We start from the raw sequence: 115,343 nt of genomic DNA on the forward strand, positions 1-115,343 counted from the left end.
GCGAGCTCATCAACATAAATCCGAGCGTGAGGTTTGTACCGAACACTTTGTTGCCTCCTCCTAGCGGGCTCATCACGCCTATGGAAGGGACATAGCCTAGTTTGGCTTTATGCCGGTTTCTATAAACTTTAGGGGTTGGAAATTGTTGTTCATCACTTTGTGTATTGGCTTGTTTGTCTGCGATTTCTTCAGGTGCTTGTGTATCCGCAAAGAGATGAAGGATTTTTATTTCCTGACTGCTTAACGTGTAATTATCAGATGCAAGTAGTGCCTTCGCCCTTAATTTGATAAGGTTATCTAATGGATGACGCAATGGATAGAAATGGAATTTTGCTTTATTTTGCTCATACTGCGTTGTAAAATCTTCTTGATCTGCAGCATCTAGTCTTTGGAGCAGGCTCTTATCAAATTGATTGTTCCAGTATAGGTCGACCGCTGTCGTGCTATTTTTCTTTTCAATAATGAGTATTAGGATGCGCAGTCTTTGTATATATTCGTTGATGCCGCAGCTTGCTTGTATAGTATTCAGTAGGGGGTCAATTTTTTCGAACTCATTGTTGTTTAAGGCTTTGGTCAACAAAGGAAGGGTCTCAACCGTATATCGTTCACAATTTTCCTGTGCATGCAAGCGTGTAGTGGGAAGGATGCTACTAATGATCAATATGAAAAAAGCAAGCTGGCGGATATTCATGGTTTATCTAGATTTATTGCAAACTAAATTAGTAAATAAATCGCAGGATATATTCGTTTGTTTGTGCCAACGGCGTTAAAAGTTTTATCTTTGGTCTATGGCGTCGATATTTCGGTTTAAAGAATTTGAGGTTGATCAGTCTGATTGTGCAATGAAGATTAACACAGACGGCGTATTATTGGCTTCACTGTTGGAAGTGGGGACTGTAGGACGAATTCTCGATATCGGTACAGGAACCGGAGTCATTGCATTGATGTTGGCTCAACGGTTTGTGGGCAGTTGGGTAGAGGCTGTCGAGATGGACCCTTTAGCTGCTGCGATGGCAGATAAGAACTTTCGTCATTCCGTTTTCTGTGATCGGCTTATGCTTCATGCCTGTGCCTTTCAGTGTATGGAAATGGCAGAGCCTTATGATTTGATTGTTTCAAATCCACCATTTTATACGGATTCACTCCATAATCCTGACAATCGAAAGAAGCTCGCGCGGCATACTGACCTGAATTTTTTTGCTGAATTATTGGATTTCGCTTCTTTGCGCTTATCGAATCAGGGAAAATTAATTCTGATCGTTCCTACAGCTTTGGCAGCTATACTGATGGAGATTTCAACAGAGAGAGCTCTTTATTGTTGTGCTGAAGTTCAGATAAGTTCCTTTGAAGGTGGATCGGTCATCCGTAAGATCATTACATTTGAACGGAAGCCTGTCGAATCGGTTACTGTACGTGAGTTTGTTATATACGCAAAGAAAGGTATTTATTCAGCAGCTTATCGAAGCGTATTGGCACCTTATTTTTTAGCTTTTTAGGTTATGACAAAAATCGGATTACTTTCGGATACACATTCTTTTCTAGACGAAGCGGTATTTACTCATTTTGCAGCCTGCGACGAGATCTGGCATGTCGGAGATTTTGGTGATGGTGTTATTGCAGACCGATTGGCGTCGTTTAAACCATTACGCGGCGTTTATGGAAATATTGATGGTCAGGATATTCGTTTGCAATTTCCCGAAGATTTGAGATTTAGATGTGAGGAAGTAGACGTTTTTATGACGCATATTGGTGGCTATCCAGGGAAATATGCTGCGCGTGTTAAGGGGGAATTAATGAAAAATCCTCCGAAATTATTTATCACTGGACACTCACACATTTTAAAGGTGATGTTTGATCCCAAAATACAATGCCTTCACCTCAATCCAGGGGCAGCAGGAAAGCACGGCTGGCATAAAGTGCGGACATTGATGCGATTTGACATCAATGCGGATAAAATTGAAAATCTTGAGGTTATTGAGCTGAATGGGCGTTAGATCAGAGCAGCTTTTTATGCTTCTTTTTTTAGAATGGATAGCCTAACAATACTTTGAGCGATAGCAAAGAGATCATGGGGTGTATTGGGTTCTAATGCAACTAACATGCCTTTCGTCAGACTGATTTTACTTCCGTTAACACCAAAGTCTATATTACCTTCGACAATTTCAACAACTATTGATGCCGCAGTTTTATGCTCTTTCATGTATTGTCCTTTGGCAAAAGCTAGACGATATTCTTTGCTACCATTTGTTTCCAGCAGAAGATCCATTTTGGGCTGTTTATCTTGGTATGTAACGTTTTGAAAAATAGATGCTGTTTGCATAGTCTTTGTTCTATTAGATGGTGTTGCTCAATATGCTTTTGGGACCTCTGTTCAACGAAAGGATTTCTGCAGTAAATAGGGTGTTATAAGGAATCACGAACTTCAACAAGAAAGCTCTTTAGACGCTCTAGTGAATCGATAACGCGTTGATTTTCTTTTGCTTCTGATTTGTTGTCTCGCAGATAATCGCGTGCTCCCTGAAGCGTGTAGCCTTTGTTTTTAACCAGATTGAAAATGATTTTTAAATTGGCAATATCTTCCTGCGTAAAAAGGCGATTACCTTTTTTATTCTTTTTAGGTTGTAAAATATCAAACTCACGCTCATAAAAACGTATTTGGGAGGCGTTTACTTCGAACATCTCTGTAACTTCTCCCATTGTATAATACAATTTATTTATTTCACGCTCTTTGTACGGCATATCTTCACAATTAATCTATAGCAAACTTAATAAAAATTCCTATTCAAAAAGAAATTTTTGCGATCATCTTATGTAGTGAGCGACTGAAAGAGAACAGCGTAATCTAATCTATATGTAATCGCTAATTATTGTGGGTAAGCGTAAATTTTTATAAGTTTGATTCGTGTGAAAAGGGTTAAAGTATTATGTATGGTTATAGTTAGCAAATTTTGGACAAATTTATTTTCTTTTGGAAGAGCGAATGCAATTACTATTTATCCCTTTATTTTTCTAAAAAGTACCTCTTTCAAATGCAACGAGAACCTGATCCGTCATGAACGTATACATTTGCGCCAAGCGCTTGAATTGGGTATTCTCTTCTTCTATGTATGGTATCTTATTGAGTTTGTCTTTCGCTTTATTCAATTGAAAGATTTTGATCGCGCGTATCTACGTATATCTTTTGAGCGGGAAGCGTATGATAAGGAAGGTGAACCGGACTATTTGAACAGGAGAACGCTATGGTCATTTTGGCGATATCTTTGAATAAGACTCTGATGGTGTTTAAAAAGAGAAAAGCGGTACCAAAACTAGTTTTGGTACCGCTTTCTGTTTTATCTTTTGGAAGATTAATTATCCGACTAATTTTAGATAAGTAGCTACCTTGTTTTTCAACTGTCTGCGGTCGACAATGAAATCTAAAAATCCATGTTCAAGAACAAATTCTGAAGTCTGGAACCCTTTTGGTAGATCCTTTTTTATTGTTTCTTTAATGACACGTGGGCCAGCAAACCCGATTAACGCACCTGGCTCTGCAATATTTACATCACCCAACATGGCATAAGATGCTGTAACTCCCCCCGTAGTTGGATCTGTCAGCAAACAGATATACGGAAGGCCTGCTTTGGCCAATAGGGCTAATTTGGCCGAAGTTTTAGCCATTTGCATCAATGAAAATGCAGCTTCCATCATGCGCGCACCACCTGATTTTGAGATTAGCATAAATGGAATTTTATGCGCAATACAGTAATCTATCGAGCGTGCTATTTTCTCACCGACCACTGACCCCATTGATCCGCCGATAAAACTAAAGTCCATACAGGCGATAACAATATCTTGGCCATTCATTTTTCCATGTCCAGAACGTAAAGCATCTTTAAGGCCTGTTTTGGCCTGGCTTTCTTTTAAACGATCGGGGTATGGCTTTGAATCGAAAAATTCTAATGGGTCACCCGAACTGAGATTGGGAAATAGTTCGGTAAATTCGTTATTGTCAAATAAAATTGAAAAATATTCTTTGGAGCCAATTCTTAAATGGTGGCCACAATATTGACAAACATAGTCATTTTCTACTTGTTCAAGATGCAATAATGGCTTTTTGCAAGTGGGACATTTGTTCCACATGCCATCAGGTGCTTCTTTTTTATTAGCGGTAGCTGTGCTAATACCAGCTTTTTCTCTTTTAAACCAACTCATACGATAGTTCTTATTCGATTACAAACTTATATAAATTTGAGTTTATATACAATTATAATTATGTTGAATGTATAGGCCACGCGATGAAAACGCCTTGTCTAACAGGCCTTCTATTCATAATGGGACTATGGGCCACCGTTGGGATATATAAGACATTGAGCTGATTATTAGATTGAAATTAATTTTGAAGTGGCAGGTCAGCCAAAAATTAGGGCACAAAAAAAGGGTAAGCTACTTCTATCGCACCGCTCAACCAAATACCCTTGCTTTGTTCCCAACCTGGGGGAGTCAATGGGAGCTGGTCGTAGAAGACTTACCCGTCACAAAAGTAGAAAAAAAAACAGTTTTAGGAAAGAAAAAATGCTATTTTATCTTATGCGATTGATTATCATGATGATAATTTGTTTGAAGTGATGAAAAAGGCTTACATTTTGTTTTGATCATATTCTCCCAATAGCGAATAATACCCAAATAAGCCAAGTCCAATGGAGATAATCGGTGTCAAGATACATAGGATAATGATTCCAAATACTACATCTTCCTGGTGACCGGTGGAGATTTTTGGCAATGCTAGTTCAAAAACGGAAAAATAAGCGGTAAATAGCGCTAAAGTTATCCAGAGTATGCCAAGTAATTTTTTGATACTATTCATGATTAGTGGGAGTTGATTTGTTATTGATATAAATACTGCCGATGATAAAACATACAATTGCGATAATAATCGGATACCATAGTCCCGCAAGATAAAATTGTGGTGTCTGCGCTACTTCGGCATTGGTAGTTAGGTAGGTGGATACGGCGGGCAGGAGTCCACCGAATATTCCGTTTCCAACATGGTAAGGCAAGGACATGGACGTGTAGCGGATTTTTACCGGGAACAGTTCGACGAGAAAGGCAGCAATGGGACCATATACCATGGTAATATAAATCACCTGGATAAAGATAAGGAGAATGAGGCATATATAGTTCCAGTTGGCAATATGAACAGTTGTTGTGACTGTTTGCTGTCCTTTTAGTTTGCCCGATTGGTGTATTGTTTTAGCACGAGTGATTTCGGTTCCGTCGTCATATTGCGTTTTGACAACTGATTTTATTTCTGTTTTTTCTGTAACCGTCGGACTTTCGACTGTTTCATTCAGTTTGACTTTGTGCTCTGCATTGGAAAGTTGGTACATCGATTCATAAATTGGGCGATAGGTCAACACAGCGAGTAACATACCGCCGAGCATAATCCACTTTCTTCCAATTTTGTCACTGAGCCATCCAAACACGACAAAAAATGGTGTCCCTAAAAGTAGGGCTATCCCAAGAATGGTATCTGCCTGATCCGATTGGAGGTGCATCACTGTTTTCATGAAACTCATGGAATAGAACTGTCCGGTGTACCAAACAACACCTTGTCCCATGGCGGCACCAAATAGTGCGAGCAGCACAAATTTGAGGTTGTATCGGTTACCGAAACTTTCTTTTAATGGATTTGTACTTGTTTTACCTTCTGCTTTAGCTTTGCTAAACTCGGGTGACTCCTTCATTTTTTTACGAATAAGGTAGGAGACATACACCATAACTAAAGAGAGTAAGAAAGGAACCCGCCATCCCCAGATGTCAAATTGTGATTCGGTGAGCAAGCTTTTGGTCAGTAAGATGACGACTAGTGATATAAAGAGGCCAAATGTCGCCGTTGTCTGTATCCAGGAGGTCCAGTATCCTCGCTGCCCAATAGGCGCATGCTCGGCCACGTAGGTTGCTGCGCCGCCATATTCTCCACCGAGGGCAAGACCTTGTAACAGGCGAAAGATCAAAACGAGCAGGGGAGCCCAAAATCCGATGCTTTCGTAGCTTGGAATGCAGCCTATGAGAAATGTTGCTCCGCCCATAAGCATTAAGGTAACCATAAAGGTATATTTTCGACCGATGATATCACCTAGTCTGCCAAAAAATAGTGCACCAAATGGGCGAACGACAAATCCAGCCGCAAATGTGGCTAATGTGGAAAGGAAAGCAGCTGTTGGATTTTCTGCGGGGAAGAATTTGGTGGAAATTACGATCGATAGGCTCCCAAAGATAAAAAAGTCATACCATTCGATGAGGGTTCCCATAGAGGATGCTCCGATGACTTTCCAGATACTTTTTGTGTTGTTTTCGTTCATTAATTGTTTGTTTTGTTGGTTTAGTTTATAATATTGAAAGTAACATGTCCTGCTTTTTACTTCACATGTGCGTTGAATTGCAACGGTCTTTGGCTTTTTGGAGGAAAGTGTATCAATTTTTTTTAGCTCCTACCATTCCAACCGTTTTATACCTTTTGCCAGGCAGGGCGTGAATGAATGATTGCATTTCGAGTTCCAGTAGGATTAATGCCAATTTGCTTTGCGGCCATTTTGTGAGTTCAATCAAGTGATCTAATTCGAGTTGTCCCTTTTGTTGAATGAGTGTAAAGAGGAGTTGCTGATCTTTTGTCAGTGTTAATGGGAGGCTAAGCTGTGGGGCAGCAGTTTTTTTTGTGATTTCCCAATTCATCAGGTATTCAAGATCCTGAAGTCCTCGAATCATATGCGCGCGGTTGGTTTTGATGAGGTAGTTTGTACCTTCAGCGCTTTTTTCATAAATGGAACCTGGGAAAGCACATACATCTCGGTTGTAGCTGTTGGCCAGTTCTGCGGTGATCAAAGCACCGCCTTTAATGGCTGCCTCCACGACAATGGTGACATCGGCGATTCCTGCTATAATTCGATTGCGCATAGGGAAGTTACCGCGTTCGGGTAAGGTATTGGATGTAAATTCTGTCAGTAAGCCGCCATGGTCTAACATTTTTGCAGCAAGCTCGCGATGGGATGCTGGATAAATTCGATCGAGACCATGTCCTAATACGGCAATGGTAGGTAGATGGTTTTTTAATGCATTGCGATGTGCCAATGCATCTATACCATAGGCGAGACCGCTAACGATCAAGGTGTCTTTGGATCCATTCATGGCGTCCAGCAGATCTTCGCATATTTTCTGGCCATAGTGGGTTGCATGTCTAGTACCAACAATACTAATGATCTTCGAACTGTTTAGCGGCTGGTTCCCCTTATAGTAGACAACAAGCGGAGCATCTTCACATTGGCGAAGCCTGTCTGGATAATTTTCGTCTTCCAACCATAAGGCTTGTATCTGGTGTTTTTCGATAAAAGCGAGTTCTTTTTCGCAGGCGGGCATATAACTTTTGTTGTAAATTGCTTCAGCGATTGACTCCCGTATACCGAGAAGCTGCATCAATTCTCGTTTTGAATAGGTGAACACATCTGCTAGGCTATGACCTTGGTCAATGATATTGCGTGCCGTTCTAGGGCCAATGCCCTTGATTTGCGTCAAAGCTATGGGGTAAATTAGTTTCATAATTGGGTTTGTTTAAAGATAAGAAAAATATAAGTAGCTGCTGTACTTTTTGTTAGAATTGCTTGGAGCTACTGTATTTTTTGTTCCAATTAAGCAATATCGATAAGAGACGTAGGGGCGAGGTATAATATGATATGAAATATCGGTCTATTTTGGAAAGAAAGAAGAGGAATTGGTAACTTTGTTCGACTAATGATATTTTAACGATGGAAATGAAAGAACCTTTTGATATTGAATTGGGAGATATAGTTTATTCTGTCTTCCCTGAGGAGGAGGATACCTATGTTATTTTTAAAGATGGCGCTGAATACGTCAAGATTATTAAAGATAATGATACAAACTGGTTAAAATTGAATCCGGAGACAGAACTACCTATGTTTGGGATGGATGAGGAAATCAATCTCATTGGCCTAGAAATCAAAAAAGAGTTAGGACATTAACTTTTTTAGTTAAAGATAGTTAAAAGGCGGTTAAAGATTTTTTAACCTTATTTTTAATTGATTATTTTTAGTTAATCAATTGTAAATATGGTACGGATCGCATTGCTATCTTTATTGTTTTTTTGTGTCTATTTTTCATTTTATCGGGAGAGGCTTTTTGCCTATCCGATGGTTTCTTATGATCAGGATACTATTGAGAAAAGAGGAAGTAAACGAGATACACTTCTATTGGATACTGTTTTGATCAAACGTAAATCTGCTGGGGATAAATCCATCTTTTTTTGGGGCGATACGAAAAACATGGTTACACTTTCCCATCAAGGTGGGATTGCTGTCAATCTAAACAAGCTTTACAATAAATTCAGCCGGAAGGGACGAAATTCAAGGAAGCTCCAGCGTCAGTTTGAAAAGGAATACCATCAGGATCTGATCCGGGAAGAATGGTATCCGCTGACGCAGGAGTATAGTAAGTTGTCGGGAGATTCGTTGCGCAAATTTAGGATATACTATGAGCCCTCCTTAAAATGGCTTCGAGATAATGATCGTTATGAGAAGATCGCTTATATCCATCAGTGTTTAACGAACTACATCGATTCTGTAGACATTATCCATAGGCGGCTACAGTTTCCAATGGGTAATGCCAAGCTTTAACTACATCGGTACATATACCAGATATTTTGTGTCGAAGAAGTCTTCTTTAAAGTAATCTGATAGTGGATGTAATTCTGCTTTGAGTTTGGATTCTTTGATTTCTTCACTGAGATCGCCCCCTTTTAGATAAAGAATACCATTGGGAATTCCGTTTTTATCTTTTTTTGAAAACTTGTTTCTTATCCAAGGTGTAAATTCTGCGAGTCTTGTTACCGCTCTTGATAGCACAAAATCATATTTGTCGTCGAGTTGTTCGGCACGGATGTGGTCTGCTTCGACATTGTTAAGCCCTAATCCGGAGGCAACTTCACGTACGACTTTTATTTTTTTTCCAATCGAGTCGACTAAGTGGAATTTGACTTCAGGAAACATAATGGCCATTGGAATGCCCGGAAAGCCTCCTCCGGTCCCGACGTCCAAAATTTGAGTTCCAGGTGTAAACTCTTGGACAAATTTGGCGATACCTAACGAGTGTAATACATGATGCAGGTAGAGGCTATCAATATCTTTACGTGAAATGACATTGATTTGGCTATTCCAAAACGTATATAGATCGGCTAGTTTTGCAAACTGCTCTTTTTGACTATCGGTCAGTTTTGGAAAATAATTATAGATGATATCGACTGTTGGATTCAAAGTGTGATATTTTAAATGTGAACTATTTCCAGCTTATTTTTTTCTTTTTTCGGCTGAACATACCATTGATGCAAATATAGAAATAGTAGATGAAGTCTACCAAAGGCAACCACCAAATCAGTTCCTTTACAGCTAGTTTTTTATAGATGTTGTTAAATATTATCCATTGTGCAATAAGCCGAAGGAGGTAGGCACTCAAAGGCACATACCAGTACATTGGGAAAGCAACTGTGGTCGCAATGATCGTTATGTAAAAAAGGAATGCGGATACCAGCTGGGTACCCAGCATGCGTTGATGACGTTTTTTATAAATAGTAGATGCACCTGAATGCCTTGCTTTTTGTTTGTAGTAGCTTTTCCAAGTCGTTTTGGGTTCCGAATAGACAATGGATTCTGCCGACAGTACGATGTTGACATTGATCGGATTTGCATTTTGGTTGACAAAGAGATCATCATCGCCAGATTTAATATGCATGTGGGCCGCAAACCCTTTGTTTCGAAAGAAGAGATCTTTTTTGTAGGCCATATTCCGACCGACCCCCATATAAGCATCCCCCTTCAGGGCATAGGAGAAATAACTCATGGCCGTATGACTGGTTTCAAATCGAATCAATAGATTTAATAAGCTTTTTTTCTTAAAATACGGGGAATAGCCGAGCACAATTTCTGTTTCAGGTCTGAAAGCGGCTGCGACTTCTTTAAGCCACTGATTGGATTGTGGTGCACAGTCGGCATCAGTAAACACCAGTGTCTGGTGTTTTGAAGCCTTGATACCCATACTTACGGCGAACTTTTTGCCATGTTTTAAGCGGATATGTTCTTTGATATCGACAATTTTTAAATGCGGATATTTTGCTTCGAATTCATGTAATATCCAAGGCGTATTGTCTGTCGAAAAATCATTGACAACGATTACTTCAAAATTAGGATAGTCTTGATGCATTATGTCCGGGAGGAATTGGGCGATATTATCCTGTTCATTGTGTGCACAAATAATTACGGATAACGGCGGGAATTCCGTTCCTTCTTGTACTGGGGGAATTTGATAACGGCTCAATTTACTATATACAAATAAGATGTAGTATAATTGTATACATAGAAAAAGGCCCAATACTCCGAAAGCAATATAGGGGAGATTGGCCAAAAATACGTGAAGGTCAAGCATAGCTCACAAAGATAAGTGCTTTCCACAACTTTTTTACAGCTGAAAAATGATAATTTATTTTTGAAACATCCTGTTTGCAAATCTTTTTATAGTATTTTTGCAACATATTCTAGGGATGAATCCCAATTTAGGTGGGTATTAGGTAGGTTATCGTAGTTTTTTAAGCTATAAATAATTGATAATGAGCTTGTAGTTAGTTGTAGGCAAATACTTATGGCGCCATCTTTCTGGCAAATCATCCTTTAAAATAGAAATAGTCTCAGAGGAAAAATATTAATGAAATTTACGCTACAAGCACAAGATAAGCTGTCTAAAGCACGTGCAGGTGTTGTCGAAACTGCACACGGTCCCATTCAAACACCTATTTTTATGCCTGTTGGTACGGCAGGTACAGTGAAAGCAATTCATCAACATGAATTGAAGAATGATATTGAAGCGCAGATTATTTTGGGTAATACCTATCATTTGTATTTACGACCAGGATTGAATGTATTGAATAAAGCGGGAGGATTGCACAAGTTTAACGGTTGGGATGGTCCTATTTTGACCGATTCGGGTGGTTATCAGGTGTATTCATTGACTGAAGTACGTAAGATTAAAGAAGAGGGGGTTACCTTTCGCTCTCATATTGATGGATCAAAGCATCTATTTACACCAGAAAATGTAATGGATACGCAACGTATTATCGGTGCCGATATCATTATGGCATTTGATGAGTGTACACCGTATCCATGTGATTATAATTATGCACGTCGTTCTTTGGATATGACGCATCGCTGGCTGAAACGTTGTGTGGATCGTTTTGATAGTACGGATCCGCTTTATGGCTATGATCAAACTTTATTTCCAATTGTTCAAGGTTCTGTTTATAAAGATTTAAGAATAAAATCTGCGGAGACTATTGCCTCATTTAATCGTGATGGGAATGCGATTGGCGGATTGTCGGTAGGGGAGCCTGCGGAAGAAATGTACGCGATGACCGAGGTTGTCTGCGATATCTTGCCGCATGACAAGCCACGTTATCTTATGGGGGTGGGTACACCGGTGAATATTCTTGAAAACATTGCGTTAGGGGTGGATATGTTCGATTGTGTCATGCCAACCCGCAATGCCAGAAATGGTATGCTGTTCACACAAAATGGGATTATCAATATCAAAAATGAAAAGTGGAAAGATGATTTTTCGCCAATAGAAGTGGAAAGCGATTTGCATGCAGATCAATTTTATTCAAAAGCTTATCTTCGACATTTGATTAAATCGCAAGAAATTCTTGGAGCACAAATTGCTTCTTTACATAATTTACATTTTTACCTTTGGTTGGTTAATCAGGCTAGGGAGCGAATCATTGATGGGACTTTCTACGATTGGAAAAGCAAAATGGTGAAAATATTGGATCAACGTTTATAAGACTAACTCGTTCAAGGAAATGCTGTCGTTAATCGATCGTTACATTATTAAAAAGTATCTATCTACTTTTTTATTCACCATGGCCATATTTACTGTTGTCATGGTGGTTTTCGACGTGTCCGAACGATTGGATGATTTTTTAAAGTATCATGCTCCTCTAGATAAGATTATTTTTGAGTACTATGCTGGGTTCATTCCTTTTTATCTGAACTTTCTTTGTCCACTGATCAATTTTATTGCGGTTATCTTCTTTACGTCAAAAATGGCGGATCAAACTGAAATTGTACCGATTCTAAGTGCTGGGTATAGTTTTAATCGGCTTCTTCGTCCTTATATGATTGCAGCTACTTTGATTTTTGCCGTTTCGCTGGTATTCAATATTTTTATTATTCCGAATACCAATAAGATGAAGGTTGATTTTGAAAACATCTATGTTAAGCCACCTAAGGATAATTCAAGGGTTTCTACCCATATGCAATTGGACAAAGACAGCTATGTGTATATAGACAATTTTGATAATACGACCAAAACAGGTTACGGATTTGTTCTTGAAATTTTTAAGGGGGATACGCTTAAAGAAAAAATGATGGCTGACCGTATTACTTGGGACTCAGTGGCCACGAAGTGGAAGATTGAAGGGTATACCAATCGTATTATCAATGGATTGCATGAACGCATGGAAAAAGGTACTGTTAAAGACACTACCTTAGATATGAAACCTTCGGATTTTGAGGTGCGTGATAATATGTTTACTGCAATGGATACACACGAATTAAATATTCGTATCCGTAAAGAGGAGATCCGTGGTACCGGCGTCATGAACGATTTATTGCTTGAGAAATACAAGCGTTATGTGTATCCATTTTCAGCTTTTGTACTGACCTTGATGGGTGTGGCACTGTCCTCCAAGAAAGTGCGTGGGGGGATAGGATTGAGTCTGGGTATCGGTATCGCGTTAAGTTTTACGTATATCGTCTTTATACAGTTTGCAACTATGTTTTCTTTGAAAGGGGGACTACCACCGTTGATAGCCGTATTAATTCCAAATGTTACTTTCTTTTTGGTAGCAATATATCTGGCGATTAAAGCGCCAAAATAAATTTTTGTTCAGTTTTCAATAACTTCAGTGAGCCTGCCTTATTAAGGGAAATAGTAGGTATTGCTCATCATTTCCATACACATGTATTCTAGAGAATATGACTAAAATTAAATTAAATCGGAATATTCTAATTCTGCATTTAACAATACTTATTTGGGGATTTACCGGAATTTTGGGGAGTCTGATCTCCGTATCTGCCCTTCATTTGGTATGGTATCGCGTTGCAATAGCATCTATTGCTCTGCTGATCTATTTCTTAGTGACCAAACAATCTATATTAGTTTCGAGGAAGCAGTTTCTCCAATTTTTTATGGTAGGAGCGGTGGTGGGCCTGCATTGGGTACTATTCTTCTATTCGATCAAAGTTTCTACAGTTTCAGTGACGTTGGTAACACTTTCGTCGGTGACATTATTCACGGCAATATTGGAACCTATTGTGAATAAAAAGCGCATCGCGCGTTTGGACATTGTAGTGGGGCTAGTCATTATTATCGGTATTTATACGATCTTTTCTTTTGAAACGCATTATCTAGTCGGTCTGCTGGCTGGACTTGGCTGTGCTTTTTGTGCGAGTATATTTTCAATTGCCAATGCGCGGATGGTTAAGAAATCGAGCCCTACACTGATTACGTTTTATGAGATGATGGGGGCGTGCTTTTGGATAAGCATATTGATGCTGTTTACAGGAGATTTTAATGCCGGGATGCGATTGGGACAGCAAGATTTAATCTATCTTTTATTGTTAGGTGTGGTTTGTACTGCTGTGGCTTATGTAATGGGTGTTGCTGTCATGAAGGAATTATCTGCATTTACTGTTGCGCTGACGACGAATTTAGAGCCAGTTTACGGTATTCTACTTGCGATGCTGATTTTTGGGCAAAAGGAAACAATGAGTGGTGGATTTTATCTCGGCGCCTGTATTGTTTTAGGAGCGGTGTTCACTTACCCTTATGTAAAAACCAAATTGGAAAATAGACAAAAGGATTTGGTTATCCGTAAATTGCATTAATTGAATGAGGTGCTATCCAATCTTTTTGGACAGCACCCGATTCATGTGACTTTAGACGTCTCCCATTACAGCATCGTTTCATAGATTCAATTTTCAACGGATTCATTTGACTTTTTGATCACCTTTTGTCTCTGCTCATCTACTGGAATGAAAATTCGCCAATCCCAATATTGCGCTCTTTATCTCGGTCAAGATAGATCGTGACGATTTTTCGTTCCTGCTTTCCACTGCTGTAATAGGTGTAGATTTCGGCCATAACTGCGGCAGGACCAGCTAAAGTGAGTGAATTGTCATTATAGAAATCTACTTCAATTTTGTATGTTCCATTAAGTGCTTTTTTCAATAAAAATTGTTCTGGTCCATATCCTCCGGTGAAGTCATTGCTGAGTCGGCCCCCGATTGCTGTAGCAGGATTACTATAGAAACATTTTTCTCCATTTGGATCCGTTACCCAGAGATCGATATCTGTGTTTTGTGAATTCCAGTTAATAACAACGCGGATATCCACAGGCAGGTCTGCAATCAAATTTTTGTTCACCGCAACTTTGGAGCTTGCAGCTTTGTTTGCTTTAATGAGATTATTGATTTCCATGACCAATGTTTCTTCAATACCATCATCGCGATCGGCAGCTTCTGGGGAGTAGCTCTGGGTCAAAATCCCATATAATTGTTCTAGTGCCTCCTTGAACATACCTTTGTCTTGTAAAACGAGGGCATAATCGCGGTGACTTTGAGGATCCATTGGCCGCCATTTCAACACTTTGGCTGTAATGAATAGTGCTTTGTCGTAATCTCCCCATTCGCGTAGTTTGTATGAAATGGTTTTATAGAGATCGGCATTTTCGATCTGCAGGTCAGCCAGTGCGCTTAGGATTAGTACGGCTTTTTGTGTATTCCCTCTTTTGAAGAAAAAGTTTGCAACATCAAAATAGAAAGTTGGTGTTCCCATGTACTGATTCCGAAGCTGGAGATAGGTTTTGTAGGGATCTTTGGATTGATCGAGTTCTTTGAGATAGGCCTGATCTTCTTTAATGTCGGGTATGCTGATTTTTCCACGGATGTTGTCGATGCTGTTGCCCGTTGGTACGCCCGCTACAGGTTCTTCCAAGGATTGAACAACAACGGATTCGTGAAGAACGTCGTCAGATGTGGTTGCCATTGCTAATTCGCTTGTTGCTGCCTTGGCGGTATTTGAATTGCCAACGACTGATATTCTTTTTTCGCTGGCAGCATCTGATGACCTCAATTCTTCGGCGCGTGTTGTCGCGACAGGACTGGCTGAAGCACGTGACGGAACAGGTGTAACAGGAACAACTCCGGTGGCGATCTCTTCGACAGCCATATAGTCTGTGGGCTCAATCTGCGTGTCCCGTTGTGGATATTTCTTTTTTGCCCGAAAGTCTGTATTCCACCAGGAGCGAAGTTCTTCTGCGCTATTTTCGGCTTTATCTAAGAGATTCGCTACACGCTCTTCCCTTTCGATAGCATGTTCTTTTTTGAGTGCATTAAATTGCGGAAGTAATTCTGCTGGAGGTGTTATTGCATAACGTATGTAATCTTCTACAGTTTCCAGTACAATTAGGCTAGTATTTCGCGTCACGATTCCGAACTGTTTACCCAGGGTTTCTATTTCCTCACGATTATTGTCGTATTGAAGGTCCAATGCTTCGATTTTCTTTTGTGCCCAGATCTGCTGCAGGTCAATTTCACCATGATCTTGATGCAGCGCTATGCTTACTTCTTTTGGGGTATGTTGTCCATCTCCTACAAGTAATGTGAGTTGCTTCAATCCTAGGTATTTTCCTATTCCAGCAATAGAAAAATTGGCTTGTATAGGGGTTCCTTTCTTAGGGTAAACTTCATCGAAATCATTGTGCTCTTTTATTCCCAAGTAAAGAAGATCGATTGTATTTAGATTGTGGTAGGCTTGATTTACGGAAACATTGGTCAAATTGATCATCTTTCCGCTATGTTTCTGAGCAATCTCTTTTAGGATACCGTAGTCAGATCCACTGGACGAAGTAATGCAATAAACGGGATTTTCAAGGGTAATTTCACTTTGGCCAAATGTGGAAAGTCCGTCGGTAAACAGCAGGTAATTGCTGGCTTTTATTACTCCAGGTTTTATTTGACTATAATCTGTGCCGCCATCGTAGTCCATTTGTTTGAGATAACTTTTAAGTTCATCCCAATTACCTTGTCTAACTTGAAACGTCGGTCCTTTTACAAATTGGATGTCCAATAAACCCATTTCAACCTGCATGTTAGGATTATCTTTAAAAAAGAGATCTAATAGGGCAAGTTCCTTTTCTATAGCTCTATTTTTAGTACTCAGTGAACGGTCCCAGATAATTCCGATGGTGTCGCCCCATTTTTTCTGAGTAGGTTTCACGGAATTGATGCTTGCATTGGCAAGAAAATAAAAAGTCTTATCATGATTTGTTTGAAATAAGCCCGATGACTCTTTGCTGTCTGTTGGCAGTAGAATGACCAGATTCCGCTGGGATTGAAAATGTTGTTTACGTAAAGAAGCTGTGTAATTGTTGTTGTGTTGGGAGAATGCTAGAGAACCATCTGGTTTTTCTGTGAAATCTGGTTTATGGCTGTCTTGAAGGACATGAATATCCAAGGCAAAGTTATGAATGGCAGCGGTGTAAGTTAACGGCAAATAGTAATAACGTGCCTGATCGGATTCCGTAGTTAGATTTTCGGAATAACTGATCTGAATAGTCCGTTTACCATTCGCTGGCAAAGGATAAATGCGGGTACGGAAGTTGTTACCCTCAACTTTCTCCAATAGTCCGGGGTCGACACGATGTGTTTCTATACTTTCAAAAACTTCGGTGCCTTTATTTTTATCGACTGCAACTGCTTGCCGTAATTTGCCATTGATATCTAAGGCATAGCCGCTCACCGATACGCCTTCCGGCATAGGGAATGTCAGTTCGCCCTCGAGATCGCGATTGGTTTTATTTTCAAACACCATTGTCATCGTCGTTTTGGCGATATTTCCGAAGATGGCAACCTCTACTTTTAGGTCTGCCAACACTACGTTGTCTTGCCGACCATCGTCGTTTTTAATTTTTAAACTGGGTATCTCTCGCGTAGTTCTGATCTGAGATTTTGTATCTACATTGGAAAATACCAAAACTATGAAAAGGGCAATTATGATCTTTTTCATCTTTCTATTTTTAGTAGGTGAGGGCAGAGAATGTACCGTTGATTCGCTGCACAATTAGCTATTTATTTTTGTAGTGATGCATGAAAAAGTAAAATTCCATAACTGGGTGTATTTAATTGATGCGATATGATGGAGCGTACCGATTTGCAGGCTGTAAGACGAATCGCTGCCGTGAGCAATTCAACATTTATTGTCTTGGAACGCGACGGGGAATATGTGACAGAAGCATCTCGTTCTACTGTATTTAAGAAAAATTTATAAAACAGATCTTTCTGGCGCAACGGATATCTCGGATACGAATAATACTGCAACTGGGAAATTATTTGATGGTAAAACTGCCGAGGAACTCAAAGATGCGGCTACATTGGCAAAATATACTATTAAACCAGTCCAAAAGACCATGGTTGCCGATTTTAATGACTGACATCCAGGAATTGTATCCGCATGATCAAACAGCGGGCTTGGCTGTCATTAATCCATACTTGATCGCGGTATGTAATGATGATGATTTTGGGGTAACCGGAAAAGGTTTCTATGAATCGAAAATATTGCCTTACATAAAGACCGTTGACAAAAACAGTATTTATTTTATTAAACTTAAGGACTCTTTGAAATAGGTGCTAATTATTGATGATAAAAAGGTCCGTTGAGCATTCAATGGACCTTTTTATCATTTTATACTGCGCAAGCTTTTGTTCTTATTACTAAAGATTAAACAGTGGCTTGGCATATCACTGGTATGGGGGCTCTATTGCGCGTGCCCAACTTTTATGCATTTATTGTTGCCAAGAAATCTTTGCTTTCAAGTTCGGAATATCCCATCAGGTATTCGTCTACTTTTCTGGCACACTCGCGTCCTTCAGAGATCGCCCAAACAACCAAGGATTGTCCCTTACGACAGTCTCCGGCAGTGAAAATATTGTCAATGGTGGTTTGGTAGTCTTTGTCATTCGCCAAGATATTTCCTTTTTGATCGACACGGACGCCTAGTTGTTCTAGCAGTGTATGCTCGGTATGTTGATATCCAATGGCCAATAATACGAGATCGGCTGGTATTTCACGGATTTCAGATTCGCCTAAACGGGTTCTTCGTCCGAATTCATCTACTTCGTATTGAACCTCTTTGATTTTTACAGCTTTGATATGGCCATTTTCATCTTGAACGAATTCTTGGGTTTCTGTAGCCCAAAGTCTTTCACAGCCTTCTTCTTGAGATGAGGATGTGCCAAATGTAAGCTTATCCATGGGCCAGGGGTTGCTTTTTAGCCGTTCTTTGGATGGCGTTGGTTTACGGGCAATCTGTGTGATACTTTTTGCACGGTGACGGTTGGATGTACCGATACAGTCTGATCCAGTATCACCGTCGCCAATGACCACAACATGTTTGTCTGTTGCCAGGATACGGTCCTGGTCGATCGTAATTCCGCTTACTTCTTTATTCTGTTGGGTCAAAAAGTCCATGGCAAAATGGATACCTTTGGCATCATGTCCCGGTAATTGCATATGCCAGGGTACAGTTGATCCTGTTGCCAATACAATAGCGTCATAAGCTTTTAATTCGTAAACACTTATATCTTTGCCCACTTCAGTATTCACCTTGAATTCGATTCCAGATTCTTTCATGAGGTTGATACGACGATCAATCACTGATTTTTCTAATTTAAAATCGGGAATACCATAGCGTAGTAATCCTCCAACTTGGTCATCGCGTTCGAATACAACAACATCATGACCTGCTTTATTGAGCTGTGCAGCTGCAGCCAGTCCTGCTGGGCCGGAACCGACGACAGCGATGCGCTTGCCTGTTTTTAAATAGCTTTTGTAGGCTTTGACATAGCCCTTTTTGAAAGCAATTTCGATGATGTGTTTTTCGATCTCTTCAATAGTGATCGGAGTACTATGAATACCCAGTACACAAGCCGACTCACAGGGTGCCGGACATATTCTGCCTGTAAATTCTGGGAAGTTATTGGTGGAGGATAAAATCTGATAGGCCTCTTCCCATTTTCCATCGTATACAGCATCATTAAATTCAGGGATAACATTGCCCAATGGACAGCCCGAATGGCAGAATGGAATACCGCAGTCCATACAGCGCGCGGCCTGCTTATTAAGTTCATTCTCAGAATAACCTTTGTTAAATTCCTTGAAGTGCTGTACGCGTGCTTCGACAGCTTCTTTTGTTGGAAGCACGCGCTCAAATTCTTTAAAACCTGTAATTTTTCCCATGATTTGTGCTTCCTATATTATGCTTCAACTAATTTTTGACGAATGACATTTTTGTATTCTCTTGGGAATACCTTAATGAATTTATTTTTTTCTCTTGACCAGTTTTGTAAAATAAAATCTGCTCTGCGACTATTGGTAAGCAAGATATGACGTTTTAACAAAGCAATAATTGCGGTTTCGTCTTCACTTTCCAATGGATCTAAGTCAACCATTTCTTGATTACAATTATCGCGGAAATCTTCGTTAATGTCGTAGATCCATGCGATACCGCCACTCATTCCGGCAGCGAAATTACGGCCTGTTGCACCCAAAATCAGCGCTCGGCCTCCGGTCATGTATTCACAACCGTGGTCTCCAACTCCTTCAACCACGGCGGTAGCTCCTGAGTTACGTACGGCGAAACGTTCACCTGCCTGCCCATTGACGAATAGATGACCCGAGGTTGCACCAAATAGTGCTACGTTGCCAATAATGATATTATCTTCTGGTACAAGCGCACTTTCTGCTACTGGATAGATTGCTAACTGAGCTCCTGATAATCCTTTTCCAACATAATCGTTGGCTTCACCTTGTAACTCAAAGGAAAGGCCTTTGGTAGAAAATGCGCCGAAGCTCTGTCCCGCAGAACCTTCAAATTTGAAGTTGATGGTGTTGTCAGGTAGGCCTTCGGAACCGTAGAGTTTGGAGATTTCGTTGGACAGCATTGTTCCTATGGTACGGTCTGTATTTTTTACTTTAAAGGTGCCAAATACAGGCGTTTTGGTATCTAGCGCTAATTTAGACTGTTTCAATAAGCCCCAATCTAAAATCATGGCCATACCGTGATCTTGCTCTTCGGTATTGTATAGTGATTGTCCAGGTTCGTTGCGCTCTACGTGCAATATATCGGTAAAGTCAATTTTCTTGGCTTTCCAATGATCTATATTCTCGCGTTTTTTTAAGAACTGAGCTCGTCCAACCATTTCGTTGATGGTGCGGAATCCAAGATAAGCCATTGTTTCGCGCACTTCTTCTGCCAAGAAAGTGAATAAGTTGACAATATCTTCTGGTTTTCCAGAGAACAGTTTCCGTAATTCGGGGTCTTGGGTTGCTACCCCCACGGGACAGGTGTTCAAGTGGCATTTGCGCATCATGATACAACCGCCGGCCACTAGGGCAGCAGTGGACACACCCCACTCTTCGGCTCCTAATAGTGTTGCAATGATGATGTCACGACCTGTTTTTACCTGACCATCAGCTTGAAGTACTACGCGGCTGCGCAATTTGTTTTTCACCAGTGTCTGATGGGCTTCTGCAAGACCCAATTCCCAAGGTAATCCCGCGTGTTTGATTGAGCTGATTGGGGATGCACCTGTTCCGCCGTCAAAACCTGCAATGAGGATGACGTCGGCGTGAGCTTTCGCAACTCCGGCAGCAATCGTGCCGACGCCTGCTTTAGATACTAATTTTACGTTGATTCTTGCTTGGCGGTTGGCATTCTTTAAGTCAAAGATGAGCTGTGCTAAATCTTCGATAGAGTAAATGTCATGATGCGGTGGAGGGGAGATTAGTCCTACACCGGGTGTTGAATGCCGGGTTTTTGCGATCCAGGCATCAACTTTAGGTCCTGGTAATTGTCCCCCTTCACCTGGTTTGGCTCCTTGCGCCATCTTAATCTGTAACTCATCTGCTTGCGTCAGGTAATTGGATGTAACACCAAAACGTGCCGAAGCGACTTGTTTGATTGCTGAACGCATGGAGTCTCCATTTGGGAGGGGTTTATAACGCAATTCATCCTCTCCACCTTCACCGGTATTGGATTTTGCTCCGATACGGTTCATGGCTATGGCGAGTGTACTGTGTGCTTCGTGCGAGATTGAACCAAAAGACATGGCACCTGTAGCGAAACGTTTAAGGATCTCACTGGCAGGTTCTACTTGTTCTAGTGGAATGGAATTGCGATGTTTTGCAAAGTCCAGTAATCCACGAAGGGTAAACATATGTTCTTTTTGCTCGTTGATTTTCTGCGCGTATTTTTTATAGGTCGCGTAGTCTCCAGTGCGACAGGCCTGTTGTAAGAGGTGGATTGTGTCTGGATTCCAAAGGTGTCCTTCACCTCGGCGTTTCCATTGGTAAATACCACCTTCTGGCAATAGATTTTGTGGGGTACGGCTTTTTTCGAATCCGCGCCAGTGTTTTGAGAGTGCTTCTTTAGCAAGATCATCTAAGGTCATGCCACCAATGCGTGAAACAGCTCCACAAAAGAATTTATCGACGACAGATTTGTCGATACCGAGCACTTCGAAGATCTGCGCTCCGTGATAGGATTGTAATGTTGAGATTCCCATTTTAGAGAAAATTTTCAACAATCCATTGTTGACGGCTTTCACGTAGTTTTTGGATAATTCTGGCCATGTCAGTTCGGTATCCAATGTATTTTGTTCTTTCATGGTACGGATACTGGCTAATGCCATATAGGGATTGATAGCTGTAGCACCGAATGCCAATAAGCAAGCGAAGTGATGCACTTCCCAAGCATCGCCCGCTTCAACCACTAACCCTACTGCACCGCGATTTCCGGTTTTGATCAAATGGTGGTGCACCGCCGATACAGCGAGTAAGGAAGGGATCGCAGCGTGTTTGGAGTCGATTGCGCGATCCGAAAGGATTAAGACTTCAAAACCATCACGCACAGCATCATCAGCATAGCGACACAGGCGCTCTAGACCTGCTTCTAACGCCCCAGGCTTGCCATCTGAGCGGAAGTAGGATTGAATGGTTTTTGCTTGGAATAACCCTGTATCGATGGAACGCAATTTTTCCAGTTCTTTGGAGGTTAAGATCGGATGTGGTAAAGTTACACAGTGACAGAATTTTTTGTCTTCGATCAGAATATTGCCGGCGTTACCGATGAATGTTGCTAAACTCATGACCAAGCGTTCGCGAATCGGATCGATTGGTGGGTTGGTTACTTGGGCAAAAAATTGCTTAAAATAACTTGAAATATGCTGTGGTTGGTCCGAGAGTATCGCTAAGGGGACATCTGAACCCATTGATCCGGTGGGTTCGTACCCTGTTAAAGCCATTGGGGTCAGGATCGTTTCTAGATCTTCCCGGGAGAAACCAAATGTCTTCTGATATTTGAATACGGAATCTTTGGAAAGGTAGGTGTAGGTAACTCGAGGTTCTTCGAGTTCTTCTAATTTGATTTTATAATTGTCTAACCATTCGCTGTAGGGTTGTTGATTGATCAATTGATCTTTTACTTCTTTATCGGTAAGGATACGGCCCTGTTCCATGTCGACAAGAAAAATCTTACCTGCTTGTTGCCTTCCTTTTTTGATGATGGTAGATTCGTCGATTGGAAGTGCCCCAGCTTCAGAAGCAACCACAACGCGGTCGTCAGAAGTGACGGCATAGCGCAACGGACGGAGGCCGTTACGGTCTAACGTAGCGCCAATGTGTTTACCATCGGTAAAACAAAGCGCTGCAGGACCATCCCAAGGTTCCATTAATGTGGCGTGATATTCGTAGAAAGCGCGTTTTAACGGATCCATTTGTGTGTTGCCATCCCAAGCTTCAGGAACTAACATTAACATGACATGGGTTAAACTACGGCCGCTATGTAAAAGCAATTCGGCAACATTATCGAGACATGCAGAGTCTGACTGACCACGGTCTACAACAGGGAGCAGGATTTCCATTTCCTCTTCTGTAAAGTAAGGCGATGATAATGCACGCATGCCTGCATAAAACCAATTGAGGTTACCTGTCAAGGTGTTGATCTCGCCATTGTGTGCCAACATCCGGAAAGGCTGTGCGAGTGACCATGAAGGGAATGTATTGGTTGAAAAACGAGAGTGAACTAATCCGAAAGCAGATACTACACGAGGATCGCGTAAATCGAGATAATAGGTTCCGACTTGGTATGTTGTTAATTGACCTTTGTAAATAATTGTTTTGCAAGAAAGGGATGCAAAGTAAAGTGGGAGAGGGTATTCTTGTTGTTGTTTAACTTTTTGGATGATCAGGCGACGTAGTACAAAAAGCTTGCGTTCAAATTCTTCAGTGTTTGAAACGCCGTCCGGTCTGCTGACAAAAAATTGGACAATCTCGGGTTCCGCACTGAGCGCTGTTGGTCCAATACCTTCACGATTGACAGGTACTGGACGGTAACCAAGGAATTTCATACCCCTTTCTACTGCCGCTTCTTCAATTAAATCCCGACATATTTTGTTCATGTCTTCTTCTTTAGGAAGAAACACCATACCTGTGCCATAATAACCTGGTTCCTCCAATTGTATACCCAAGCTGATACATTCTTCCCATAAAAATTCATGGGGAAGTTGGATCATGATACCTGCTCCGTCACCACTTTCTGGATCACAACCGCAAGCACCCCGGTGCTCCATATTTTCCAGCATGGTCAATGCATCTTTTACTTGTGCGTGTGATTTATTCCCTTTGATATGGGCAACAAAGCCTACCCCACAGGCGTCATGCTCAAAATTAGGGTCGTAAAGGCCCTCCGTTTTCGGTCTTTGTTCGATCATCTTTCCTTTTCAAATAATTATAATTGCTAATATAGGAATAAAAAACTTAAATATTATAAAAATTATAATGAAAATGTGTTTAATTTAATTTTATTACTTCTTTTAGTGTGTTTTATTGCTGATATTGTATTTAACGATTACGACTGTTGATAGCTGTTTACGCGTACCTGAAATATGCATCATTTGGCAATATTTTTATATTGTATATGGGAAATGCATCTCAAGATTGCGATAATATATATAAATTAGGCAAAGTATTGCATATCCTTTATACGGTATCGCTATGGCTTAACTAAAGAGAATAAGATGAAAATAACTGAAATTGAAATTTATCGATTAAGTATACCAATGGAACCTTTTGTGATTGCGACTGGTACGATGGATTATGCTCAGAATACGTTTATACGTATTCATACTGACGCCAACTTCTATGGTGTGGGTGAATGTTCAGCGTTTCCGATGATCGTAGGAGAAACACAAGATACCTGTTTAGTGCTGGCAAGAGATTTTGCAAAGATCTGGAAGGGGCGCGATCCTTTGGCTATAGAAGAACGATTGGCTGAATTGGACTTATATATTGCGGGCAACAAAACAATTAAATCAGCTTTTGATATGGCCTTGCATGATTTAGCGGCCAAACATGCTGGTCTGCCGCTTTATCAGTTTCTAAAGGGAACGAAGCGGGAAATTACGACAGATATCACCTTAGGGATTGCTTCTCCGGAAGAGATGGCACTGAAAGCAAAGCGTTTACAGGACGAAGGTGCGGTCATGTTGAAAGTTAAACTGGGGAAGGATCCGAAAATAGACATTGCACGTATTCGAGAAATACGTAAGGCTGTTGGATTCGAGATGCCTATTCGCGTTGATGCAAATCAAGGTTGGTCTTATGCGGGTGCAATAGAAGCATTGCGGGGATTAGAGCCTTTTAAGATACAATTTTGTGAACAGCCTATGCGTACATGGAACGATGAGTATTTGCCTCAGTTGCGCGCAGAAACAATTGTTCCTGTGATGGCGGATGAATCGGTTTATTCTCACCATGACGCGGAGCGCCTCTGTAAAGCCGGTGCTTGCGATTATATCAATATTAAATTTTCAAAATCAGGTGGTATTCAAGAAGCTTTAAAAATTCATGATATTGCCGCTGAATATGGGATTATCTGTATGATCGGTGGCATGTTGGAATCGCGACTTGCGTTGGCGGCAAAAGTACATTTTGCGTATGCTGCTCCACATGTCAAGTTTTTTGATTTGGATACCTGTATGGTTGGCCATCTTAAAGATCCCGTGATCGGAGGTATTCAATATGAAGGATATAAAATACATATTTCAGACGAAATTGGTATCGGGGCTGATATAGACCAAGTGTTCTTGGATAGTTGTGAGAAATGGATCATTTAAATTGTGGTAAATTATGAATAGTATGAATTGGGGAATAGGGATACAAGAGATTATTGTTCTGATTATTATCGTTATCTTTTTGGTAGCGGCCTATTTGTTTTTCTCTAAGTTGTTGAAAAAGTAGGTTTAGTTGGCGTTTAAAAAAAAATGTGCTGTATACTCGTTTTGAATCTCGATTGGAACGAAAATAGATTATATTCAGTACCTTTGCGGTACTTATTATTTTATAAAAGTTAGAAAATATCATGAGTACTCAAAAAGGACCTATTTCTCAATTTATTGAGCATAATTACCGTCACTTTAACGCTGCAGCATTAGTAGATGCTGCGAAAGGTTACGAGGAACATCTGTTGGATGGTGGAAAAATGTTGATCTCTTTAGGAGGTGCAATGTCTACCGCTGAATTGGGTGTTTCTTTAGCAGAAATGATCCGTCAAGATAAAGTACACTTTATTTCTTGTACTGGTGCTAATTTGGAAGAGGATGTGATGAACCTTGTGGCGCATTCGCATTACAAAAGAATCCCTAATTATAGAGATTTGACAGCTGAACAAGAAAGAGAGCTATTGGATAATCACTATAATCGTGTGACAGACACTTGTATTCCTGAAGAGGAAGCTTTCCGTCGTTTGCAGAAGCATCTTGAAGATGTTTGGCATGATGCTGAAGCAAAAGGCGAGCGTTACTTGCCACATGAATTTCTTTATCAAGTCGTGAACTCAGGTGTATTGGAACAGTATTATGAGATTGATCCAAAGGATTCTTGGATTGTTGCTGCCGCTGAGAAAAATTTGCCGATTGTATGTCCGGGATGGGAAGATTCAACGACAGGTAATATCTTTGCATCCAATGTGATCAAAGGTAAATTGAAAGCCAGTACAGTGAAGTCAGGTATCGAGTATATGATTTATTTAACAGAATGGTACCGCAATAACTCTGCGGGTAAAGGTGTTGGATTTTTCCAAATTGCTGGTGGTATTTCTGGTGACTTCCCAATCTGTGTAGTTCCGATGATGTATCAAGATCTGGAATGGGAAGAAGTTCCTTTTTGGGCTTATTTCTGTCAGATTTCTGACTCAACAACGTCTTACGGTTCTTACTCAGGCGCTGTTCCGAACGAGAAAATTACTTGGGGTAAATTGGATATCGACACGCCTAAATTTATCGTTGAATCTGATGCGACGATCGTAGCGCCATTAATCTTTTCCTATATCTTAGGTCATTAATCTTTTCGATATACAGAAAGGAGCGATTTATCGCTCCTTTTTCTTTTCCCTTTTCTTGTTTATCTTTACTTTCTTATATATCTTTTCTTGATGAGCAATCTTACAACAGATAATCCGGTAGCGCTTCAGGTGTTAATGGATGAAACAATCTTTGCAAATGGTTTTGATTTTCAAAAGGATGTGTCTATTCATCCTATTCCTGAGGGGAATAGTACTCCTATATTATCTGCTGAGCTCAACTCTTCAGCGGCGAGGGACACCTCGTATCTGGCAGTAGGATTAGATGCCGAGGAAGCAGTTAAGGGTATGGGGTCTGATAATGGGCGGCAGGATGTGGTTAACGATCTTGAAGTGTTGGGGGGTGAGTTTATCTATCAGGGAAGTAAAGAACAAGGTATACTCTTTATTTTACGTTATGAGCATTATCCTTACTTCTCGCCAGCAGCCCTCGATGCCTTTGAGAAGACAATTGGTGCCTTGAAACTGACCAAAGAGACCGTTGCGGTACTCAATTTGGCCAATTCACATAATCCGAATGATTTTAAGCGCATTATGCAGTTTTTTCAGCCCACTAAGATTATATTGTTGGGTGTGGAGCCGGCATCCTTAAAATTGCCTTTTATTGCCCATAATTCTTATATGAAGGGTCGTATTGCTACAGTTTTCAATACCTTCAGCTTTGAGGAGATGTTTGCCGATGTGAATAAAAAGAAACTATTCTGGAACGAATTTAAGACCTTTATTGGCTCTTAACTTTTCTTAAATACCTCATGCTGATACTGGGGTATACTAGATTTAGTGGGATTGGTAAAAATCTTTTTTGGATTTTAATATTGGATAGAATACCATCTTTTTTAGGATAGACCTGATGTAGACTAATCCATTTACACCATTTTTTCATTGTATCAATCGGATATGTGTATTTTATGGCTAAAAAGCGTATAAACTGCCTATTCCTTATCAATAGATTGGGTGGAGTGGTCTTTTCTTAAATATAGGTGTGGGAATGTTAATGTGGATAAGATTGCATATTTTTGATGGGATATCAAAATAAATAGAAAATGCTAGAACTTGTGTTTGCCACCAATAATACCCATAAATTGGAAGAAGTCCAAGCAATTGTGGGAAATGCTTTTGTCATTAAGAGTTTAAACGATATTGACTGTCAGGATGATATTCCAGAAACAGGCGTAACATTTCAGGAAAATGCACAACAGAAAACAGATTATTTAGTGAATAAATATGGTCTTTACTGCTTTGGTGATGATTCTGGATTGGAGATAGATGCATTAAACGGTGAACCGGGAGTTTATTCAGCCCGCTATTCTGGGTCAAGGGATATGGAAAAGAACATCGATCTTGTCTTGGAGAAATTGGGTAATAACCCTAACCGCTCGGCGAGATTCAAAACGGTTATTTCCTTATATTTGAATGAGCAGCAGCACTTTTTTGAGGGAAGTATTGAAGGTAAAATTAGTGCGGACCGTAGAGGTGTTGATGGTTTTGGTTATGATCCTATCTTTATCCCTAATGGCTATGACAAAACTTTTGCGGAGATGACTGCCGAGGAGAAAAACAGCATAAGCCATCGTGCGATTGCTGTGGGTAAACTTGCTGCTTATTTAAAAACGAAGTAAGTTATAATAACGATCTCGTTTGAATTAATTATAAATAGAAATTTTTATTGATTTAATTTAATGAATGAGCGCATCTAAGAGGAGCAGCAGATAGTCTTGAATCAAAAAAGCAGCGCAAAACAATTTGTTTTGCGCTGCTTTTTTGTGCGACCTGGTAGTGGCGGTTATTTAGCTTTTACCTTTGTCTGTGTACTATCTTGCGCCGGTGTCATCGCCGGTTTATTAGTTGTTGAGCCGGACTTTGCAGTTGCTTTGTCGGCTGCAGTTTTTACATTTGGTTGCGCTCCGTTCGTTTTGTCTGTCGTTTCAACCGGTTTGACTGTTGACTTTGCAGTGTTCGTTTTATTATTTTCGGATGTAGGATTTAAATCTTTCCCTTTCTCGCCACTCTCGTTCGAATCTGCTTTTTTTGCAGTATCCTTTTGATTGGTAGTAGTTTTATCCCCTTTTTTTATAGACTTCATTGTCCCTGATTCCTCACCTTCCGGTGCAGTAGGAACCGTAAATGAAGCTTTTGAAAGATCTCTTTTTCGATTTAATAAATCGTCTTTTGACTTAGGCCGGTCTTCAGGTCGCCAAGTGAAATTCGGAAGGAATTCCTTATCGGCAGTGACTTCAGCAATAGGATAGACCTTGCCGTCTACTTTACGGATGGACACATATTCCTTCAACTTATTGTCTTCCATCAAGATCTTGAAACGACTGCTGCGGTCATGGACAAGCTCTGTGGTTACATTGGTCTTCTCATCAATATTGTAGAATATGTTTTCCGCATTACCATCAACGAAAAGGCGTTCCATGCGGTTATTGGTGAAAAAACTTGTGATTTTTCGGCCTTTTATCTGATTAAATTTGAGAGAGTCACTCGTTGCATTAACCATAAAAGCATTCCCTACGAGTAGTGAATTGTCTAATTTCTGATTCTTTACTTGTAGGAAGATGGTATCTCCTGAGATTTGTGAGTTTTCGGCCCACATCATTGGTTTCCCCATAAGTCTGAACATAGAATCTTGCATACCATAATACATGGAATCGGCTACAGCCTGCAAATCAGATTTAAACAGTCGCGCATTATAGTAGGCTTTGATAATCCTCGTTTTTGCTGTGTCCTGCGCAAGGGAATCGCTTTTTCCTTCTTGTGCATTTTTTAGTGCAGCTCCCATGAGTTTATCGGATTCTCCACCCTTTGGGATAATCGCTTTTTTGCGTAATACACTATCAGCCTTTAGGTTTTTTTCAATTTCTATTTTGTTCTGATCACCAACGATAATTGGTGCTTTTTTCGGAACAACCGGCTTTTTATTCGTCAGCTTATCGCGTACTTTGTTTGTGTTTTTTTCTACTACGGGTTTCCTGTTGTCTTTTTTATGCAGACTATCGAGGTCTTTTTGAAGACTATCTGCAACGGTTTGTAAAGCATCGATAGAGTCAATCTGTGCTGATGTTGAATCTGTTTCGCCATAATCGACCTCATTATCGTCTTCAATAGCTCCACCTTCACGATCCAATTTGAAATCTTTAGCTACATAGTCTTTGCGGAATATCATTTGCGAGAACAGTGTATCGGCCGTCATAAAAACTGAATCTACTTGTGCGTTAGACTGTAACTGTTCTTTTTTGCCGCTGTTTGTGTTTTTACCCGAACGATCCTTTTCTTCGACAATTCCTTCTGATGCGGTCTTATTTGATTTGAGGTTATCTTTCTGTCGATCTTTCTCAATTTCCTTTAACTCTTTAGTTTCTTTTTTGAGCTCTTGCCCTGGTTTTTGTGGAGCAGGAGACAAAGAAGATACAGAATCTTTTTGTGTTGAATCTTTTTTGACAATCGAAATGATCAACGGCTTATCTGTCATGGTGATGGATTCGTTCCTCCCATTGTATAAGCCAAATCCGCCGTAGGCGTAAAATTTGTCTAATGTGTCAACAAAGACCACGTTTTTTACGGCTTTACCTATTCCCACCTGCCTATCGTAGAATAGACTATCTCCCTTGAGAAACTTTGTTCCTTCGGTGTAGAGATTATTTTTAGAAAAATAGGCTTGGCCTGTTGCCATGTGATATCGGCCTTTTTCAGTATATAAGTTTTCCCCCTTATTCCCTTTGATATTAGTAGGGCCATAGAATTCGGTAATACGTGTATTGCCATTGTATTTCATGGAGTCCGTGTAGACTTTTACATTGGTTGATCGAACCACAACTTTTTGGTTGAAATAGGACTCGCCTGTATTTTCGAAGTAAGTAGCCCGCTGGCTGGTAATCGTATCACTTCCTGAAAGAATACGCCCACCACTGTAATAATTACCGATTTTACTCCGCATATTATAGACAAGGTGGTCGGTCGTCAGTATGGAGCCATTGGTACTGACCATGCGCACTGCTCCCGTAAGTGTAGCAAGTTGCATGGCAGCTTCATAGTGTAATTTATTGGAAAATATTTGGGTACCGTCGGGTTGAGTGATGATAACATTCCCAAAGGCTTCAAAAAATTGTCGGCCAATGTTGTCTTTATGCAAATAGCCACTATCTGAGGATAGCGTTGAGCCTACATGTTCATAGACTGGACGGTAAAACAGGATATTGCCATCTTTTCCAGTAATAATATGGGATGATGAAAGAAGCTTTAGCTCATCCTGTTTCTGTGCTTGTACCGACAAGCCAGTTAAAATAAATACAATAAGTGTATAAATGTATTGTTTCACATGGGCAAAAATATGGATTTTAATTGCTACTTTACTGGATTTCACAAATTTTAAGACTTGAATTTATCTTTGACATAAAATATACCTTAACTTTGTTCTATGAATGTGCTGGAAAGACTAAAGGGCTATATTGAAAAGGAGCATTTATTAATGCCCCATCATAAGGTATTGCTTACAGTGAGTGGAGGAAAGGATTCAATGCTCATGGCACATCTATTTGTAAAAGCGGGTTATACCCTTGCTATTGCACATTGTAATTTTAAATTGAGGGGGACGGATTCTGATGAAGACGAAGCATTGGTTAGAAAGTTCGCAATGGAAAATAATGTTCCGATATTTGTGCGGCATTTTGATACAAAAGCCTATGCGAAGGAGCGACAGATTTCGATTCAAATGGCTGCCCGTGAACTTCGTTACGCCTGGTTTGAGAAATTGCGACATGAAATGGGGTTCGATCGAATTGCAGTGGCTCATCATCTGAATGATCATATCGAAACGGTACTATTAAACCTCTGTCGCGGAACTGGTCTTCAGGGACTTCAAGGTATTCTCCCTCTCCGGGAGCGCATCATTCGACCCTTACTTTTTCTAAAGGCCAGCGACATTGAACATTTTGTTAATATGTACGGTATTGCCTATCGGGATGATCAATCCAATTTTTCAACAAAATATGCCCGAAATAAAATACGGATTGATATCATTCCGCATTTTCAAAAGCTTCAGCCAGATTTCGAAATGGTCTTCGAGCAGAATATTAATCATTTTAAAGAGTCTTATCAGCTGCTGCAGCAATTTGTAGAGCCTATTCGGAGAAAGCTCTTTTATCCTACTGGCGAAGGGTGGGAGGTTCGGAAAGAAGATTTAGAACCTTATCTTGATAATCTTCCACTGCTCTATGAGCTATTTTCGCCCTTTAATTTCTCAAAGGCGATATTAAGTGATCTCCAACAGGCGTGGGTAAGAGAGTCGGGGCGTATTTTTCAATCTGATTGCTACGATATGCTCTTGGACAGAAATGAACTTTTTATTCGAGAGAAGGAATTTATTTCTGCTGATGAGGTTTTGATTACCTCTGAAACTTCGACCGTGGAGTGGAAGCAGTATTGTTTTCATGCTGAGGTTTCTACAGATGTAACTATTATCAACGCGACAGAGGTTGCGAAACTGGATTATGACCTATTGGTCTTTCCTCTCACGATTCGATCGTGGAAAGTTGGCGATAGCTTTTATCCTTTAGGTATGGAAGGGCGTAAGAAGCTGAGCGATTTTTTTATCAATAAAAAGATCAGTTTATTTGAAAAAGAAAATATTCCGATAGTGGTGAATGGAAACGGAGATATTCTTTGGGTAGCAAATTATCGGATAGACAATCGTTATAAAATTACCTCCAATACAAAAAAAGTCCTTACTTTAGTTTGCAGAACGGATTAGCGAAAAATGCTGACGCTGATTATGACAAAAAACTCTGTTTTTGGAGAGAGTACAATGTGTTTCTATGATCTAATACAGTATCGTGTGGATGGTGAATCCATAGAAGCAAAGCGATGCTATTGATAAGTTTAAATATACGAAAACAATGGTATTGAGTCTCCCAATTGACAGCTAAATCTTAAATAAATGAAAGAAGGTGTACTCTATTCGGAAAATCAATATTTAGGTCGTGACCGTGTTTGGATAAGCGTGCGTTTGGTGCTTGTACTTTTTTGCTTTACTGCATTTTATCTAAATTTGGATCATTTGATTTCCAGTCAATTGTTTTTTATTGTCGGGGTAGGTATTATCATCACATCTATCGTAATGATGTATATGGTGTTATTCCGTACGGAGGTCTTTCAAGATCATATTCTTATTAGCGGGCTTTGGTCTACCCGAGTGGTCAAAATAGATCTTGCTTCTATCACAAAGATAGAAAAGGCACCATATAGCACTTTCTTTTTCAATAATCCAGTTTACAATCTTCATACAAAAGGTCGAATTAAATTTTTTGCTGGTGGCAAAAATGCTGTTTTTCTGACAGATAAAAATGGCCTTACTTATGTTTTGGGCACGCAGCGTCAAGAAGAACTTTACCGGATTATTATGGAAACGAAAGAGAAATTAGGAAAGTCTTAAAATGTGTTAATAAATTCTTATCTGACATTTTAAAGACATCAATTTTCCGAGTTATTGGTTAAATTTGATAAAATAACAACGAATTAACTATGGCATTTTTAAAATTTATACTTATTGCATTCGCTGTTTACTTTGTAGTAAGATTCTTATTTAAATTATTTTTACCTTTTGCGATGCGCAAAGCAGCTGAAAAGTTAATGAAAAAAGCGCAGCAACAGGGGGGAGCATATAATAGCCAAGGGCAAGGCGGAACCTTTTATTATGAATTTAACGGCCAACGACAAGAGCAAGCTAAAAGATCGCAGCCAGAAGGTAAGGTGCATGTAGATTACATCCCGCCAAAAGAAGGTGTCGAACGTAAGGGGACGGAAACAGCTGGTGAGTTTGTCGATTTTGAGGAAATTAAATAATTTTTAGCAATCCAAATAGCGTATCTTTGTGCCATGTGGCTCAAGCAACTTTCTGTTCTAAATTTCAAAAATTATTCGGAATCATCTTTGGAATTTCTTCCTGAGGTAAATGCATTTACAGGTGATAATGGGGTTGGAAAAACTAATCTTTTAGATGCGATTCATTATTTATCCCTTTGTAAAAGTTATTTTAATCCGATCGATTCACAGCACATCAAATCGGGCAACGACTGGTTTATGGTACAGGGAGAATTTGATAAGGAATCATCCAGTGATTTTATATCTTGTAGCTTAAAAAAAAATCAAAAAAAGCAGTTTAAAAAAAACAAGAAAGATTATCCTAGATTGGCTGATCATATCGGTTTGTTTCCTTTGGTCATGATTTCGCCAAACGATAGCATCATCGTCACAGACGGAAGCGAGGAACGAAGGAAGTTTGTGGATAATGTTATCTCACAAACTGATAATAAATATTTGGATACGTTAATTGTCTATAATAAGCTCCTGGCGCAGCGAAATAGCCTTCTCAAACAAGCGCGTCAAACGAGTGTACTTGATCTTGGACTAATTGAAATTCTCAATTTTCAACTTGAGGAAGTAGGAAATATTATTTTCCAAAAGAGAAGTTGTTTCATGGAAGAATTTCAGCCCGAATTTGACCGACATTATCAGTTTCTCACTGACGACGCGGAGTCGGTACAATTACACTATGAATCACCTTTAATGACTGATTCTTTTTTACATATCTTAGAAAAGAACTTGGAGCGTGACCGTGTGTTAGAGCGTACCACCCAGGGCATACATAAGGATGATCTGATATTTACAATTCACGGTGGAATGCCTTTGAAAAAATTTGGTTCTCAAGGGCAACAGAAATCTTTTCTAATTGCGCTAAAACTTGCTCAATATTCTTATTTGCAACATAAAAAGGGTTTTAAACCTCTGCTTCTTTTGGATGATATTTTCGATAAACTAGATGATCGTAGAACACACAAATTGATGCAAATGGTTTCTGAAGATGATTTTGGACAGATTTTCCTAACCGATACAGATTCAAAAAGAATTGAGCGAATATTTGAGGAAATCAACCGTCCTGTTCGTATATTTGATATTGTAGGAGGACAAGTCAATGTATAAGAAGCAAGCTAAGAAAAGCCTGGAATTTATTCGGTCAAGCGATGATATAACGATAAAGGAGGGAGTTGAACGTCTTCTTGAGGCTTATAAACTGCGCAGGAAATTTGACGAAACATCGATAGCTTCCGTTTGGCCTCAATTGATCGGTAAAGCTATCGCTAATCGCACACAGCAGCTATATGTTCGTGATAAAAAACTGTTCGTACGTGTAGAGTCCGCTGTTATTAAGAATGAATTGGCGCTTATGCGAAGACAAATTCTAGGAAGGGTAAATGAATATGTAGGTCACGTGATTATTGAAGAAGTCGTGATTTTATAAAACCTCCCTTCATGTTAGATCAACTCTTTCAAGATTTTTTTCCTATTTCTGAGGCTAGTGCCTTAAAACTTTTCTCAAACTTCGAGCGTATTGAATTAAAACGAGGCGAATATCTTATCAAGGCAGGGGATTATTCTTCCAATCTGTTTGTGATAGAATCCGGATTGATCCGTCAGTATGCTTGGTCAAAAAAAGGAGAGTTTACACAATGGATAGGTACAAGAAATCATTTTGTGACAGATCTTGCTTCTTTCATCTTTGACAGGGCTTCCATATGGAATTTCCAATGTATTAGCGATTGTACGGTATACCGTTTGTCAAAGTCCGATTACCAGCGAATGGAATCCGAAATTGTGGAATGGAATAAATTTGAGAAGGCTTTTTTAGCAAAATGCTTTTGTACCATGGAGCAGCGAATCTCGGATTTTATTTGTCTAACAGCGGAAGAAAGATATGTCCAATACTTTGAACAGCATAAATCATTATTCAATCAAGTTCCTCTTCAATATATCGCCTCCGTGTTGGGTATGAGCCCAGAAACCTTGAGTCGTATTCGAACGAAAATAAGTTCTTGATAAAAGTCAAGAGCGAACTGCCTGTCTTTTTCTAGTTTTGTCCTGTAGCTGTTTACGAACAGCTTGCTTAATGAAACACGTAAGCAAAATTTTGTGTATTTATACGGCTCATAATAAGCTTGGAATAGTTTGTTTGCAGCTGTAATAATTGATATTAAGACGAAACTCGAATAGCATCACATACGCTTTATCGTTATTTGAAGACAGGTGAAGAAGCTTGAGCTATTTTGTCGTTTCAGCGATAAAAAGAACAAAATGAAAAAGATTGAAACGAGTATTCTCATTGAAGCAACAATAGAAGAGGTTTGGCAGGTATTAAGTGAATTTAAGGCTTATTCCCAGTGGAGCCCAACAATCAAACAGTTTGAAAAGCAACCGGTAGTCGGAAAACGCTGCAAAGTGCTTTTACAACAACCAAACGGATTCAAGATCAAAATGAATCCAAAATTCCTGTCTATTGAACAGCATAGCGAACTGCGCTGGAAAGGAGATTTATTCTTTCCAGGTATTTTTGATGGCGAGCATTATTTTAGGTTAGAACAAGTGGGAGCTTCACAAGTTAGATTTGTCCAAGGCGAATTATTTTCTGGATTGTTGGTTCCTTTTCTGGGAAAACTACTGACAGAAACGAAGCGCGGATTTGAACTTTTCAACATAGCGATAAAAAGGCGGGTGGAGTATCGATCTTAACTTTCCACAGAGATCTGTTAATATAGTTTATTTATAAACACGATATTTAACGAATTTGTCGATGAATGTTATCTTATACACATTTTTATGTGTATAACCCCATAGTTTTACACATTTTGTTACTTTTTTGAATTCTTTCGGGTTGTGTTATTAACAATTGTGTGTTGATAAATGACTAGTTATGCACATTTTATGTTAATGCCTCTATGTTGATAAGCTGCTTATTAACATTTCTTATGTTAATAAGTAGCTTGTTTTGTTGATAAGTATGTTGATGGGAGCATTTTTTGCACAAATTACCAACAATGCTGCTGTCGGGGATTTTGCAAATAGGTTAGTAAGGGGAGTTTTTATTGCAGGTTGTTTTTTATAGGAATTGCTCTAAATCACCTTTTCCTTCACGAATCACATCAAAAGTCCCTTCGGTAACATCGATCACGGTAGATGCGACATTATCGCCATAGCCGCCATCTATAACAGCATCAACTAGATCTTCATATTTCTCGTGAATTAATTCAGGATCAGTAGAATATTCAATAATTTCATCTTCATCGTGAATGGAGGCTGTCACAATAGGGTTGCCTAATTGTTTGACAATTTCACGAACAATATTATTGTCTGGAACACGGATACCCACAGTCTTCTTTTTGGAACTTAGGAGCTTAGGTACTTTAGTTGTTGCATTAAAAATAAAAGTAAAAGGTCCGGGTAAGGCTTTTTTTAATACACGGAAAACGGAGGTATCGAAGGATTTTGTGTATTGCGAAATATCTGTTAAATCATAGCATATAAATGATAGATTTGCTTTTTCAGGCTTTAGTCCTCTTATTTCACATACTCGTTCTATGGCTTTTTGTTGCGTGATATCACAGCCAATACCATATACGGTATCGGTAGGGTAGATGATTACACCACCACGTCGAAGAATATCAACCGCCTGTTCTATTGCCTTGGGGTTGGGATTGTCGTTATATATCTTAATTAGCATTTTCTATTTTTGTTAAGTACCCGAATTAGGTTAAATCTTAGTCCCTGTTGTAGGATGTCGATAGAGCGATGGTTATTAGCTGCATTCAGATACGCTATATCTAAAAGAACAACAGCCAAAATATTTTGTTTTGGCTGTTGTTCTTTATATTAAAATTCTGCGTTTTTCGGCGTACGTGGGAATGGAATGACGTCGCGGATATTGGTCATTCCTGTCGTGAATAAAACGAGGCGTTCAAAACCTACGCCAAATCCAGAATGCGGTACCGATCCAAAACGGCGTGTATCCAAGAACCACTCCATTTCTTCTGCGGGAATACCGACTTCAGCCATACGATTAAGTAAACGATCAAGATTTTCTTCACGCTGCGAACCACCGACCATTTCACCAATACCTGGGAAAAGAATATCCATGGCACGGACGGTGTTTCTTCCTTGCGCATCCGGCTCATTTTGCTTCATATAGAAGGACTTGATTTCGCGTGGATAGTCTGTTAAGATAACAGGTTTCTTGAAGTGTTTTTCAACCAAATAGCGTTCGTGTTCCGATTGTAAATCAGCACCCCAATCATCAATTAAATATTTGAATTGTTTCTTCTGGTTTGGTTTGCTACGCTTTAATATTTCAACAGCATCGGTATACGTAACGCGTTCAAAATCGTTTGTTAATACGAAGTTTAATTTCTCAATAAGATTTAATTCTGAGCGTTCTGCAGCAGGCTTAGATTTCTCTTCCTCCAACAAACGATTGGTTAAGAACTCAATTTCTTCTGGGCAGGTTTCCAATGCATATTTAATCACATATTTCAGCAAAGCTTCGGCCAAGTCCATATTGTCCTCTAATTCATAGAAAGCCATTTCGGGTTCGATCATCCAAAATTCGGCTAAGTGACGTGTTGTATTGGAGTTTTCAGCTCTAAATGTCGGACCGAATGTATAGATGTTTCCAAATGCCATGGCACCAAGCTCACCTTCCAATTGGCCCGATACCGTAAGGTTCGTCGATTTTCCAAAGAAGTCTTCCTTGAAATCGATATCTCCATTTTCTTTGCGTGGCGGGTTTTTTAAATCCAGGGTTGTAACCTGAAACATTTCTCCAGCACCTTCCGCATCCGAACCTGTGATGATCGGTGTGTGCATGTAGACAAAATCGTTTTCCTGAAAAAACTTATGGACAGCAAATGCCAAAGCATTACGCACTTTAAATACAGCATTGAAAGTACCGGTACGGAAACGTAAATGCGCAATTTCACGTAAAAATTCTAAGCTATGCTTTTTGGGTTGTAATGGATATTTTTCGGGGTCAGAATCACCAATAATGCTTACCTCAGTAGCTTTAACCTCAACTTTTTGACCTTTACCCAGCGATGCTATCAACTGACCTTTTACGCGAACTGCTGCTCCAGTGGTGATACGTTTTAAGATATCCTCAGGTGTATTTTCAAAATCGACAACTGCTTGAATATTATTGATTGACGAACCGTCATTGATTGCTATAAACTGATTGTTACGGAAAGTTCTAACCCAACCTTTAACAACGACCTCTTTGCCAAATTCTGTGGCATTCAATAGTTCCTTTATTCTTGTGTGTTCCATCTTAATTTTTGGAGATTGACTTGTAAAAGATGCTTTGTTAAAAAAGCAATACAAAAATACGCTATTCTGTTGGTTTATTGGCTATAAATGTTGATTTAATTCAATTCACGACGGGGCATTCTAGGTCATGGGGCAAATATTTTATAGAAATCAAGACAGGTGGAAATTGCAAGATTAGGGAGTGAAATATGTCCTATTTCTATAGGAGACATAACTTTGATAAGAGGGGCTTCATAAGATGAGGTGTAATAACAAAAAGCGCGAATTATTTGTAATTCGCGCTTTTTGTTATGATGATTCAAGGAATTATCCTTTCAATACTTTCGTTACTAATTCAGCAGCTTCTTTCAATAAGATTGCAGAATAGACTTGTAAACCGGATTCATCAATTAATTTTTTCGCTTCTTCAGCATTAGTACCTTGAAGGCGAACAATAATAGGAACTGGAATGTTGCCAATTTCGCTATACGCATCAATTACACCTTGAGCTACGCGGTCACAACGAACAATACCACCGAAGATATTAATTAAGATCGCTTTTACATTAGGGTCTTTTAAGATGATATTGAAACCAGCTTTCACAGTTTCAGCATTTGCCGTACCACCTACATCTAAGAAGTTGGCAGGTTCACCGCCAGCTATTTTAATGATATCCATGGTAGCCATTGCCAAGCCAGCACCATTTACCATACAACCTACGTTACCATCTAATTTAACGTAGTTTAGGTTTGATTCACCAGCTTCCACTTCTGTTGGATCCTCCTCAGTTACGTCGCGCATAGCTGCGTAATCTGCGTGACGGTATAAAGCGTTCTCATCAAGATTTACTTTAGCATCAACGGCTAAGATCTTATCGTCAGAAGTTTTCAATACAGGATTGATCTCAAACATGGAAGAATCTGTAGAATCGTATGCTTTGTAAAGGGCAGCAACAAATTTTACCATTTCTTTGTGGGCAGCACCAGAAAGACCAAGATTGAAAGCAATTTTACGTGCTTGGAATCCTTGTAAGCCTACTTTTGGATCGATTTCTTCTTTGAAAATCAAGTGCGGTGTTTTTTCTGCTACTTCTTCGATATCCATACCACCTTCTGTAGAGTACATAACAATGTTACGTCCTTTAGCACGGTCCAATAATACGGACATGTAGAATTCTTTTGTTTCGCTCTCACCTGGATAGTAAACGTCTTGAGCTACCAAAACTTTGTTTACTTTTTTACCTTCAGGTCCAGTTTGAGGCGTTACTAATTGCATACCAATGATGTCAGTTGCTCTTTGTTTGACTTCATCTAAGTTCTTAGCTAACTTGACACCACCACCTTTACCACGGCCACCAGCGTGAATTTGAGCTTTGACAACAACCCAATCAGAATTGTAGTCTTCTTTCATTTTTTTGGCCGCTTCCACAGCTTGCTCTGGAGTATCTGCTACGATACCTTCCTGTACGCGCACACCAAAGCTCTTTAGTATTTGTTTTCCTTGATATTCGTGAATGTTCATTTGCAAAAATATTTGGCGTAAAAATATAATTTTTTGGGGGATAAGACAAGTGATAAATTGCTCTTTTATCTATTTTTTGACATTTAGACAAAATAAAATGGCTGGAATTGAGAAATAACAGCTTATTTATTCAAACGCGTTGTATCGTAAATTTATTTATCTTTGTCCTATGATGTTACATGCCAAAGGAATTCACAAAGCTTATGGGTCATTACCGATTTTGAAAGGTGTTGATATCGCTGTTGAAAAGGGCGAAATCGTTAGTATTGTAGGTGCATCGGGGGCTGGAAAAAGTACGTTGCTGCACATCATCGGTACCTTAGATAAACCCGATCAGGGATCGGTTTTGATCAATGGTGTTGATGTCCAAAAATTGAGTGCTAAAAAGTTAAGTGCTTTTCGCAACGAACATATCGGTTTTGTATTTCAATTTCACCATTTGCTGCCTGAATTCACTGCTTTAGAAAATGTATGTATTCCTGCTTTTATTCATGGAAAGGGAAGATTTGAGGCGGAAGAAAAGGCGAAGAAATTGTTGGAGTTATTGGGGGTTTCTCATCGTATTGACCATAAGCCTGCTGAAATGTCTGGAGGTGAACAGCAACGTGTTTCTGTGGCTCGTGCGCTGATCAATGATCCTTCTATCATTTTGGCAGATGAACCTTCCGGTAATCTCGACTCTGAAAATGCAGCCGCTTTACATCAATTGTTTTTTGATCTTAGAGATAAATTTCAGCAGACATTTATTATCGTTACGCACAACGAAGAGCTTGCTCGAATTTCGGATCGAACGATTCATATGCGTGATGGTGTAGTCGTTTAACAGATCCACAACATCCTGAAATATTGGGATTATAAATAGGTTTTAATGAAAAAAATACTCATAACTTTCGGGACTAGGCCTTTGGCGATGCGTATAGCAAAAAAGCTCGGCGCTAATTTCGAAGTATTATTTGCAAGTTCAGAAGAAATCCCCGGATTGCTTTTAAAGTCCGATAAATACGCCAGAATTCCGAAAGGTCTTCTTCCTACTTTTGCACACGAGGTGCTTAAATTATGTCTAGATCAACAGGTGGATTATGTATTGCCTTTGGGCGGCTTCGAACTTGAACCCCTGTCTGTAGCCAAAGTTTTATTTGAGGAATATCAAATCTCAGTTCTTGTTCCGGATAAAGATCTGCTCGAAACAATCCCTCTTATGGAAAACCCTCCGACAGACCTGCCTTATAGACTTCTTTCTAAGGGTAACGATTTATTGGACTCGACGACTATCGAAAGATCATTTGACGGCTTGTTTGCTGCTTCTGATTCTGGAGAGGATTTAGCACTAATTTGTGTGTCCAAATAGCCTCTTATTTTCGCTGCCAGTGCTATTGTTTTTGTTTTTATCGATGTAGGCACTTTCCATAATTTAAGCTTTATTCATAGATGATGTTTCCAGAAGAAAAAAAGGTTTATGTTTTTGAATTAGATGATGTTATTTTTTCTAAAAAAGATTACCTACTACAGGTCTATTACCTTTTCGCTAATTTTATAGAATTTACTGAGACGGTTCCAGCTCAAGCAGATTTGATTCAATTTATGAAAGATCACCTTGAGCGTCAAGGAGAAGATTTATTGTTTGAACATGCGCAACAAGCCTTCGGATTGGACCAAAAATATAAGGAGAATTTTGAGCGACTTCATGTGAATGCTATTTTGCCACTGAGATTACAGTTGTTTGATCACATTAATATGCTATTTAAAGCGTTAAAAGCTGAAGGTAAGCATATTTGTATCTTAACAAAAGGAAATCCTCTTGAACAGCTTAATAAAGTGAAATTTGTGGACTGGGGCGAATATGAGGATGAGGTAAAAGTTTACTTTTTGGATGAACTTATTTTTAGGGGGATCGTGCCTTTGGACTTCCTTGCGAATGAGTTTACTGTTGAACCAAGCGCAATTCAATTTGTAGACTAAGTTTACAGTAAGTATATTTGTTTAATCTACCAAGACGATATTGTCATTAGAATCGTAGTCAATATTGTTGGAAAAAATTATGATTAGGGATATAAAAGCCCTATTTTTATATAAAGCCCTTGGATTTATGAACAAAGTGAACAAGCCTGCCACGATTAAAGAAATTGCCAAGAAGCTGAAAATCAGTCCTTCAACAGTTTCTAGAGCATTGAATGATCATCCGAGTATTGGATTGGTAACAACAATGCGGGTAAAAAAAATGGCCGAAGAATTGAATTACGAACCCAATCAAACAGCCATATTCTTCAAACAGCGCAAAACATTTACCATTGCTGTTATCTTGCCGAGTCTGTCTGAACCGTTTTTTTCCTTTGCTATCAGTGAAATTGAAAATGTTGCATCTGAGCACCGATACACTGTTCTAATGGGACAATCATTGGATGATCCCGATCGTGAAGAGCAGATCTTAAAAACATTTAAAAACCATCGTGTCGATGGAATTTTAATGTCTATCGGTAAAAAGACTACTAATTTGGAGTTTATCGAAAAATTGGGTGCTTCGGATATCCCGGTTGTCTTTTTTGACTGTGTACCAAGTTTGCCTCATATCAATAAAGTACAAAGTGACCTTTCTACTGGTATGAACGAAGCCGTTGATGCTTTCGTGGCCTGTGGTCACAAAATTATTGCTCTTGTAAATGGACCGAAAACATTGCCAGCTAGTGAAGACAGAAAAGTTGCCTATCTATCTGCTATGAAGAGAAATGGTATGGATATTCTTGATAAGAATATCATCGAAACGGATTTGAGTACGGAAGGAAATGAAAGCGCTATGGATAGTATATTTGCGATGTCTGCGCGACCCTCAGCGATAATTTCTTTTAATGATTTTGTAACGCTTGACTTGATGAAAGCAGCACGGCAGAAAGGTCTTGTATTGAATCAGGATATCTTTTTCATCAGCTATGCGAACTATCCTTTATGGCAATATATGGAAAATCCACCAATGGGACGTATTGAACAGTTTCCGGGAATGCAAGCGCGCAAAGCAGCAGAAATTCTATTCGATCGAATAGATAATCCTGAAGCGCCAGACCAACAGATCGTCTTTAAGTCAAGACTGGTTATGTAGCTTCTTTATTCATTCGGAAAATAAAATTTTATTTTCCGAATGCTATAAGTGGATTACTTCTCCGTAGGCATCAGCACAAGCTTCCATAATTGCTTCACTCATGGTAGGATGAGGATGGATAGTTTTAATCATTTCGTGACCTGTTGTTTCCAATTTACGGGCAACAACAACTTCCGCAATCATCTCTGTCACATTGGCTCCGATGAGGTGTGCACCTAGGAATTCACCGTATTTAGCGTCAAAGATAACTTTTACAAACCCATCTTTTGCACCAGCAGCTGAAGCTTTTCCAGAAGCGGAGAAAGGGAACTTACCAACTTTTATTTCATAACCAGCTTCTTTAGCAGCTTTTTCGGTATAACCTACAGATGCAATTTCTGGTGAACAATATGTACAGCCGGGGATGTTGTTGTAATCGATCGGTTCAACATGTAGACCTTTGATTTTTTCAACACAAGTGATCCCTTCTGCTGACGCAACGTGAGCCAAGGCTTGACCTTTAACGATATCTCCGATAGCATACACGCCTTCGATGTTTGTTTTGTAGAAATCATCTACTACAACACGTCCACGCTCAGTTTTTACACCAACTTCTTCCAATCCTATATTTTCGATATTTGGAGCAATACCAACAGCAGATAATACAATCTCTGCTTCGATCACTTCTATACCTTTTTCGGTTTTGATTGAAACTTTGCTCAACTCACCTGATGTATCAACAGATTGAACTTCTGACTTTGTTAAAACAGAGATGCCTTGTTTCTTCAAACTTTTCTCTAATTGTTTTGAAATTTCTTCATCTTCAACAGGAACTATTCTATCCATAAATTCGACGATAGTCACTTTCGTTCCAATTGCATTATAGAAATAAGCAAATTCGACACCGATAGCACCAGACCCTACAACAACCAAAGATTTTGGTTTTTTAGGTAGTGTCATTGCCTGACGGTAACCAATTATCTTTTTACCATCTTGAGGTAAATTAGGCAATTCACGCGAGCGTGCACCAGTCGCAAGGATCGTATGTTTTGCCGAATATTCTTTAGTAGAACCGTCTGCTCCTTTAACATCGATTTTACCACCTTTTTTAATTTTTGCAGTACCATTGATAACGTCGATTTTATTCTTTTTCATCAAAAACTGTATACCTTTACTCATTCCTTCAGCAACTCCGCGACTTCTTTTGACGATAGCTTCAAAATCGGCCTCACCACCTTGAACATTGATGCCGTAATCAGCGGCATGGTTTAAATATTCAAATACCTGAGCACTTTTCAATAATGCTTTTGTAGGGATACAGCCCCAGTTTAGACAGATTCCGCCTAATGATTCGCGTTCAATAATCGCTGTTTTGAACCCTAACTGAGCGGCTCTAATGGCAGCAACATACCCGCCTGGACCACTACCGATTACAATGATGTCGTAATTCATATAAATAAATATTCTGTAGTTGAGTGTTATAGCTTCAAATACCAAAATATGTGAAGCCTATATTCATTCAAAAGTACGCATTTTTTCTGATGAAACTGAACAATTTATTGTAAAATTGGCGGTTTCTGATAAAACACTGTCGTTGTTTGTAGGTGAATGTCACATCTTAGTCAAAGGGGTAAAAATAATAGTTAATCCTTATTTAGAGTCTTATTTTTGGAATTCACAATAGACAGTTTATCATTATGTTAAGAATATTTAGACAGATTGCACTGTGGGAAGCTATTTCCACAATTTGCTTGTTTTTTATTGCTATGCCTCTGAAATATTTCGCGGGAATACCCGAAGCAGTGAAAATAGCAGGCTCCATTCATGGCTTTTTTGTCGTTATTTTTGTCGTTATGCTAATTATGTCTACCGTAGAATACAAGTGGCCTATCTTAAAGGCTATTAAATATTTCTTGGCTTCTTTGATTCCTATTTTTGGCTTTTGGGTAGAATTGGATCTAAAAAAGGAAATTGAAGGAAAAAGACAAAAGTCTTAGTCTTGTGATACAGTGTATTGATGCCTGAATTTTCTTAGCGAGTGAGATCGAAAATAGAAATGAAGAAAAGCCTATCTGTAAGACGAACAGTAGTTCGCACGATTATTGACAAGAAACACAGATTTTAAGAACAACAGGGAGATGTTTAATCATCTCTTCCTGTTTTCTCAATACCCATGTAAGCATAAGTGATGCTGTTCCTGCCATGAGGTGCGGGATTGCCATCCTCATCCAAATTTACAAATACCAGTTTTTCGATCGATAGAATTGTCTTTTTGGATATTTTATTGCGGACTTCACAGCGCATAGTTAAGGATGTTGTTCCAAAATTGATGGCTTCAATGCCCAGTTCTAGAATATCACCTTGTTTTGCTGAGCTTACAAAGTTTATTTCTGAAATAAACTTTGTAACTACTTTTGGGTTCCCAAGTTGAACGATAGCATAGATTACCGCTTCTTCATCTATCCATCGCAGCAATGTTCCTCCAAATAATGTTCCGTTAGGATTTAGGTCTTCGGGTTTGACCCATTTTCTTGTATAAAAATTCATTGTGTATAGATATTTAAGGCAAAGGGGAAAAGTTTCCTTTTCCCCTTGAGTATTTTACATTGACGCCTAAGCGTGTATTGCTCGATTTGCTGTAGCTGCTAGCGCAGCTTCTTTGAGTGCTTCTGTATAGGTTGGGTGTGCATGGCAAATACGTGCGATATCTTCTGCAGATGCGCGGTATTCCATGGCTACCGTAGCCTCAGCAATTATATCTGCGGCACGTGGACCAATCATATGTATGCCTAATACTTCATCAGTAGTGGCATCAGCGAGTACTTTTACGAAACCATCAGTATCGCCAGACGCTTTTGCACGGCCAGAGGCTTTGAAAGAGAATGATCCTGCTTTGTACTTAACACCAGCTTCTTTAAGTTGCTCTTCAGTTTTTCCAACAGATGCAACTTCTGGCCACGTATAAACGACGCCTGGAATCAAATTATAATCAATATGTGGTTTTTGACCTGCGATATATTCTGCGACATATACACCTTCGTCTTCAGCTTTATGGGCTAACATCGCTCCAGTGATTACATCTCCGATAGCGAAGACGCCTTGTACGGCTGTTTCAAGGTGTGCATTGACGGGTATTTTTTTACCTCTTTCTTCTACAGTAATGCCGATATTTTCTAATCCTAATCCTTCTGAATATGCGGTACGACCAACTGCTACGATGCAATAGTCGCCCTCTAAAGTAATTTGTTGTCCCTTCGGATCCTCTGCAGTTACATTTACGACATCGCCATTAGCGGAAGCGCCTGTTACTTTATGCCCCAGATAGAACTCCATTCCCAATGATTTTTTCAAAACACGCTGTAGTTCTTTCCCTAAGCCAGCATCCATTGTGCCGATAATGGATTTTGCAAATTCAACAACAGAAACTTTTGAACCTAAACGGGCGTAAACTGAACCCAATTCCAAACCAATCACACCACCACCGATGACAATAAGGTGTTTAGGTATCTCTTTTAGGTTAAGCGCTTCTGTAGAGGTAATGATTCTCTTTTTATCAACCGGCAAAAAGGGCAATGAAGTTGGTTTCGATCCGGTCGCAATAATTATATTTTTACCAGTGATCTGTTCTGTAGAACCATCTGCTTTTGTTATTTTGATCGTGTTTTTGTCCACAAATGAACCCACACCCTGAAAACTGTCAATTTTATTCTTTTTGAATAGGAAGGTAATACCGGCAGTATTTTGTGCAATGACATCGTCTTTACGAGCAATCATCTTTGCCATATCTACTTTCAGGTCTTTCAAACTGATGCCGAATGTATCAAAATTGTGCGCAGCATTGTGGTAATGCTCCGAAGCATCTAAAAGTGCTTTAGAAGGAATACATCCAACGTTAAGACAAGTACCACCAAATGTGCTATATTTTTCGATAACAGCTGTTTTTAATCCTAATTGGGCACAACGGATAGCTCCTACATATCCACCTGGACCACTTCCGATTACAATTACGTCGTATTGCATTGATTACGTTTTATTTTTTTGTACCACAAATTTAATGATTATTAATGGGATAGGAAATCAAAACTTACGATTTGTGACTAAAGCGCCTTACTTTACATTTATTTGATAAATAGCGAGAAATTACACACCATAACCAAAATGATAGGCGCTTGGGAGGGAGGATAAGTAAAAAGGTATTCATGTTTTGAATACCTTTTTTTTATTTACTGATTATTCTGCAACAATTTTTCCTTGCATGACACCGTAGTGACCAGGGAAGCTACAGATAAAGGTATAAACACCTTTTTCAAGTGTAAACGTGATTTTATCAGTTTCTCCAGGTCCCAACAATTTGGTGTGGGCTGCAATTGAAGATAAAGCCGATTTTGGGATATATTCGTCTGCAGCAGCTGCAGCAGCTTCCGCACCAAAAGTGGGCAGATCAACTCCTGGTTTTAAGATAACTACATTGTGCCCCATAGACTCTTTAGGCATTGTACCTGCATTTTTAAAAGATAATTCAACAGGTTCACCAGCCTTTACACGGAATAAATCCTTGTCAAATTTCATTTGATCGTTACCTTCTAAAGATAGGTTGTTGGAAATAGCTACGTTTTCAATACCAGGTACTGTTTCTGTTGCTTGGCTTTCTGTCGAGGTTGCCGCTTCTGTACTCGTAGATTTTTCAGACTTGTCACTGTTTCCACCGCAAGAGGCAATTGATAAAGCAACTGCAATTGCTGGTATCATAAAAAGTTTTTTCATTTGAATGATTGTTTGTTTATCTTCTATTTATTATAGGCATTTCCACTGCCTTCAGCGGTTTAGTGATGAAGTTATTATAAACTTTGATCCCTTTCTGGATATATGTTCATGACAACCAACATCAATACATATTGTTTATGTTCTAAAAGTAATCAATTCATTGATAAATTGAAACTATCATTTCAATTTTGACAATAAAGTATCAATTGTTTTATATAGCTTGATCGGGTCGAATGGTTTTCCAACAACTTCATTTGCTCCAGCATCAAGAGCTTCCTGTTGTTCGGCTTGCAGCACAGACGCCGAAATCGAAATGATGGGCATATTGGCGATTACCGGATTTGTGTTTCGACGTATTTCCTTAATTGCTTCAAAACCGCTCATCAATGGCATGTGTGCATCCATAAATACCAGGTCGATTTTTTTCTTATTAATCTCTTCTAGGGCAATAAGACCATTGGTTGCCAAAGTAATATTGCAATTCCAGCTTTTGAGGATATTCGCCAACATGAAACTGTTCAATTCGTTGTCTTCAGCAATTAGAACCATTGGGAAATTGAACTTCGGCAATTCTGTGTAGAGTACTTGGGTTTCTTTCTCTACAGGCTTATCTTTGATTTTGTCAAAATTACATTCAAATGAAAACACGCTGCCCTTTCCGTATTCACTCGAGGCAAATACTTGACCGTTGAGCAGTGCTGCAATCCGCTTTACGATGGCGAGACCTAATCCTGTACCTCCAAATTTTTTGGTAATGCTATCCTCGCCCTGTTCAAAAGCAATAAAAATTTTTTCAAGGGCATCTTCTGCAATGCCAATTCCTGTATCGATGACCTGAAACCGCAAACAAATATTGTGGTTGTCTTCCGATAAGAGCTGAATTTTTAAGAGGACAGAGCCTTCGGCGGTGAATTTGAAACTGTTGGAAATAAAATTGGTCAATATTTGTTTCAATCGCAATGGATCTGTCAGAAAATAACTTGTGATGCGATCGTCGACATCAATTGAAAAATTCAGTCCCTTGTAGTTGGCTTTATCAATAAAGAGATTGTTTAGGTCATCTGTGATATCATGCACTGATGTGGATTCCATATTGAGCTTCATCATTCCTGAGTCAACCTTGGAAAGGTCCAGTATGTCGTTGATGATATTCAGCAAATTTTGCGATGCAGAGTCCAGTTTATTGATCCAATTTTCTTGTTCTAGGGTAAGCTGGGAGTTTTTTAGCATCTGTGTAATCCCCATAATACCATTAATAGGAGTACGAATCTCATGGCTCATATTCGCTAGAAATGTTTCCTTGGATTTTCTGGCAAGGTCGGCCTCCTCTTTAGCTTTAAGAATAGCTTGCTTAGATTCCTCTAAGGCAATGTTTTTTTCTTTAATTTCTTGCTGAATCAGTAGTTGCTGAACGAAAGATTTTACTTTTGCTATAGTGGCTTCTGGATTAAGTGGTTTATACAGATAATCTACAGCTCCGCTATTGAGCCCCTGTATAAGGTATTTATCTTCTTTAGAAATTGCCGTTACCATAATTGTGATAATATGGTTAGTTTTCGGATTATTCTTTAGAAAGGAAACGAATTCAAAACCATTGATTTCCGGCATCTGGACATCGACGAGCGCTAAATCAATCTGTTCTTTCCAACAGATCTTTAAAGCGTCATTGGGATCTGTACTCGTCACTATGTTTATATTTTCTATATCCTCCAACAGGGCTGTTAGACTGATAATGTTTTCAATTTTATCATCGACAATCAATATATTTATCTTCTTCATTATAGCAAATCTAACTACAATTTATGTCAACTGCTTGATGTAATCTTTAATTTCTTGAATGGTCAAAATACGTTCTTGTGCTCCAAGTTGAATAGCTGCTTCGGGCATAACGGGAACTTCAGCAGTTGTAGGATCTTGTACAACAGTTTTTCCTCCATATCGTTTTATCATGAGTAAACCTTGTGCGCCATCTTGATTCGCTCCTGAGAATAATATAGCAATACAGTTTTCTCTATATACTTCGGCTACAGACTCAAAAGTTACATCAATTGAAGGTCTTGAGTATTGAACAGGTTCAGAGATATCCAAAGAAAAACTATAATCTGGTTCAACTAATAGGTGATAACCAGCAGGTGCAAAGTAAATAGTGCCATTTTCTATTGCTTCTTTATCATCAGCGGTCTTTATTTTTTGAACGAGTGCTTTGGAGAGTGTTTCTTCGATGGTAGAAGCGTATTTAGGGTTTCTATGTACAATGACAATAACGGGTATGCGTATAGGGTGTTCCAATGATTTAAGAATGTTCAGAATCACACTAAAGCCACCTGCAGAGCCTGCTAACAAAAGAATTTTTCTTTCCATTTTCTATTACCCAATTTTTTGGTAAATATTATGTTTTTTGTTTACGATCTTAAATTTGGCAGCATCTTTATAATTGATCAGAGATTCCTTCGCCCCCAAACAGAGAAAACCCAGGTGACAGAGTGAATAATAGAATAAATCCAAGACTTTATTTTGCAAAGCAGTATCAAAATAAATCAATACATTACGACAGGTAATCATCTGAAATTCGTTAAAAACGCCATCGGATACTAAACTATGTATAGAGAAAAGGATATTTCTTTTGAGGCTATTATTAATTGTTGCGGCATTGTACATCGCTGTATAGTAATCCGACAATGAGTTTTTGGGTTCTGTTTTGATAAAGTTTTCCGAGTATTCTTTGACTTTTCCAAGAGAATAAATACCGCGTTTTGCTTTTTCTAGCACTTTGCCGTTAATATCAGTGCCATAAATGAATGCACGTTGGTAAAGATTTGCTTCTTCCAACAATATGGCTAGCGAATATACTTCTTCGCCCGTCGAACAACCAGCGCTCCAAATTTTAATATGGGGATAAGTTGCAAGATAGGGGAACACCTCCGTTTTGACAGCTTTATAAAAATCTGGATCCCTAAACATTTCTGTGACATTTACGGTGATTTCCTGAAGAAAATAGGTGCTGAATCCGGGTTGATTGATCAAGTTGGATTTCAATTCCTGTAGATTGAATTTATTGAGTTCCATAATTCTCGTTACACGTCTTTTGAGAGATGCTCTGGTATAGCCAGATACATCATAACCGTGGAGATTTTTGACTACATCAATAATTTCTTCTAACTCTTCAAAACTTATCATTGCCACTTTTTTAACGGTTAACTCAGCCATACACGCATTAAGGATATTAATTTGTCTACGTCAACCGGTTTACTAATATAATCGTTTGCGCCAACAGCGATCGTTTTTTCGCGATCACCTTTCATTGCTTTCGCCGTCACAGCAATAATAGGCAGATTCGCAAATTTTTTGTTTGCCCTTATTTTCCCAATAGCCTCATAACCATCCATAACAGGCATCATAATATCCATTAAAACAAGATCAATCTGGTCATTTCGTTCGAGAATATCCAATGCCTCCTGACCATTATTGGCAATCTCAATCTTCATATCATAACTTTCAAACGCCGTGCTGAGGGCAAAAATATTCCGCATATCGTCATCTGCTAGTAGTACTGTTTTGGAAGCTAAATTGTTCTCAGCAATTACAGAGTTCCCCGAGTTGTTGAACATCGTGTATTCGTGTTTGTTGCTACGAATTTTATTTAAGAATAAATTTACTTCATCAATTAGACGGTTGTTTGACTTAGCGGATTTGAGAACCATGGCTTGGCTATGATGGAGTATTTCAGAAGTCTGCTCGGTACTGAGTTCCATTGCCGTATTGATGATAATCGGTAAATTCTTAAATTGATTGTTCGATTTGATTTCGTTCAGGAGTTCAATCCCCGATCTGTCTGGGAGATTTAAGTCCATAATGATACAATCAAATGATTTCTCCTGATTCAATAAATCGAGTGCTTGTCCCGCATTGAAGGCCTGAAAGATCTGAATATGCTGTTCTTCCAAAGATTGTTTGATAAAATCGCTTTGGATTTCTTGATCTTCCACCAACAGAATTTTTTTCAGTGGATGACTTGTCGATGCCTTTATTTTTAAGAAAGTTTCGGCCAGAGATTCTTCTGACACTGGTTTGGACATAAAGCCGATGGCTCCCGCGGAAATAGGTTCATCATGTAAAAATGTTCCTGCCGACATCATGTGTACTGGGATATCCTTGGTGTTGTCATTTTTTTTCAGGTTGCGAAGTACTTCCCAACCATCCATTTTGGGCAACATAATATCTAGAATCACCGCGGCAGGTAGTAAATTTTTAGCTTTTTGTAAGCCATCTTTTCCATCATAGCTGATGTAGACATCATAACCATTTTGTTCGGCATAGTCTTTTAAAATATCTGCAAAAATAAAGTCGTCCTCAATAATCAGCAATTTATTGTTTTTTCCATCGTTTTCTATCCCCTGAATTTTTGCAGTAATCGGAGTTTCATTTAGAATTAGCGGCGGATAATTATTTTCATTATCGATAGATGCTACTTTTAATAATGGGGTTTGTATTTCCTGTTCTAGTGGAATACTAAAGATGAAGATGCTACCTTCGCCGATTTTGCTGGATAAGGTTATTTTTCCTTTCAATAAATTGGCGATTTCCCGACAGATCGATAAACCTAAACCAGTGCCGCCATATTTACGGCTTGTTGAACCATCTTCCTGCTTAAAAGCATCGAAGATAAGCTCTTGTTTTTCAGGGGCGATTCCAATACCGTTATCTTTGACCGTAAAAATAAGATTTTGCGCGTCAGCTTTTATTCCAAAAAAAACTTCTCCTCTTTCACCCGTAAACTTAAATGCATTCGATAATAAATTCTTAAGGACTTGTTGTATACGATGTTCATCACCAACAAATTCCTGTGGAGCATTCATATCGACATCAAGTAGGAAGCGGATACTTTTGGATGCTGCGGTATCGTTGAAAAAATCTTTAATATAATTTACGAGAAAGTTGGTGTTGATCCGCTCTTTTTGTACCTCAACTTTGCCGGATTCTATTTTTGCCAAATCCAACAATTCATTGATTAAATGTAATAGATCTGAGCCGGCACTATGAATGACAGAAGCATATTTAATTTGATCTTCTGTGAGATTTTTCTTTTTATTATCCTGAAGCAATTTGGCTAGAATCAGAATACTATTAAGGGGTGTCCGTAATTCATGGCTCATATTGGCCATAAATTCAGATTTATACTTGCTAGATAGCTCTACTTCCTCTATTTTTTGGGCTATCGCCTGACGGGCTTTTTCCAGATCTTCGTTTTGAGCAAAGAGTAGTTTTGCTTTCTCATCCAACTCATTATTTGTTTGGATAAGTTCTTCTTGCTGCACTCTAAGTTCTTCTTCAGAGGCTTCTAATAGATGCGTTTTATGTATTAGCTCTTCATTCGTTGTTCTCAACTCTTCCTGTTGAGTCTCCAGTTCTTCGGTTTGTTGTTGAAGTTCCTCATAAAGATCGGCAAGCTTCCCATGCGTTTGGGCCACTTTAATGATAACGGCAATGTTATCTTTCGCTTTATTTAAAAAGTTAAATCGCAGTTTTTCGTCTTTCTTGTTGACAACTGGGCAGCATATCTCCATGATACCGACACAATGTTTTTCATAAGAAAAAGGAATAATATAAATCTCAGTTTCTACCCGATCTGCCAATGAGGTTTCTAATAAAAGGTGCTTGTTGTTAATATCTTTAATTTTAACAACCTCATGATTGTTTGCGACCTCGCCTAATATACCGTCATTTTCCTTAAATGTTTGTTTGATATATTGTGTTGCGGAAATGCCGATTTTGTGGCAAAGCTGATATTCCTGATAATTGTCGTCGAAGATATAAACTGTTCCTCCCAGTGCTCTAGTCGACGAGGTAATCGCATGTAGGCTTATTTCAGCAATTTTCTTGTCTGTATAATCTCCACGTAACTGTTCATCGATGCTACTGATTGCATTCAAAATCCAGTTATCATTGTTTGTTTGTTCCTGCAATAGTTGGAGACGGCTGTTAGACTCCTGCTGACTTTTCACGGTGGCCCTTAGAAATCTTGAGATAGAAGAAATCTTGGAAAGAATATAGAAGAATCCACTTAAGCCTATAGCAATGAACAGGTAGGTAATGTATTGTGCTATTTGCAGGTCGTTTCTAGATTTTTCTAAAAGATTTCCCCGCTGATCCAATAAGTCTCTTGACATTAGATCGATCTGACCTAATATGGAGGCTTTTTGTTCGTGAATGTGATTGGATCTGAATTGAATTTCTCTTGCATCTGCGATATCTTTTTCAAAGTTATAAAATGCTGAAATTTCTTTGCGCAAGCTTTCAATTTTGTTCAATGGGAAATGATAGAAATCATCTTTAAGGCTTAATGAGCGGAGTAGTTCATCGGTTTTTCTTAATTCCAATTTGTAGGGAATAAATAGCGAAGCATCTTTCTTATTCAGGTAATCAAGTTTGACATCATTTACTTCGTCTACATTTGATTTAATTTCATTAATAGTATTAAATCTATTTTCGGCGATTTGAACGATAGTTCGCTCGTTATTTAAATTATGATGCAGCGATATGAAAAAATATAGGGCTGAAAGGAAGATAAGCAAAAAAGAAATGATCACTCCTAGGGTAATTTGCTTTCTATAGTTTTTTCGATTCATGTGAGAATGAGTTTATCGTTTTACTTTTCTGTAGGTAATGTTTTTTGATTGTACCTGGGGAAAAAGATATATGTAAAATAACAAAAAAACTTGCTATTAATCAAAAGCTACAATAGAAACAACGCTATAGAAAAGTCAAGGGGCATCCCAAATACATTTATATCGACACGACAGTCGTTTTCTATTCCTGATGTGTAGCTCATTATTCGGGCAAGTATAGCATCGTATAAAAAAGTTTGGGCTAGGATGCCAATGGATCAGCTTCAAAGCTGTGCACTAAACAAATAATTTGGTCAATCTGAACAGGAAAGAAAGTAGGTAAAAACAAAACCCTGATGATGGGCACCAGGGTTCGTTACTAACCAATTATAAACCTAAATTATGAAAAGACTCTTTAAAGGCCGCTAAACTAAATTAGTTGCCGTTTTTTTTACTATGAAAACTAAAATGATTGTTTTTTTATCTTTTGCAAATAAAACGTGAATAACGTCTTTGATTGCTTGCTATTAGTGTTTCATAGTGAGATAACCTTTAATTATCTTCAACAAAGATACAGTAAATATGCAGTAGCGTCCAAATATTTTTTCTAATAAGTTGCTAATACAACTATGTTGTGACACACAAATGATATTTTGACTAATCTGAATAATTATTTGACAGGGTTGGTCATTGGATTAATGTCATTACTCGAATTATTTATTAGAAATGCCTTACATTTACAAAAATATATTTTTATGATATTGACCGAATTTAAATCGATAAAGGCTTTTGTATTGGATGTGGACGGTGTGTTGACTGACGGAACCGTGCAGGTAAATGAAGACGGACATCAATTGCGCACCTTTAATATCAAAGATGGATACGCAATGCAGTTGGCAATCAAAAAAGGTTATCCGATTTTTATAATTACCGGGGGTGGATCGATCGGTGTTGAAATGCGTATGAAAGGATTGGGTGTTAGTGAATTACATTCAAAAGTGAGTGATAAGCTTTCAAAAATGAAAGAACTTGCTTATGCTTACAAGTTGGAATTAAATCAGTTGATGTATATCGGTGACGATGTACCTGATTTCAGCTGCATGAAAGCAGTTGGTGTAGCTGTTTCTCCAGCGGATGGTGTGGAAGAAATTAAGGAAATTTCACATTATGTGTCTGGTTTTGGCGGCGGTAAGGGGGTTGTGCGTGAAATGATCGAAAAAGTAATGAAAGTGCAGGGCAATTGGTATGAGGACGAAACGATAAAAAGTATATAAGAATGTTGGAAAATATAAAAAATAGTACAGTGATATTAGGGTCTCAATCCCCACGGAGAAAACAGTTATTGGCAGGGCTTGGTCTGACATTCGAAGTTGAGGTAAGGGAGACAGCAGAATCGGTTGATCCAAATCTTTCTGCTATAGAGGCTGTTCGTCAAATCGCTATTTGTAAAGCCGAAGCATTTAGGGATAGAGTAGATTGTTTGATTATCTGTGCCGATACGGTTGTAGTTTCTGATAAGGGCGAAATTTTGGGTAAACCAAAAGATGCGCAGGAAGCTATAACAACTTTAACAAATTTATCTGGTAAGAAGCATTTGGTATTGACTGCAGTAGCGATCTTGTGGAAAGGCAAGATTAGCACTTTTGTCGAAAAGACAACAGTCTATTTTTATGAATTAAATCGGGATGAAATCGAATATTATGTTACTAAATTTGCTCCGTTAGATAAAGCTGGTTCTTATGGAATACAGGAATGGATCGGCTTAATTGCCATAGAAAAAATAGAGGGAGAATATAATAATGTCGTCGGATTACCAACAGCAAAGCTTTATCAAGAATTGAAAAAATTAGTATAAAAAAGCGGCAGAAACCGCTTTTTTATACTAATAGATTTTCATTTTTATTTGATGAAATACCGAATACCAGTGTAGAACATGCGTCCTGTTAAAGGCCCCCAAAGCATTGATGTATCAAAATAGTTTCCAAAAGGTTGATCTGCTGCGAGGATTGGCATACGTTGGAAATAATTAGATAGATTTTCTCCACCAACATACACGGTCAAATTTTTCTCTTTCCCAAAAGTTTTGCTAATCTGTGCATTCATTGTCGCGTATGCTTTCGATGCTGTAGGCATCTGATATTCGACAGGGTTTTCAATGGTTGATGGAATGCGTTTTTGTCCAACCACATTTAATGTATAATCTACACTCCAGCCAGCATGGTGGTTATAGGCTAGGTTGACAAAGCCGCGGTGTTTAGCCAATAGCGGTTTGGTCTTTCTGCCACTTTCGAAATCAGTCTGCACATCAAGTAGGCGATAGGCCAACCTCGTTTCAAAATGAGGAGCTGGCATAAAACGAAATTCTGTTTGTAAGCTATTGGAGAAAGAATTTCCAGACAAATTATAGAAATTGATTTCTCGGGGATTTTCATAATCTACGACAACCTGGTTAGAAAAGCTGTTATGGAAGAACTCAACAGATGCCGAAGCCTCTCGTCCAAATATTTGCAAACTTTGGTCTATCGCTATTCCGCTGTTCCACGAAACTTCCGGTTGGAGCCCATAAGCTTTATCGTATACATTAGGTGATTGAATAATCAATTTTCTGCTACTTGCCAGGACTGCGGTATTCTCTGCAAATATATTTGCTGTACGTTGACCTCGTCCAGAACTAGCCCGAATTGTTGTTCCTGAAATCGGCGCATAACGTAAATGTATACGAGGAGTTGTAAACCAACCATACAGGGAGTTGTAGTCTTGGCGTAGACCAATGATAGCATCAAACTTTTCTGATGGACTATAGGTATATTCCGCAAATGCGCCCGAAACAACCTCTTTACGTTTGAAGTTTTTGTCTTTTAAGTACCATTCGTCGTAATTGTCATAATTAACCGATGCTCCAACACGATATTTATGGGCAACAGTTCCAATGATATCTTGAAATAAGAGGTTGGCATAGCCATTTTGTTGCTCCGAATCGTAGTTATTAAGCCCAAAATAGCTTTTCTGATTATAGTTTGATCCTGCGAGTTGGAGACCAATGCTACGGTGCTTATTTTCGGGGAACACGTAACCAATTTTGGCAAAACCTTCTACGCGTTCAATATCAAATCCTAAACCATAGCGATTTGTGGTTCCCTTATCTGTCTTTTCGTTGAAATCAATCTGTCCACCCGTACGGTCATCATTGAGATATTTGACCCCCAATTGTACCATCAGCCCTTTTCCATTTTCATAAAACCAGCGGTTGACACCGGAGAATAAATTACCCACTGGTATATCTCTAAACCCGTTGTGACTAAAGTTCATAGACTTATTGTACATAAAATTGTCGTGCAATAGGACTGCCGTCGACCAATGTTGACCAATTTTTTGTGAAAGATTTAAGTTGACATCTGTGCGGCCCATGTTGTTCGCATAGGCATTAAAAAACAATCTTTCCGAATTTTGAGGTTTCTTCAGTTCGACGTTGATCTGTCCGGCCATGTTTTCGAAACCGTTAGCAACGGAACCTATGCCTTTCGCGATTTGAATTGATTCAATCCATGTTCCTGCAATAGAATTTAAGCCTAATGGAGAAGCCAGCCCACGCGGCCCGGGTAAGTTTTCGACAGTTAATTGGGTGTAAATACCACTCAGGCCTAGCATCTGAATCTGTTTACTACCTGTTACAGCATCAGCACTGACAACATCGACAGAAGCGTTAGTTTCAAAGCTTTCGCTTAAATCACAGCAAGCTGCTTTAAAGAGCTCTTTTCCCGTGAGAACTTCTAATCGTGCAGGTGTCATACGGTCGATGTAATTTGAGCGTCGTGTTCCTTTAACCTCAACTTCCATCAACACATTACCCTTTGCTGTAATCATAATGACTTCATGCAGATCTTTGATGGTGATGGTGTCAGGTTTCATTCCAACGTAACTTACCACCAATTTGTCGAATCCTTCTTTATGGTCTAATTTAAAAACGCCATTTTCGTTTGTCCTTGTATTTTTGGTAGGCAGGTTGGCCCAGTGTAAATTGGCCCCAACAATGGGTTTAAGATCCCCCTTTTGGTTTTCTTCAACGACCACACCGGTTACTGTATGTGGATGGTCATGGTTATCGGTTGTTATAGTTTTCTTTTCGGGTATTTTGCCATTTTCCAATCGCGGATACATACAACATTCATGGAGCTTAGCATAGGATTCATCAGTGGCAACTAAGTTGTCTACATCATGGCCAACTTGAGCGATATTTTTCTTGATTGTCTCCAGCTGAACTTTTTGGGAGTTATATCTGATTTGCAAGAGGTTGTCTCCTGTATTCCAAACGGCCGTTTCTACACCATGCATTTTCGCTGCGGTTTCAATGCGTTTTTTACACATGGCACAATTCCCAGCTACGGTAAGCGTCCTCGTACTGTCGGTCTGTGCCTGTACAAACGCCAGAAAGAATAAGGTTAGAATGGTTGTCGTATATATTTTTTTGAAAATTTGATTCATCATTTTAATTAAGAGTATTCGCTTCAACTAGCATTTAATTTTTACCTCCATGATATCGCGCAACCATATGCAAGGAGTACGGATTTATTTTTTTCAGTTCTACAATTTTTTTGCTGAAAGATTTAAAATCCGCTTTTTTTGTTCCGTGATACGCTACGGAAAGATGATTGTTGGGAATAGCAGTCTGCCATTCTTATGAAAATATAAAAATTATACTGCGCTTAAATCAATTCAAGAAAGTGAACTGCGTTCAGTGAAAAGAGGTAATATTAAATTCTAAAATTTTGATTGAGAATAAAAACAGGAGGGCTCTGTCTATTGTTGCTCGCAAAACCGGTATACTTTAGTTTAGAAAAATCGTCTTCCTCCCCAGAGAAATGATAATAATTAAGTATCCAATGAAGCGTAATTATTGCGGGAGAAAAAGTATTAAAATCAAGATTTTGTGTTACTCTGCTGAAGTTGTCGACCTTGTGTGCTTCGATCTTAACATCTTTACAGCTTCCTGTTTCATGACAGTGTTTCTGCTGTTTTTTTGTAGACTTGGCACAAAGAGGGCAGGCTATATTATGGCTTTCCGATAACGAGACACTTTGTGTTTCCCCTTGGCAAAAATGAAGATGCACTGAGGCACCACTTGCTGCGAGCAAATAGAAAAATAAGCCGATAAATAGTGCGATTTTCTTCATCGAGATAAAAATAGAGAAAATATGCAATTTTTTTTTGTAAAATTTTGGATAAATGTTATAACTTGTAGACACAAATGAAAAACCAAAAATAACCAGAGTTATGTATGTATTATTTATCAATTCGGTCGGCTCATATTTATTGGCTAGCTTTTTGATTGTTGGGGCAGTACTATTATATAAGGGCTTTTACCATCTCGCTCGTCGTATACAGGAATAACGTATCGGATCTTCTTTCGGTGTAGTTTTTTGACTTGAATGTGCTTTATCTCTGTTGAAGGCAATCGTATTCTTGTATTTTGTATTCCACTTTAATCGTTCTGTAAATGTTACGAAAGCGGTTTAGTCAGGACATTGTGTGGGTCAGCAGCAAAGTCGAATAAACGTGGGCTATCCAGTCTTTTTGAACAGCCCTTCTCTTTGTTTATCGATTGAATAAGGGATCGCTTTTTCCTGCATTTCCAATCTCGACACGACCGGCATAGTGTTCCGCAAAGTTTGGAAAGCCAGCGCAAGTGAGCCGGAAGTCATACCAAAAGTGTTGATTAGCCAAATCAAAATGTATGATGATAGCTTGCCCAGCTTTAATTTTCACGGTCTTTTTTTTCTGACCATAGCTGACATCTTCAAACATAAGTTGCTGAGCTGTTTTTCCATGATTTGTACAGGAGAAAGATAAACGGCCACTAAATGCTGATCCATTTTTACATTTTTCATAAGTGCATCGTATCTTTACATGTGGATTATTCCCATCGCCTTTAAATTCGCGATAAAATCCATTTGGACCGTGAATTTCGAGATGATATATTTCTTTTTCGAAGTCGTTTAGTGACCAAAGGTCTGTTACACTGTCTCCTGGAGAAATAGCATAATTTCTTGAGGTTCCAACTTCTCCTTTGTATTTAGCTGCATGGTAGACTGTAAAAGGCGAACCCGCTGAATGCTCGCCAAAGATTTTATTTGAAGCCTCAAATGTGACCCAATAATTCCCTTTGGGTTGGTATTCGCCATGTACATAAAGTTCATAAGGAAGGATACACGAATCCCGAAGCCCCTTTTCTTGTTTTGGGAAATAGGGCGAACTACTAGGGGCTTGTTCAATTTGTGTGATTTCCGATGGATCAAGCGCTTTAAAGCCCATGGGAACGCCTTTAAATTTTGCTTGGTGGATCTCTTGGATAAAAGGCTCTCGTTCAAGTACCATTGGTTTATTCATAGTTTCACCATGGTAGGGTCTAAATGCCGAAGTTAAGTCTCCACATACGGTACGTCGCCAAGTGCTGATGTTGGTCTCCTTTACCTCTTTCTTGGTTTTATATGTTATAAATTTCTCTAGGAATTGTAAACTGGAGGTATGGTCAAATACTTGCGAATTAACCCAGCCACCTCTGGTCCATGGAGAAGCTATGACCATCGGTACACGATAACCGAGACCTATATTGCTTTCTCTTCCGCTTTCAGGATAATATTGCTCATCACGACGTACAAATTCTAGCGCAGGATTTATTCCATCTGATACTTTCCCACTTTCTATTTCGTTAGGATTTGGTGCTGTAAAAGGTGCAAAGTGATCAAAATATCCGTCATTCTCGTCATAGGTAAGTATAAAGACTGTTTTTTTCCAAACTTCTGGATTCTGGGTAAGAATGTCCATAATTTCGCTAACATACCATGCTCCAAACCAAGGAGAATCGGGATGGTCAGAAAAAAGCTGCGGTGGAGCTAACCAAGATACCGTGGGAAGTTTACCCTCCTCAACATCTTTTCGGAACTGATAAAGAACATCGCCTTTAGGAATCAGTAACTTTCGCTGTTGATCCCCTTCCTGATACTGCATAGTTTCTAATTCCATGTAATCGGGCTGTGCGCTGTTGTTAACAAAAGCACGGCGATGAATATCTTTTGTCCGCTCGTCAAACTTCTCAAAGTTCTCGGCGGTATATAACTGTAGTTCCTCTTGGATATGCTTGAGCTCTTTATTTAATTTTTCACGTATGTCGACAGCAGTTGTTTCGTTCATTTTACGCTCGAGATCTTCCTTTTTTAAAGTAAGAAGCTGACGGTAGCGCGGATGATATTTGACCTGATATTGTGGAAAGTACTCCATTGGATTGCAGCCAAAATTAGCTAACCAGCTGTTTGCTTCACCACTATATCCCGCACTGCTCGAAGAAATTTCATTTTGATAGATCTTCCAGTCTACACCTAATTCTGAAAGGCGTTCGGGAAAGGTTGTCCACGTCGCCTTGCCACTAAACTCGGAGTCGCCATTCCAAACTAAAGCTTTTCCCGTCAGATTTTCTCTGATATTAGCAGTCCAGAAGTAAAGTCTATTGGGATTAGTACCGGTGATACTTGAACAAAAGTGCTGATCGCAAATAGTGAAACAGTCTGCCAGTGAATAGTAAAAAGGAATATCTTCACGGGTATAATACCCCATAGTCAAAGGCAGATTGGCAAACTCTTTAAATCCGGAATGTTTGACATCCAGCCATCTGTTCATTTTACCATTATTTCTTGCGTCGGTTTGATCGGTCCAACTGTGTGGGAGACAACCCATCCAGGTAATTTTTGAATCTTTGATATCCAATCGAAAGGGAGCAAACGTTTCTCCGGATTTTTGCGTCTGAAACCAGACTTTATTCCGATTGGGTTGCCGGATAGCTCTAGGATCATTAAAACCTCTTACACCACGCAGTGTCCCAAAGGCATGATCAAATGAACGGTTTTCCTGCATTAATAAAACCACGTGCTCGGCATCATAAAAAGTGCTGCCCAATGCTGGATTTATGGCCATTGCCTTTGCAATAGCGGATGGAATAACATGGGAGAGAGAGGCCCCTCCAGCAAGCATAGCTGCTTTCTTTAAAAAATCTCGTCGAGTATCCATGGTTATATCAGTATTGATCGCCTGGCTGTTTTATTCCTTGGTGAATCAAGACAGCAAAGTTATTCGCTTTGAAAAAAAATATATCTTCAAAACTGCCTTAAAAATAAGCGTTCGATCCAAGAAAAAAGAATTTAGATCGAACGCTTATTAAAAAAATAATGTTTTGCTAATTTTTAGCTTGTGGATTAAGCTCTGATGGACGAAATAAATGATGGGATTTGGTTGAGGTAATCCTGATCTTTTAACCGTTTAACAAATGCGGTGCCTATGATAGCTCCTGCAGTATCTCTAGTTGCCTTTTGAAAGGTTGTTTTATCAGAAATACCGAAGCCGACGATCAAAGGGTTTTTTAATTGAAGGTCATTTACCCGCTTGAAGTAAGCTGCGGTATTGTCTCCGACATCGAGTGTTTTACCCGTTGTGGCATTTGAAGAAAGTAAATAAATAAAACTCTTAGAAAGGCTGTCTATTTTTCTGATTCGTTGTGTCGATGTCTGTGGTGTTACAATAAATACATTGGCAACTCCATTTTTCTCGAATGTTTCTTTATAAAAGTCTTCATATTCATCCATGGGTAGATCCGGTATAATCACTCCGTTTACACCTACATTTTTACATGCTTCACAAAATTTTTCAACACCAAATTGTAGCACAGGATTAAAATATCCCATGAGAAATACAGGGATACCGATATGCTCACGGAGGTCATTCAATTGGTCGAACAGCTTTTCTAGCGTCATACCGTTTGCCAAAGCAATTTCTGAACTGTGCTGAATGACAGGTCCGTCCGCAACAGGATCGGAATAGGGAAAACCAATTTCCAGAAAGTCCGCTCCGGCTTCTTCCAATTTCTTGGCAATACTTATTGTACTGTCCAATGTTGGATACCCAGCTGTAAAATATATCGATAAAAGGGGAGTACCTTCTTTTTTTTCAATTGTATTCATGACTTAAAAATCAAAGTATTTCATATAATTATCCAGATCCTTATCGCCGCGGCCAGAAAGACAGATAACGACGGTCTCATCACCTTTAAAAGGAATTTTCTCTAAATAAGCGAGCGCGTGTGCACTTTCAATTGCTGGTATGATACCCTCTAATCGTGTAAGTTCAAGGCCTGCACGCATGGCCTCGTCGTCAGTCACACTAACGTAGCTGCCTCTACCAGATTTGAATAACCAGGCGTGCTGCGGGCCGATTCCGGGATAGTCGAGCCCAGCGGATATGGAATACGGTTCTGTGACCTGACCATCTGCTGTTTGCATGAGGATGGAGCGACTTCCATGCAAGACTCCTTCTTTTCCTAACGCTGTTGTAGCAGCGGATTCGCCTGAATCAACACCGTGGCCAGCGGCCTCGACAGCATACAATTGAACCGATTCTTCATCCAGATAATGATAGAACATACCTGCAGCGTTGGAGCCTCCTCCGACACACGCCAACACTATATCTGGATTTTCTTTTCCCGTCTTTGTGAAGAGCTGTTTTTTCGTTTCTGCAGAAATAATAGACTGAAACCGAGCAACCATATCAGGATAAGGGTGTGGGCCTACAACAGAGCCAATGATATAATGGGTGTCGACAGGATTGTTTATCCAATCCCTTAATGCTTCATTTGTAGCATCTTTTAGAGTTTTTGACCCTGATGTCGCTGGGATAACTTCGGCTCCCATCATCTTCATCCGTGCAACGTTTGGAGCTTGGCGTTGAATATCAATTTCACCCATATAAACCGCACATTGTATCCCTTTTAGTGCACACACTGTAGCGGTGGCAACACCATGCTGTCCTGCACCGGTCTCTGCGATGATACGCTTTTTACCCAAGCGTTCTGCTAATAGAATTTGGCCAATGGTATTATTAATTTTATGGGCTCCGGTATGGTTAAGATCCTCACGTTTTAAGTAAATGGTAGTTCCATATTTTTCCGATAGACGCTTGGCATGATATAAGGGGGATGGACGTCCAACATAATCGCTGAGCAGTTGATTAAATTCCTCCTGAAAGCTCTCTTCTTCGATAATCTTGAGATATTCTTCACGTAGCTCCTTCACATTCGGATAGAGCATCTCAGGGATATAGGCTCCTCCAAATGGGCCATAATATCCTTTTTCATTGACTTGATATATACTCATTTTTAATAGTATTTATACTTTGGCTTAATAGATCAATATCTTTTAACCCGGGTTCTACTTCAAATTTTGAATTTAAATCCAGGGCGTATAGCCGAGGATCATTTCTTTCTAGCGCTGTTTTGATATTTTCAGCGTCCAAACCACCGCTCAGAAAATAGGGCGTGATAAGTGTGTATTGGTCCAATAGGGACCAGTCAAATTGTAATCCCGTACCGCCGTAGGAATTGCTTTTCGTATCAAATAAAAAGTAATCTACAATATTGGCGTAAGAATCCAAAGCTATCCAATCAAAGTCTTGATCTACTCCAAAAGCTTTAACGATCGTAGCTTTTGATTTTTCTTTCAATTCTCGGCAGAATTCTGCAGATTCATCCCCATGTAGCTGAATTACATTTAATTTAAATTCAGTTTTTTTAACAAGAATTTCTGACAGGCTTGCATTGACGAAAACTCCAACCTTGTTTAGATTCTCAAGCTCCTTTATATATATTGAAGAGTTTTCGCCAACATAACGTTTGGATTGATCATAAAATATAAATCCCATATAGTCCACTCCCAAAGAAGCTACAGCCGCTATATTGTCGGAATATTTCATACCACAAACTTTTATTTTGATCGCCATCTTATTTTTTAATTAGTTTTTGGAAGCTTCGCAAAGCTTTGCCTTCCATCAATGAGCTTTCAGCTTCATAAAAACAGTCACCGAAAGATTTTTCGGGATTAAATGTTTTAATAGCAAAGGCAGCATTGGTCAAAACAATATTATTTTGTACATCTGTTCCTTTGTTATTCAAGATAGATAAAAATGTTTTGGCAGCGTCTGCTACGCTGTCACCCCCGGTTAACTCATGCGCTGAAACCGTCTTAAAACCGAGATCTTCCATACTGTAGTAATTCTCCCCTTGATTATTGATTACCTTGAAATCGCCAGTCATGGATATCTCATCATATCCATCTAAAGCATGAATAATGGAATATTGTTTATTGGTGTTTTGATATAAATATCCATATAGTCTTGCTAATTCTAAACTAAATACACCAACAGATTGAAATCTTGGATTGGCCGGATTTGTCAATGGTCCCAGCATGTTAAAGAATGTCTTAACGCCTAGCGCACGGCGTATTGGAGCAACGGTTTTCATGGCCGGATGAAACAGCGGTGCATGTAGAAAACAAATATTGGCCTCATCAAGCTGACGTTGTAGTTCAGATTTATCGTTGCTAAATTGATAACCTAAATATTCCATGACATTGGATGACCCACAGCTTGAGGAGACGCCGATGTTACCATGCTTCGCGACGTGATAACCAGCTCCAGCTGTAACAAAAGATGCTATCGTTGAGATATTGAAAGTATTTTTACCATCACCACCAGTACCACAAAGGTCAATTAAATTATAACCGTTAAACTCCAGTTTGAGGCATAAGTCATACATCGCATCTCTAAATCCCCCGAGCTCTTCAACACGGATACTTCGCATACCATAGGCCGTCATAAAAGCAGCAATCTGGTGGCTGTCATATTTGCCCATCGTAATGTTGGTGAGGATTTCGTAGGCTTCTTGCCGAGAAAATGTCTTGTATTCAAATAAATGAGCTAAAATTTCTTTCATGGTTAATTTAAATAAAAAAAGGCTTACCTAATTTAGGCAAGCCCATCATATCTTGATGTATTAATCAAATAATGCAATAGGATTTTGCCACAACGTTATCCGTTGCGCCACCACCAAGCTTTATTTGATACAGTTATTATCATTGTTATTTTTATTAATACAAATATGGTTGATAGAATTATAAAATGCAAGTGTTTTTATTGAAAAATTTTTAAGAAAGCATCATTACCCTCCTATTGCTTATAATTATGCTATACAATATAGTGTCAAAAGACTACTTGAATTTTTCTTTGATAGCGATATTTAAATAAGTGATATAAAATGACCTAGGTATAAGAGCTTAAGAGAAATTAGTAAAAAACAAAATGGGCTTTGTTATTGCCTTTAGAGACTAATGTGAGCGATGCAATTTTTTTATCACGAATGACTACAGCAAATACAAAACGTTTGAGATATTTGACAAAGTAAACTTGCTGCGGATCAATACCTTCTAGATCTATATCGCTTGTTTCTTTCCTTCCCGCTTGATCAAAGCTGAGATATTCCAATTTTTCAATATCCTTACTTTGTATATTTATCCTGATTTCGTCGATACTCGCCAATAAGTACTCCTGCATATCTTCTTCTTGTTTTTCTGATGTTATTAGGTCTTGACTTAGAATAACATCGGTAGCTAGATTATGATCATGTAGACGTTGGACAAACCTTTTTAAAACAACAATATTTTTATTGGCAATTTGTTGTTCTTGCGCAAATGAGCTTTGGCAGACCATACAGCTTATAAACAAAAACAATAATAGCTTTAATTTTATCTTCATACCTATGAGACTTGTCTTTATTAAAATGGATTAAAACTATAGCATAAAAACCTTTGTGAGACACCATATGAGCTACACTGTATCGTCTACGAATGGCAGGAGCAGCCTTTAATAAAAAACGCCTTTATTTTAAAGGCGTTTTTTATTTTTTAGTATTCATCTTCATTGAAGAAGAAATCGTCTTTTGTTGGATAGTCGGGCCAAATTTCTTCGATATTTTCATATGGCTCGCCATCATCCTCAAGAGATTGTAAGTTTTCAATCACCTCAACAGGTGCACCCGAACGAATAGCGTAATCGATTAATTCATCTTTTGTTGCTGGCCACGGTGCATCTTCTAGATGCGAAGCTAATTCTAATGTCCAATACATATAAAAACAATTTAAGTTCTCTATTTTCGCAAAACTATGATTTAATTTAACTTAAGCAAGTAATTTGCATGTTATTTTTGAGGGATTAATGTAAGTTGTTGATTTATAGTTTTATAATATTTTTAAATATTCTCGAAATCACTTCCCTTTTCATTTAAAGCATTCAATCTTGGGGACACTGATTTAATATCGGGGTTAGGATAATCATTTTCAATCAGCCCATCCCGCATACGTACAATACGGTGTGCATGTAACGCGATATCTTCTTCGTGTGTGACTAGAATGATGGTATTACCTCTAGAATGAATTTCTTCAAGTAGGCCCATAATTTCAATGGACGTTTTGGTGTCGAGGTTTCCTGTTGGCTCATCGGCAAGAATAATGGATGGATCGTTAATTAGTGCTCTTGCAACAGCAACACGTTGTCGTTGTCCTCCCGAAAGTTCATTGGGCCTATGGTCCATACGATGTCCTAAGCCCACGCTTTCTAGTGCAGCAGTGGCTTTTTCTTCCCGCTTAACCTTAGTATACCCCGCATAAATAAGCGGGAGAGCTACGTTTTCAAGTGCTGTATTCTTAGGTAAAAGATTAAATGTTTGAAAGACAAAACCAATTTCTTTATTTCTTACTTCCGCAAGTTCATCGTCAGTCATCTCGCTAACATTAATTCCATTGAGGATGTAATCTCCCCGGCTTGGTGTATCCAAGCAGCCAAGAATATTCATTAACGTGGATTTTCCTGAGCCCGAGGGCCCCATTAAGGCGACAAATTCTCCTTTATGGATATTGAGCGTTACAGAGCTTAAGGCATGAATTGTTTCAGCGCCAATCTGGTATTCTCTGGCAATATCCTTGATTTCGATTAAGATCTTTCCTGACATATTTTTTGGAGATTCTCTAGGTTATGAAAATACGATTTATTCTTCATAATCCAATAGGATTGCATTTTCTCATAGACCACTTTCTCCAATTCTGCTGCATTATCATCGTTAAAATCTTTGGTTTCTATCGGATTGAATACATGTATTTTAACAATTCCTGGTCGAGATCCCCTTTTCGAACCGTCATCGAAGAAGATATCCCAGGCATTTTCGATAATAATTGGAACCGTGGGTACATCGTTCTGAATCGCGATACGAAAGGCACCAGATTTAAATTTGTGTATCTGAGGTGGAAAACTATCGTCAATTTTTCCTTCTGGAAAGATAACGACACTTCGGCCATTTTGCACAAGTTCATTGGCGCGCTGGAATGCCTTGAATGACGATACTTTACTTCTTCTAGTGACGGGGATGTCTATTGTTTTGAAAAAAATTCGTGTCACCGGATTTTTAAGTAGTGAAGCTTTTCCGATAAATGAAAAAGGGGCGGGGCACAAATAGGTGAGGGCTGTTATATCCAGGACTGAAGTATGATTGGGACACAGTACCATGGAACGGTTCCAATCTATTTTTGATTCATAGCTGACTTTAAAAAATACACCGGCCAGCGCCGACCCACCAACTGATACCCAGCGCCTCATCCGCGCAATTTTGGCATAGTTTATTTCGGGACGCAGTGCTAAAAAATAGATATAAGGGAAAAATAAGACGAAAACAAGGAGAACGCTGATAAAGTACCAATACCGATGGATTTTTTTAAGCAATAGGATCATACAAGTCAACTAATTTTGACCTAAAGTAAAGAAAGAAAATGGATAATTAATTACCCATTTTCTTTTTTAGTCTACTGTGAAGCCATATTTTCTGTAAATGAACTTCGCTGTCGGCGATTTCATGAATTTTAAAAAGTCATCGGCAGCCCGGGGATGTGGCGCATTTTTTAACTTAGCAGCAACGTAGCTAGCATTGGTGTTGTAAGCATCCGGAATGATAATTCCTTCAACAGGATGACCAATGAGTTTTTGGTATACTACTTCTGAAGTCCAGACTGGAGCCGCGTCTGCCTGATTGTATAATATCCGCATAGGGCTCTCGCGATGGTGAATCTTGGTTAGGTAAGTACTGCCATCTTTGACCTTATCTTCCATGATTTTCTTGACGAGCTGTTCGCCGCCCGCTTTTTTATAGGATGCTTTGATCTGTTCACCGATTCCTTCCCATTGAGGGTTAGGCATGCTGATACGAATATTTTCCTTTCCCAGATCATTCAATGTGCTTACATTGCCAGGATTTCCTGCTGGAACCATTAAACAGATATTGTTGTAGCAGTAAACCTGTGTATAGCTGAAATAATCTGCCATTTCATTGATCGCTCTTTTACTTGCGGTATAAATATCTGGCTTATGTGTAAGGCGTAGATTACCTATCGTGATTGATCCGCCTTTAATCTGCTTAGCTAAAATGCCTGGTGGGAGAGTTTCAACAAAAATACGCTCGTATTGTGGGTATTCTTTTTTGAATGATGCAACTAGATCATCGACCACCATAAATTGATTGCCCGCGAAAAAAACGGTAAGCTGCGGATTTTCGATATCACCATATAGGTCTGGAATATTGTCTATCCCGGGTACCGTAAAATTCAGCGCTGATTCGGGTGGATTATTCCAAGGTGGGTCAAAACGATGCTCTTGTGCTTTAGTTTCCTGGGCTCCCAATAATGCGATTGTTAGACCAAGCAGTAGAAAATTTTTCATTATACTTATGGTTTAACGATAACCCAACCTTCATTTGCTCGTAAGATTAATTCACCATTGCCACTGGGTACGTAGCCTATAAAATCAAATAGCTCTTCTTTGGCAATATGTTTCTCTTCCAAAGTGTTTAAGCATTGGGCTATGATAACACCTTTCTCTACCAGATCCTTCAATGGTTTCTCATACTGACTGTTCTTTTTTAAGTAAGCTTCTGTACCACCAGAAAATGCAACTAATTCAACCTGCAAGTGCCCCTTTAATCGCGGGTCTTTTAATACATTGTTAATATTACGGATTGCTTTTTCAATTGTTTTTGGATCATTACTGTCCAACTGATAGATCGCTTTATACGTTTTTTTCTTTGCAACAGCACCAGTGTATTGCTGATTATTGAGCAACAATTTGTTTTCCTGTGCTTTCGCTTGTATAGTCGTTATCGCTAAAAGAATACAAGCGATTGTAAATTGTTTTTTCATATTTATTATTGATTTAATGGGGTGTCTATGGTTAGAAATTATAAGGACCGCGTTTATGTTGTTCTATGCTTATGTTATCGTCGTACGGGGGGTATGGGCTGTCTTTGGGCTTTCTGTTTAGATTGGGATAGTCCAATTGCTTATTTGATTTTTGGGGCCTATCGAAAGAATTGATATATGCTGCGACATCATAGGCCTCATCGTCCTTCAATTGCGGCGCGTCATAAGTTGCGCCCAAAGGCATATTAGCTTTGATAAAACGGGTAGCGGTAAGTAATCGTGCCATTCCAGCACCATCATTGTAGCTATCTTTTCCCCATAAGGGAGGATATTGATATCCTTTTCCAGCCGCTTGTGGAAGTCCTTGTCCATCCTTTCCATGACAGCTTGTACACTTGTTCTCAAAAACCAGCTTACCATGTTTCAAGTTTGCAGCGCGGTTGGGAATATCCATTTTAATAAATCCTTGACCTGCCAGCCGACCCTTGTTAACGGTATTTACGCTAATATTCTTAATATAGGTGACGATAGCTCTCATCTCTTTGCTGTTTTCTGGTATGGCTCGGCCGTTCATGCTTCGCTCAAAACAACCATTAATACGTTCTTCGAGTGATTCAATCTTATTTTCCCGTGCGATATATGTTGGGAAAACATTCGTGAGACCAACATATGGAGCCGCAAAAGCTTTTGTGCCACCATTGAGATGGCAGCTGCTACAGGAAAGCTTGTTCCCTATTTTGACTTCCCCATCATAAAAATAATCGTAGGTTCTTTTAATTAGATGTTCACCATAACGGACCATTTCGCCCTCGGGATTATCATTGAAGGAAATTCCTTTGAATTGGGAAACGTGGGTAACAAGCGAGTCGTTGCGTATTTCAAGAGAATCTGGTTCTCTTTGATGTCCCTCATATTTTAACGGAAATACACATAAAGTTGTACACGTAATGATCAATGCGACAATGATCCAGCTTAGGGCTTTTAAATAATTTGTCAGACTTTTATAATCCATTACACTAATTTATTTGTACAAATCTAGTTGCCTCAACCCCGAAATTAAAACCCCGTTTTTTTATGAGATATAACCTTTAGTTATAACCCGAAGTTTTGTCGCAGGCAGAATTGTAGAAACTGATTAGGCGTGCCCGAAAGACCTCCATACAAATGGGTAAAATAAAAGTAACGTTCTATTGTCAGTTGTGGAATATCGATAATGGTCAGCAAATTATTTAATACTTCTTTTTGCACTGTATGAATAGACAAAAAAGCGAAGCTGTTGCGACGGGCTAGGTAGCCTTTTATACTCTCTGTTGAAGGTAAGATCATTTCTATATGTACTGTTGATAAGTTAATGCGATTATCTTTTAGTGCGTTCTCAATAATTGTTCGTGTCCCCGAACCTTGTTCGCGTAGTACCAAAGGCAGTCGTGTCATGTCTGACAATGCAGGTTTTTTTAATTGTGCTAATAGTGGGTTTTTGCTATTTGTGACTAGGACGAGCTCATCCTTCATAAAAGGAATATATTTCAGGGCTCTATTGTCTGTAGAACCTTCAGTAATACCTAGGTCCAATGTTTTATCGATAAGTTGTTCTTCAATGCTGCGGCTATTGGATTGAAAAGACTCGATGCGATTGTTAGGATATTGCGTTAGAAAGTCGGCAAGTAAAGCTGGTAAAACGTATTGAGAAATAGTTGTACTAGCCCCTAAAATAAGTTTTCCTTTTCGGCCTTCCTGCAATTCTTGTATTTCTTGGCCAGCCTGATTATACAGCGTAATAATCTGTTGGGCATATTTATATAAAATTTGACCTGAATCAGTGAGGTTGAGGTTGTTTCCCTTTCTTTCGAAGAGCGGTACTCCGAGTTTCTTTTCCAGTTCTTGGATATTTTTGCTTACTGCAGGTTGCGAGATGAAAAGTGCCGAAGCAGTTTTGGTGAAATTAAGGTGTTGAGCTGCAGTATAAAAAACAATTAAGCGAAAATCAAAATCCATAAAACGATAAAAGGTTATTTCTAAAATTTAAAAATAACCCTTTATCTAATGAAAAACTAAATTATTTACTTAGTTCTGCGTAATATTTATGAAATAATGGAATTGTTGAAATTCCCATGAGATAATTCTCAATACCATATTTTTCATTTGGCGAGTGTAGGTTGTCGCTATCCAAGCCAAAGCCCAAAAGCACTGTTTTTAAACCTAGTACTTCTTCAAAAAGAGCAACGATTGGAATAGAACCGCCGCCACGGGTAGGGATAGGCTGAACACCAAATGTTTCATGCAGGGCTTTTTCTGCAGCTTTGTAAGCGACGCTGTCAGTCGGTGTCACAACTGGTTCACCACCATGGTGAGGTTTGACCTCTACCTTCACATAATCTGGGGCAATAGCTTCAAAATGTTTTTTGAAAAGTTCTGTAATACGTTGGGAGTTTTGGTTTGGCACAAGGCGCATGGAGATTTTTGCATTCGCTTTCGAAGGCAATACGGTTTTGGCTCCTTCACCAATATATCCACCCCAAATACCATTTACTTCTAAGGTTGGGCGAATACCGGTACGCTCTAGTGTCGTAAAGCCTTTCTCTCCCCAGACATTTTGAATACCAAGGTCTGCTTTGTATTCTTCAATGTCAAAAGGCGCTTCATTTAATGCTTTGCGTTCTTCGGCAGTTAATTCGACAACGTCATCATAGAATCCTGGAATAGCGATATGATTGTTCTCATCATGTAACGACGCGATCAGTTTTGCTAATATTGTCGCCGGATTGGCAACAGCTCCTCCATATACGCCGGAGTGTAGATCTCTGTTCGGACCAGTAACTTCCACTTCGACATAAGAAAGCCCACGTAAGCCAGTTTCTAAGGAAGGTTGCTCCATGCTAATCATCGATGTGTCCGAAATAACGATAACATCAGCTTTCAGTCTTTCTGTATTTTCTTTAACGAAGGTACCTAAATTGACTGAGCCAACTTCCTCTTCACCCTCAATCATAAATTTGACGTTACATGCCAAGGCATTATTTTTAATCATGTATTCGAAGGCTTTTACATGCATATAAAATTGACCCTTGTCGTCGGCAGAACCACGCGCATAAATTTTGCCATCACGGACTGTCGGTTCGAAAGGAGGGGTATCCCACAACTCATATGGATCAGCAGGTTGTACGTCGTAATGCCCATAAGTCAATACAGTAGGTAGCGCCGGGTCAATAATTTTTTCTCCATAAACGATTGGATTACCAGCAGTAGGACAAACTTCTACATTGTCGGCTCCTGCTTCACGCAATTTCTGAGCAACAAATTCAGCGGTCTTCTCCACATCTCCTTTAAATTTAGGATCAGCACTTACTGACGGTAAACGCAATAAATCAAACAACTCATCTAAAAAACGTTGCTTGTTTGCTTCTACATATTCTTTAATGTTTTGCATATTGTTTGTGTTTGAAACAAATTTACACAAATGAACACATTTAACTCAATTTGTTGTAACCTTTTCGGGAATGACGGTGACTAATGAGTAAACTAATTCAAATAATTATGGAAAAGCAATCAGTAGCAGCCGTTTTGGGCGTCGGATTATTTACGTGTATTACCTTGTGTGTTTATTTTATTATGCGTTATCGGAGTACCGCAGTACATGTTCCCGGCGAGAGCAGAAAAAGGGAGCCTATAGATTGGCAAAAGCCGGGGATTTTGGTTCTAGGTATCGGAATTGGTTTATTCATTGTCGGTGTATTGGACAATTATATCAAGACTGATTTGCCGGATTCACTCGCCGTAGCAATTTTGATTATTTCTGCAGGGCTTGCAATGATAATTGCTAACCGATTGGATAAAAAACGCGATATTTAACCCACCAATGGATGAGATCTATATTCGGAAAGTTCTGTCAGGTGACGTGGAGTCTTATCGTTATTTTATAAAAACGTATCAGGATATGGCATTTTCTGTCGCTCTTTCTATTGTAAAGGAAGAGCATTTGGCAGAAGATGCCGTTCAGGAAGCATTTATAAAGTGCTATCAATCGCTGTCATCCTTTAAAGGAAAATCCAAATTTAGTACCTGGTTTTACCGGATTGTGGTGCATGTGGCTTTTAATGCCATTCGCCATAAGAAACTAGACATGGTCAATTTTGATCTATCCCATCATGACACGTCGCATGAGGATTCTGTATTGGATGAAATCATCGAACATGAACGAAAAGAAATGATCAACGATGCACTCACTATCCTGCCTGCCCGGGAGTCTGTTGCGTTACGCTTATTCTATCTCGAAGAACAGTCGATGGATGAAATTCAGGAAATTATGGGGTGGACATTAGCAAATACAAAAGTGATCTTGCACCGGGGCCGTAAAAATATGCACATCATATTGAGTCAGTTAATTAAAAAAGCAGAATATTATGGATAAGCAGCATGAAAAATTCAGTAAGGTTATGCAAATGAGCAAAGTAGAAGTGCCATTCGGCGATTTTGAACAACGGATCATGGGTAGTATCGCAGCACTTGAGAAAAATAGAGAGAAAGCGCTGTCAAATAAAAAATATGCAATTACATTTTTTCTCCTGGGAACCGTTTGCGGAATCATGTTGAATAACTATCTCATGGCCAAAATTGAACTGGCAGACATAAACCCAAATATTAAAAATTATAGTGGGATAGCTTGCCAAATATCTTTTGCCGTGTTGATATGTTTCTTCTGTCTCCAGTTGTGGCAGTTGATCTATATGCAACAGAAGAAACATTATCCATTATCGTAAAAAGTCTTTTTTTGGTGGAATATACAGGATCTGAGTTTTTGCGAAATGGACTTTCTTGTTTCCGTCGATTACTAGAGCTAGATGCGAGAATCCATCTTTCAAGAAATAAAATTAAATTTACTGTAACAAAACATTGGTTTTATCTACTAATGTTATATTTATAATAATTCACTATCCAACAATTTTATGAGAAGAGTTTTACAAATGCTCTTATTTTTTATTTTTGCTATTCCTGGTCTGGCTTTAAGTCAATCCAAGATTGCTGGAAAAATAAGTGATGTAAAGGACCAATTAAAGTTATCAGACGCAACAATCATGCTGTTGACTGCTAAAGACTCTATATTAACAGGCTTTACAAGATCTGACGAAAATGGTCTGTTTTCCTTAGCCAAGCCCGATACAGGATCTTATGTGCTCATTGTGAGTTATCCCAAGTATGGCGATTTTTATACGGAGATTCAACCTGGTGTGGATTACTCCAGATTGGCTATTGGTATGACAAATACAGCTACATTATTACAAGAGGTTATTGTTACTGGCCGTATTCCGATTACAATTAAAGGCGATACCACAGAATATGATGCCGGTAGCTTTAAAGTGGAAAAAAATGCCAAGGTCGAAGATTTGCTAAAAGCTTTGCCCGGAATCACCGTTGATGCGTCCGGAAAGATTACTGCACAAGGTAAAACAGTGAAGAGAGTATTGGTAGACGGAGAGGAGTTTTTTGGCGACGATCCGACCTTGGTGACGCGCAATATCCGATCGGATATGGTGGATAAAGTTCAGGTTTACGAGAAAAAATCAGAACAGGCCGAGCGAACTGGGGTGGATGATGGTCAGCGTGAGCAAACCATCAATGTTAAGTTGAAGGACGGTTCCAAAAACGGCATGTTTGGGAAAGCACTTGTTGGAGGGGGGACCGACGACTACTATATGGGGCAATTGATGCTGAACAAATTTAAGGGAGCACAGAAAATATCCTTATATGGGCTTTTTGGTAACAATGGTACAACGAGCATGAATTGGCAGGATGCACAAAAGTATGGTGGTGATTCGGGGGTATCTTATGGTGAAGACGGATCGATGAGCTGGTCCAGTTTTACAGATCCTTTTTCAGGAGAAGGGGTAGTTGGTGTACCTAAGGCTATAAATTCGGGCGTTAACTTCTCAGATAAATTTGATAAGGATAAACATACAGTTAACATGAATTACAAATATGGACGATTGAGCAGCGATGGAAATGATGAAACGATTATGAGCGGTTTGATCAATAACAAATCAGTGAAGAATGTTGATACTGAAAATGACCAGCATCGTGCCAATCTGAAATATGATCTGAAATTAGATTCATCAAATCTGCTGACCATACGAGGTGGAGCATCAAGAAAGAATCTTTGGTCAGATAACAAACGTGAAGCTTATCAGTTTGGCCAAGACGCAGATACAACCATTGCCGAGAATACAAGGGAATTGGTGAAAAATAACATCAACGAGTTCAACTTTAGCGCCTATTTTACCCATAAATTCAAGAAAAAAGGACGCTCTTTTACATTTGATGGTCAATGGAAAAGAAATGAAATGAAAGGTACTGGGCATCTCAACTCCGATCTGAGAAATTATGGACTAAAAACAGATTCATTGACAGATCAAAGTAAGGTGCGCAATAATACAAGCGATGTGCTGAGTGCTTCAATTTCCTATACCGAACCCTTATCCAAAATTTGGAATCTTGTTGTCGGAACAGGAATTGAGCAGAGCAACAGTAGTTCTTTAGTGGAATCTTTCAATAATGATGGACAGGGGAATTATAATCAATTGGACCGCCGGTTCAGTAATAACTATGATTTTGATCGCAACAGTAGTCAATACAAATTAGCCATAGTTCATACCACTGAAAAATTTAAGTTCACGGTTGCTAACAATTTCAATAATGACAAACTGAAACAGTTCAATAACTATACGATCCAAGGGATTACGAGAAGCTACTTTACGTATAATCCAAATGTAAGTGCAGGCTATTCTTTTACGAAAAGTAAGGGTTTATGGCTGAACTATACCGGTAAAAATCAATTGCCTTCCATGAGTCAAATTCAACCGATCTTAGATAACTCAGATCAGATTAACCGTTATTTAGGGAATGAAAACTTAAAACCATCATTTAGGAATTCATTGAATTTGAATTATAACTCTTTCCGTGTATTGAGTGGAAATTATCTCTATGTCGGAGGTAATATTTCTACAGAAAAGAATCCAATTACGCAGAATATTGATACGCTAAAAGGAATAAACACTTATACTTGGAATAATGTGGTGGGCAAAACAAATACTTCCCTGAATGTCTGGTCTGGAGTTTACTTCAAATTGAGTAAAAAACTAGGACTGTCAAATTCACCACAGTTTTATGTGAATATGAGTGACAACTATAATATGTTCAATCACCAATTGAATAAAGTAAATACGACGAATTTCAATTTTACGTATAATTTCAAGAGAGATACCAAAACTGGTCTAAATTTCGATCTGAACTTTAGTCCACAATATCGTTTGATGAAATCAAGTTTGGAACGCAATACCAACAGCAACGGTTTTGTATTTGCTTCCAATGGAAGTGTGGAGTATTTTTTCAACAAAACATTTAAGGTTTATACCAATTATACTTACTCCTATGAAGCCGCTACAAAAGCATTTGACGAGAAGTTTGAGCAGTTTCTGTTGCATCCGGGTGTGAGTAAGAAATTCTTGAAAGACGAATCATTGGTCTTGGATTTTATGATCAACGATATTCTTAATCAGAATAAAGGCTTTAGCCGCTCGGCATCGACTTCTGTCTTCACCCAACGCCGGTATGATACGATACGCAGATATTATATGCTTAAACTATCATGGGATTTTACAAAAATGTTTTTATAAAATATTAAGCAAGATACAATGTTAAAATATATCTTTTTTCTCCTTTTCTGTTGTTCTGCCCTAGGTTTAAAAGCACAGTACGTGCTATTTGGACGAGCTGGGACTATTTCCTACGACAAAACGATGTACATGAAGAATATCGTGACTAAAAAATTTATCAGTAAGGCCGATAATAACTCAAAGCAGTTTTTTGAGCGTATAGTACCTAGGTTGCCGGAAAGTGCGATATTGAAGAAATCTCTGAAATTCAATACTACAGAGACTTTATTTGAATCTATAAAAGATGATGGGCTGGACGCTGAGATTAAACAGTACATTATGATGCTTGCATTGGATTTTGATGCAACAACACTTTCCAATATGCTTAACCGATCGTTTTTGAGATATAACGATATAGTAGGTGAGAAAATCATCGTTCAGGACTCGATGAAGCGTATCAAGTGGAAAATCACAGATGAGTATCGCGAGATTGCAGGGTATAATTGTAGGAGGGCCAATGGTATTACACCAGACTCTATTTATGTCATTGGCTACTATTGCAATGAAATTCCCATCAGCGGCGGTCCCGAATCTATCAATGGTCTGCCTGGGATGATTTTAGGGTTAGTGGTGCCAAGTCAGCACGTTTCCTATTTTGCAACAAAAGTCGAATTTAGTAACACCGTTGTGATGGATAAAAAGAAGTTAGAGAACACTAAAGTGAAACGTTTGTCAAGAAAGGCGATGACCGATCAGTTTACAAGTGTACTATCTGAGCACATGAATAAAGAAACTGTTCAATTTATTATGGAACTTGGCAATTTATAAACATTGCAAAATGCTGTTCCAATAATAATTACCTTTTTGTCAGCTAACTTGTAATACAAAGTAAAAACGATGGAGGGGAAAAGGTCTAAGAGAGACTGCAGACTTCTAAAAAAAGGCCTTTCATTTGAAAGGCCTTTTTTATGTTAACTCCGAAAAAGACTATTTTCCGTCGTTTTTCTTAGCAGTTACTTCGTTACGAATTTCTTGTGCTAAAGTTTTGATTTCTTGTAATCCTTTACGTACACGTGTACCAGCTGCAGAATTACCATTGTTGAAGAACTTGTCTGCATCAGCTTCGATAGAAGCTACTAACTCTTTTAATTTTACGTAGTTTTCCATTTTTTTATAATTATAATTTTAGTTTTTATGGTTTTTCCTAAACACTCCTTAAATATACAAAAACGAATCAAATAGAAAATAAATTTCGTTTTTTTTATTCGAAAAAGCTGAAAAAACTATTCAACAATCTTTAGTTCGTCAATAATGTTGGTCGCCCCTGCAAATTTATCGATGATAAATAATACATAACGAATATCCACTGAAATTGTACGTTGTAGCTTATGGTCAAAGATTACATCACCAGCCATTGCTTCAATATTACCATCAAAAGCTAGGCCAATTAATTCGCCATTACCATTTATTACTGGCGACCCGGAGTTTCCGCCTGTTATATCGTTGTCACTTAGGAAGTTTACTGGTAAATATCCTTTTTTGTCCGCATAGCGACCATAGTCCTTATTATTATACAGGTCAATTAAACGTTGTGGTAAATCAAACTCCTCATCACCTTTTTTGTACTTTGCAATGGTACCTTTTAATGTCGTGTAAAAGTTCTTGTCAGCATCGTTACGCGGATCGTTTGGTAAGCCTTTTATCGAACCGTAAGTTAACCGTAAAGTACTGTTGGCATCCGGATAGAATTTACCTTTTGGATTCGAGGCCAATACCCCGGCAACATACTTACGATAAGCAGCTTCAAATTTGTCGTCCTGGATTTTCCAGTTAGGATCGGTTTGACGATATCTATTGAGTAAAGCTGAAGAAAGTTTATACAATGGGTCATTTGCCAAGATTTCAGCATTCGGAGTGTCCAAGTAATTGTTCAGGCGTTCAGCCGAAGCGAAGATGCTGTTCTTCACAGCTTCTTTGACAAAAGCTGTAAAGTCGCCATTGTTCTTAGCTGCCAATTCTGCAATATATGGTGCTATATTTCCAGCCTTTTTAGCATACAGGTTCAATTCGTCAATCAATACTTGCTCTTCAAGAGGCATGTACATCTTTTCATAACCCGCATCTATGGCAGATTTTAAACGTGGGAGAATTGCATTCCTTTGCGCTTCGTCTCCAGCAGTATATACTTCCAATCCGGATCCGATTGAATAGGGAAGAGCTGCAATCGCACTGGAACGCAACATGCCCATTAAATAGTTGTCATGTCTAGCTTTATCGTTCGTTGCTGCATAAAACTCATTGATTGTCTTGATGACATCACCATATTCGGCTTTATTTGCAGTTTTATTGGCCCATTTGTCAAATTTAGCCTCGTCTTTTGCTTTTGCTTCCGCCGTTTTATGCAATGTCAAAGCGTCAATCATCCCTTGACGATTTTTCCAGTAATTCGCTACTTGAGAGTATTTAGACGCGTAGTTCAATTTGACCGCTTGATCTTGATCCATAAATTTTTTCATCGCATCCATACCAGTTTTAGACGCTTCTACCCAGGCTGGATAGGCGAATTTCACATTCTGATTGATCCCTCCTGAAGGCATCCAACGGTTTGTACGACCAGGGTAACCTAAAATCATCGCAAAATCTCCTTCTTGAACACCTTTTAAGCTTACAGGAAGGAAATGCTTAGGTTTCAAAGGAACATTGTCTTGTGCATACTCTGCTGGATTCCCATTCTTATCAGCGTAGACACGGAAAATTGAGAAGTCACCAGTATGACGTGGCCATTCCCAGTTATCGGTATCACCACCAAATTTTCCAATGCTATTTGGAGGGGTTCCTACCAACCGAACGTCATTGTAATCTTGGTATACAAAATAATAGTACTCGTTGCCTTGGTAGAATGATTTTACCTCAACTACGTACTTCCCGTTTTCGCTATTTTCCTTTTGGATTTTAGCCGTCTCAGCTGCGATGATCTTTTTACGTTCATATTCAGACATTTTGTTGTTCACCAGACCTAAGATTCGCTTGGAAACATCATCCATACGAACAAAAAAGCGAACCGACAGAGATTTTGGCTTTAGTTCCTCAGATTTGGATTTGGCCCAAAAGCCATTTGTCAAATGATCATTTTCCGGCGTAGAAAGTTCGGCAATGGCACCATATCCACAATGGTGGTTAGTAAATACCAAGCCTTGGTCTGAAACGATTTCTGCTGTACATCCGCCGTTGAATTGTACAATTGCATCTTTTAGACTAGAGTTGTTAATGCTGTAGATTTCTTCGGCACTTAAACGAAGTCCTTTTTTCTGCATATCTGACTCATTCAGACGCTTCAAATACATTAAAAACCACATCCCTTCGTCGGCAAATGCAGTAAAGCCTGTTGTTATGAACAACAAACACATCCATAATTTTTTCATATCAACCTGATAAAAAGTTTGTTTATACAGTACAAAAATGCTTTAATTCTCTTAAAAACCAAAATATTAGACTTTATAATGTGCTTTTCGCCAATTTTTATGTCAATTAAAAGTAAATGTGTGTGGTATTGATCGCCAAGGAAAGCCAAATGGACTCTTTTCCTTATCTTTGCAAGATGCAGCAATCATTTGAAAATTTTAAATTCAATAAACAGATCTTAAATGCGATAGCGGAGGCGGGGTATCAACACCCGACCGAAATCCAAGAAAAGGCAATTACCCCCATATTGGCCGGACAGGATGTGATGGGAATCGCTCAAACGGGAACTGGAAAGACGGCGGCGTTTGTTCTGCCTATGCTGATGAAGCTAAAGTATGCTCAAGGAAGTGATGCACGGGCGTTGATTTTAACACCGACAAGAGAGCTAGCCATGCAGATAGACGAAAATATCAAACTATTTTCTACTTATCTCGATTTGCGTTCAGTGGTTCTCTATGGCGGATTAGGACCAAAAACTCAGATAGAGACGCTCGAAAAAGGAATAGATATAATCGTGGCGACACCAGGTAGATTTTTAGACCTGTATCTCGAGGGGCATATTGTTGTCAAATCGCTCAAGTTTTTGGTCTTAGACGAAGCAGATAAAATGATGGATATGGGCTTTATTAGTAAAATCCATCGCGTTTTGGAAATCGTACCCCGCAAACGTCAAAACTTATTGTTTTCGGCTACCATGAGTGAACTCGTACGGAAAATAGCAGGTGATTTCTTAGCGTTCCCGACCGTAATTGAGGTGTCAGAACAAGCCACACCAGCAAAGACAGTTAGTCAGGCATTGTATGTTGTTCCCAACCAAAAGACAAAATTGAATTTACTTCAGCATCTTCTGAAAGATGATGAAGCCTTTAGCCGATTGATTGTTTTCTGTAAAACAAAGCAAGTTGCGGACAACGTCTTCCACTTTTTGGAGCGTAAATATGGTAAAGATGAGGTTCGTGTTATTCATGCCAATAAAGGTCAGAATACACGTATCAATTCTATCAATGCATTCAAGGAAGGAAATGTTCGTATTTTGGTCGCGACTGATGTCGCTGCGCGTGGGCTTGATGTTTCGAATGTGAGCCATGTGATTAATTTTGAAGTCCCTATTGTTATTGAAGACTATGTGCACCGTATTGGACGCACTGGACGCGCCTTTAATGAAGGTGATGCAATTACGTTTTGTAATGAGGCTGAGAAGTATTACGTTCGTAAGATAGAAAAGTTAATCAAGCAAAGTATACCTGTATATCCAATCCCTGAAGATGTCTTTATAGAGAAAACACCTTTTCATGAAAAACAAGACATTGCGCGCGAGATTGACAATCAGAAGCGAAAAGACAATCCAGATTTTCAGGGTGCTTTTCACGAGAAAAAATATGTTATCAAACAGAAAGAGGTCCGAGATGCACAGCGCGCTTCCGGATTTAAACCAAAAGCAAAAAGTAAAAGTAAGTCTGCAGGCGGAAAATCGGGAGGAACTAATCGTAATTTTAAAAAACGCTAATTTATTACTTCGTGCGCTTTACTCCACTAAATATCGCTAGTGCAAGCCTTGTTGCCTGGTTTGTCATGGAAAATTCCGCTGATGAAAAGGCGCTGTTTACTTGGGGTGCATTTATCCTACTGTTGCTGATATTCACCCTAGTTGATATCGCATTTAGGGTCTTTGTAAAGCAAAATAAAAAGATGTGGTTATTACAATTAGCTTTTTTGGTAGTTGTTTGTGTGACCAGTTTAATTGTCAAAGTAACTTTTGCGTAAGAAATCAAATTAAAAATAATAGACAGGTTATGTCTTGAATTATTGGAGAATATCACCATATTACGAAACATAGCTCAATATAAATAGTTCAAATAATATTTAAGATGAAAAAAGCTGAAATAAAACTACAGGTAGAATTAGATGAAAACAACGTGCCTGAAAATATCATGTGGTCGTCTACAGATGGCAATAGTGCAGAGGAGTTACCTGCAAAAGCCATGTTTCTAGCCTTATGGGATTCACATTATAAGAATTCAATGCGTATCGACCTTTGGACTAAAGATATGCCCTATGATGAGATGAAGCGTTTTTTCTATGAGACTTTGCAAACATTGGGAGACTCTTTTATCCGTTCTTCAGGAGGCGATCCGATGGCGGACAAAGTTATTGGTGACCTACGTGACTACTGTGCGCATTTTGCCGATAAAATGGAAGTTTTAATGCCGCAACAGTAGGTTTATAACGTTTAATAATAAAATTTGACCATGCAGTACTTCTTAGTAAAATCTGAACCATTTAAATATAGCTGGGAGCAATTTAATAAAGATGGACGCACCTTCTGGGATGGTGTCCGCAATTATCAAGCTAGGAATAATATCAAAGCGATGAAAGAAGGGGATCTGGTTCTATTCTACCATAGCAATGAAGGAAAGGAAGTTGTGGGTGTAGCCAAAGTAGTAAAGGAATTTTATCAAGATCCAACAACAGATGATGAGCGGTGGGTTGTAGTTGATCTGGAACCTGTAGAGACACTGAGTACCTCAGTTACACTAGAAACTATTAAGGCAGATGAGCAGTTGCAGGATATCGCCTTGGTGAGACAGGGACGTTTGTCTGTTATGCCGCTTAAACCTGAAGAGTTTGATCGAATTTTGGCACTTGGCAACGCGTAGGCTATCGCGAATGAACAAGACCAACATATGCGATATAATTAAAAAAGGGAAAACGTTGCGTTTTCCCTTTTGCTTTTTTAAACAGTATGTGAACAAACAAAGTTAGGCATCAGTTCTTTTGGCTAAAAAGGTTGACCAATGCTTGTAATTTTTTTGCATTTTCCGGCTTTAATTTCCCTGCAAGAATGAGACGCAGTTCTCTTCGCTGTAATGCATCTTCATATGCTTTGCGTTCTGAATCTGTTTCTGGAATTAATAGCGGTACCGCTTTAGGATTATTATCCGAATCAACAGCAACAAAGGTATAATAGGCTTCGTTTGTTTTTACACGGGTGCCTTCCGGTAAATTAGATGCGAAAATTTCCATGCGTACTTCCAAAGAACTATTAAACGCGCGTGTTACTTGAGCTTGTATCGTGACGACCTCACCCAGTTTAATGGAGCGCTTAAAAGATACATTGTCAACAGATACTGTTACGACGACATTGCTACAGTGTTTTTGAGCAGCAATAGCCGAACAGATATCCATCCAATACAATAAACGGCCACCCATCAAATTTCCAAATGTATTGGTATCGTTGGGTAATACCAATTCGTTCATCTCGGTGTATGACTCTCGCGCAAATTTCTCTATCATATCATTATTTGTCATTATCGTCCAAATGTTTTGAATTGATTATCTATGCTAGCCAAAGCATCCGTAAATGACGTCGGCACATAACCCAATTCAGCGTTAGATCTAGTCAGATCAAAGCCTGTCTGCCGTGGCCTGTTTTCTGCCTGTCCAATGCTGGCAGCGCTGATCTCCGAAATCAATCCTTTATCTAGCTGCCAGTAGTCCGCAATTTGGTAGACAGCCTCATGGATTGACATCAGCTCAGCACCTGAAATGTGAAACATTCCCTGCGCCTCTCGGTCAATTGCGAGTTGACAAGCATAAGCCAAATCATCCACAAAGGTAGGCATTCTCCATTGGTCATTGACTACTTTTATGGGCTCATTTTGTGACAACTTACTTTTAGCCCATAATACAAGATTGGAACGGTTGGGGTCAGCATTGATTCCGTAGACTAATATCGTCCGTAGGATAGCATATTTACAGCCAGACTGCGCAAGCACTTGTTCGGAAGCATATTTACTCTTGCCATATTGACTTTGCGGATTGGGAAGATCTGTTTCAATGTAAGGTGCATTTTTTTTCCCATCAAAAACAAAGTCTGTAGATAAGTGAATCAATTGTGTTTGTTGCTCAGCACAATAGGCGCCGAGATAGCCAACAAGATCGACATTAAGCAATTGACAAGTCGCTTGATCTGCTTCACAAGCTTCTACACTCGTCATGGCTGCAGTATGGACAATTGTATCAAAAGTTTGCGCAGACAAAAAATCTGTTAACTGTGTACGGTCCAATAAGTCTACTTGAAAGAAAGCGTAATCCGCTTGATTCGGGTTTCGGTTTGGACCTTTTGAAAGAGCAACAACATCATATTTGTCATTGCTAGCAAGTAAATCAACGACTTTTTGACCAAGGAATCCATTGGATCCTGTCACTAGAATTTTTTTCATCAACAATAATTAAATGATATCCAAGCACCTGTTCATAGAGACTCATTTACGCTATCTCAAGTGCGCTGTTTAGTTTATTTGTGTATATCTACAAAGCGGCTTATCTATTCGTGATGTAGCATTTGTGCAGACAAAAAGTTAAAGTGTCACATTTCGCTAAACGTCAGTCCGCTTTTTATTGTTTAATTGGTCCATACAAAATCCATTTTATTGGATTGTTTCATAATATTTTCAACTACTGTTTTTTCAAGATCTAATATGGATTTTAAAGCGTTGTAATCGATTTTATCGGCATCATCAGTCGGCATATGGTAGTCTGGGTGTCCGCCCGTATGGAAAAACAATACCGGTATATTCTTTTTGTAGAATGAAGTCTGGTCAGAGCCGCCATTCCCATCCCGGCTTAGATTAAATTTTATAGGTGCCTGAATATCTTCGAATATCGCTGGCCATTGGCTACTTGTTCCGTAACCGATTACAGCGAGACCATTGCTGGGATTATAGCGACCAATCATATCCATATTGAGCATGGCTGTGATTTTTTCCAAGGGTAGGGTAGGGTGTTCCGTAAAATATTTAGAACCAACTAAGCCCAGTTCTTCTGCGCCGAAAGCAATAAACAGTAAGTTGTAGGCTTCTTTTTTATTGTTGCTGCTGAAATAACGTGCGAGCTCTAATAAGCCAGCAGTGCCAGAAGCATTATCGTCGGCTCCGTTATGTATTTTGCCTACCCCTAAGGAATCTTTTGAACTTCCTTGGCGGCCTGTTCCAAGATGATCGTAATGTGCGCCTATAACCACAGTTAAAGCTGCGCCATTATCAATAAAACCAATGATATTATCTGCCTGACGAATGCTGTCATCAACTTTTACTTTCCATACTTTCGCCTTGAAGGATTGGCGATACCCTTTTTCACCTTTGGGCTGAAGTTTGTATTTTTTAAATTCCTTTTCAATGTAATCTGCGGCTTTAAATACTTCCTTACTGCCTGTTCCCCTGCCTTTCATTTTGTCGTCGGCGAGGAAGTAGATATGTTTTTTTAAGTTGGAAACTTCAATCTGTTGTGCCTGCGCCGTTTTGATTCCGATTAAGCAGCAGAGTATCAGAAGTAGGCTGATGTTTTTCATGTTAATAGCAATGTTTAAGTAGTTTCGCGTATTATATATACAAAAATAAAAGCCTTGAGATTAACAAGGCTTTAGGGATATTTCGTTAATCTTCAACGATTTCACTATGGATGCTCGATTTCTCTTCTTTTTCCGTTTTAAAATACCGTTTTTGAAATAAAAGAATCAAAATAACCCCTACAGAAATCGCAGAGTCTGCAATGTTGAATACAGGTCGGAAGAACAAGAATTCTTCACCGCCCCAAAACGGCACCCAGGAAGGGAAGTTGCCCTGAATCAAAGGAAAGTAAAGCATATCAACTACTTTTCCATGAAGAAAGGATGAATATCCACCTCCTGCCGGAAATAGACTCGCTTTATCATACCAGGTGCTTTCACTAAAGATCACACCATAAAAAGCAGAATCTATGATATTTCCAAGCGCACCAGCAAGAATTAAGGCCACATTTAAGATAAAGCCTCGATTATATTTATTCTTGATCATGTAATGTAGGCCGTATCCAATCCCTGCTACGGCAAGAATGCGAAATACCGTCAAAAACAATTTGCCATAATCGCCGCCAAATTCCATGCCGTAAGCCATTCCATTATTTTCAATAAAATGAATCTGGAAAAATTTGCCCAAGATATGGTGGCTTTGCCCAATTGTCATGGTTAGCTTAACCCAGATCTTCGACAATTGATCTATTAAAAGAATCGCGACAATAAGTGCGATCGGTTTTGTATAACCCTTCATTGTGTTATAAAAATGGTCTTTGCCTAAGCAAAGACCATATATTTAATGCCTAAAATTAATATTGTTTGTTTTTCGCTTCGATGCTCAGAGTCGTATGTGGAACAGCTTTCAAACGTTCTTTTTGAATCAGTTTTCCTGTTTCTCTACAGATACCATACGTTTTGTTCTCGATGCGCACCAACGCTGCTTCAAGGTTGTCGATAAATTTCTTTTGACGAGCAGCCAGCTGATTAGTTTGCTCTTTTTCTAAAGTAGCTGAACCGTCTTCCAATGTTTTGTACGTTCCAGCAGTATCGTCAGTACCATTAGCATTACTGTTATTAAGCGTTGCGGTCAACGAGGAAAGCTCTTCTTTTGCTATTCTAAGCTTGTCTAGGATAATATCTTTGAATTCTTGTAATTCTGAATCGCTATAGCGTGTTTTCTCGTTGTTGTTTGCCATAATTTAATTTTTTTGGATTAATGCCTTAAGTTCTTTGCCATCGATCTCGATGGTCTCTCCTTCAGTTAGTGAATCTTCAAATACCAATGAATCGGCCAGAATTTCGGTGCAAATATACGATAAATTTTCGTTGGCAGCATTGATCACTTCAGTAGCAGCTGTTAACTTTACGTTAATTCTATCCGTTACTTCCAATCCCTTTTCTTTCCTTAGATTTTGTAGACGGTTAATCAGTTCTCTTGATAGACCTTCTTTTTTCAATTCTTCAGTAATATATATATCTAATGCTACGGTCAATTTGCCTAAATTTGCTACCTGCCATCCCTCAACGTCTTCAGCTATAATTTCTACATCGCTCAGTAGAATCGTATATGGCGTGCCTGTTAGGGCTAATTCGCCTGTTGATTCCAACGTGCTAATTTGATCTATAGTCAACGATTGGATAGACGAAGAAACTAACTTCATATCCTTACCAACTTTCGAGCCAAGAGCTTTGAAATTTGGTTTTATTTTTTTCTTGATAATACCAGTAGTATCTGTTATGAACTCGATATCTTTAATATTGGTCTCAGAAAGTATTAGATCTTTCACTTTTTCTACCTTCTCTTGGAAAGCACTATCAAGTACCGGAACCAAAATTTTATTTAATGGTTGACGTACATTGATGGAGGTCTTCTTACGCAGCGAAAGTGTCAAAGAGGAGATGTCTTGTGCTAAAGACATACGTTCTTCCAATTCTTTATCGACCAAAATCTCGTTGTATACTGGGAAATTGGCTAAGTGCACAGACTCAACCTGCTCCTTGTTCGTGGCTGCATTCAAATCCAAGAATAACCGATCCGAAAAAAATGGCGATATTGGCGACATCAATTTCGCTATCGTATTAAGACAGGTATAAAGTGTTTGATAAGCAGAAATTTTATCTTCTGAGTAATCGCCCTTCCAGAAGCGACGACGGCAAAGCCGAACATACCAGTTGCTGAGATGTTCATCAACAAAGTTTTGGATAGCTCGTGCGGCTTTTGTAGGCTCGTAATCAGCCAAGTATTCGTCTACTTGTTTTGTCAAGGAATTTAATAAGGAGATAATCCAACGGTCAATTTCAGGACGTTTTTCCAAAGCAATATCTGGTTCTGAATACGAGAACTTATCGATATTGGCATACAATGCAAAAAAGGCGTAGGTATTATATAAAGTACCAAAGAATTTACGACGGACTTCATCTAAGCCTTCCATATTGAATTTAAGATTGTCCCAAGGCGCGGCATTACTGATCATATACCAGCGAGTCGCGTCTGCACTGTATTGATCGATTGTCGAGAATGGATCAACACCGTTGCCTAAGCGTTTGGACATCTTGTTACCATTTTTATCCAATACCAAGCCGTTGGAAACTACATTTTTGAACGAAACCGATTTGTACATCATCGTTGAAATCGCATGCAAGGTAAAGAACCAACCCCGTGTTTGATCAACTCCTTCAGCAATAAAGTCTGCAGGGTAGGCATGATCAAATCCAGCTTTAAAAGGAAACTCTTCCCCTTTAGCTAATTTTTCGTGATCCAATCCCCATTGTGCATAAGGCATTGCTCCCGAATCAAACCAGACGTCGATTAAGTCAGGTTCACGGAACAACTTTTGGCCAGCGTCGGAAACAAGAACGATGTCATCCACATAGGGACGATGTAAATCCAATTGTTCTGTGCCAAACTTATCCAAGTAAGCTTTGTTTTTTGCTTTTTCTTCATCAGACAAAATAGCTGAGGTCAAAGAAACTTCCAATAAGGATTTTAATTCAGGTAAGGAGCCTATACAGACCTCTTCATTTTCGTCTTCTGAACGCCAGATAGGAAGTGGAGTTCCCCAGTAACGCGAGCGTGAGAGGTTCCAGTCTACCAGGTTTTCCAGCCAGTTACCAAAACGTCCTGTACCAGTTGCTTCAGGTTTCCAGTTGATGGTCTTATTTAATGCAACCAAATCTTCCTTCACTGCGGTTGTGCGAATAAACCAGCTATCTAATGGATAGTATAGAACGGGTTTGTCTGTACGCCAACAGTGTGGGTAGGTGTGCTCATATTTTTTAACATCGAAGGCTTTATTGTCCTCTTTTAATTTGATAGAGATCAATACATCCGTTGGTTTAAAATCTTCTTTTGAACGTTCCTCTGGACTATAATATTCCTCTTTAACAAATCTTCCGGCAAAATCTGTAATTTCACTTACAAAACGGCCCGTACGGTCAACGGTAGGAACTTCTTTTCCATTTTCATCTTTTACCAAGATGCCCGGTACACCATGTTCTTTCGCTACACGAAAGTCGTCCGCACCATAAGTAGGAGCAGCGTGGACAATACCAGTACCATCTTCGGTGGTGACAAAATCACCTGGGATAACGCGGAAGGCATTTTCTTGTAAGTCCTCGTTGGTGATATAAGGCAACAATTGCTCATAGCGCAGGCCTACAAGCTCTTCACCTACAAATTCAGCGGCAAGTTCCCAAGGAATTACTTTGTCGCCCAATTTATAGTCCTGGAAGGATGCATTTTCTCCTTCTGCTTTAAAATGCTTACCGATTAAATCTTTCGCCAATATAACAGATACAGGAGCGCCGGTATATTTATTGAAAGTTTTAACCTTAACATAGTTTATTTTCTTGCCTACAACCAAAGCCGTGTTGGATGGTAAAGTCCATGGTGTGGTCGTCCAGGCGATAAAAGCGACATCTTCGGCTTCATCGTCAACTAACTTTTCTATCGCTGGATGAAGCTGACTTTTGATCAGTCTAAATTCGGCAACGATGGTCGTATCCTTCACATCTTTATAGGTGCCTGGTTGGTTAAGTTCATGTGAACTCAATCCAGTACCTGCGGCAGGGGAATATGGCTGTATCGTGTAACCTTTATACAAAAGACCTTTCTTGTAAAGCTCTTTCAATAAATACCATAAGGTTTCGATATACTCATTTTTGTAAGTAATATAAGGATGTTCAAGGTCAACCCAATAGCCCATTTTGGTAGTTAGGTCATTCCATACATCGGTATATTTCATTACTTCCTTACGGCAGGCATCATTATATTGTTTTACGGTGATTTTTTTACCGATATCCTCTTTAGTGATACCAAGAGCTTTTTCGACCGCAAGTTCAATGGGCAGGCCATGGGTGTCCCAGCCGCCTTTTCGTTTCACTTGGTAGCCTTTCAAAGTCTTGTAACGGCAGAAAATATCCTTAATCGTACGGGCCATCACGTGGTGAATCCCTGGCATTCCATTTGCAGAAGGTGGACCTTCAAAAAATGTATAGGTCTTGCTCTCAGGACGGTTATTGATACTTTTTTCGAATATTTTTTCCTGTTCCCAACGGGTCAAAATCTCTTTACCTATCTCGGGTAAATTTAACTGCTTATATTCTTTGTACATCAGACTGTTGTATGCTTCTTTTCTAAAGGTCGCTAATTTAGTGATTTATGATGGAAAATGAAAGAGGGCTTTGTAGTGGTAATATCATTAAGTTGCAGAGAACTTTATAGCATCTAACGTCTGTCAAATGGCAAATAGGATGGCGACAGCTGCAACAACAAAGGGACTACCCATGGCAGTCCCTTTATTATTTCATTCGTCAATAAATGCTGTTATGCAGAGAAGCTGCTTCCGCATCCGCAAGTGCTGGTTGCATTCGGATTATTGAATGTGAAGCCCCGTGCATCGAGCCCTGATTTAAAGTCGATTTCCATACCTGCAAGATATAAGCCATGTGCTTTGTTCATAAAGATGCGAATTCCTTGGATTTCGTATTCGTTATCACCATCCTTTTTTTGATCAAAGCCCAAGATATAACTCATTCCCGAACAACCGCCACCTTCGACACCTACGCGTAAACCAAAATCATCAGAGATTTCTTGTTGATCCTTTAATTTATTCAGTTCCTTGATTGCCCCTTCTGTCAACGAAACAGGAGCAACTGCTGTATGTTCTGTACTCATTATAATAATTTTTTTAGCCAATCCAATACAAAAATACACTTTTTTAGTGGCAAATCGCTTGATATGGATTTTTTGACATTTTCGAAACATTCAGTTTTTCGTGTGCATATTTAGCCCATCGTGCCGTATAATGTTCCTTGCCTAATTAGGTAATTTGCATAAATAAGTTGATTTCGCTAAGAACATTTAATAAAATATGGCTTTTTGTCGATATTCTTTATGGAATATGCTATCTTTGAGGCATTAAAATAAACTACAAAATTTACTTTACAACATTTAAAAACAATGGAAAGAGATCAAGCCATTTTTAATTTAATAGCTGATGAGCTTAAACGCCAAGAAGAAGGTATTGAATTAATTGCTTCAGAAAACTTTGTTTCAAAACAAGTGATGGAAGCTGCTGGTTCAGTGTTGACAAATAAATATGCAGAAGGCCTCCCAGGAAAACGTTACTATGGAGGTTGTGAAGTTGTGGATGAGATTGAAACCATCGCAATTGATCGCGCAAAGCAATTGTTTGGTGCAGAATGGGTAAATGTTCAACCTCACTCTGGTGCACAGGCAAATGCCGCTGTTTTTTTGGCAACCATCAAACCTGGCGACAAAATCTTAGGCCTTGATTTATCTCATGGTGGTCACTTGACACATGGTTCACCAGCTAACCTATCTGGTAAGATCTATCAACCATTATTTTATGGTGTAAAAGAAGATACTGGTTTAATCGACTATGAGCAATTGGAAGAAACAGCACTTCGCGAAAAACCTAAAATGATCATCTGTGGTGCTTCTGCGTATTCTCGTGATTGGGACTATGCACGTATCCGTAAAGTTGCAGACGAAATTGGAGCTATCGTGATGGCTGATATTTCTCACCCTGCTGGTTTGATCGCGCGTGGTTTATTAAACGACCCACTTCCACACTGTCATATCGTTACGACAACGACACACAAAACGCTTCGTGGTCCACGTGGCGGTATGATTATGGTCGGTAAAGATTTTGAGAATCCTTGGGGTATCAAAACACCTAAAGGTGAAATCCGTACAATTACGCAACTATTGGATCTGGCTGTATTCCCAGGTACACAAGGTGGTCCTTTGGAGCATACCATTGCTGCGAAAGCAATCGCATACGGTGAGGCTTTATCTGATGATTATATGGAATATATCGTTCAGGTGAAGAAAAATGCAGCGGCATTGGCACAATTCTTTGTAGAAAGAGATTACAAGATCATCTCTGGCGGTACAGACAATCACTTGATGTTGGTGGATCTTCGCAACAAAGATATTTCTGGTAAAGAAGCAGAGGCTGTATTGGGCAAAGCAGGTATCACGACAAACAAAAACATGGTTCCTTTCGATACACGTTCTCCTTTTGTGACTTCAGGGGTACGTTTTGGTACAGCTGCCATTACAACACGTGGTATTAAAGAAAATGAAATAATACAGATCGGCGAATTGATCGATGAGGCATTGAAAAATGCATCTAACGATGCCCAACTGGATTTGATCCATGGTAAAGTAAGAGCAATGATGGCTGAATTCCCATTGTATAAATAAGACATTCCCCTAGGAATAAAAAAAGCGGAATTACCGATAAGGTGGTTCCGCTTTTTTATTCCTTTTTCTAAAGCTATTCTCAATGTCATGTTTACGATATAAGTACCTATCAACTTAACCTATCATAGGAATTTTATACTTATCTGAGCCGTACTTTAAACAGTTCTTATAGGGATTCCGAATGAGGTCCCTATTAGCTCCCTACAAAGTACCAATTATATAACGCACTGGGACCGTGTTGTCCTTCTTATGTGCTACTGCTATTTTTAGTTTGTTTTGTGGTGGAGGAATTGCCGTAAGAGCGGCGTTTTGGAAATGGGGAGAGGAAACTTATTTTTAAATGTTAAAAAGTCTTAAAATAAAATGTAATAATTTGATTACTCATTTATTTTGCTGTAATTTGATTCGTGATTAATTAATTGTTTTACAATAAGAAAGGATAGGTTATACGACAAACATTTACATTTTAACACAGAACTGATAATTTATTTGCGAACTGCTAAAAAAGTAAGTGACGTATGAGACTTTTAAAAAGTAAAAGCGATCAAGAGTTGATCCAAATGTATGTCGGTGGCCAAGAGTCTGGCCTAGAGGCATTGTTGAATCGATATAAATCGAAAATTTATACCTCTATATATATGAAAGTGAAAGATGAATATCTTGCTGAAGATATTTTTCAAGAAACTTTCATTAAAATCATTAACACACTAAAATCAGGTAAATATAATGAGGAAGGGAAGTTTTTACCTTGGGCTATCCGTATAGCACATAATATGATTGTTGACTTTTTTAGAAAGGCAAAGCGTGCTCCGAATATTGTAAATGCTGATGGGTTTGATATTTTTGAGGTTCTCGAATTTAGCGACGAGAGTGCTGAGTCAAAGATGCTAAAAAAACAGGTCGATGTGGACCTCAAGAAAATGATTCAAAAGCTTCCCGATGATCAAAAAGAAGTGCTCATTATGCGGCACTTTTGTGATATGAGCTTTAAAGATATCGCAGAAATCACCGAAGTAAGTATCAATACAGCTTTGGGAAGAATGCGTTACGCACTGAGTAATTTACGTAAGATGATCGAAGGTACTGATCTTACATTACAAATGGGGTATTTGTAATAACTAAGGGCGTTAATCGCCCTTAGTTATTATCCCCTTTTTCTATCCTCTGCTCAATTATACGGCTATAGTTCCAGCCTGCAAAAGTAGTTTTTTAAAAAGCATTAGTTGTATAATTTTACCCGCCAATTGATTTAGTCTATTTCCGAAAGGCATACTGTAAGAACGGCTTCTTGTGTATTGTTAGAACGCGAGGAGGTTAGTTGAAACCTAATATGATGGTAACTTATTTAAAGTCATGAGGTAAATATGTCATGTGGAGATCAGAAGAATATGTTCTTTTTGTCAGGTCAAAGAGTTTTTTTATCTTAGAAGTTTATGTAAATGCCTTTTTTCAAGAACTGGAATAAGGTTTGATAGTCATATAATAACTATAAAAACGATTAAATAGCTATGTACTTGATTTTATTCATTGGGATAATGGTGGTGAGCCTGATTGTCCAAACAAGATTCAAAAACAAATTTAAGAAATACGCTGAGATGCCATTGAATAATGGGATGTCCGGAGCTGAGATTGCGCAAAAAATGTTAAATGATAACGGTATATATGATGTAAAGGTATTATCTATCCCAGACCGTTTGGGAGATCACTATAATCCGTCAGATAAAACCGTGAATTTAAGTCCCGAAGTTTACAGTGGTCGTAGTGTTGCAGCTGCAGCAGTAGCGGCGCACGAATGTGGTCACGCTGTACAGCATGCTAAAGCTTATAAATGGCTGGGATTTCGTTCGGCAATGGTGCCCATGGTAAATGCTGCCTCCAAGCTGACATCTTGGGTGTTGATGCTTGGTGTTATGTTGTTTGCTTTTTCTAAAGGTGGTAATCCATGGCTTTTAGCGGTCGGTGTAGGCGCATTGGCTATTACGACTATATTTTCTTTTATCACCTTACCTGTAGAGTTTGATGCTTCAAACCGTGCATTGGAATGGTTAAACCATGCTGGCGTGACTTACAACGGAGAAGAGCATGAGGGGGCAAAAGATGCTTTGAAATGGGCAGCGATGACGTATGTGGTAGCGGCATTAAGTGCGTTGGTGACACTTTTGTATTATGCCTCAATTTTATTTGGTGGCCGTAGAAGTGATTAAATAGAGGTAGTGTACTTTTTTTACATAAATGCGATTATTTTTTATAGTCGCATTTTTTATGGCGTGTTAATGAGGTTACTATAGACAATTTTTTTAACTTTGCTGTTTATATAGAATAAGATTCAGATTTTATGTTTTCAAATCTTCAAGATAAGTTAGATAGGGCCTTTAAAGTATTAAAAGGACAAGGTAGTATTACCGAGATCAACGTTGCAGAAACGATGAAAGAAATTCGTAAAGCGTTGTTGGACGCCGATGTGAATTATAAAACTGCCAAGACTTTTACCGACGATGTTAAACAAAAAGCTTTAGGTGAAAATGTACTGACAAGTATATCGCCGGGCCAATTGTTGACAAAGATCATGAACGATGAGTTGACTGCTTTGATGGGCGGGTCTGTTACGGAGCTTGAAACTGGGAAAAATCCAACAGTTATTTTAATTGCGGGATTGAATGGTGCTGGTAAAACAACGTTTTCAGGTAAGTTGGCGTTGTATCTTAAAGATAAAAAAAATAAAAAACCATTGTTGGTTGCCGGTGATGTTTACCGTCCCGCTGCGATCGATCAATTGGAAGTACTTGCAGAGCAAGTGGGGGTACCAGTTTTTGTGAATCGTGAATCTAACGATCCTATTGCTATTGCAAAGGCCGGTGTTGAGGAAGCTAAACGTAATGGAAACAATGTTGTAATTATTGATACAGCTGGTCGTTTGGCAATAGATGAGCCTTTAATGGTAGAAATTACTGCTGTTAAGGAAGCTACAAAGCCTGATGAGATCTTATTTGTTGTGGATTCAATGACTGGTCAGGATGCAGTTAATACAGCAAAAACATTTAATGACCGTTTAGACTTTACAGGAGTAGTCCTGACTAAGTTAGATGGAGATACACGTGGTGGTGCGGCATTATCTATCAAATCTGTCGTGAATAAGCCTATTAAGTTTATTGGTACGGGTGAAAAGATGGATGCGCTGGATGTATTCCACCCGGATCGTATGGCTTCCCGTATTTTGGGAATGGGTGATGTCGTGTCCTTAGTAGAGCGGGCGCAACAGCAATTTGACGAGAAACAGGCTGCAGAACTTCAAAAGAAAATCCGTAAGAATAAATTCGATTTCAACGATTTTAAATCCCAAATTCAACAGATTAAGAAAATGGGTAATATGAAAGACCTTATGGGAATGATCCCAGGTGTCGGTAAAGCAATGAAGGATATTGAAGTCGATGATAATGCATTCAGACCCATTGAAGCAATTATCGATTCTATGACTCCCTTCGAACGTGAAAATCCAGATGTCATTGATCAAAAACGTCGTTTACGTATTGCAAAAGGATCAGGTACTGATATTAATGAAGTGAATAAATTATTGAAACAATTTGGTGATATGCGTAAAGTCATGAAGCAGATGTCTAATCCAGCGATGGCCGCTAAATTGATGCGTAATATGCCCAAAATGCCGGGAAAAATGTAATTTTTTAGAGAATAGTTACATCATAATGGGGCATCGTATCAATACGGTACCCTATTTTTTTGTGCCTTAATTTTTGGATGATTACGCTGTTCATTCATCCGATTGTGTGATTACATTGTGAGCCGCATTAGGCGGATGTTGTGGTATACTTCTGTTTATTTTGTAGGATACAAACGGTTTTTAAAGAAATAATTTGTAATTTCAAGTTCCTCACCCGAGTGAACGAAATATTTGTTAAATTTGTAATCATTATGGATGACCCCGCGCAATTATCGGAATACGGCAAAATCCTTATCATTCTTCTGATAGGGGCGCTGTTAGTCTGTGCGACCATTTTTCTGGCACGTCTAATCTCTCCCAAAAAGAATAATCCGATAAAATCCGGTACTTACGAATGTGGAGAGGAACCAATTGGTTCATCTTGGGTTCAGTTTAATCCGCGCTTTTATGTTATTGCCCTCGTTTTTTTACTTTTTGATGTAGAGCTTATCTTTATTTTTCCATGGGCTACTGTATTTGGACAATCGGAATATATTGCAGCAGATGAAAGATGGGGGTGGTTTACTATGATCGAAATGGCCATGTTTATTGGTGTTTTAATCCTAGGATTGGTGTTTGTATGGAAGAAGGGGGATTTGGAATGGGTTAAACCGCAAGTATCGCCGCCGAAAGTCCCCGTATGTATTCCAGATAGCGCCTATGCGAGCTTAAATAGTAAAACATATCAGCTGCGCGATTATGTAGTGGTAGCAGATGAAACAGTAGTTGGAGAAGTAGTAACGGCAAACGAAGTCGTCTCTGTTCCTAAGCCAGCTTTTAAACCGCGATTTAAAAAACCTGAATAAGCATGAGTCTAGATAGTCAATTGCAAAATGATGGTGTTATTGTTGCCAAATTAGATGATTTACTCAACTGGGCAAGGCTGTCGTCCATGTGGCCGATGAGTTTCGGTATTGCCTGTTGTGCCATAGAAATGATGGGAGCAATGGCATCTACCTACGATTTGGATCGGATGGGCGTCTTTCCAAGACCTTCTCCTCGGCAATCCGATGTGATCATTATCGCCGGGACAGTCACCTTCAAGATGGCTGATCGCATTAAGAAATTGTATGAGCAAATGCCTGATCCCAAATATGTTATTTCGATGGGGTCATGTTCAAATTGCGGTGGCCCGTATTGGCAACATGGGTATCATGTCGTCAAAGGAGTGGATAAAATCATTCCTGTAGATGTGTATGTTCAAGGGTGCCCACCTCGGCCCGAGGCGCTGATCGGAGCTTTTATTGAATTGCAAAAGAAAATAGACAAAGAAAGCTTACTTGGAGAACAGTTGTTCAAAGAGAAAGCTTAAAAAGATAAAATTTATAAGATTTAAATCAATTATGGCAAAAGATTTTTATGGCGAACTGCAATTAGGTATTCTTGGCGGTGGACAACTGGGAAGAATGTTAATCCAGGAAGCCATTAATTACAATGTAAACGTTCATGTATTGGATCCCGATAAGAATGCTCCTTGTCGCAAGTTGTGCAATAGATTTGAATGTGGATCATTGGGCGATTTTGAAACGGTCTATAATTTCGGTAAGGATTTGGACATGATTACGATCGAGATTGAGAAGGTAAACGTTGATGCGCTGGAAAAGCTGGAAGGTGAAGGAGTGATCGTTTATCCGCAATCACGTATCATTCGTCTAATTCAGGATAAAGGTTTACAAAAGCAATTTTTTAAACAAAATGATATACCGACATCTACATTTCAATTGATATCCAATAAGGATAATATGATGAATGCTCCATTGAACCTGCCTTATATCCAAAAATTACGTCGGGACGGATATGATGGCAAGGGGGTAAAGAAGATTGTCACACAGCAAGATATTCAAGATGCTTTTGAGGAGCCAAGTTTAATTGAAGAATGGGTAGATTTTGAAAAGGAAATTGCTGTTATTGTTGCCCGGAATGATAAAGGAGAAGTTTCTACCTTTCCAATGGTGGAAATGGAATTCAATCCACAAGCAAATTTGGTTGAATTTTTGATCGCTCCTTCTTTGTATGGTGTGGAAATACAACAGCGAGCGGAGATGATTGCAAAGAAGATCGCAGACGATCTACAAATTGTCGGAATATTGGCCGTAGAGATGTTTCTAACAAAAAACGGCGATATTTTAGTTAATGAATTGGCTCCGCGTCCACACAATAGTGGCCATCAGACCATTGAGGGTAATTATGTGTCGCAATTTGCACAACATTTAAGAGCCATATTTAATCTACCACTGGGGGATACGCGCTGCAGGACGAATACAGTTATGATTAATCTATTGGGTGAAGCGGGCTATGAAGGGTTGGCTAAATATGAGGGTGTTGAAGAGGTACTTGCTATGGAAGGTGTATATATCCATCTCTATGGCAAGAAATATACGAAGCCTTTCCGTAAAATGGGGCATGTCTGTATTATCAATGACGATCGGGAGAAAGCCATTTCCAATGCGAGAAAAGTACAAGAAATATTAAAAGTTAAAGCTTAAAAAATACTATGTCAGTCAATAATAAGGCCCAAGTTGGCATTATCATGGGAAGTAAATCGGATCTTCCGGTCATGCAGGATGCTATCGATGTTCTGAAAGTCCTCGGTGTAGAGTTTGAAGTAACGATTGTTTCAGCACACCGTACACCTCAGCGGATGTTTGATTACGCTAAAAATGCTGCAGTTCGTGGTTTGAAAGTTATTATTGCTGGTGCAGGCGGAGCTGCACACTTACCAGGAATGGTGGCTTCTATTACACATTTACCGGTCATAGGGGTACCTGTCAAATCTTCGAATTCAATTGACGGATGGGACTCTGTGCTTTCTATCCTTCAGATGCCCAATGGCATTCCTGTAGCGACAGTGGCTTTGAATGCAGCTAAGAATGCGGGTATATTGGCCGCTCAGATTCTAGGTACAAGTAATGAAGTAATCGGCAATAATATTATTGATTATAAAGAAGAGTTAGCGAGAAAAGTAATTGAGACAGCTGTGCAAGTAGAGGATACAGAATTCTAAGTTGAAATCTTACTAAATAAAGAAGGGNNCCCTTCTTTATTTAGTAAGATATGCTTGAACATAGTCATAGCTCTTTTTAAGGCTCTCCATTTTATTTGGCATATCAATATTATCCTGTTCAACAAAGGCATATTTAAGTCCCGATTTGTTTTTTTCTTTGACAATTTCAGGGAAATTGATGCTGCCTGTTCCCACCTCAGTATACTTAATATCCTTGAAAATTTGCTCGATAGGCAAATTCCCATCTTTAGGCCACTCAATAGGATTGGATTTTGTTTTGTCCATATCTTTGACATGCCACAGTTTAAAACGATTTGGAAACTTTTCGAAGAGCGCTATCGGGTTTTTACCAGCTTTCTCTGCCCAGAAAAGGTCTAACTCAAAATCAACCAGGTCTGGCTCGGTAAATGCAAGCATTACCTCTTCTCCGGTTGTATTATTTCCAAGATCCCTGAATTCCCAGAAGTGGTTGTGATAAGCTATATTTAAACCTAATTTTTTAGCCTGCTCACCAGCTTTATTCAATTGCTCCGCAGCATAGAGATAATCGTCTTTTTTCAATGCGTTAAGATCGAACATCGGGGTTACAGGAGCAATTACATATTCTTGACCAAGTTCTTTTGCCGCATCAAAATAAACAGCTATGTCCTCTTTGTCTGTATGTACTTTACTCAGGTATTTGGCCATGTCGTAATGACCTGAATGTGTTTTGAGACCATTGTCATCCAATATTTTCTTCAACTCTTTGTAGGGCAATTTCCANNATGGAATAAAGCTGTACGCCTATATTCTGTAATGGATTGTCGCTGATTGCCCCAGCTTTATTTTGACAGGATATAAAGTTGGGCACCAGATAAGCTGCCGAAATACCTATTCCAGCTTGCTTTAAAAATTGACGGCGAGAATTGTTCATCATATAATTGATTACTTGTTAGTGTACAATGTACAATTATTTGTTTAAAAATCAATGGTGCAACAAGGAATATTTTGAAAGATGCGTTGAGTTTAAAATACTAAATATTTGGAAAGCAATAGTTTATAAGTGGATAAGTATGGTCTTTGGAGAGTTAAGGTGGATCACTAGTGTCGGATGACTTTACAAAAAAAAAGGTCTGAATACTTTCAGACCTTTTTTCTATTTAAGTAGGAAGACTTAAACAGTCATGATATCTTTTTCTTTTAGTTCAGCCAATTTATCAACTTTTACAATGAATGCGTCCGTTAACTTTTGGACTTCACCTTCGGCAGTTTTAATTTCATCTTCTGACGCACCATCATTTTTCAATTTCTTGATGGACTCATTGACATCCTTACGGATGTTACGAATACCGATACGGCCTCTTTCAGTTTCTTCTTTTACCTTCTTAACTAGATCACGTCTCCTTTCTTCTGTTAAAGGGGGAACATTCAGACGAATAACGATACCATCGTTCTGCGGGTTGATGCCTAGGTTAGCGTCTGTGATAGATTTTTCAATTGCGTTGATAAGCGATTTCTCCCAAGGCTGAATAACAATAGTCCGTGCATCAGTCGTATTGATGTTTGCCACTTGTGAAAGTGGAGTGGCGCTACCATAATAGTCTACTGAAATACCATCTAACATAGATGGAGAAGCTTTACCGGCACGAATTTTAGTTAATTCGGATTCGGTGTGAGCAACTGCTTTGGACATCTTGTCTTTACAATCGTCCAATTCAATTGAAATTAGTTCGTTCATATAAGATTACGTTTTTAACAGATTTAAATTATTTAACCACAGTTCCAACATGTTCACCATTAGCAAGTTTTAATAAATTGCCTGGTTTGTTCATATCAAATACGATGATTGGTAATTTGTTTTCTTGACAAAGGGTAAAGGCAGTCATATCCATGACATTTAATCCTTTCTCATAAACCTCTGTGAATGATATTTCCTCAAATTTTGTTGCACTAGGATCTTTTTCCGGATCAGCAGTGTAAATACCATCTACACGTGTTCCTTTCAATACTGCATCTGCATTGATTTCGATCGCACGTAAAGATGCAGCAGTATCCGTTGTGAAGTAGGGATTTCCAGTACCAGCTCCGAAAATAACAATACGGCCTTTTTCCAAGTGGCGAACGGCTCTTCTACGAATAAAGGGCTCACATATTTGCTCCATTTTGATCGCAGTAAGCAAACGTGTCTTTTTCCCAACTTTCTCAAGTGCATCCTGCAGTGCCATGCTGTTGATGACTGTGGCAAGCATGCCCATATAGTCTGCTTGAACACGGTCCATTCCTGATTTTTCAGCACTTAAACCACGGTAAATATTACCGCCACCGATAACAATTGCAATTTCTAAACCTTGATCGTGAATTTCTTTGATATCATTAGCGTATTGTGATACACGGTTAATATCGATACCATAGCTTTGGTCACCCATTAAGGATTCACCGCTAAGTTTTAATAAGATACGTTTGTATTTCATAATTGTTTTTTTGGAAATTTTCCAAAGGTCAAAGATAAAATATTTTTTTTATCCCCTAGGACTTAAAGTGATATTTATTGTGGTTTTATTGTTTCACTAATAACTTTTTGGTAATATTGCTCATAAAGAGGCATAATATTAGACAATTGGAATTCTTTGGCATGATTTAACGCTGCTTCTTTAAATTTATCTAGACGCTCACCATCTTCTAGAATATAGATTGCATTTTTTGCCATGTCATCCACATCGCCCACCGCACTGAGAAATCCAGTTACACCATTTTCATTCAGCTCAGGTAAACCACCGGTATTGGAAGAAATCACCGGAACTTGACAGGCCATGGCCTCTAGTGCTGCGAGTCCGAAGCTTTCCGAGCTTGAAGGCATTAGGAAAAGATCCGATACAGACAGTATTTCTTCCACTGCATCTTGTTTACCCAAGAAACGTATGTCTTGACATACATTAAGTTCTCTCGAAAGCTCTTCTGCGTTTCGACGCTCAGGACCATCTCCTACCATTAAGAGCTTCGAAGGGATTACATCATGTACTTTCTTAAAAATACGAATGACATCTTCAGTATTTTTAACCTTTCTGAAGTTGGACGTATGAACCAATATCCGTTCATTGCCCGGAGCAATGGCTTTTTTGAAATGTGAACGGTCTTTATTGCTGAACCTGTCCAAATCAATAAAGTTTGGGATCACCTTGATGTCGCGGGTAATGTCAAAGTATCCCAGCGTCTGATCTTTTAGATTCTGTGATACAGCAGTTACGCCATCTGATTGATTGATGGAGAATGTAACAACGGGACTAAAACTCTTGTCCTTACCTACAAGTGTAATATCTGTGCCATGTAAGGTTGTTACTACCGGAATATTAATGCCATAGGTAGTAAGCAAGATCTGTTTTGCCATAAATGCCGCTGATGCATGTGGGATTGCATAGTGGACGTGGATCAAATCCAACTTTTCGAAACGAACAACATCTACCAGTTTGCTGGCTAATGCAGATTCATAGGGTAGAAAGTCAAAAAGCGGATATTGCGAAACAGCTACCTCATGGTAGTATAGGTTTTCAGAAAAGAAATCCAGCCGTGCAGGTTGTCGATAGGTAATAAAATGGATCTCATGTCCATTAGCGGCCAAAGCCTTTCCTAGTTCGGTTGCAACTACACCACTTCCACCAAAGGTGGGATAACAAACAATTCCTATTTTCATCTGCGTAATTATGTCTGAGCGTATATTTAACTGCATCTCTAGTATGCACTGTTCAATTTTGTTTAAAGGCTAACGTGAACCTCATGTTAGTATTCCGACTATTTTCGTCTAAACACATGCGATGTTTATCGCATATTTAGTACATTTATTCATCAGACAACGAAGAAGCAATTTTAGTCTAACGATTGTCTTCTTCAATCATTTCAAGAAAACATGAAAAATTTAGCATGCTTATTCCTAAATTTTGTGCTGCAAATTTCGACTATTTATGCGTAAAATAACAAAAACCAATTGCCATAGTTTTGTGAATTTTTTGATTGGTTAAAAAGCGCTATCTTTAAATAGACATTTAATCGGTATATGGATAACTTTATAAGTGATATTTCAGGACAGCAGTTTCCTTCTGAACAACGTATTTTGGGGGCTTCAATTCGACAGCCAATTTTTAAACTGATAAAAAAGGAGTATCCGAGCTTTGGTAAAGATAAATACATCGCTTCCACAGAGTTGACACGGTTCAAAGAAGCTTATATATCCGAATTTTTAAGGGATGAGTCGGGACAGTTAAGTCAACTCGATCAACAGGTAATTGATAGCTTCAAGGAAAATAAGGTAATCAGCGCGAGTCTGGATGGGGATACAAATGAACCGATCAGCTTAGGGGACAAAGTTGCAGATAAAGTGGCGGAATTTGGTGGAAGCTGGGTATTTATTATTTCTTTTATCTTTTTTTTGATCGTTTGGATCTTAGCCAATATCTATTGGTTAAATAATAAAGGTTTTGATCCCTATCCCTTTATTTTACTTAACCTGATTCTGTCCTGTGTGGCAGCGTTACAGGCTCCCGTTATTATGATGAGCCAAAATAGGCAGGAAGATAAAGATCGCGAACGGGCAAGAAATGATTATATGGTTAACTTAAAAGCCGAACTCGAAATTAGGGAATTGCATGAGAAAATTGATCACCTCATTATCCGCAAAGAGCAGGAACTTGCCGAAGTACAACGGGACCAAGTGGAAAAATTGGGTTTTTTACTAAAGAAAATGGAAAAGATAGAAGAAGCATTTAAAGAAAAATGAATTTAGAAGGAGTAATAGGCGAACTGACGTTTAAGTTTTCCAGGTCAGGCGGAGCAGGTGGACAACACGTAAACAAGGTGTCATCCAAAGTATTGCTGCAGTGGAATGTCGAGGTTTCCACAGCTGTTTCTGTTGAAGAAAAAGCGATGATTTATACAGTTTTGGCAAATCGCATAAATAAATATGGAATATTGCAACTGGAATGTGATATCGATCGATCACAGATTCGGAATAAAGAAATTGCAATCGATCGCTTTAGGCGTATTTTGGAGTCCGCGCTTGTACCAATAAAGGCCCGAAAGAAAACAAGAATACCTTATTCAAGTATTTTAAAAAGGTTAGACAGAAAGAAGCAACAAGCTCAACTGAAAGCTTCACGCAAGAAGAACTTCGAAGATTAAATTCGAATCTTTAATAATAAGTATTGTTTATCAGTTATTTATTTTAAAACTAAAAATATAGTTGTGAAACTAAATATTTAGTTTTAACTTAGATAACGTATTATTATTACAGTATTTTTTTATTCTATAGAGGTTATGGAAGATTTTAAAGAGTTAACGAAAGCTGAAGAGCAAATTATGAAAGAGCTCTGGGAGATGGAGCGTGGCTTTGTCAAAGAGATTATTGATCGGTTGCCAAAACCGAAACCTGCCTACAATACAGTGTCGACTATCGTTCGTATTCTCGAAACGAAGGGTTTTGTGACGCATGAATCTTTTGGAAAAAGCCATCAGTATTCACCGAAGATTTCAAAAGAGGAATATAAGAAAGGTCTTACAGGAAAATTACTAACCAATTATTTTGATAATTCCCCCAAAAGTATGCTTTCTTATTTTTTGGAAGAGAATAGATTAGACGTTAGGGAACTTGATGAAATCCTGTCTATAATTGAACGTAATAAGTAACAACCAAAACCTTTATAAACTTTTTGATTATGATTTATTTATTGATTGTCAATGTTTCATTGATTATCAGTTTTGTACTCTATAAACTGATTTTTAGAAGGCTCACTTTTTTTCAATGGAATCGGATCTATCTCATCGGAATGTCCATATTTTCGCTATTGGCTCCGGTAGGTATTTTTATTGAATTACCAAAGACTGAGCTGATTTCCAAACATCTTGTAAAGATCGATCTGGGAACATATGTGGATATAGGAATTGGAAGCTCAATTGAACAGCCCTTATTTTTTTTAGATATAATTGTAAAGATTTATTGGATAGGGGTGATACTCGCCTGCCTTTTCCTAATGGTCCGAATCAGCTATCTTTTTCGGGTATTGCGTTCTTCGCCTGATCACCTAAGTTTTTCCTTTTTTAATAGGATTGTAATCGGGAGATTGACCTACAACAAGGAAAATATTGCATGGCATGAACAGATCCATACTGAACAGGGGCATTCATACGACTTGCTATTGATTGAGATCCTGAAAATTTTCAATTGGTTCAATCCTGTTGTCTATTTTCTTCAAAGAGAAATACGGTTTCAACATGAATATATTGTAGATGAAATTTGTTCTGCCGATAAGGTGGCCTATGCAGAAATGTTGGTCGCTCATGCATTGCGAACAGACCAATTGGTTTTTTCACAAGAATTTTCGAATCATTCGTTTTTAAAGTTGCGCATCAGGATGTTATTTAAAGATAAATCGAACCCGAGACAGCGCCTGTTATATGTAACGGTGTTACCCATGCTATTGTTGATAACCTTATCTACTTTAGTATTCAATACGAGTAGGGCAAAAGGAATGGTTTTAGCTGTTGAGTCAGGGGTTAAGCAGGTGGCAACATTCGATCATCAGACCTACCCGCCTAAACAAACAAAGCGTATCCACATACAGTCCAATGAACAATCGGATACGATGCCTTTTGATCAGGTCGAAGTGAAGCCAGTTCCAGAAAGAGGAATGCAGTCATTTATGATTTGGGTAGGCAATAATTTTCAGTTTCCAAAACAGGCTGTGGAACATGATGTCAGTGGTATGATTGAAGTCAATTTTATTATTGAAATAGATGGTAGCTTATCCCATATTAAAGTAAAAAAGGATCTCGGTTATGGCACCAAAGAAGCAACGTTGAAACTCATGGAACGTGCAAAGCGATGGAAACCGGCGCTCGTCGGCGGTAAACCAGTACGAGTTGCCTATACATTGCCCATTCGTCTTAATCTAGCAAAATAAAACATCAAGTATTATAGTATGCACACCATAATCATCCGAGTCTTCTATGTCATTATCGCCTTTGCGACGCTCTCTTCATGTAAATCTTATCAGGTCGTTCCTAACGGTTTTGCTATCGAGGGAGACGAATATTTTGTTAATCTCAATAAAGAGCTCACCGTATTTTTAGGGGATGATATTATGGAGGATAAAAATTGGCAAGGCAATACGAGTCCAATCAATGCCGATAAAGTTACGCGTAGGTTTCGCAAGGTGTTACGCCACTTGCGATATTCGGACACTGCTTACAGCGTGCTATTTTCTGGACATTTAGCGGGGAAATATAGCTATGATATGCTTGCCATAGTGAACAATTCACCAAATGTAAAAGGAAAGAAAAACCATCTGCTGAATCTAAGTTCTTTTCAACGTGAGCAGCATAAAGAAGGTCGATATTTTTATAACATCACAACGTTTAAAAGGCAGAAGTTGCTTCATTTTGTCATCCCTTTTAACGGCCGCCTTTGGCAAGAAAAAATGGTGTCTTTGATTTTTCTCGTCCCCGAGAATTTTACCGACGTTGCATGGGCTAAGGATATCGTAATGTCGAATGTGGCCATGTATCGCGATCGTTATAAGTTTACACCGAGCCGTACCGAAATTTTATGCCCAGATGACGGTATTAGCCGTTCACATTTGGATTATAAAATTCCTGAAGAAAAGATAAACAAAACAGGCTTTATGTTAATGAAAGCCTATGGTGTGGTTGAGGGGAAAAGAAAATTGGTTGTTTATCGTGTGATGAAGCCCAATGATTTTTATGGATCCTTTGTCACCTGTAAAGGAGATTATGAAATTCTGTACACGACTTTGAAAGATAAAATTGTTTGGCAGACCAAAGTAAATACAGAGCGAGATGTCGAATTTTAAAGAATAAATTAAAATCNNGATTTTAATTTATTCTTTAAATGCCAGATTTCATTTTGAAGCTGCTCCACTTTTTCCAATAAATGGCTGGCCACCTGAATTCCGGCAGGATTCACTTCTAGCTCGTAATAGAGATTTGAAAAACGTTCCAGTTTCTGAAGATCGTCTTCATCGATATATTGTTCTTCCTGTTGAATGACGATGTGTATGAGGCCATATTCCACCATGGTTTCCAAAAAGGTTGTTTCAACCTTTCTAGACTGACAGAAGTCTATGACTCTTATAAGTGTCGTTTCCATAATATTATTTCTTTAGATCCTTCAATTGTTGAAACAATGTTTTTTCTTCGGCAGTCAGATTACTCGGCATTTGTATATTCAATGTAACATATAGATCTCCAAATTCGCCCTCCTTTCGATACACAGGAAAACCTTTTCCTTTAAGACGCATTTTTGCACCATTTTGACTTTCAGCTTTTATTTTTAATTTTACTTTTCCACCGAATGTATCTAGCGTAGCCTCGCCGCCTAAGATAGCGGTGTAGAGATCGATGTCAAGTGTTGTATACAAGTCGCTTCCCTGACGTTTAAAACGACCATCGGGCGCGATGTTGATTGTTATGTAGAGATCTCCCTTTGGACCACCATTTATACCATCGCCTCCATAACCTTTAAGTTTGATTTTTTGTCCATCCTCGACTCCCGCATGAATCGTGATACGGATATTTTTTCCGTTGATATTAAATGTTTGTGAATGGGTGGTGTAAGCCTCTTGTAAAGATAAGCTGAGTTCGGCATTAAAATCCTGTCCACGGAATGTGCTTTGCCGTCCGCCACCACTTCTGCTCCCAAACATCTGTTCAAAGAAATCAGAAAATTGGCCGTCGTCAAAGTTTCCGGTATATTCGTAAGAACCGCTGTTTCCGCCAAAGGGATTGCCAGTTCCGCCAAATGGATTGCCTCCAGCCGACTGGGATTGGCGGTATTGCTGTTGCGCTTTTTCATATTCCTCCCCATGTTGCCAGTGCTCACCATATTGGTCATACTTTTTACGCTTTTCAGGGTCAGATAATACCTCATTTGCCTCATTAATCTCCTGAAATCTTTGTTTGGCCTCATTGTCGTTAGGGTTGACATCAGGATGGTATTTGCGGGCTAGTTTTCGATATGCTTTTTTGATCTCATCAGCTGAGGCTGTCTTATCAGTGCCAAGCACTTTATAGTAATCTACAAAAGCCATAAATTATACTTGTTTTTTGTATTAAAGTTAACAATAATTACCCATAAAATGTTTATCCTAAAGGTCATTTTACCGTATAAAAAAAGCAAGTAAACCTTTGTTCACTTGCCTTTTTTTATACGGTAAAATAATTTTAATTGCTGCGGATAATTCGGTCTTATTCCTTATTGGTGTCAACAACGAGGCGATTTTCCCGATTGGCAATTTGCCATGCAGTAAAGAATGCAAGTTGCTCGCGCTTTACCATCAAGGGAAAATCGATCTTGTCATAGGTGTCCGCAGGTGTGTGATAGTCCGGATGCAATCCCGAAAAATAAAAGACTGAGGGTATACCTTTTTTTGCAAAGTTGTAATGATCTGAACGATAATACAAACGCATGGGATCCTTTGGATTGTCATAGGTGTAGTCGATCTCCATTTTCGTATGCATCTCATTCTCATTCTTATTGATTTGATACAACTCCGAGCTCAATTTATCCGAACCAATCGCATGGATGTAATTGTGATTTCCTTTGAGATGCTTATCGTCGACACGACCAATCATATCAATATTAATGCAGGCTACAGTATTTTTCAATGGGAACACTGGATTTTCGGTATAAAATTTGGATCCTAATAATCCTTTTTCCTCTGCAGCGTAGGTAATGAACAACATACTGCGCCTAGGGCCATTTCCAGCAGATTTAGCCTTTGAAAAAACACGTGCCAACTCGAGAACAGCCGTTGTGCCCGAGGCATTGTCATCGGCCCCAAAGAAGATATTTCCTTTGGAATCTATTCCATCGTGGTCATAGTGGCCTCCAATCACCACGACTTCATCTTTTTTATCTGTTCCTTCCAGGTAACCAAGAATATTTGGGTCAGTTAGAGTAGTGGCATTGGTGCCAAACTCGGCTTTAAAATTAGTAGGAATAACAAAAGAACTTGGCTGTCCAGATCGATTAATCTTTGAAACTATAGCGGCAAGGTTAGTTCGCGCTAGATTCAAAACATAGTTGGCTGCATGATCAGTAATATTGACAACAGGGATCATAGGCGACTTCTCCGGTGCGGGTTGATCTATCGCTAAATTATAGCGTCCTTCTGTAGCCCGGTCTCCAGCATCTTCCAAAAGTTGAGATAATTGACTGTTAATAGCCAATATCATCTTAGGATTGTGTTTAAGGATTTCCTTAACTTTTTTATTTCTGGTTGTCGACCAGTTAGACGGAGTCTTTGTGCTGCTAATCCATGAATTACCCTTTTCATCCGTTGGTTCATGCTCATTGATTAGCATAACAATCTTATTATGGAGATCCATACCAGCGATATCCGAATATTTGGGATCATCAATACCATAGCCAATAAAAACAATTTCACTACCCTCGAAAAACTTGTTTTCATTGTTGCCAATGACAAAAATATCTTTGCCATGTTGAAAAGGTCTCTCATTAATACTAAATTGCTTTACCTTGAAGCTATTTCGAATAAGCTGCAAGGGTTGGAAATAAGATCCATTGACAGGTGCAGTAAGGCCATATTTTTTAAATTCATTGGCAATATATTCTGCAGCCAGGCGTCCGCCTTTTTGCCCCGTTCCTCTGCCTTCAAAATCAACAGAAGCTAAGGTGCGTAGATGCTTTTGCGTAGATTCTACGGTGATTTCCTCCGCATATTTACTGTTTACGTCCTGTGCTTTAGCACAGCTCATCAGCACGCATGCGATCCAAAGCAGGTTGTATATTTTTTTCATTGTTTATTTTTTACTGTTACTAGTTTGTAAGCTTTATCTTGAGTTTTCAGTTGGCTCCACCGCCGCTATCTTCTTACAGATAGATGTAAGTACGTTCAGTATCTGCACAATATATAAAAAAAAGCGGATGAAAAGTATTGTTTACCTTTCATCCGCATCTTAAAATATGTTAATTTATTAACAGCTACAAGCGATTTTGTCTACCCGATTAGCGTGACGGCCACCTTCGAATGCTGTGTTTATAAATGTATTGATAATCTTTTTAGCAAGCTCAAGATCGATAAAACGTGCTGGGATACACACTACGTTAGCATCATTATGCTGACGGGCCAAAGCAGAGATTTCCTCTAACCAGCAGATAGCAGCACGAATATTTTGGTGTTTATTGGCTGTGATGGCAACTCCATTTGCACTGCCACAAATTAAAACTCCGGCATCTGCTTCTTTATTTTCCACTGCTGATGCAACTGGGTGTGCGAAATCTGGATAGTCAACTGAGTCTGGAGAATTTGTCCCAAAATCTGTTACTTCATAACCCAATTCTTTCAAAAAGCTTACCAAAGCTGTTTTGTAGTCAAAACCCGCGTGGTCACTTCCAATTGCAATTTTCTTTACGCTGCTCATTTTTATTGTTATTTTATTTTTCTTGTGCTAATTTTTTTCTTTTAACATCCGCAGAAACCATAATACTGATTTCATATAATAGGAACATTGGTGCCGCAACTGTCAGCATGGTGATTATATCTGCCGAAGGTGTAATAACCGCAGCTATCACTAAAATAATGACTGTTGCATAACGACGGCTGGCTCGCATAAATTCCGGAGTCATAATACCGATTTTAGAGAGAATAAATACCAGTATCGGAAGTAGGAAGACAATACCACAGCCCAATGTTAAAGTTGAAATGGTCGAGAGGTAATTATCAATGGTAATCTGGTTGACGATTTCATCACTCAGCGATACATTTGCTAGAAAGTTGATGGATAATGGTACAACAATGTAGTATCCGAAGAGTGCCCCTAAAATAAACAATAGCGAAGCATAAAATACAAACCCACGGGCAGATCGTCTTTCTACGTCTGTTAAAGCTGGTTTTACAAATAACCAAATTTCAAAAAGGAGATAAGGAAAGCCCATCATCAAAGCCATCAATAAACAGGAGTTTATCTGAAGCATAAATTGACCTGCTAGTTCAGTATTGATGATATTAAAAGGAATTTTTTTTACACAAAAGTCTGCCAGATTAAAAGCGTCGGCTGCTTTACACATCATGCGATAAGTCCAAAAATTTAGATTCTTTGGCCCCATGATGATATCGTTAAATACGAAATCATAGAATGTAAAAGCAATACCTGCAAAGATACAGATCGCAATTGCCGAACGGACCAAATGCCATCTTAAAACCTCAAGGTGGTCAAAGAACGACATCTCTGCTTCTATGTTCTTCCCTTTATCTTTAATAGCTTGTATAAGATCTTTCGAATTAGGTGTATTCATAAAAATTGTTTGGAAACAAAAATACCATTCTTATTGTAAAGAATGGTATTTTTTATGTGTGTAAAGATAATTTTATTTAATCTTCTACAGGATATTCAGTTAGGTCAAAAGTTTCCATAAACTTCGTTGTGAAATTACCTGCTCTAAAATTAGGATCACGCATCAATCTTAAGTGCAAAGGGATGGTTGTTTTGATTCCTTCAATGACAAATTCGCTTAGTGCTCTTTCCATAGTGCTGATTGCTTCCTCACGCGTTTGTGCCACAGTGATTAATTTCGCAATCATCGAATCGTAATTAGGCGGAATGGTGTATCCTGAATATACATGGGTATCTACACGTACTCCATGCCCACCTGGTGAGTGAAAGTTCGTGATCTTACCTGGAGAAGGGCGGAAGTTATTAAAAGGATCTTCTGCATTGATACGACATTCAATGGCATGCATCTGCGGTTCATAATTTTTTCCCGAGATAGGAATTCCTGCTGCCACTTTAATCTGTTCTTTGATCAAATCAAAATTGATGACTTCTTCCGTTACTGGATGTTCTACCTGGATACGGGTATTCATTTCCATAAAGTAGAAGTTACGATGTTTGTCAACCAGGAATTCGATCGTACCAGCGCCCTCATAGTTCACCGCTTTGGCACCTTTGACAGCAGCTTCACCCATTTCGGCTCTCAACTCAGGAGTCATGAATGGAGATGGAGATTCTTCGATCAATTTTTGGTGACGGCGTTGAATTGAGCAGTCACGTTCAGATAGGTGACATACAGTGCCAAATTGATCACCTACAATCTGGAATTCAATATGACGAGGTTCTTCTACATATTTTTCAAGGTAGATTCCATCATTACCGAAAGCCGCAGCTGATTCAACACGTGCAGAATCCCACGCCGGTTCGAATTCTTCATCTTTCCAAATGATACGCATTCCTCGACCACCACCACCAGCAGTTGCTTTGATGATAACAGGATAACCGATTTCATTGGCTAATGAAATGCCTTCTTTTACATTTGAGATCAAACCTTCAGATCCGGGCACTGTAGGAACACCAGCTTTTTTCATGGTATCCTTAGCACGGGATTTATCACCCATTTTCTCGATCTGTTCGGCTGTAGCACCAATAAATTTGATGCCATATTCTGCACATATCGCTGAAAAGCGCGCATTTTCGGATAAGAAACCATATCCTGGATGGATTGCATCAGCATTTGTCAGTTCGGCAGCAGAAATAATATTCGGAATGTTTAAGTAAGAGTCTCTACTTGGAGGAGGACCGATACAAACGGCTTCATCCGCAAATCTTACGTGTAGGCTATCTCGGTCAGCAGTAGAATATACTGCAACACTTTTGATACCCATTTCACGACAGGTACGGATAATGCGCAGGGCAATCTCTCCTCTATTTGCAATTAATATTTTTTTGAACATTGTCTTGAATTATGAAGTTTGCAAAAAAATGTAGCCCTTTGGAGGCTACATATATTCATTTACACAATTGTAAATTATTTAGGCTCAACTAAGAATAATGGCTGGTCGAACTCAACAGGTTGAGCATCTTCTACCAAAATCTTAACGATTTTACCTGAAACTTCAGATTCAATTTCGTTGAATAATTTCATTGCTTCAACGATACATAATACAGAACCTGTATTGATATCATCACCAACATTGATGAAAGACGGTTTGCCAGGTCCTGCCGAACGGTAGAATGTACCGATCATTGGTGATTTGATTGTAATCAAGTTTGCATCTGCATTTGCGGCTGGTGCTGCAGGACTAGCTACAGGAGCTGGTGCCGCTGCTTGCGCAACTTGAGGAGCAGCGATAGGGGCAACAGCAGGAACAGAAGCTGTTACATACGTAGGCTCTTGATTTGTTTTTATTGTAATTTTAAAATCTTGCTCTTCAATCGAGACTTCATTCACACCTGATTTTGAAACGAATTTAATCAAGTCCTGAATTTGTTTGATATCCATACCCATAGTATTCTAGGTTTTGTTTGTTTCTAAAAAATTCTAACTGTCAAAAGTAATAAATTATACCATAAAATGGACAATTAATACGCCCATTTTAAATAGATGGATCCCCAAGTGAAACCACCGCCGAAAGCGGCAAGGATAAGATTATCTCCTTTCTTCAATTGCGATTCCCATTCCCATAAACACAAAGGGATTGTACCACTTGTTGTGTTACCATATTTTTGAATGTTCACCATGACCTTCTCATCCGGCAATCCCACGCGCTCTGCTGTAGCATCAATGATACGTTTATTGGCCTGATGAGGTACCAACCACGCGATATCTTCCGATTTAAGATTGTTTTTGACCATCACTTCGTGCGCAACATCTGCCATATTGGTTACCGCAAATTTAAATACTGTGCGGC

109 protein-coding genes and 1 other RNA gene (2 of these 110 running past the window's edge) are annotated in these 115,343 nt (G+C 38.9%); 48 read left to right on the plus strand and 62 right to left on the minus strand.

From position 1 onward, the window contains the following. Positions 1–691, minus strand: partial view of a hypothetical protein gene (locus B3E00_RS17655; protein ID WP_293939535.1) — the 5' portion only. The gene continues 467 nt to the left of window position 1, outside the view; the window shows 691 of its 1,158 coding nt (coding positions 1–691); the start codon lies at positions 689–691; its stop codon lies off the left edge, out of view. A 97-nt stretch (positions 692–788) separates the two neighbouring features. On the opposite strand from B3E00_RS17655, the gene B3E00_RS17660 reads away from it, so the two are divergent. Both B3E00_RS17660 and B3E00_RS17665 read left to right on the plus strand, forming a co-directional pair. Next, entirely contained in the window at positions 789–1,496 is a 708-nt protein-coding gene (locus tag B3E00_RS17660) for a tRNA1(Val) (adenine(37)-N6)-methyltransferase (RefSeq protein ID WP_293939537.1), read from the plus strand. A 3-nt stretch (positions 1,497–1,499) separates the two neighbouring features. Next, positions 1,500–1,994 carry a metallophosphoesterase family protein gene (locus B3E00_RS17665; protein ID WP_209578641.1) on the plus strand — a complete coding sequence of 165 codons (495 nt, stop codon included), beginning with the start codon at positions 1,500–1,502 and terminating at the stop codon, positions 1,992–1,994. 14 nt (positions 1,995–2,008) lie between these two features. Here B3E00_RS17665 and B3E00_RS17670 read toward each other — a convergent pair whose 3' ends face one another. Next, on the minus strand, positions 2,009–2,320 hold the full coding sequence (locus B3E00_RS17670; RefSeq protein ID WP_209578640.1) for a cupin: 312 nt from the start codon (positions 2,318–2,320) through the stop codon (positions 2,009–2,011). An 83-nt stretch (positions 2,321–2,403) separates the two neighbouring features. Continuing rightward, the gene (locus tag B3E00_RS17675) at positions 2,404–2,739 is read right to left on the minus strand and encodes a MerR family transcriptional regulator (RefSeq protein ID WP_209578639.1); all 336 of its coding nucleotides are present in this window, start codon (positions 2,737–2,739) and stop codon (positions 2,404–2,406) included. 189 nt (positions 2,740–2,928) lie between these two features. On the opposite strand from B3E00_RS17675, the gene B3E00_RS17680 reads away from it, so the two are divergent. After that, a complete protein-coding gene (locus tag B3E00_RS17680) occupies positions 2,929–3,264 on the plus strand; it encodes a hypothetical protein (RefSeq protein ID WP_209578638.1) in 336 nt (111 codons plus the stop codon). Between the two features lie 87 nt (positions 3,265–3,351). Here the strand turns inward: B3E00_RS17680 and accD are convergent, their stop codons facing one another. From accD to dprA, 5 genes are all read right to left on the minus strand, one after another. Then, complete coding sequence (gene accD / locus B3E00_RS17685) at positions 3,352–4,194, minus strand: acetyl-CoA carboxylase, carboxyltransferase subunit beta (protein ID WP_209578637.1); 843 nt, start codon at positions 4,192–4,194, stop codon at positions 3,352–3,354. Between the two features lie 221 nt (positions 4,195–4,415). Then, positions 4,416–4,513: signal recognition particle sRNA small type (gene ffs / locus B3E00_RS17690), an RNA gene on the minus strand. 105 nt (positions 4,514–4,618) lie between these two features. After that, on the minus strand, positions 4,619–4,846 hold the full coding sequence (locus tag B3E00_RS17695) for a DUF6814 family protein (protein ID WP_209578636.1): 228 nt from the start codon (positions 4,844–4,846) through the stop codon (positions 4,619–4,621). After that, complete coding sequence (locus B3E00_RS17700) at positions 4,839–6,344, minus strand: MFS transporter (RefSeq protein ID WP_293939539.1); 1,506 nt, start codon at positions 6,342–6,344, stop codon at positions 4,839–4,841. The genes B3E00_RS17695 and B3E00_RS17700 overlap by 8 nt, the downstream gene beginning before the upstream one ends. 112 nt (positions 6,345–6,456) lie before the next feature. Beyond that, on the minus strand, positions 6,457–7,575 hold the full coding sequence (dprA, locus tag B3E00_RS17705; protein ID WP_209578634.1) for a DNA-processing protein DprA: 1,119 nt from the start codon (positions 7,573–7,575) through the stop codon (positions 6,457–6,459). Between the two features lie 212 nt (positions 7,576–7,787). Here dprA and B3E00_RS17710 point away from each other — a divergent pair, with 212 nt between their 5' ends. Both B3E00_RS17710 and B3E00_RS17715 read left to right on the plus strand, forming a co-directional pair. Beyond that, entirely contained in the window at positions 7,788–8,015 is a 228-nt protein-coding gene (locus tag B3E00_RS17710; protein ID WP_380818322.1) for a hypothetical protein, read from the plus strand. Between the two features lie 87 nt (positions 8,016–8,102). Further along, positions 8,103–8,666, plus strand: coding sequence for a hypothetical protein (locus B3E00_RS17715; protein ID WP_209578632.1), 564 nt, complete (start codon positions 8,103–8,105; stop codon positions 8,664–8,666). Here the strand turns inward: B3E00_RS17715 and rsmG are convergent, their stop codons facing one another. Further along, positions 8,667–9,302, minus strand: a complete 636-nt coding sequence (rsmG, locus tag B3E00_RS17720) for a 16S rRNA (guanine(527)-N(7))-methyltransferase RsmG (protein ID WP_209578631.1) — start codon at positions 9,300–9,302, stop codon at positions 8,667–8,669. 22 nt (positions 9,303–9,324) lie between these two features. Further along, positions 9,325–10,467, minus strand: coding sequence for a glycosyltransferase (locus tag B3E00_RS17725; protein ID WP_293939542.1), 1,143 nt, complete (start codon positions 10,465–10,467; stop codon positions 9,325–9,327). 276 nt (positions 10,468–10,743) lie between these two features. Here B3E00_RS17725 and tgt point away from each other — a divergent pair, with 276 nt between their 5' ends. The 3 genes from tgt (at position 10,744) to B3E00_RS17740 (ending at position 13,982) form a co-directional block, all read left to right on the plus strand. After that, a complete protein-coding gene (tgt, locus tag B3E00_RS17730) occupies positions 10,744–11,874 on the plus strand; it encodes a tRNA guanosine(34) transglycosylase Tgt (RefSeq protein ID WP_209578629.1) in 1,131 nt (376 codons plus the stop codon). Between the two features lie 22 nt (positions 11,875–11,896). Further along, positions 11,897–12,973: an LptF/LptG family permease gene (locus B3E00_RS17735; RefSeq protein ID WP_209578762.1), complete on the plus strand. Its 1,077-nt coding sequence runs from the start codon at positions 11,897–11,899 to the stop codon at positions 12,971–12,973. A gap of 97 nt (positions 12,974–13,070) precedes the next feature. Next, positions 13,071–13,982, plus strand: a complete 912-nt coding sequence (locus B3E00_RS17740) for a DMT family transporter (RefSeq protein ID WP_209578628.1) — start codon at positions 13,071–13,073, stop codon at positions 13,980–13,982. A 139-nt stretch (positions 13,983–14,121) separates the two neighbouring features. On the opposite strand, the gene B3E00_RS17745 is transcribed toward B3E00_RS17740, so the two are convergent. Then, a complete protein-coding gene (locus B3E00_RS17745) occupies positions 14,122–17,163 on the minus strand; it encodes a VIT domain-containing protein (RefSeq protein WP_209578627.1) in 3,042 nt (1,013 codons plus the stop codon). Positions 17,164–17,289: 126 nt separating this feature from the next. Here B3E00_RS17745 and B3E00_RS17750 point away from each other — a divergent pair, with 126 nt between their 5' ends. Further along, on the plus strand, positions 17,290–17,424 hold the full coding sequence (locus B3E00_RS17750) for a hypothetical protein (RefSeq protein WP_293939545.1): 135 nt from the start codon (positions 17,290–17,292) through the stop codon (positions 17,422–17,424). A 507-nt stretch (positions 17,425–17,931) separates the two neighbouring features. Here B3E00_RS17750 and B3E00_RS17755 read toward each other — a convergent pair. Together B3E00_RS17755 and gltB are read right to left on the minus strand one after the other, a co-directional pair. Beyond that, positions 17,932–19,392, minus strand: coding sequence for a glutamate synthase subunit beta (locus B3E00_RS17755; protein WP_293879575.1), 1,461 nt, complete (start codon positions 19,390–19,392; stop codon positions 17,932–17,934). 17 nt (positions 19,393–19,409) lie between these two features. Beyond that, positions 19,410–23,924 (minus strand): glutamate synthase large subunit, encoded by a 4,515-nt coding sequence (gene gltB, locus B3E00_RS17760; protein WP_293886092.1) that lies wholly within the window; start codon positions 23,922–23,924, stop codon positions 19,410–19,412. Positions 23,925–24,230: 306 nt separating this feature from the next. Here gltB and B3E00_RS17765 point away from each other — a divergent pair, with 306 nt between their 5' ends. The 4 genes from B3E00_RS17765 (at position 24,231) to rdgB (ending at position 28,191) form a co-directional block, all read left to right on the plus strand. Next, complete coding sequence (locus B3E00_RS17765) at positions 24,231–25,328, plus strand: mandelate racemase/muconate lactonizing enzyme family protein (protein ID WP_293939547.1); 1,098 nt, start codon at positions 24,231–24,233, stop codon at positions 25,326–25,328. A 245-nt stretch (positions 25,329–25,573) separates the two neighbouring features. Continuing rightward, a complete protein-coding gene (locus B3E00_RS17770; protein ID WP_209578622.1) occupies positions 25,574–26,554 on the plus strand; it encodes a deoxyhypusine synthase family protein in 981 nt (326 codons plus the stop codon). A gap of 90 nt (positions 26,555–26,644) precedes the next feature. Then, complete coding sequence (locus B3E00_RS17775; protein WP_293939548.1) at positions 26,645–27,307, plus strand: hypothetical protein; 663 nt, start codon at positions 26,645–26,647, stop codon at positions 27,305–27,307. Positions 27,308–27,615: 308 nt separating this feature from the next. After that, on the plus strand, positions 27,616–28,191 hold the full coding sequence (gene rdgB / locus B3E00_RS17780; RefSeq protein WP_293879579.1) for an RdgB/HAM1 family non-canonical purine NTP pyrophosphatase: 576 nt from the start codon (positions 27,616–27,618) through the stop codon (positions 28,189–28,191). Positions 28,192–28,355: 164 nt separating this feature from the next. Here the strand turns inward: rdgB and B3E00_RS17785 are convergent, their stop codons facing one another. Continuing rightward, positions 28,356–30,935, minus strand: a complete 2,580-nt coding sequence (locus tag B3E00_RS17785) for an OstA-like protein (protein ID WP_293886095.1) — start codon at positions 30,933–30,935, stop codon at positions 28,356–28,358. A gap of 54 nt (positions 30,936–30,989) precedes the next feature. Here B3E00_RS17785 and tilS point away from each other — a divergent pair, with 54 nt between their 5' ends. The 7 genes from tilS (at position 30,990) to B3E00_RS17820 (ending at position 36,133) form a co-directional block, all read left to right on the plus strand. After that, positions 30,990–32,321: a tRNA lysidine(34) synthetase TilS gene (gene tilS / locus B3E00_RS17790; protein WP_293939550.1), complete on the plus strand. Its 1,332-nt coding sequence runs from the start codon at positions 30,990–30,992 to the stop codon at positions 32,319–32,321. A gap of 186 nt (positions 32,322–32,507) precedes the next feature. Further along, complete coding sequence (locus tag B3E00_RS17795) at positions 32,508–33,002, plus strand: hypothetical protein (RefSeq protein ID WP_209578619.1); 495 nt, start codon at positions 32,508–32,510, stop codon at positions 33,000–33,002. Between the two features lie 89 nt (positions 33,003–33,091). Continuing rightward, positions 33,092–33,412 carry a DUF4834 family protein gene (locus B3E00_RS17800; RefSeq protein ID WP_209578618.1) on the plus strand — a complete coding sequence of 107 codons (321 nt, stop codon included), beginning with the start codon at positions 33,092–33,094 and terminating at the stop codon, positions 33,410–33,412. A gap of 33 nt (positions 33,413–33,445) precedes the next feature. Continuing rightward, positions 33,446–34,549, plus strand: coding sequence for a DNA replication/repair protein RecF (gene recF / locus B3E00_RS17805; RefSeq protein ID WP_293879582.1), 1,104 nt, complete (start codon positions 33,446–33,448; stop codon positions 34,547–34,549). Continuing rightward, positions 34,542–34,868, plus strand: a complete 327-nt coding sequence (locus tag B3E00_RS17810) for a DUF721 domain-containing protein (protein WP_293879583.1) — start codon at positions 34,542–34,544, stop codon at positions 34,866–34,868. The genes recF and B3E00_RS17810 overlap by 8 nt, the downstream gene beginning before the upstream one ends. Before the next feature lie 11 nt (positions 34,869–34,879). Beyond that, entirely contained in the window at positions 34,880–35,443 is a 564-nt protein-coding gene (locus B3E00_RS17815; protein WP_293879584.1) for a Crp/Fnr family transcriptional regulator, read from the plus strand. A 255-nt stretch (positions 35,444–35,698) separates the two neighbouring features. Continuing rightward, on the plus strand, positions 35,699–36,133 hold the full coding sequence (locus B3E00_RS17820) for an SRPBCC domain-containing protein (RefSeq protein ID WP_293879585.1): 435 nt from the start codon (positions 35,699–35,701) through the stop codon (positions 36,131–36,133). Positions 36,134–36,500: 367 nt separating this feature from the next. Here B3E00_RS17820 and B3E00_RS17825 read toward each other — a convergent pair whose 3' ends face one another. From B3E00_RS17825 to sucC, 3 genes are all read right to left on the minus strand, one after another. Then, positions 36,501–37,121, minus strand: a complete 621-nt coding sequence (locus B3E00_RS17825) for an L-threonylcarbamoyladenylate synthase (protein WP_293879586.1) — start codon at positions 37,119–37,121, stop codon at positions 36,501–36,503. 149 nt (positions 37,122–37,270) lie between these two features. Next, on the minus strand, positions 37,271–38,716 hold the full coding sequence (asnS, locus tag B3E00_RS17830) for an asparagine--tRNA ligase (RefSeq protein ID WP_293879587.1): 1,446 nt from the start codon (positions 38,714–38,716) through the stop codon (positions 37,271–37,273). A gap of 306 nt (positions 38,717–39,022) precedes the next feature. Then, positions 39,023–40,216 (minus strand): ADP-forming succinate--CoA ligase subunit beta, encoded by a 1,194-nt coding sequence (sucC, locus tag B3E00_RS17835; protein ID WP_209578613.1) that lies wholly within the window; start codon positions 40,214–40,216, stop codon positions 39,023–39,025. Between the two features lie 172 nt (positions 40,217–40,388). Between sucC and B3E00_RS17840 the strand changes: the two genes are divergently transcribed. The 4 genes from B3E00_RS17840 to B3E00_RS17855 all read left to right on the plus strand — a co-directional run bounded on the left by B3E00_RS17840 (position 40,389) and on the right by B3E00_RS17855 (position 43,307). Beyond that, complete coding sequence (locus tag B3E00_RS17840; protein ID WP_209578760.1) at positions 40,389–41,039, plus strand: ABC transporter ATP-binding protein; 651 nt, start codon at positions 40,389–40,391, stop codon at positions 41,037–41,039. A gap of 45 nt (positions 41,040–41,084) precedes the next feature. After that, complete coding sequence (locus B3E00_RS17845) at positions 41,085–41,564, plus strand: hypothetical protein (RefSeq protein ID WP_293886098.1); 480 nt, start codon at positions 41,085–41,087, stop codon at positions 41,562–41,564. 80 nt (positions 41,565–41,644) lie between these two features. Then, positions 41,645–42,175, plus strand: coding sequence for an HAD hydrolase-like protein (locus tag B3E00_RS17850; RefSeq protein WP_293939551.1), 531 nt, complete (start codon positions 41,645–41,647; stop codon positions 42,173–42,175). A gap of 127 nt (positions 42,176–42,302) precedes the next feature. Then, positions 42,303–43,307, plus strand: a complete 1,005-nt coding sequence (locus tag B3E00_RS17855) for a LacI family DNA-binding transcriptional regulator (protein WP_293879590.1) — start codon at positions 42,303–42,305, stop codon at positions 43,305–43,307. 42 nt (positions 43,308–43,349) lie between these two features. Here B3E00_RS17855 and lpdA (B3E00_RS17860) read toward each other — a convergent pair whose 3' ends face one another. Next, complete coding sequence (gene lpdA / locus B3E00_RS17860; RefSeq protein WP_293886100.1) at positions 43,350–44,738, minus strand: dihydrolipoyl dehydrogenase; 1,389 nt, start codon at positions 44,736–44,738, stop codon at positions 43,350–43,352. Positions 44,739–44,983: 245 nt separating this feature from the next. Between lpdA (B3E00_RS17860) and B3E00_RS17865 the strand changes: the two genes are divergently transcribed. Continuing rightward, entirely contained in the window at positions 44,984–45,283 is a 300-nt protein-coding gene (locus B3E00_RS17865) for a DUF3817 domain-containing protein (RefSeq protein WP_293879591.1), read from the plus strand. A gap of 145 nt (positions 45,284–45,428) precedes the next feature. Here B3E00_RS17865 and B3E00_RS17870 read toward each other — a convergent pair whose 3' ends face one another. The 7 genes from B3E00_RS17870 to B3E00_RS17900 all read right to left on the minus strand — a co-directional run bounded on the left by B3E00_RS17870 (position 45,429) and on the right by B3E00_RS17900 (position 54,676). Beyond that, positions 45,429–45,833: an acyl-CoA thioesterase gene (locus B3E00_RS17870; protein WP_209578607.1), complete on the minus strand. Its 405-nt coding sequence runs from the start codon at positions 45,831–45,833 to the stop codon at positions 45,429–45,431. Positions 45,834–45,899: 66 nt separating this feature from the next. After that, positions 45,900–47,306, minus strand: a complete 1,407-nt coding sequence (gene lpdA, locus B3E00_RS17875) for a dihydrolipoyl dehydrogenase (RefSeq protein WP_293886101.1) — start codon at positions 47,304–47,306, stop codon at positions 45,900–45,902. 210 nt (positions 47,307–47,516) lie between these two features. Beyond that, the gene (locus tag B3E00_RS17880) at positions 47,517–48,050 is read right to left on the minus strand and encodes a plastocyanin/azurin family copper-binding protein (protein WP_293939553.1); all 534 of its coding nucleotides are present in this window, start codon (positions 48,048–48,050) and stop codon (positions 47,517–47,519) included. Between the two features lie 177 nt (positions 48,051–48,227). After that, complete coding sequence (locus B3E00_RS17885) at positions 48,228–49,829, minus strand: response regulator (RefSeq protein WP_293939555.1); 1,602 nt, start codon at positions 49,827–49,829, stop codon at positions 48,228–48,230. A gap of 21 nt (positions 49,830–49,850) precedes the next feature. After that, positions 49,851–50,411: a chemotaxis protein CheB gene (locus B3E00_RS17890; protein ID WP_209578603.1), complete on the minus strand. Its 561-nt coding sequence runs from the start codon at positions 50,409–50,411 to the stop codon at positions 49,851–49,853. 6 nt (positions 50,412–50,417) lie between these two features. Next, a complete protein-coding gene (locus tag B3E00_RS17895; RefSeq protein ID WP_293886102.1) occupies positions 50,418–51,257 on the minus strand; it encodes a CheR family methyltransferase in 840 nt (279 codons plus the stop codon). Beyond that, positions 51,245–54,676, minus strand: a complete 3,432-nt coding sequence (locus B3E00_RS17900; RefSeq protein WP_293939557.1) for a hybrid sensor histidine kinase/response regulator — start codon at positions 54,674–54,676, stop codon at positions 51,245–51,247. Before B3E00_RS17900 ends, B3E00_RS17895 begins: the two co-directional genes overlap by 13 nt. 734 nt (positions 54,677–55,410) lie before the next feature. On the opposite strand from B3E00_RS17900, the gene B3E00_RS17905 reads away from it, so the two are divergent. After that, positions 55,411–55,929, plus strand: coding sequence for a KdsC family phosphatase (locus B3E00_RS17905; RefSeq protein ID WP_293939558.1), 519 nt, complete (start codon positions 55,411–55,413; stop codon positions 55,927–55,929). Positions 55,930–55,931: 2 nt separating this feature from the next. After that, positions 55,932–56,510: a Maf family protein gene (locus tag B3E00_RS17910; protein WP_293939559.1), complete on the plus strand. Its 579-nt coding sequence runs from the start codon at positions 55,932–55,934 to the stop codon at positions 56,508–56,510. 44 nt (positions 56,511–56,554) lie between these two features. On the opposite strand, the gene B3E00_RS17915 is transcribed toward B3E00_RS17910, so the two are convergent. From B3E00_RS17915 to B3E00_RS17990, 16 genes are all read right to left on the minus strand, one after another. Beyond that, on the minus strand, positions 56,555–59,140 hold the full coding sequence (locus B3E00_RS17915; protein WP_293939561.1) for a TonB-dependent receptor domain-containing protein: 2,586 nt from the start codon (positions 59,138–59,140) through the stop codon (positions 56,555–56,557). Between the two features lie 266 nt (positions 59,141–59,406). Further along, on the minus strand, positions 59,407–59,826 hold the full coding sequence (locus B3E00_RS17920) for an HYC_CC_PP family protein (protein WP_293879598.1): 420 nt from the start codon (positions 59,824–59,826) through the stop codon (positions 59,407–59,409). A 421-nt stretch (positions 59,827–60,247) separates the two neighbouring features. Next, positions 60,248–62,713 carry a phosphocholine-specific phospholipase C gene (locus tag B3E00_RS17925; protein WP_293939563.1) on the minus strand — a complete coding sequence of 822 codons (2,466 nt, stop codon included), beginning with the start codon at positions 62,711–62,713 and terminating at the stop codon, positions 60,248–60,250. 185 nt (positions 62,714–62,898) lie between these two features. Then, positions 62,899–63,660, minus strand: coding sequence for a tryptophan synthase subunit alpha (gene trpA, locus B3E00_RS17930; RefSeq protein ID WP_293939565.1), 762 nt, complete (start codon positions 63,658–63,660; stop codon positions 62,899–62,901). Between the two features lie 3 nt (positions 63,661–63,663). Next, positions 63,664–64,848, minus strand: a complete 1,185-nt coding sequence (gene trpB / locus B3E00_RS17935) for a tryptophan synthase subunit beta (RefSeq protein WP_293939567.1) — start codon at positions 64,846–64,848, stop codon at positions 63,664–63,666. Continuing rightward, entirely contained in the window at positions 64,826–65,443 is a 618-nt protein-coding gene (locus B3E00_RS17940; protein ID WP_293939569.1) for a phosphoribosylanthranilate isomerase, read from the minus strand. Before B3E00_RS17940 ends, trpB begins: the two co-directional genes overlap by 23 nt. A gap of 28 nt (positions 65,444–65,471) precedes the next feature. Continuing rightward, on the minus strand, positions 65,472–66,461 hold the full coding sequence (gene trpD, locus B3E00_RS17945) for an anthranilate phosphoribosyltransferase (RefSeq protein ID WP_293879602.1): 990 nt from the start codon (positions 66,459–66,461) through the stop codon (positions 65,472–65,474). 350 nt (positions 66,462–66,811) lie between these two features. Next, positions 66,812–67,279, minus strand: a complete 468-nt coding sequence (locus B3E00_RS17950) for a hypothetical protein (RefSeq protein WP_293939571.1) — start codon at positions 67,277–67,279, stop codon at positions 66,812–66,814. Positions 67,280–67,428: 149 nt separating this feature from the next. Beyond that, entirely contained in the window at positions 67,429–67,650 is a 222-nt protein-coding gene (locus B3E00_RS17955; protein WP_028072584.1) for a DUF2795 domain-containing protein, read from the minus strand. Between the two features lie 122 nt (positions 67,651–67,772). After that, positions 67,773–68,531: an ABC transporter ATP-binding protein gene (locus B3E00_RS17960; RefSeq protein WP_209578591.1), complete on the minus strand. Its 759-nt coding sequence runs from the start codon at positions 68,529–68,531 to the stop codon at positions 67,773–67,775. Continuing rightward, entirely contained in the window at positions 68,513–69,304 is a 792-nt protein-coding gene (locus B3E00_RS17965) for a lysophospholipid acyltransferase family protein (RefSeq protein WP_293939573.1), read from the minus strand. Before B3E00_RS17965 ends, B3E00_RS17960 begins: the two co-directional genes overlap by 19 nt. A gap of 66 nt (positions 69,305–69,370) precedes the next feature. After that, positions 69,371–70,285, minus strand: coding sequence for a substrate-binding domain-containing protein (locus B3E00_RS17970; RefSeq protein WP_293939575.1), 915 nt, complete (start codon positions 70,283–70,285; stop codon positions 69,371–69,373). Between the two features lie 5 nt (positions 70,286–70,290). Beyond that, complete coding sequence (locus B3E00_RS17975; RefSeq protein WP_209578588.1) at positions 70,291–70,761, minus strand: DsrE family protein; 471 nt, start codon at positions 70,759–70,761, stop codon at positions 70,291–70,293. 31 nt (positions 70,762–70,792) lie between these two features. Next, a complete protein-coding gene (locus tag B3E00_RS17980; RefSeq protein ID WP_293939577.1) occupies positions 70,793–71,773 on the minus strand; it encodes a c-type cytochrome in 981 nt (326 codons plus the stop codon). 80 nt (positions 71,774–71,853) lie between these two features. Continuing rightward, complete coding sequence (locus B3E00_RS17985) at positions 71,854–72,756, minus strand: LysR family transcriptional regulator (RefSeq protein WP_293939578.1); 903 nt, start codon at positions 72,754–72,756, stop codon at positions 71,854–71,856. Between the two features lie 61 nt (positions 72,757–72,817). Next, complete coding sequence (locus B3E00_RS17990; RefSeq protein ID WP_293879606.1) at positions 72,818–74,188, minus strand: dipeptidase; 1,371 nt, start codon at positions 74,186–74,188, stop codon at positions 72,818–72,820. 107 nt (positions 74,189–74,295) lie between these two features. Between B3E00_RS17990 and B3E00_RS17995 the strand changes: the two genes are divergently transcribed. From B3E00_RS17995 to B3E00_RS18015, 5 genes are all read left to right on the plus strand, one after another. Beyond that, positions 74,296–74,610, plus strand: a complete 315-nt coding sequence (locus B3E00_RS17995; RefSeq protein ID WP_293879607.1) for a hypothetical protein — start codon at positions 74,296–74,298, stop codon at positions 74,608–74,610. A 7-nt stretch (positions 74,611–74,617) separates the two neighbouring features. Next, positions 74,618–75,169: an RNA polymerase sigma factor gene (locus tag B3E00_RS18000; protein ID WP_293879608.1), complete on the plus strand. Its 552-nt coding sequence runs from the start codon at positions 74,618–74,620 to the stop codon at positions 75,167–75,169. Then, the gene (locus B3E00_RS18005; protein ID WP_293879609.1) at positions 75,162–75,518 is read left to right on the plus strand and encodes a hypothetical protein; all 357 of its coding nucleotides are present in this window, start codon (positions 75,162–75,164) and stop codon (positions 75,516–75,518) included. Before B3E00_RS18000 ends, B3E00_RS18005 begins: the two co-directional genes overlap by 8 nt. A gap of 186 nt (positions 75,519–75,704) precedes the next feature. After that, positions 75,705–78,428, plus strand: a complete 2,724-nt coding sequence (locus B3E00_RS18010; protein WP_293939579.1) for an outer membrane beta-barrel protein — start codon at positions 75,705–75,707, stop codon at positions 78,426–78,428. 18 nt (positions 78,429–78,446) lie between these two features. Continuing rightward, complete coding sequence (locus B3E00_RS18015; RefSeq protein ID WP_293879611.1) at positions 78,447–79,235, plus strand: GLPGLI family protein; 789 nt, start codon at positions 78,447–78,449, stop codon at positions 79,233–79,235. Positions 79,236–79,394: 159 nt separating this feature from the next. Here B3E00_RS18015 and B3E00_RS18020 read toward each other — a convergent pair whose 3' ends face one another. Next, entirely contained in the window at positions 79,395–79,574 is a 180-nt protein-coding gene (locus tag B3E00_RS18020) for a hypothetical protein (RefSeq protein ID WP_046674057.1), read from the minus strand. A gap of 116 nt (positions 79,575–79,690) precedes the next feature. Continuing rightward, positions 79,691–81,829 (minus strand): S46 family peptidase, encoded by a 2,139-nt coding sequence (locus tag B3E00_RS18025; RefSeq protein ID WP_293939581.1) that lies wholly within the window; start codon positions 81,827–81,829, stop codon positions 79,691–79,693. Positions 81,830–82,005: 176 nt separating this feature from the next. Between B3E00_RS18025 and B3E00_RS18030 the strand changes: the two genes are divergently transcribed. The 3 genes from B3E00_RS18030 (at position 82,006) to B3E00_RS18040 (ending at position 84,526) form a co-directional block, all read left to right on the plus strand. Continuing rightward, positions 82,006–83,376 carry a DEAD/DEAH box helicase gene (locus B3E00_RS18030; RefSeq protein ID WP_293879613.1) on the plus strand — a complete coding sequence of 457 codons (1,371 nt, stop codon included), beginning with the start codon at positions 82,006–82,008 and terminating at the stop codon, positions 83,374–83,376. A gap of 361 nt (positions 83,377–83,737) precedes the next feature. Continuing rightward, positions 83,738–84,088 carry a gliding motility protein GldC gene (gene gldC / locus B3E00_RS18035; protein WP_293939583.1) on the plus strand — a complete coding sequence of 117 codons (351 nt, stop codon included), beginning with the start codon at positions 83,738–83,740 and terminating at the stop codon, positions 84,086–84,088. A gap of 30 nt (positions 84,089–84,118) precedes the next feature. Then, a complete protein-coding gene (locus tag B3E00_RS18040; RefSeq protein ID WP_293939584.1) occupies positions 84,119–84,526 on the plus strand; it encodes an EVE domain-containing protein in 408 nt (135 codons plus the stop codon). Positions 84,527–84,635: 109 nt separating this feature from the next. Here the strand turns inward: B3E00_RS18040 and B3E00_RS18045 are convergent, their stop codons facing one another. The 7 genes from B3E00_RS18045 to B3E00_RS18075 form a co-directional block, all read right to left on the minus strand. Further along, positions 84,636–85,163 carry an acyl-CoA thioesterase gene (locus B3E00_RS18045; RefSeq protein WP_209578574.1) on the minus strand — a complete coding sequence of 176 codons (528 nt, stop codon included), beginning with the start codon at positions 85,161–85,163 and terminating at the stop codon, positions 84,636–84,638. Positions 85,164–85,177: 14 nt separating this feature from the next. Beyond that, positions 85,178–86,092 (minus strand): SDR family oxidoreductase, encoded by a 915-nt coding sequence (locus tag B3E00_RS18050; protein ID WP_293939585.1) that lies wholly within the window; start codon positions 86,090–86,092, stop codon positions 85,178–85,180. 182 nt (positions 86,093–86,274) lie between these two features. Then, the gene (locus B3E00_RS18055; protein ID WP_293879619.1) at positions 86,275–87,219 is read right to left on the minus strand and encodes a M20/M25/M40 family metallo-hydrolase; all 945 of its coding nucleotides are present in this window, start codon (positions 87,217–87,219) and stop codon (positions 86,275–86,277) included. Positions 87,220–87,304: 85 nt separating this feature from the next. Beyond that, positions 87,305–87,955 carry a lipoprotein signal peptidase gene (locus B3E00_RS18060; protein ID WP_293879620.1) on the minus strand — a complete coding sequence of 217 codons (651 nt, stop codon included), beginning with the start codon at positions 87,953–87,955 and terminating at the stop codon, positions 87,305–87,307. 55 nt (positions 87,956–88,010) lie between these two features. Then, the gene (locus tag B3E00_RS18065) at positions 88,011–88,397 is read right to left on the minus strand and encodes a TraR/DksA family transcriptional regulator (protein ID WP_046674049.1); all 387 of its coding nucleotides are present in this window, start codon (positions 88,395–88,397) and stop codon (positions 88,011–88,013) included. Between the two features lie 3 nt (positions 88,398–88,400). After that, entirely contained in the window at positions 88,401–91,814 is a 3,414-nt protein-coding gene (gene ileS / locus B3E00_RS18070; RefSeq protein WP_293879621.1) for an isoleucine--tRNA ligase, read from the minus strand. A gap of 212 nt (positions 91,815–92,026) precedes the next feature. Beyond that, positions 92,027–92,377, minus strand: coding sequence for a HesB/IscA family protein (locus B3E00_RS18075; protein WP_046674047.1), 351 nt, complete (start codon positions 92,375–92,377; stop codon positions 92,027–92,029). Positions 92,378–92,662: 285 nt separating this feature from the next. Here B3E00_RS18075 and glyA point away from each other — a divergent pair, with 285 nt between their 5' ends. From glyA to purE, 8 genes are all read left to right on the plus strand, one after another. Next, a complete protein-coding gene (gene glyA, locus B3E00_RS18080; protein WP_209578569.1) occupies positions 92,663–93,934 on the plus strand; it encodes a serine hydroxymethyltransferase in 1,272 nt (423 codons plus the stop codon). Positions 93,935–94,452: 518 nt separating this feature from the next. Then, complete coding sequence (locus tag B3E00_RS18085) at positions 94,453–95,049, plus strand: RNA polymerase sigma factor (RefSeq protein WP_293939586.1); 597 nt, start codon at positions 94,453–94,455, stop codon at positions 95,047–95,049. A 393-nt stretch (positions 95,050–95,442) separates the two neighbouring features. Then, a complete protein-coding gene (locus tag B3E00_RS18090; RefSeq protein ID WP_209578567.1) occupies positions 95,443–96,138 on the plus strand; it encodes a zinc metallopeptidase in 696 nt (231 codons plus the stop codon). A gap of 131 nt (positions 96,139–96,269) precedes the next feature. Then, the gene (gene ffh, locus B3E00_RS18095; RefSeq protein ID WP_293879623.1) at positions 96,270–97,610 is read left to right on the plus strand and encodes a signal recognition particle protein; all 1,341 of its coding nucleotides are present in this window, start codon (positions 96,270–96,272) and stop codon (positions 97,608–97,610) included. A gap of 251 nt (positions 97,611–97,861) precedes the next feature. Continuing rightward, positions 97,862–98,455 carry an NADH-quinone oxidoreductase subunit A gene (locus B3E00_RS18100; RefSeq protein ID WP_293879624.1) on the plus strand — a complete coding sequence of 198 codons (594 nt, stop codon included), beginning with the start codon at positions 97,862–97,864 and terminating at the stop codon, positions 98,453–98,455. Positions 98,456–98,457: 2 nt separating this feature from the next. Then, on the plus strand, positions 98,458–98,961 hold the full coding sequence (locus B3E00_RS18105) for an NADH-quinone oxidoreductase subunit B (protein ID WP_209578565.1): 504 nt from the start codon (positions 98,458–98,460) through the stop codon (positions 98,959–98,961). A 31-nt stretch (positions 98,962–98,992) separates the two neighbouring features. Next, positions 98,993–100,135 (plus strand): 5-(carboxyamino)imidazole ribonucleotide synthase, encoded by a 1,143-nt coding sequence (locus B3E00_RS18110; RefSeq protein WP_209578564.1) that lies wholly within the window; start codon positions 98,993–98,995, stop codon positions 100,133–100,135. An 8-nt stretch (positions 100,136–100,143) separates the two neighbouring features. Further along, positions 100,144–100,653: a 5-(carboxyamino)imidazole ribonucleotide mutase gene (purE, locus tag B3E00_RS18115; protein WP_293939587.1), complete on the plus strand. Its 510-nt coding sequence runs from the start codon at positions 100,144–100,146 to the stop codon at positions 100,651–100,653. A 36-nt stretch (positions 100,654–100,689) separates the two neighbouring features. On the opposite strand, the gene B3E00_RS18120 is transcribed toward purE, so the two are convergent. The 4 genes from B3E00_RS18120 to bshA form a co-directional block, all read right to left on the minus strand. Then, on the minus strand, positions 100,690–101,394 hold the full coding sequence (locus B3E00_RS18120) for a sugar phosphate isomerase/epimerase family protein (RefSeq protein ID WP_293939588.1): 705 nt from the start codon (positions 101,392–101,394) through the stop codon (positions 100,690–100,692). Positions 101,395–101,806: 412 nt separating this feature from the next. Further along, positions 101,807–102,370 carry a ribosome recycling factor gene (gene frr / locus B3E00_RS18125; protein ID WP_209581773.1) on the minus strand — a complete coding sequence of 188 codons (564 nt, stop codon included), beginning with the start codon at positions 102,368–102,370 and terminating at the stop codon, positions 101,807–101,809. Positions 102,371–102,398: 28 nt separating this feature from the next. Further along, on the minus strand, positions 102,399–103,103 hold the full coding sequence (pyrH, locus tag B3E00_RS18130) for a UMP kinase (protein ID WP_075991132.1): 705 nt from the start codon (positions 103,101–103,103) through the stop codon (positions 102,399–102,401). Between the two features lie 74 nt (positions 103,104–103,177). Then, complete coding sequence (bshA, locus tag B3E00_RS18135) at positions 103,178–104,320, minus strand: N-acetyl-alpha-D-glucosaminyl L-malate synthase BshA (RefSeq protein WP_209581770.1); 1,143 nt, start codon at positions 104,318–104,320, stop codon at positions 103,178–103,180. Between the two features lie 360 nt (positions 104,321–104,680). Between bshA and B3E00_RS18140 the strand changes: the two genes are divergently transcribed. The 5 genes from B3E00_RS18140 (at position 104,681) to B3E00_RS18160 (ending at position 108,488) form a co-directional block, all read left to right on the plus strand. Beyond that, positions 104,681–105,400 carry a DUF1003 domain-containing protein gene (locus B3E00_RS18140; RefSeq protein WP_209581766.1) on the plus strand — a complete coding sequence of 240 codons (720 nt, stop codon included), beginning with the start codon at positions 104,681–104,683 and terminating at the stop codon, positions 105,398–105,400. Next, positions 105,397–105,801, plus strand: a complete 405-nt coding sequence (gene arfB / locus B3E00_RS18145; protein WP_209581763.1) for an alternative ribosome rescue aminoacyl-tRNA hydrolase ArfB — start codon at positions 105,397–105,399, stop codon at positions 105,799–105,801. The genes B3E00_RS18140 and arfB overlap by 4 nt, the downstream gene beginning before the upstream one ends. 135 nt (positions 105,802–105,936) lie before the next feature. Further along, entirely contained in the window at positions 105,937–106,305 is a 369-nt protein-coding gene (locus B3E00_RS18150; protein WP_293939589.1) for a BlaI/MecI/CopY family transcriptional regulator, read from the plus strand. Positions 106,306–106,334: 29 nt separating this feature from the next. Continuing rightward, the gene (locus B3E00_RS18155; RefSeq protein WP_293939590.1) at positions 106,335–107,579 is read left to right on the plus strand and encodes an energy transducer TonB; all 1,245 of its coding nucleotides are present in this window, start codon (positions 106,335–106,337) and stop codon (positions 107,577–107,579) included. A gap of 18 nt (positions 107,580–107,597) precedes the next feature. Further along, the gene (locus B3E00_RS18160; RefSeq protein WP_293939592.1) at positions 107,598–108,488 is read left to right on the plus strand and encodes a hypothetical protein; all 891 of its coding nucleotides are present in this window, start codon (positions 107,598–107,600) and stop codon (positions 108,486–108,488) included. 8 nt (positions 108,489–108,496) lie between these two features. Here B3E00_RS18160 and B3E00_RS18165 read toward each other — a convergent pair whose 3' ends face one another. The 8 genes from B3E00_RS18165 to B3E00_RS18200 all read right to left on the minus strand — a co-directional run. Continuing rightward, positions 108,497–108,784: a chaperone modulator CbpM gene (locus B3E00_RS18165; protein WP_293879630.1), complete on the minus strand. Its 288-nt coding sequence runs from the start codon at positions 108,782–108,784 to the stop codon at positions 108,497–108,499. A 4-nt stretch (positions 108,785–108,788) separates the two neighbouring features. Next, a complete protein-coding gene (locus tag B3E00_RS18170) occupies positions 108,789–109,724 on the minus strand; it encodes a J domain-containing protein (protein WP_293939594.1) in 936 nt (311 codons plus the stop codon). Between the two features lie 157 nt (positions 109,725–109,881). After that, complete coding sequence (locus B3E00_RS18175; protein WP_293879632.1) at positions 109,882–111,456, minus strand: M28 family peptidase; 1,575 nt, start codon at positions 111,454–111,456, stop codon at positions 109,882–109,884. A 177-nt stretch (positions 111,457–111,633) separates the two neighbouring features. Continuing rightward, a complete protein-coding gene (rpiB, locus tag B3E00_RS18180; RefSeq protein ID WP_209581732.1) occupies positions 111,634–112,080 on the minus strand; it encodes a ribose 5-phosphate isomerase B in 447 nt (148 codons plus the stop codon). Between the two features lie 13 nt (positions 112,081–112,093). Next, positions 112,094–112,954, minus strand: coding sequence for a twin-arginine translocase subunit TatC (tatC, locus tag B3E00_RS18185; RefSeq protein ID WP_293939596.1), 861 nt, complete (start codon positions 112,952–112,954; stop codon positions 112,094–112,096). 76 nt (positions 112,955–113,030) lie between these two features. Next, on the minus strand, positions 113,031–114,386 hold the full coding sequence (gene accC, locus B3E00_RS18190) for an acetyl-CoA carboxylase biotin carboxylase subunit (RefSeq protein WP_209581726.1): 1,356 nt from the start codon (positions 114,384–114,386) through the stop codon (positions 113,031–113,033). A 74-nt stretch (positions 114,387–114,460) separates the two neighbouring features. Beyond that, complete coding sequence (accB, locus tag B3E00_RS18195) at positions 114,461–114,940, minus strand: acetyl-CoA carboxylase biotin carboxyl carrier protein (protein ID WP_209581723.1); 480 nt, start codon at positions 114,938–114,940, stop codon at positions 114,461–114,463. A 74-nt stretch (positions 114,941–115,014) separates the two neighbouring features. Further along, a protein-coding gene (locus tag B3E00_RS18200) for a beta-ketoacyl-ACP synthase III (RefSeq protein WP_209581697.1) crosses the window boundary here: on the minus strand, positions 115,015–115,343 show its final stretch. It continues 661 nt past the right edge of the window; 329 of the gene's 990 nt are visible here — the last part of the coding sequence; its start codon lies off the right edge, out of view — the gene reads right to left on this strand; the stop codon is at positions 115,015–115,017.

The sequence above is a fragment of the Sphingobacterium sp. UBA5996 genome (genome assembly GCF_002429765.1).
Classification (GTDB): Bacteria; Bacteroidota; Bacteroidia; order Sphingobacteriales; family Sphingobacteriaceae; genus Sphingobacterium.

Coding starts and splice junctions, on each gene's coding strand:
- B3E00_RS17770 (WP_209578622.1), top strand. CDS start 25,574: ATGAGTACTCAAAAAGGACCTATTTCTCAATTTATTGAGCATAATTAC.
- B3E00_RS17995 (WP_293879607.1), top strand. CDS start 74,296: ATGGAAAAGCAATCAGTAGCAGCCGTTTTGGGCGTCGGATTATTTACG.
- gldC (WP_293939583.1), top strand. CDS start 83,738: ATGAAAAAAGCTGAAATAAAACTACAGGTAGAATTAGATGAAAACAAC.
- B3E00_RS17800 (WP_209578618.1), top strand. CDS start 33,092: ATGGCATTTTTAAAATTTATACTTATTGCATTCGCTGTTTACTTTGTA.
- B3E00_RS18155 (WP_293939590.1), top strand. CDS start 106,335: ATGATTTATTTATTGATTGTCAATGTTTCATTGATTATCAGTTTTGTA.
- B3E00_RS17880 (WP_293939553.1), bottom strand. CDS start 48,050: ATGAAAAAACTTTTTATGATACCAGCAATTGCAGTTGCTTTATCAATT.
- B3E00_RS18010 (WP_293939579.1), top strand. CDS start 75,705: ATGAGAAGAGTTTTACAAATGCTCTTATTTTTTATTTTTGCTATTCCT.
- tatC (WP_293939596.1), bottom strand. CDS start 112,954: ATGAATACACCTAATTCGAAAGATCTTATACAAGCTATTAAAGATAAA.
- B3E00_RS17700 (WP_293939539.1), bottom strand. CDS start 6,344: ATGAACGAAAACAACACAAAAAGTATCTGGAAAGTCATCGGAGCATCC.
- B3E00_RS17725 (WP_293939542.1), bottom strand. CDS start 10,467: ATGCTTGACCTTCACGTATTTTTGGCCAATCTCCCCTATATTGCTTTC.
- rdgB (WP_293879579.1), top strand. CDS start 27,616: ATGCTAGAACTTGTGTTTGCCACCAATAATACCCATAAATTGGAAGAA.
- accC (WP_209581726.1), bottom strand. CDS start 114,386: ATGTTCAAAAAAATATTAATTGCAAATAGAGGAGAGATTGCCCTGCGC.
- B3E00_RS17905 (WP_293939558.1), top strand. CDS start 55,411: ATGATATTGACCGAATTTAAATCGATAAAGGCTTTTGTATTGGATGTG.
- B3E00_RS17895 (WP_293886102.1), bottom strand. CDS start 51,257: ATGGCTGAGTTAACCGTTAAAAAAGTGGCAATGATAAGTTTTGAAGAG.
- lpdA (WP_293886100.1), bottom strand. CDS start 44,738: ATGAATTACGACATCATTGTAATCGGTAGTGGTCCAGGCGGGTATGTT.
- asnS (WP_293879587.1), bottom strand. CDS start 38,716: ATGGAACACACAAGAATAAAGGAACTATTGAATGCCACAGAATTTGGC.
- B3E00_RS17795 (WP_209578619.1), top strand. CDS start 32,508: ATGAAAGAAGGTGTACTCTATTCGGAAAATCAATATTTAGGTCGTGAC.
- B3E00_RS18055 (WP_293879619.1), bottom strand. CDS start 87,219: ATGAAAAACATCAGCCTACTTCTGATACTCTGCTGCTTAATCGGAATC.
- B3E00_RS17950 (WP_293939571.1), bottom strand. CDS start 67,279: ATGAAGATAAAATTAAAGCTATTATTGTTTTTGTTTATAAGCTGTATG.
- B3E00_RS17665 (WP_209578641.1), top strand. CDS start 1,500: ATGACAAAAATCGGATTACTTTCGGATACACATTCTTTTCTAGACGAA.
- B3E00_RS17910 (WP_293939559.1), top strand. CDS start 55,932: ATGTTGGAAAATATAAAAAATAGTACAGTGATATTAGGGTCTCAATCC.
- B3E00_RS17900 (WP_293939557.1), bottom strand. CDS start 54,676: ATGAATCGAAAAAACTATAGAAAGCAAATTACCCTAGGAGTGATCATT.
- B3E00_RS18000 (WP_293879608.1), top strand. CDS start 74,618: ATGGATGAGATCTATATTCGGAAAGTTCTGTCAGGTGACGTGGAGTCT.
- B3E00_RS17825 (WP_293879586.1), bottom strand. CDS start 37,121: ATGCTAATTAAGATATATAACGACAATCCCAACCCCAAGGCAATAGAA.
- B3E00_RS17680 (WP_209578638.1), top strand. CDS start 2,929: ATGGTTATAGTTAGCAAATTTTGGACAAATTTATTTTCTTTTGGAAGA.
- glyA (WP_209578569.1), top strand. CDS start 92,663: ATGGAAAGAGATCAAGCCATTTTTAATTTAATAGCTGATGAGCTTAAA.
- B3E00_RS17970 (WP_293939575.1), bottom strand. CDS start 70,285: ATGAAAAATTTTCTACTGCTTGGTCTAACAATCGCATTATTGGGAGCC.
- B3E00_RS17775 (WP_293939548.1), top strand. CDS start 26,645: ATGAGCAATCTTACAACAGATAATCCGGTAGCGCTTCAGGTGTTAATG.
- B3E00_RS17925 (WP_293939563.1), bottom strand. CDS start 62,713: ATGGATACTCGACGAGATTTTTTAAAGAAAGCAGCTATGCTTGCTGGA.
- accD (WP_209578637.1), bottom strand. CDS start 4,194: ATGAGTTGGTTTAAAAGAGAAAAAGCTGGTATTAGCACAGCTACCGCT.
- B3E00_RS18085 (WP_293939586.1), top strand. CDS start 94,453: ATGAGACTTTTAAAAAGTAAAAGCGATCAAGAGTTGATCCAAATGTAT.
- B3E00_RS17695 (WP_209578636.1), bottom strand. CDS start 4,846: ATGAATAGTATCAAAAAATTACTTGGCATACTCTGGATAACTTTAGCG.
- B3E00_RS17740 (WP_209578628.1), top strand. CDS start 13,071: ATGACTAAAATTAAATTAAATCGGAATATTCTAATTCTGCATTTAACA.
- B3E00_RS18140 (WP_209581766.1), top strand. CDS start 104,681: ATGGATAACTTTATAAGTGATATTTCAGGACAGCAGTTTCCTTCTGAA.
- tilS (WP_293939550.1), top strand. CDS start 30,990: ATGAATGTGCTGGAAAGACTAAAGGGCTATATTGAAAAGGAGCATTTA.
- B3E00_RS17990 (WP_293879606.1), bottom strand. CDS start 74,188: ATGCAAAACATTAAAGAATATGTAGAAGCAAACAAGCAACGTTTTTTA.
- B3E00_RS17840 (WP_209578760.1), top strand. CDS start 40,389: ATGTTACATGCCAAAGGAATTCACAAAGCTTATGGGTCATTACCGATT.
- dprA (WP_209578634.1), bottom strand. CDS start 7,575: ATGAAACTAATTTACCCCATAGCTTTGACGCAAATCAAGGGCATTGGC.
- B3E00_RS17955 (WP_028072584.1), bottom strand. CDS start 67,650: ATGTATTGGACATTAGAATTAGCTTCGCATCTAGAAGATGCACCGTGG.
- B3E00_RS18150 (WP_293939589.1), top strand. CDS start 105,937: ATGGAAGATTTTAAAGAGTTAACGAAAGCTGAAGAGCAAATTATGAAA.
- B3E00_RS18060 (WP_293879620.1), bottom strand. CDS start 87,955: ATGAAGGGTTATACAAAACCGATCGCACTTATTGTCGCGATTCTTTTA.
- B3E00_RS17890 (WP_209578603.1), bottom strand. CDS start 50,411: ATGGAAAGAAAAATTCTTTTGTTAGCAGGCTCTGCAGGTGGCTTTAGT.
- B3E00_RS18050 (WP_293939585.1), bottom strand. CDS start 86,092: ATGAAAAAAATTCTAGTGACAGGATCCAATGGATTCCTTGGTCAAAAA.
- B3E00_RS17745 (WP_209578627.1), bottom strand. CDS start 17,163: ATGAAAAAGATCATAATTGCCCTTTTCATAGTTTTGGTATTTTCCAAT.
- B3E00_RS18020 (WP_046674057.1), bottom strand. CDS start 79,574: ATGGAAAACTACGTAAAATTAAAAGAGTTAGTAGCTTCTATCGAAGCT.
- B3E00_RS18075 (WP_046674047.1), bottom strand. CDS start 92,377: ATGAGTACAGAACATACAGCAGTTGCTCCTGTTTCGTTGACAGAAGGG.
- B3E00_RS18005 (WP_293879609.1), top strand. CDS start 75,162: ATGGATAAGCAGCATGAAAAATTCAGTAAGGTTATGCAAATGAGCAAA.
- B3E00_RS18110 (WP_209578564.1), top strand. CDS start 98,993: ATGGCAAAAGATTTTTATGGCGAACTGCAATTAGGTATTCTTGGCGGT.
- B3E00_RS17980 (WP_293939577.1), bottom strand. CDS start 71,773: ATGGATTATAAAAGTCTGACAAATTATTTAAAAGCCCTAAGCTGGATC.
- B3E00_RS18045 (WP_209578574.1), bottom strand. CDS start 85,163: ATGATAGAGAAATTTGCGCGAGAGTCATACACCGAGATGAACGAATTG.
- B3E00_RS17870 (WP_209578607.1), bottom strand. CDS start 45,833: ATGAATTTTTATACAAGAAAATGGGTCAAACCCGAAGACCTAAATCCT.
- B3E00_RS17965 (WP_293939573.1), bottom strand. CDS start 69,304: ATGATCCTATTGCTTAAAAAAATCCATCGGTATTGGTACTTTATCAGC.
- B3E00_RS18015 (WP_293879611.1), top strand. CDS start 78,447: ATGTTAAAATATATCTTTTTTCTCCTTTTCTGTTGTTCTGCCCTAGGT.
- B3E00_RS17985 (WP_293939578.1), bottom strand. CDS start 72,756: ATGGATTTTGATTTTCGCTTAATTGTTTTTTATACTGCAGCTCAACAC.
- B3E00_RS17975 (WP_209578588.1), bottom strand. CDS start 70,761: ATGAAAAAACAATTTACAATCGCTTGTATTCTTTTAGCGATAACGACT.
- B3E00_RS17865 (WP_293879591.1), top strand. CDS start 44,984: ATGTTAAGAATATTTAGACAGATTGCACTGTGGGAAGCTATTTCCACA.
- B3E00_RS18040 (WP_293939584.1), top strand. CDS start 84,119: ATGCAGTACTTCTTAGTAAAATCTGAACCATTTAAATATAGCTGGGAG.
- B3E00_RS17675 (WP_209578639.1), bottom strand. CDS start 2,739: ATGCCGTACAAAGAGCGTGAAATAAATAAATTGTATTATACAATGGGA.
- B3E00_RS17960 (WP_209578591.1), bottom strand. CDS start 68,531: ATGTCAGGAAAGATCTTAATCGAAATCAAGGATATTGCCAGAGAATAC.
- B3E00_RS18175 (WP_293879632.1), bottom strand. CDS start 111,456: ATGAAAAAAATATACAACCTGCTTTGGATCGCATGCGTGCTGATGAGC.
- B3E00_RS18030 (WP_293879613.1), top strand. CDS start 82,006: ATGCAGCAATCATTTGAAAATTTTAAATTCAATAAACAGATCTTAAAT.
- B3E00_RS17815 (WP_293879584.1), top strand. CDS start 34,880: ATGTTAGATCAACTCTTTCAAGATTTTTTTCCTATTTCTGAGGCTAGT.
- arfB (WP_209581763.1), top strand. CDS start 105,397: ATGAATTTAGAAGGAGTAATAGGCGAACTGACGTTTAAGTTTTCCAGG.
- tgt (WP_209578629.1), top strand. CDS start 10,744: ATGAAATTTACGCTACAAGCACAAGATAAGCTGTCTAAAGCACGTGCA.
- B3E00_RS17710 (WP_380818322.1), top strand. CDS start 7,788: ATGAAAGAACCTTTTGATATTGAATTGGGAGATATAGTTTATTCTGTC.
- B3E00_RS17660 (WP_293939537.1), top strand. CDS start 789: ATGGCGTCGATATTTCGGTTTAAAGAATTTGAGGTTGATCAGTCTGAT.
- trpB (WP_293939567.1), bottom strand. CDS start 64,848: ATGAGTATATATCAAGTCAATGAAAAAGGATATTATGGCCCATTTGGA.
- B3E00_RS18160 (WP_293939592.1), top strand. CDS start 107,598: ATGCACACCATAATCATCCGAGTCTTCTATGTCATTATCGCCTTTGCG.
- B3E00_RS17820 (WP_293879585.1), top strand. CDS start 35,699: ATGAAAAAGATTGAAACGAGTATTCTCATTGAAGCAACAATAGAAGAG.
- B3E00_RS17920 (WP_293879598.1), bottom strand. CDS start 59,826: ATGAAGAAAATCGCACTATTTATCGGCTTATTTTTCTATTTGCTCGCA.
- B3E00_RS17755 (WP_293879575.1), bottom strand. CDS start 19,392: ATGGGAAAAATTACAGGTTTTAAAGAATTTGAGCGCGTGCTTCCAACA.
- trpD (WP_293879602.1), bottom strand. CDS start 66,461: ATGAAAGAAATTTTAGCTCATTTATTTGAATACAAGACATTTTCTCGG.
- pyrH (WP_075991132.1), bottom strand. CDS start 103,103: ATGAAATACAAACGTATCTTATTAAAACTTAGCGGTGAATCCTTAATG.
- B3E00_RS18025 (WP_293939581.1), bottom strand. CDS start 81,829: ATGAAAAAATTATGGATGTGTTTGTTGTTCATAACAACAGGCTTTACT.
- B3E00_RS17750 (WP_293939545.1), top strand. CDS start 17,290: ATGATGGAGCGTACCGATTTGCAGGCTGTAAGACGAATCGCTGCCGTG.
- B3E00_RS17850 (WP_293939551.1), top strand. CDS start 41,645: ATGATGTTTCCAGAAGAAAAAAAGGTTTATGTTTTTGAATTAGATGAT.
- trpA (WP_293939565.1), bottom strand. CDS start 63,660: ATGAATACAATTGAAAAAAAAGAAGGTACTCCCCTTTTATCGATATAT.
- B3E00_RS18105 (WP_209578565.1), top strand. CDS start 98,458: ATGAGTCTAGATAGTCAATTGCAAAATGATGGTGTTATTGTTGCCAAA.
- recF (WP_293879582.1), top strand. CDS start 33,446: ATGTGGCTCAAGCAACTTTCTGTTCTAAATTTCAAAAATTATTCGGAA.
- ffh (WP_293879623.1), top strand. CDS start 96,270: ATGTTTTCAAATCTTCAAGATAAGTTAGATAGGGCCTTTAAAGTATTA.
- ileS (WP_293879621.1), bottom strand. CDS start 91,814: ATGTACAAAGAATATAAGCAGTTAAATTTACCCGAGATAGGTAAAGAG.
- accB (WP_209581723.1), bottom strand. CDS start 114,940: ATGGGTATGGATATCAAACAAATTCAGGACTTGATTAAATTCGTTTCA.
- B3E00_RS18090 (WP_209578567.1), top strand. CDS start 95,443: ATGTACTTGATTTTATTCATTGGGATAATGGTGGTGAGCCTGATTGTC.
- lpdA (WP_293886101.1), bottom strand. CDS start 47,306: ATGCAATACGACGTAATTGTAATCGGAAGTGGTCCAGGTGGATATGTA.
- B3E00_RS17715 (WP_209578632.1), top strand. CDS start 8,103: ATGGTACGGATCGCATTGCTATCTTTATTGTTTTTTTGTGTCTATTTT.
- B3E00_RS17885 (WP_293939555.1), bottom strand. CDS start 49,829: ATGAAGAAGATAAATATATTGATTGTCGATGATAAAATTGAAAACATT.
- B3E00_RS17855 (WP_293879590.1), top strand. CDS start 42,303: ATGAACAAAGTGAACAAGCCTGCCACGATTAAAGAAATTGCCAAGAAG.
- bshA (WP_209581770.1), bottom strand. CDS start 104,320: ATGAAAATAGGAATTGTTTGTTATCCCACCTTTGGTGGAAGTGGTGTA.
- purE (WP_293939587.1), top strand. CDS start 100,144: ATGTCAGTCAATAATAAGGCCCAAGTTGGCATTATCATGGGAAGTAAA.
- gltB (WP_293886092.1), bottom strand. CDS start 23,924: ATGATCGAACAAAGACCGAAAACGGAGGGCCTTTACGACCCTAATTTT.
- B3E00_RS18065 (WP_046674049.1), bottom strand. CDS start 88,397: ATGGCAAACAACAACGAGAAAACACGCTATAGCGATTCAGAATTACAA.
- rpiB (WP_209581732.1), bottom strand. CDS start 112,080: ATGAGCAGCGTAAAGAAAATTGCAATTGGAAGTGACCACGCGGGTTTT.
- B3E00_RS17765 (WP_293939547.1), top strand. CDS start 24,231: ATGAAAATAACTGAAATTGAAATTTATCGATTAAGTATACCAATGGAA.
- B3E00_RS17810 (WP_293879583.1), top strand. CDS start 34,542: ATGTATAAGAAGCAAGCTAAGAAAAGCCTGGAATTTATTCGGTCAAGC.
- B3E00_RS18170 (WP_293939594.1), bottom strand. CDS start 109,724: ATGGCTTTTGTAGATTACTATAAAGTGCTTGGCACTGATAAGACAGCC.
- B3E00_RS18100 (WP_293879624.1), top strand. CDS start 97,862: ATGGATGACCCCGCGCAATTATCGGAATACGGCAAAATCCTTATCATT.
- B3E00_RS17845 (WP_293886098.1), top strand. CDS start 41,085: ATGAAAAAAATACTCATAACTTTCGGGACTAGGCCTTTGGCGATGCGT.
- B3E00_RS17915 (WP_293939561.1), bottom strand. CDS start 59,140: ATGATGAATCAAATTTTCAAAAAAATATATACGACAACCATTCTAACC.
- B3E00_RS17670 (WP_209578640.1), bottom strand. CDS start 2,320: ATGCAAACAGCATCTATTTTTCAAAACGTTACATACCAAGATAAACAG.
- frr (WP_209581773.1), bottom strand. CDS start 102,370: ATGAACGAACTAATTTCAATTGAATTGGACGATTGTAAAGACAAGATG.
- B3E00_RS17940 (WP_293939569.1), bottom strand. CDS start 65,443: ATGAAATATTCCGACAATATAGCGGCTGTAGCTTCTTTGGGAGTGGAC.
- sucC (WP_209578613.1), bottom strand. CDS start 40,216: ATGAACATTCACGAATATCAAGGAAAACAAATACTAAAGAGCTTTGGT.